At 41.2% G+C, this 98,689-nt stretch carries 78 protein-coding genes and 1 riboswitch; of the genes, 22 read left to right on the top strand and 56 right to left on the bottom strand.

The window, feature by feature from the left end; all coding sequences use genetic code 11:
• Positions 1 to 35: 35 nt before the first annotated feature.
• The 21 genes from coaE to xseA all read right to left on the bottom strand — a co-directional run bounded on the left by coaE (position 36) and on the right by xseA (position 25,293).
• Positions 36 to 641, bottom strand: a complete 606-nt coding sequence (gene coaE / locus ACM5QX_RS18840; protein WP_414754914.1) for a dephospho-CoA kinase — start codon at positions 639 to 641, stop codon at positions 36 to 38.
• Positions 642 to 718: 77 nt separating this feature from the next.
• Complete coding sequence (locus tag ACM5QX_RS18835) at positions 719 to 1,117, bottom strand: hypothetical protein (RefSeq protein ID WP_414754913.1); 399 nt, start codon at positions 1,115 to 1,117, stop codon at positions 719 to 721.
• Positions 1,118 to 1,192: 75 nt separating this feature from the next.
• Complete coding sequence (locus ACM5QX_RS18830) at positions 1,193 to 2,008, bottom strand: DUF3598 family protein (RefSeq protein ID WP_414754912.1); 816 nt, start codon at positions 2,006 to 2,008, stop codon at positions 1,193 to 1,195.
• A gap of 64 nt (positions 2,009 to 2,072) precedes the next feature.
• Positions 2,073 to 2,975, bottom strand: a complete 903-nt coding sequence (locus ACM5QX_RS18825; protein ID WP_414754911.1) for a cell division protein FtsX — start codon at positions 2,973 to 2,975, stop codon at positions 2,073 to 2,075.
• Positions 2,976 to 3,098: 123 nt separating this feature from the next.
• Positions 3,099 to 4,490, bottom strand: a complete 1,392-nt coding sequence (locus ACM5QX_RS18820) for a PP2C family protein-serine/threonine phosphatase (RefSeq protein ID WP_011317166.1) — start codon at positions 4,488 to 4,490, stop codon at positions 3,099 to 3,101.
• Positions 4,491 to 4,969: 479 nt separating this feature from the next.
• A complete protein-coding gene (ftsY, locus tag ACM5QX_RS18815; protein ID WP_414754910.1) occupies positions 4,970 to 6,610 on the bottom strand; it encodes a signal recognition particle-docking protein FtsY in 1,641 nt (546 codons plus the stop codon).
• Positions 6,611 to 6,837: 227 nt separating this feature from the next.
• Entirely contained in the window at positions 6,838 to 7,473 is a 636-nt protein-coding gene (gene nusB, locus ACM5QX_RS18810) for a transcription antitermination factor NusB (protein ID WP_011317164.1), read from the bottom strand.
• Between the two features lie 188 nt (positions 7,474 to 7,661).
• Positions 7,662 to 8,414: a DUF502 domain-containing protein gene (locus ACM5QX_RS18805; RefSeq protein ID WP_414754909.1), complete on the bottom strand. Its 753-nt coding sequence runs from the start codon at positions 8,412 to 8,414 to the stop codon at positions 7,662 to 7,664.
• A gap of 442 nt (positions 8,415 to 8,856) precedes the next feature.
• Entirely contained in the window at positions 8,857 to 9,753 is an 897-nt protein-coding gene (locus ACM5QX_RS18800) for a glycosyltransferase family 2 protein (protein ID WP_414754908.1), read from the bottom strand.
• A gap of 144 nt (positions 9,754 to 9,897) precedes the next feature.
• On the bottom strand, positions 9,898 to 10,740 hold the full coding sequence (locus ACM5QX_RS18795) for an HpsJ family protein (protein WP_011317161.1): 843 nt from the start codon (positions 10,738 to 10,740) through the stop codon (positions 9,898 to 9,900).
• A 249-nt stretch (positions 10,741 to 10,989) separates the two neighbouring features.
• Positions 10,990 to 11,640, bottom strand: coding sequence for a TIGR04282 family arsenosugar biosynthesis glycosyltransferase (locus tag ACM5QX_RS18790; RefSeq protein WP_414754907.1), 651 nt, complete (start codon positions 11,638 to 11,640; stop codon positions 10,990 to 10,992).
• A 32-nt stretch (positions 11,641 to 11,672) separates the two neighbouring features.
• Positions 11,673 to 12,230, bottom strand: a complete 558-nt coding sequence (locus ACM5QX_RS18785; protein ID WP_414754906.1) for a GspH/FimT family pseudopilin — start codon at positions 12,228 to 12,230, stop codon at positions 11,673 to 11,675.
• 22 nt (positions 12,231 to 12,252) lie between these two features.
• Entirely contained in the window at positions 12,253 to 13,254 is a 1,002-nt protein-coding gene (locus ACM5QX_RS18780) for a glycosyltransferase family 2 protein (RefSeq protein ID WP_414754905.1), read from the bottom strand.
• Positions 13,247 to 14,254 (bottom strand): hormogonium polysaccharide biosynthesis glycosyltransferase HpsE, encoded by a 1,008-nt coding sequence (hpsE, locus tag ACM5QX_RS18775; RefSeq protein WP_414754904.1) that lies wholly within the window; start codon positions 14,252 to 14,254, stop codon positions 13,247 to 13,249. Before hpsE (ACM5QX_RS18775) ends, ACM5QX_RS18780 begins: the two co-directional genes overlap by 8 nt.
• 17 nt (positions 14,255 to 14,271) lie before the next feature.
• A complete protein-coding gene (gene hpsE, locus ACM5QX_RS18770; RefSeq protein WP_414754903.1) occupies positions 14,272 to 15,243 on the bottom strand; it encodes a hormogonium polysaccharide biosynthesis glycosyltransferase HpsE in 972 nt (323 codons plus the stop codon).
• 388 nt (positions 15,244 to 15,631) lie between these two features.
• On the bottom strand, positions 15,632 to 16,309 hold the full coding sequence (locus ACM5QX_RS18765) for a type IV pilin protein (protein ID WP_414754902.1): 678 nt from the start codon (positions 16,307 to 16,309) through the stop codon (positions 15,632 to 15,634).
• Between the two features lie 38 nt (positions 16,310 to 16,347).
• A complete protein-coding gene (gene hpsC / locus ACM5QX_RS18760) occupies positions 16,348 to 17,328 on the bottom strand; it encodes a hormogonium polysaccharide secretion pseudopilin HpsC (protein ID WP_414754901.1) in 981 nt (326 codons plus the stop codon).
• A 43-nt stretch (positions 17,329 to 17,371) separates the two neighbouring features.
• Positions 17,372 to 18,058, bottom strand: a complete 687-nt coding sequence (hpsB, locus tag ACM5QX_RS18755) for a hormogonium polysaccharide secretion pseudopilin HpsB (protein WP_414754899.1) — start codon at positions 18,056 to 18,058, stop codon at positions 17,372 to 17,374.
• Between the two features lie 163 nt (positions 18,059 to 18,221).
• Positions 18,222 to 23,294, bottom strand: coding sequence for a hormogonium polysaccharide biosynthesis protein HpsA (gene hpsA / locus ACM5QX_RS18750; protein ID WP_414754898.1), 5,073 nt, complete (start codon positions 23,292 to 23,294; stop codon positions 18,222 to 18,224).
• A 462-nt stretch (positions 23,295 to 23,756) separates the two neighbouring features.
• A complete protein-coding gene (gene xseB, locus ACM5QX_RS18745; protein WP_414754897.1) occupies positions 23,757 to 24,041 on the bottom strand; it encodes an exodeoxyribonuclease VII small subunit in 285 nt (94 codons plus the stop codon).
• Positions 24,034 to 25,293: an exodeoxyribonuclease VII large subunit gene (gene xseA / locus ACM5QX_RS18740; RefSeq protein WP_414754896.1), complete on the bottom strand. Its 1,260-nt coding sequence runs from the start codon at positions 25,291 to 25,293 to the stop codon at positions 24,034 to 24,036. The genes xseB and xseA overlap by 8 nt, the downstream gene beginning before the upstream one ends.
• A gap of 818 nt (positions 25,294 to 26,111) precedes the next feature.
• Here xseA and ACM5QX_RS18735 point away from each other — a divergent pair.
• The gene (locus ACM5QX_RS18735; RefSeq protein ID WP_011317148.1) at positions 26,112 to 26,378 is read left to right on the top strand and encodes a hypothetical protein; all 267 of its coding nucleotides are present in this window, start codon (positions 26,112 to 26,114) and stop codon (positions 26,376 to 26,378) included.
• Between the two features lie 84 nt (positions 26,379 to 26,462).
• Here the strand turns inward: ACM5QX_RS18735 and ACM5QX_RS18730 are convergent, their stop codons facing one another.
• Both ACM5QX_RS18730 and ACM5QX_RS18725 read right to left on the bottom strand, forming a co-directional pair.
• Positions 26,463 to 28,472 (bottom strand): glycoside hydrolase family 10 protein, encoded by a 2,010-nt coding sequence (locus tag ACM5QX_RS18730; RefSeq protein ID WP_414754895.1) that lies wholly within the window; start codon positions 28,470 to 28,472, stop codon positions 26,463 to 26,465.
• A 284-nt stretch (positions 28,473 to 28,756) separates the two neighbouring features.
• Positions 28,757 to 28,993, bottom strand: coding sequence for a hypothetical protein (locus ACM5QX_RS18725; RefSeq protein ID WP_011317146.1), 237 nt, complete (start codon positions 28,991 to 28,993; stop codon positions 28,757 to 28,759).
• 643 nt (positions 28,994 to 29,636) lie between these two features.
• On the opposite strand from ACM5QX_RS18725, the gene ACM5QX_RS18720 reads away from it, so the two are divergent.
• The gene (locus ACM5QX_RS18720) at positions 29,637 to 30,638 is read left to right on the top strand and encodes a cyanophycin synthetase (protein WP_414754894.1); all 1,002 of its coding nucleotides are present in this window, start codon (positions 29,637 to 29,639) and stop codon (positions 30,636 to 30,638) included.
• A 32-nt stretch (positions 30,639 to 30,670) separates the two neighbouring features.
• Here ACM5QX_RS18720 and ACM5QX_RS18715 read toward each other — a convergent pair whose 3' ends face one another.
• The 5 genes from ACM5QX_RS18715 to rbsK all read right to left on the bottom strand — a co-directional run bounded on the left by ACM5QX_RS18715 (position 30,671) and on the right by rbsK (position 35,922).
• The gene (locus ACM5QX_RS18715) at positions 30,671 to 31,408 is read right to left on the bottom strand and encodes a cobalt-precorrin-6A reductase (RefSeq protein ID WP_414754915.1); all 738 of its coding nucleotides are present in this window, start codon (positions 31,406 to 31,408) and stop codon (positions 30,671 to 30,673) included.
• A 116-nt stretch (positions 31,409 to 31,524) separates the two neighbouring features.
• Positions 31,525 to 31,917: a DUF1636 domain-containing protein gene (locus ACM5QX_RS18710; RefSeq protein WP_414754893.1), complete on the bottom strand. Its 393-nt coding sequence runs from the start codon at positions 31,915 to 31,917 to the stop codon at positions 31,525 to 31,527.
• 16 nt (positions 31,918 to 31,933) lie between these two features.
• A riboswitch (cobalamin riboswitch) is annotated at positions 31,934 to 32,111 on the bottom strand.
• A 166-nt stretch (positions 32,112 to 32,277) separates the two neighbouring features.
• Positions 32,278 to 34,125, bottom strand: coding sequence for a vWA domain-containing protein (locus ACM5QX_RS18705; protein WP_414754891.1), 1,848 nt, complete (start codon positions 34,123 to 34,125; stop codon positions 32,278 to 32,280).
• Between the two features lie 169 nt (positions 34,126 to 34,294).
• Positions 34,295 to 34,900, bottom strand: coding sequence for a DUF4360 domain-containing protein (locus ACM5QX_RS18700; protein WP_414754890.1), 606 nt, complete (start codon positions 34,898 to 34,900; stop codon positions 34,295 to 34,297).
• Positions 34,901 to 34,998: 98 nt separating this feature from the next.
• Complete coding sequence (gene rbsK, locus ACM5QX_RS18695) at positions 34,999 to 35,922, bottom strand: ribokinase (RefSeq protein WP_414754889.1); 924 nt, start codon at positions 35,920 to 35,922, stop codon at positions 34,999 to 35,001.
• A gap of 348 nt (positions 35,923 to 36,270) precedes the next feature.
• Between rbsK and ACM5QX_RS18690 the strand changes: the two genes are divergently transcribed.
• Positions 36,271 to 38,730, top strand: a complete 2,460-nt coding sequence (locus ACM5QX_RS18690) for a dynamin-like GTPase family protein (protein ID WP_414754888.1) — start codon at positions 36,271 to 36,273, stop codon at positions 38,728 to 38,730.
• A 206-nt stretch (positions 38,731 to 38,936) separates the two neighbouring features.
• Here ACM5QX_RS18690 and ACM5QX_RS18685 read toward each other — a convergent pair whose 3' ends face one another.
• Together ACM5QX_RS18685 and ACM5QX_RS18680 are read right to left on the bottom strand one after the other, a co-directional pair.
• Positions 38,937 to 41,093: a pentapeptide repeat-containing protein gene (locus ACM5QX_RS18685; protein ID WP_414754887.1), complete on the bottom strand. Its 2,157-nt coding sequence runs from the start codon at positions 41,091 to 41,093 to the stop codon at positions 38,937 to 38,939.
• A gap of 77 nt (positions 41,094 to 41,170) precedes the next feature.
• Complete coding sequence (locus tag ACM5QX_RS18680) at positions 41,171 to 41,320, bottom strand: hypothetical protein (protein ID WP_414754886.1); 150 nt, start codon at positions 41,318 to 41,320, stop codon at positions 41,171 to 41,173.
• A 20-nt stretch (positions 41,321 to 41,340) separates the two neighbouring features.
• On the opposite strand from ACM5QX_RS18680, the gene ACM5QX_RS18675 reads away from it, so the two are divergent.
• From ACM5QX_RS18675 to ACM5QX_RS18660, 4 genes are all read left to right on the top strand, one after another.
• Positions 41,341 to 41,580 carry a type II toxin-antitoxin system HicA family toxin gene (locus ACM5QX_RS18675; RefSeq protein WP_414754885.1) on the top strand — a complete coding sequence of 80 codons (240 nt, stop codon included), beginning with the start codon at positions 41,341 to 41,343 and terminating at the stop codon, positions 41,578 to 41,580.
• Complete coding sequence (locus ACM5QX_RS18670) at positions 41,577 to 41,807, top strand: type II toxin-antitoxin system HicB family antitoxin (RefSeq protein ID WP_011317137.1); 231 nt, start codon at positions 41,577 to 41,579, stop codon at positions 41,805 to 41,807. The genes ACM5QX_RS18675 and ACM5QX_RS18670 overlap by 4 nt, the downstream gene beginning before the upstream one ends.
• A 243-nt stretch (positions 41,808 to 42,050) precedes the next feature.
• The gene (gene aspS / locus ACM5QX_RS18665; RefSeq protein ID WP_414754884.1) at positions 42,051 to 43,838 is read left to right on the top strand and encodes an aspartate--tRNA ligase; all 1,788 of its coding nucleotides are present in this window, start codon (positions 42,051 to 42,053) and stop codon (positions 43,836 to 43,838) included.
• 99 nt (positions 43,839 to 43,937) lie between these two features.
• Entirely contained in the window at positions 43,938 to 44,168 is a 231-nt protein-coding gene (locus ACM5QX_RS18660; RefSeq protein WP_414754883.1) for a hypothetical protein, read from the top strand.
• A gap of 307 nt (positions 44,169 to 44,475) precedes the next feature.
• On the opposite strand, the gene ACM5QX_RS18655 is transcribed toward ACM5QX_RS18660, so the two are convergent.
• From ACM5QX_RS18655 to ACM5QX_RS18640, 4 genes are all read right to left on the bottom strand, one after another.
• Positions 44,476 to 45,669 carry an MFS transporter gene (locus ACM5QX_RS18655; protein WP_414754882.1) on the bottom strand — a complete coding sequence of 398 codons (1,194 nt, stop codon included), beginning with the start codon at positions 45,667 to 45,669 and terminating at the stop codon, positions 44,476 to 44,478.
• 97 nt (positions 45,670 to 45,766) lie between these two features.
• The gene (gene modB, locus ACM5QX_RS18650) at positions 45,767 to 47,572 is read right to left on the bottom strand and encodes a molybdate ABC transporter permease subunit (RefSeq protein WP_414754881.1); all 1,806 of its coding nucleotides are present in this window, start codon (positions 47,570 to 47,572) and stop codon (positions 45,767 to 45,769) included.
• Between the two features lie 257 nt (positions 47,573 to 47,829).
• The gene (gene murQ, locus ACM5QX_RS18645) at positions 47,830 to 48,753 is read right to left on the bottom strand and encodes an N-acetylmuramic acid 6-phosphate etherase (protein WP_414754880.1); all 924 of its coding nucleotides are present in this window, start codon (positions 48,751 to 48,753) and stop codon (positions 47,830 to 47,832) included.
• Positions 48,754 to 48,844: 91 nt separating this feature from the next.
• Positions 48,845 to 49,279 carry a DUF3110 domain-containing protein gene (locus ACM5QX_RS18640; RefSeq protein WP_011317129.1) on the bottom strand — a complete coding sequence of 145 codons (435 nt, stop codon included), beginning with the start codon at positions 49,277 to 49,279 and terminating at the stop codon, positions 48,845 to 48,847.
• Positions 49,280 to 49,615: 336 nt separating this feature from the next.
• Here ACM5QX_RS18640 and ACM5QX_RS18635 point away from each other — a divergent pair, with 336 nt between their 5' ends.
• Positions 49,616 to 55,762 carry a translocation/assembly module TamB domain-containing protein gene (locus ACM5QX_RS18635; RefSeq protein ID WP_414754879.1) on the top strand — a complete coding sequence of 2,049 codons (6,147 nt, stop codon included), beginning with the start codon at positions 49,616 to 49,618 and terminating at the stop codon, positions 55,760 to 55,762.
• Positions 55,763 to 55,817: 55 nt separating this feature from the next.
• Here ACM5QX_RS18635 and ACM5QX_RS18630 read toward each other — a convergent pair whose 3' ends face one another.
• The 4 genes from ACM5QX_RS18630 to ACM5QX_RS18615 form a co-directional block, all read right to left on the bottom strand.
• The gene (locus ACM5QX_RS18630; protein ID WP_041455909.1) at positions 55,818 to 56,201 is read right to left on the bottom strand and encodes a response regulator; all 384 of its coding nucleotides are present in this window, start codon (positions 56,199 to 56,201) and stop codon (positions 55,818 to 55,820) included.
• An 84-nt stretch (positions 56,202 to 56,285) separates the two neighbouring features.
• Positions 56,286 to 61,175, bottom strand: a complete 4,890-nt coding sequence (locus ACM5QX_RS18625) for a response regulator (protein ID WP_414754878.1) — start codon at positions 61,173 to 61,175, stop codon at positions 56,286 to 56,288.
• Positions 61,176 to 61,399: 224 nt separating this feature from the next.
• Positions 61,400 to 61,636 carry a DUF6737 family protein gene (locus tag ACM5QX_RS18620; RefSeq protein WP_011317125.1) on the bottom strand — a complete coding sequence of 79 codons (237 nt, stop codon included), beginning with the start codon at positions 61,634 to 61,636 and terminating at the stop codon, positions 61,400 to 61,402.
• A 38-nt stretch (positions 61,637 to 61,674) separates the two neighbouring features.
• Complete coding sequence (locus ACM5QX_RS18615; protein WP_414754877.1) at positions 61,675 to 62,163, bottom strand: hypothetical protein; 489 nt, start codon at positions 62,161 to 62,163, stop codon at positions 61,675 to 61,677.
• Between the two features lie 460 nt (positions 62,164 to 62,623).
• Between ACM5QX_RS18615 and ACM5QX_RS18610 the strand changes: the two genes are divergently transcribed.
• Positions 62,624 to 63,490: a D-Ala-D-Ala carboxypeptidase family metallohydrolase gene (locus ACM5QX_RS18610; protein WP_224311956.1), complete on the top strand. Its 867-nt coding sequence runs from the start codon at positions 62,624 to 62,626 to the stop codon at positions 63,488 to 63,490.
• Positions 63,491 to 63,972: 482 nt separating this feature from the next.
• On the opposite strand, the gene ACM5QX_RS18605 is transcribed toward ACM5QX_RS18610, so the two are convergent.
• From ACM5QX_RS18605 to alaS, 4 genes are all read right to left on the bottom strand, one after another.
• Positions 63,973 to 64,734 carry a hypothetical protein gene (locus ACM5QX_RS18605; protein WP_414754876.1) on the bottom strand — a complete coding sequence of 254 codons (762 nt, stop codon included), beginning with the start codon at positions 64,732 to 64,734 and terminating at the stop codon, positions 63,973 to 63,975.
• 7 nt (positions 64,735 to 64,741) lie between these two features.
• Entirely contained in the window at positions 64,742 to 65,107 is a 366-nt protein-coding gene (locus ACM5QX_RS18600) for a hypothetical protein (protein WP_414754875.1), read from the bottom strand.
• A 4-nt stretch (positions 65,108 to 65,111) separates the two neighbouring features.
• Positions 65,112 to 66,230 (bottom strand): hypothetical protein, encoded by a 1,119-nt coding sequence (locus tag ACM5QX_RS18595; protein ID WP_414754874.1) that lies wholly within the window; start codon positions 66,228 to 66,230, stop codon positions 65,112 to 65,114.
• A gap of 128 nt (positions 66,231 to 66,358) precedes the next feature.
• Positions 66,359 to 69,055: an alanine--tRNA ligase gene (gene alaS / locus ACM5QX_RS18590; protein WP_414754873.1), complete on the bottom strand. Its 2,697-nt coding sequence runs from the start codon at positions 69,053 to 69,055 to the stop codon at positions 66,359 to 66,361.
• A 444-nt stretch (positions 69,056 to 69,499) separates the two neighbouring features.
• Here alaS and ACM5QX_RS18585 point away from each other — a divergent pair, with 444 nt between their 5' ends.
• From ACM5QX_RS18585 to ACM5QX_RS18575, 3 genes are all read left to right on the top strand, one after another.
• A complete protein-coding gene (locus ACM5QX_RS18585; protein ID WP_414754872.1) occupies positions 69,500 to 69,703 on the top strand; it encodes a heavy-metal-associated domain-containing protein in 204 nt (67 codons plus the stop codon).
• Positions 69,704 to 70,490: 787 nt separating this feature from the next.
• Positions 70,491 to 71,489: a GGDEF domain-containing protein gene (locus ACM5QX_RS18580; RefSeq protein WP_414754871.1), complete on the top strand. Its 999-nt coding sequence runs from the start codon at positions 70,491 to 70,493 to the stop codon at positions 71,487 to 71,489.
• A gap of 745 nt (positions 71,490 to 72,234) precedes the next feature.
• Positions 72,235 to 72,996, top strand: a complete 762-nt coding sequence (locus ACM5QX_RS18575; RefSeq protein WP_414754870.1) for a hypothetical protein — start codon at positions 72,235 to 72,237, stop codon at positions 72,994 to 72,996.
• A gap of 38 nt (positions 72,997 to 73,034) precedes the next feature.
• Here ACM5QX_RS18575 and ACM5QX_RS18570 read toward each other — a convergent pair whose 3' ends face one another.
• Complete coding sequence (locus tag ACM5QX_RS18570; RefSeq protein WP_414754869.1) at positions 73,035 to 73,730, bottom strand: ATP-dependent Zn protease; 696 nt, start codon at positions 73,728 to 73,730, stop codon at positions 73,035 to 73,037.
• Positions 73,731 to 74,024: 294 nt separating this feature from the next.
• Here ACM5QX_RS18570 and ACM5QX_RS18565 point away from each other — a divergent pair, with 294 nt between their 5' ends.
• Positions 74,025 to 75,227 carry a DUF4336 domain-containing protein gene (locus ACM5QX_RS18565; protein ID WP_414754868.1) on the top strand — a complete coding sequence of 401 codons (1,203 nt, stop codon included), beginning with the start codon at positions 74,025 to 74,027 and terminating at the stop codon, positions 75,225 to 75,227.
• A 322-nt stretch (positions 75,228 to 75,549) separates the two neighbouring features.
• On the opposite strand, the gene ACM5QX_RS18560 is transcribed toward ACM5QX_RS18565, so the two are convergent.
• Positions 75,550 to 77,685 carry a protein kinase domain-containing protein gene (locus ACM5QX_RS18560; protein ID WP_414754867.1) on the bottom strand — a complete coding sequence of 712 codons (2,136 nt, stop codon included), beginning with the start codon at positions 77,683 to 77,685 and terminating at the stop codon, positions 75,550 to 75,552.
• Positions 77,686 to 77,742: 57 nt separating this feature from the next.
• On the bottom strand, positions 77,743 to 79,434 hold the full coding sequence (locus ACM5QX_RS18555) for a protein kinase domain-containing protein (RefSeq protein WP_414754866.1): 1,692 nt from the start codon (positions 79,432 to 79,434) through the stop codon (positions 77,743 to 77,745).
• Positions 79,435 to 79,710: 276 nt separating this feature from the next.
• Between ACM5QX_RS18555 and ACM5QX_RS18550 the strand changes: the two genes are divergently transcribed.
• On the top strand, positions 79,711 to 81,228 hold the full coding sequence (locus tag ACM5QX_RS18550) for a phenylacetate--CoA ligase family protein (protein WP_414754865.1): 1,518 nt from the start codon (positions 79,711 to 79,713) through the stop codon (positions 81,226 to 81,228).
• Here the strand turns inward: ACM5QX_RS18550 and ACM5QX_RS18545 are convergent.
• Positions 81,213 to 81,395, bottom strand: a complete 183-nt coding sequence (locus ACM5QX_RS18545; protein ID WP_414754864.1) for a hypothetical protein — start codon at positions 81,393 to 81,395, stop codon at positions 81,213 to 81,215. The genes ACM5QX_RS18550 and ACM5QX_RS18545 overlap by 16 nt on opposite strands.
• A 77-nt stretch (positions 81,396 to 81,472) precedes the next feature.
• Positions 81,473 to 82,414 carry a DUF1338 domain-containing protein gene (locus tag ACM5QX_RS18540; RefSeq protein WP_414754863.1) on the bottom strand — a complete coding sequence of 314 codons (942 nt, stop codon included), beginning with the start codon at positions 82,412 to 82,414 and terminating at the stop codon, positions 81,473 to 81,475.
• A 153-nt stretch (positions 82,415 to 82,567) separates the two neighbouring features.
• Between ACM5QX_RS18540 and ACM5QX_RS18535 the strand changes: the two genes are divergently transcribed.
• The 3 genes from ACM5QX_RS18535 (at position 82,568) to ACM5QX_RS18525 (ending at position 84,114) form a co-directional block, all read left to right on the top strand.
• A complete protein-coding gene (locus ACM5QX_RS18535) occupies positions 82,568 to 82,819 on the top strand; it encodes a hypothetical protein (RefSeq protein WP_414754861.1) in 252 nt (83 codons plus the stop codon).
• Positions 82,816 to 83,259, top strand: coding sequence for a type II toxin-antitoxin system VapC family toxin (locus tag ACM5QX_RS18530; protein WP_414754860.1), 444 nt, complete (start codon positions 82,816 to 82,818; stop codon positions 83,257 to 83,259). The genes ACM5QX_RS18535 and ACM5QX_RS18530 overlap by 4 nt, the downstream gene beginning before the upstream one ends.
• Before the next feature lie 102 nt (positions 83,260 to 83,361).
• Positions 83,362 to 84,114 (top strand): Uma2 family endonuclease, encoded by a 753-nt coding sequence (locus ACM5QX_RS18525; RefSeq protein WP_414754859.1) that lies wholly within the window; start codon positions 83,362 to 83,364, stop codon positions 84,112 to 84,114.
• Between the two features lie 49 nt (positions 84,115 to 84,163).
• Here ACM5QX_RS18525 and ACM5QX_RS18520 read toward each other — a convergent pair whose 3' ends face one another.
• Entirely contained in the window at positions 84,164 to 85,459 is a 1,296-nt protein-coding gene (locus ACM5QX_RS18520) for an acetyl ornithine aminotransferase family protein (protein ID WP_414754858.1), read from the bottom strand.
• Positions 85,460 to 85,852: 393 nt separating this feature from the next.
• Here ACM5QX_RS18520 and ACM5QX_RS18515 point away from each other — a divergent pair, with 393 nt between their 5' ends.
• Positions 85,853 to 87,217 carry a hypothetical protein gene (locus ACM5QX_RS18515; RefSeq protein WP_414754857.1) on the top strand — a complete coding sequence of 455 codons (1,365 nt, stop codon included), beginning with the start codon at positions 85,853 to 85,855 and terminating at the stop codon, positions 87,215 to 87,217.
• Positions 87,218 to 87,695: 478 nt separating this feature from the next.
• Positions 87,696 to 88,355: a pentapeptide repeat-containing protein gene (locus ACM5QX_RS18510; protein WP_414754855.1), complete on the top strand. Its 660-nt coding sequence runs from the start codon at positions 87,696 to 87,698 to the stop codon at positions 88,353 to 88,355.
• Between the two features lies 1 nt (position 88,356).
• Here the strand turns inward: ACM5QX_RS18510 and ACM5QX_RS18505 are convergent, their stop codons facing one another.
• Genes ACM5QX_RS18505 through fraC form a run of 3 tightly spaced genes read right to left on the bottom strand, consistent with a single transcriptional unit; the run spans position 88,357 to position 90,783 of the window.
• Positions 88,357 to 89,130: an ABC transporter permease gene (locus tag ACM5QX_RS18505; protein WP_414754854.1), complete on the bottom strand. Its 774-nt coding sequence runs from the start codon at positions 89,128 to 89,130 to the stop codon at positions 88,357 to 88,359.
• Positions 89,131 to 89,163: 33 nt separating this feature from the next.
• Entirely contained in the window at positions 89,164 to 90,195 is a 1,032-nt protein-coding gene (gene fraD, locus ACM5QX_RS18500) for a filament integrity protein FraD (RefSeq protein WP_414754853.1), read from the bottom strand.
• Between the two features lie 48 nt (positions 90,196 to 90,243).
• Positions 90,244 to 90,783 carry a filament integrity protein FraC gene (fraC, locus tag ACM5QX_RS18495; RefSeq protein ID WP_414754852.1) on the bottom strand — a complete coding sequence of 180 codons (540 nt, stop codon included), beginning with the start codon at positions 90,781 to 90,783 and terminating at the stop codon, positions 90,244 to 90,246.
• 317 nt (positions 90,784 to 91,100) lie between these two features.
• Here fraC and ACM5QX_RS18490 point away from each other — a divergent pair, with 317 nt between their 5' ends.
• Complete coding sequence (locus tag ACM5QX_RS18490) at positions 91,101 to 92,237, top strand: cob(I)yrinic acid a,c-diamide adenosyltransferase (protein ID WP_011317095.1); 1,137 nt, start codon at positions 91,101 to 91,103, stop codon at positions 92,235 to 92,237.
• 142 nt (positions 92,238 to 92,379) lie between these two features.
• The gene (locus ACM5QX_RS18485; RefSeq protein ID WP_414754851.1) at positions 92,380 to 93,306 is read left to right on the top strand and encodes a TIGR01777 family oxidoreductase; all 927 of its coding nucleotides are present in this window, start codon (positions 92,380 to 92,382) and stop codon (positions 93,304 to 93,306) included.
• A gap of 16 nt (positions 93,307 to 93,322) precedes the next feature.
• Here the strand turns inward: ACM5QX_RS18485 and ACM5QX_RS18480 are convergent, their stop codons facing one another.
• From ACM5QX_RS18480 to ACM5QX_RS18460, 5 genes are all read right to left on the bottom strand, one after another.
• Positions 93,323 to 93,505, bottom strand: coding sequence for a DUF6887 family protein (locus ACM5QX_RS18480; RefSeq protein ID WP_414754850.1), 183 nt, complete (start codon positions 93,503 to 93,505; stop codon positions 93,323 to 93,325).
• The gene (locus tag ACM5QX_RS18475) at positions 93,502 to 93,678 is read right to left on the bottom strand and encodes a DUF6888 family protein (RefSeq protein ID WP_414754849.1); all 177 of its coding nucleotides are present in this window, start codon (positions 93,676 to 93,678) and stop codon (positions 93,502 to 93,504) included. The genes ACM5QX_RS18480 and ACM5QX_RS18475 overlap by 4 nt, the downstream gene beginning before the upstream one ends.
• Positions 93,679 to 93,699: 21 nt before the next feature.
• The gene (locus tag ACM5QX_RS18470; protein ID WP_414754848.1) at positions 93,700 to 93,945 is read right to left on the bottom strand and encodes a hypothetical protein; all 246 of its coding nucleotides are present in this window, start codon (positions 93,943 to 93,945) and stop codon (positions 93,700 to 93,702) included.
• A 112-nt stretch (positions 93,946 to 94,057) separates the two neighbouring features.
• Complete coding sequence (locus tag ACM5QX_RS18465) at positions 94,058 to 94,480, bottom strand: tetratricopeptide repeat protein (RefSeq protein WP_010996542.1); 423 nt, start codon at positions 94,478 to 94,480, stop codon at positions 94,058 to 94,060.
• 78 nt (positions 94,481 to 94,558) lie between these two features.
• Positions 94,559 to 94,915, bottom strand: coding sequence for an iron-sulfur cluster assembly accessory protein (locus ACM5QX_RS18460; protein WP_011317092.1), 357 nt, complete (start codon positions 94,913 to 94,915; stop codon positions 94,559 to 94,561).
• Between the two features lie 301 nt (positions 94,916 to 95,216).
• On the opposite strand from ACM5QX_RS18460, the gene ACM5QX_RS18455 reads away from it, so the two are divergent.
• Complete coding sequence (locus ACM5QX_RS18455; protein WP_414754847.1) at positions 95,217 to 96,857, top strand: DUF6930 domain-containing protein; 1,641 nt, start codon at positions 95,217 to 95,219, stop codon at positions 96,855 to 96,857.
• Positions 96,858 to 98,689: the final 1,832 nt, after the last annotated feature.

Genomic DNA, 98,689 nt, shown 5'->3' with positions numbered 1-98,689 from the left:
GGTATTGATGTTCTCACCTTCCAGTCTCATTCTCTTTAATTCACATTAGACGTAAATTCAAAATTAAGAGCAGTATCTATTTGTTTGAGCAGCGATTCTAAGGATGAAGAGTTATCTAAAACTACATCTGCGATCGCTGCTTTTTCTTTTAGAGATAATTGACTATTAATTCGGGCTTGTGCTTGTTCTAAAGTTAAGTGATTGCGCTCCATTAATCTTTGCAACTGCTGTGATTCCGAACAAGTTACTACCCAAATTTCCGTGACTAAATTAGTCATCTGCACTTCAATCAACAAAGGGATGACTAATACCAAGATTGGGGAAGTGGATTCAGCAATTGCTTTGAGGAAGCGATCGCGCACATAAGGATGTATTAAACTCTCTAGCCAATGGCGTTCATCTTGATTTTGAAAGATAAGCTCACCCAGCTTTGGGCGATTGAGACTGCCATCTGGTAGTAATATTTCTTTACCATAACGCCCAGCGATCGCATCCAGAATCGGCGAACCCAAAGATACTGCATCCCTAGCGTAAATATCTGCATCGAAGACTGGCAAATGATGAACGCTAGCTAAATAATTAGCGACAGTGGTTTTACCTGTCGCTATACCTCCAGTTAAGCCGATAATCCGTTGAGTCATCTGTTTTACTTGCGCGTAACGTAATTACAAATTAAGAATTACGTAGCTTGCTTTTCGTAGGGTGTTAAGAATTAATCTTAAACATCACCACAATATTTTGTAGCAATGAGTCGATTATTTTTATAAACTAATACTCTGCCATAAGCTGTATCTTGCACAGCAGCATACAGATAATTTTTGTTTCTAAATCTGTAAACTACATCTCCGTTTTCATTACGTCTAGCGGTACCACCATCTAGTAAGAGATCAGGACGTTGTAGCGTAGTCGGAATATTATATGCAGCGTAGCGTAATGTTCCATTGTTGAGGCGGGAAACTTCCACAAAAACACCTTCAGCACTACAACTAAATACTGGTGTAGCGGCAAGTGCAGCAACAGGTGATGCTACTATAGCTGTTAGCATAGAAGCCCCGCCTGTGAGGGTAGCCAAAATTCCCCACAAAGGTTTTGCAGGTTTGCAATTTAAGCTTTTCATATTTAATTCCTTAAAGTTTGTATAACCTGATCTACAAACTTATATTTCCCGGTTTCGGATTTTAATATGTCACAACTAATGAGTTTTAACTCGTTGTTCAGTTACTAAAGTTAGACTCACCCATTCGCCTTTATCGCTATACCTACGAACCATACGTTGGCGTAAGTTTGGTTGAATTAACCAACCCACTTCTAAAATAAAGCTTTGGCGTACTTGCACTTTGAGCAAAGAAGTAGCAGAAGCACCATTAGGTAATAGTAATACTTGTACCTGTTTTTCTGGGTCTTGATCAAAGAGAATGATTGAGCCTTTGATAGTAGCAGTGGAAGTTATGGCGCGTCCTGCAAAATTCAAGGTTTGAATTAAGCGCCCATTTTCATCTAGTTGTAATTTGAGATTTGTAGAAATAGTATCAGGCGATCGCCAATCAGGATAAATTGTTGTTGCTTCACCTTGCCATTCGCCCAATAAATCATCAATTTGTAAGGGTGGATGATCTTTTGCTGGTGTACCTGCTAAATGTTCACGAATTAGAGTAATTTGGTCTAACTGACCGTTTTTATCAAATAACTGCACCAAGCGCAGACGGCGATTTTCATGAATTAAACCTAATTCTGCACCAAATTCCGAAAACGGAGCTAACTGAATTGAACCTTGAGAAAAAGCACCATTTTCAAAAAACAGTACACTTCTGGCTAAGGAACTATACTCTAGAATCTTTTCTGTATTTTCTTGACGAATAATCTGGCGGACTGTTTGATTGTTATTTAATCCTGCCAAAGAAACAACCGTCGGAATATCATTTAAAAGTTGACCTTGGGCTGAAAATCGAGTAAATGAACCTTGCCATTCACCAAGATTAAGCAATAAACGTTCCCACTGAGATGACATAGTAGGTAATCAATACTAAATGCTCAGTAGCATATCAGTTTTGAGGCTTGTTTAGTCCTGACTACTAACTTTTGGCAAAACGTCTGACAGCAAATAAGCTACCCATTAATCCTACTGTTGCACCAAAGCTCAATAAAATTAAAGGTAGTAGCAAAACCTGTGTGGCCGTCAGTTGTAAACCATTGCTAATAAATTGAATAAATTCTGGTTGATTGGTGAGTAACTTCCCGGTAAACTGTTGCATTACGGATATAAAACTCCAAGCGATCGCACCACCAAATAAACCAAAAGCTATCCCCTGCAATATAAACGGTAGATAAATCCAGGCCGAAGTTGCTCCCACTAACTGCATAATTTCAATTTCCCGCCGACGTGCCATCACAATTAGACGAATAGTTGTTGTAGTGACAGCGATCGCTGTTAAAGTCAAGATAGCTGTGATTGTCAGCGTCATCCAATTTAGTCCTTGATGCAACTGGGCGATGCGTTTAACTGCCTCATCGACATACTGAACCGTATCAACTCCCTGTAATTTAGCCAATTGAGTCGCTAAAATCGGCACAGACTGAGAGTTACGTGCTTTGACCTTAATTTCATCTACTAGAGGATTTTCCCCTAGCTGTTGTGTTGCACCTTCAATATCAGCAATTCTCAGTTCTTTAACTAATTTAGTCCAGGCTTGCTCTTTAGTAATGATTTGCATCCCTACCACATCCGGCATTTGGATCACAAACGGCTCAATAGTTTGTGCTGACACACCAGAATCAAGATAAACAGATACTTCTAATTGGCTACCAAACTGATTGAGGAGTTTTTCTACTTGCCAAGAAGTTTGCAAACTCAAGCCAAATAGAAATAGTAGCACCGTCACAGTACTGACAGCAGCCCAATTCATCCAACCACCGCGCAGTAAACCCAAGAAGGTTTCCTTCAGTAGATAGTCAAGTTTCGTGAGAAATTTAAACACAACTCACCCTAATAGGAGGAAAAGGGGGAGAGAGCAGGGGGCAGGGGGAGAAATGGCTCCAAGATGTTCGCCCAATCCCCAATCCCCAATCCCCAATCCCCAATCCCTTTTATACTCGATCAATTATTCGATCTGTAGGACTACTAAAGTCATATCATCATTATTTTGCCTGTCAGCACCGATAAATTGCTGAACTCGGTCGAATAGATAATCGACAATTTCCTCTGGGCCGTTACAGTACCGACAAGCTGTGCTGAAAGCAGTAACAAAGTTTTCTTCATCGAAGCGATCGCCACTGGCAGCAGCCGCATCCGTCAAACCATCTGTATAATAAATAACTGTATCGCCAGGCTCTAACTGTGCATGACCGTCTTCGTATTGGCTATTAGCATCCAGCCCAATTAACATCCCCAGAGTATCTAAGCGAGTAACACTTTTTGTAGCTGCGTGCCACCACAAGGGGGGATTATGTGCCGCATTGCTATAGGATAAAATTCGTTTATGCGGATTATACTCAGAGTAAAATAGCGTAATGAAGCGGTGGGAATTTTCCAAATCCGCATACATAACTCGGTTGAGATTCTGCAAAATCCCCGCCGGAGAGTTACCGTGTAACACTTCTCCCCGTAACATTCCTCGCATCATGGTCATAATCAAACCCGCAGGAACGCCCTTACCCATCACATCACCAATCACCAAACCCCAACGACCCGAATCTTGACCAAGTTTGGTGTATGGGTGAATTTGGCTTTGATTAGTGGGAATAAAATCATAATAATCTCCGCCAACACGATTGGCTGGTCTACAACGTGCTGCGAGACTAACACCAGGAATGTGAGGACACTGACGCGGCAATAATCGTCTTTGAATCTCTGCACCAATTTCTAGTTCTTGGTCTAGACGTTCTTTTTTCCTCAGTTCTACGGCCAGTTCGTCGTTTTCAATCGCCACTGCGGTTTGGTCTGCAACTAACCGCACTAACTTTTGTCTAGTTTCTGTCCAACTATACTCAGGATCGCGGCTTAATACATACAACCATCCCCGTTCTGTGTGCTTTACTAAAATTGCCGTGCCGAAGATTTGCACATCTGGCCCCAGGTAGCGGTGCATCTGGTCATCTAGCATTCCTGTGGCGTTAGCTAGAGGTGCAGTGTTAGGCAAAAGTGTGATTTGGCTACTAGCTGTTTCTAAGGCTTTGCGGATATTCTTACGTTGACGGCTGTCTTGCCAATGTAATTGTTCTAATCTGACTTGGCCATTCGGTTTGTAGAGAAACAGCGCGCTACCGTCGGCATCCGTCACTCTTGTTGCCATCAGAGGAATAAGTTCCAAAAACTGGTTCAGATTATTGAAGCTTCTGAGGGCAAATCCTAAAGAACTCAGCAAATCTTGGATTTTGTTCTGTTCCCGGTGCAATCGTGACACAAGTTCTTTGAGTGCTACGACTGGTGTGACATCTGTCGCAGCACTATTATTGTTGTCCGTGGGTTGAGAGGAAAATTGAGGCACAGGCACAGGTTATTGCACTGGAAAGGGGTTAATTTTAGATTGACAATTAGTAAATTTTCTATTTGGCGATCGCTAAACCATATTGGGTTAAAGTTTAACGCTTTTGCAAGAGTATAAAGACGTAAGACTTAAATCGACATAAGTATTACATTTGCTGAGAAAATTTCTATCTTCGGAGAGGAATTTCCATGAATGTACTTCAATTTACTGATAATACATGAAGTTTTCTTAAAGGTTGCTGACAACCTTCAAGTAGTCATAAGTTTAGGAAAGCTGTTTAATTGCTATCCAAGATCGCCAACGCTACATCTAATAACTTCCTTTGGTCGCTATCAAGACGGCATTAGATTGAAATTTTAGCAAATAACAACCGTAATGTTATCGAAAATTAACTAGATTAGCAAAAAGGAATCATAGGGACTGGAGATTGGGGACTGGGCGAAAATCGTGGAGTCATTTCTCCCCCTGCCCCCTGGCTCTTCTTCTTAGCCACTCAAGAGAGCTTCTACAAACTCGTAGCTAGAAAAGGGTCGTAGGTCTTCAATGCCTTCGCCAGCACCAATAAAGCGGATGGGCAGGCCTAGCTGCTGCACTACAGCAAGAGCAACGCCGCCTTTGGCTGTACCATCTAACTTGGTTAATACTACGCCACTGAGTTGAGCGGCTTGGGAGAAGACTTCGGCTTGTCGCAATCCGTTTTGACCTAAAGTGGAATCTAACACCAAAAGGGATTCGATTTTGGCATCTGGGGCTTTTTTGTCGATAATTCTGCGGATTTTACTGAGTTCATCCATTAAGTTTTTCTTGTTTTGCAGCCGCCCAGCTGTATCTACTAATAGCAATTCGGTATTTCGTGCTTGAGCTGCGGCGATCGCATCAAATACCACTGCGGCCGGATCTGTATTTTTACCAGGGTTAGAGATTACTTCTACACCGCTTCTTTTACCCCAAACTTTTACTTGTTCAACTGCCGCCGCCCGGAATGTATCTGCTGCACCAATCAAGCATCGATAACCTGATTTTTGTGCGAGGTGAGATATTTTACCGATGGTAGTAGTTTTTCCCGCACCATTGACTCCTGTAATTAACCAAATATTGAGGCTATCTTTATCTGGGGCAAAACTGGCTTTGTGGGATGTTTTGAGGGGTGCATCTAGCATATCCCGCAGGATTTGTTTTAAGTAAGCGATCGCTTCTTCTGGTGGAGTGACTTCTTCCCGCAGTTTTTTCTGGAGTGAACTAATAATATAGTCGGTTGCTTCTACACCCACATCAGCTTGCAGAAGTAAAGCTTCTATTTCTCCTACAGCTGCTTGATTGAGCGGCCCTTGTCCAACAATTGCTTTGAGTTGGTTAAGAATACTCCGACGGGTTTTGTCTAATCCTTGTCGTAGCTTTTTCAGCCAAGTAATTTCTTCAATCGATATATCTTCTGGTCGTCTTCCCTGGGCTGCCAATACCTCTGCTGACCAAACAAAGCCTTCATCAAAGGATAGCCCAGCAATTTCTGGGGCTGTTTCTGATGAAGTATTAGCTGCTACTGGCTTGACTACTTCGGGTTCCGGTACTTCAATCGCATTGGCGATTAATCGTTCTTGCCTAGCTTCCCGTTCTGCGGCTGCTCGTTCTAAGAATGATAATGTAGGCGTTGGTGTTGGTTCCGATACTGCTACTGGTTCTATTGGTTCTATGTCGATTCCTACATCTTCTTGTGTAGCCGAAGTTACCTCCTGCTCTTCTTGATTAGCTACTTCCGCTTCCATCACGGGAGTTGGGATATTTTCTACAACCTCAACTGAGGTAGTATTCGCTACTAGTAATTCTAGATTTTCCTTATCAGCAGTTTCCTCCTCTTCCACGCCAGTTGTTTGTACAGGCGTTTCGGCATCTACTGATTCCGGTGTCGCTTCTACTTCCTGGGATTTTTGTTTCTCTTGAATATTTTTGTAAGCGGCCTTTGCGAACGCCAATAAATCTGCTGTCGAGTCTGGGACAGTCGCAGCAGGAGTTGACGTTGCTTCTGGTTCTACTTGAGATTCTGTGACTGGAGATGTTTCTGGTTGTTGTTTTTCCGAGGGGCTATCCGAGGAATCGTCAGTTTGACGACGGAACCAATTAAAAACCATTGCAGCTAGCGGTGATAGTTGTTACGAGTTATGAGTTATAAGTTTAATTTAACTGTGGACTCCTAACTAGTGGTAAACCTCCTGGTTATCCTCACCTCTAAAAGTCGGATTTTTCGCTCAGGGATCAGTGACTGGGTAGTAGAAGAGTTAAATTAAATCTGACTCAACACCAGCTACACACGCCAATACTGTTCTCCGCACAGCTATAGCCACAGGGCTTGATAGCACTAAACACTCAGCGCCTTTTTTTGGTCTGAGACTCGGCGTAGTACACCGTTAATGAAACGATGACCTTCATCGCCACTGTAACGTTTAGCTAACTCTACAGCTTCGTTGATGGCGACGCTGTTGGGCAGATTCAAGAACATCATTTCTGCTACGGCAATGCGAAGAATATCACGGTCGATTTGTGCTAGGCGAGTAACTTGCCAATCAACTAGGGCTGAGGTAATTTGTTCATCAATCATGCCGCGTTCTTCATTGATGATTTTGACAAGTTTGATGGCATATCTGCCTACTTCCTTATCTTGATTTGCCAGCTGAATTAATTCAGGAAACTCAACAGATGCACCTAGCTGATTGATGGCTGTTTGTGTATGGGAAATTGCTTCTTGCAGCATATTACGGGCAGTGTTTAAGTCTGAAGCCCGTGTTTGACTAGTTAGCAGGCGATCGTTACTACGTTGCAATTCAGCGGCCGCATTATCCAAGGTATCTTGTACTTCTGCTCTCAAGGTACGTACTGTAGCCAATACTAGCTTCGGCAGGTGTTCTTCGGTTAATTTTTTGGGGTTTAGTGGTAACTGACTCAGACTTAAAAGTGCCAGTTCACGAGCGATTTGCTGGGGTTTACGGTCTTGCATAATAGTTAAATATTTCAGTAGTAATTTAATTGCTGGGTGACAAATTATTCAATTTTGACAAAGCCAGACAACCATCTTATCTGTATTAGGTACGAAGTTACCGGATTTTTTTAGATTTATTTAGCGGTGATTGCTGAGTTGCCGGTAACAGTAATAGGGTCAGAATTTTCTCTCCTACCCCTATTGTTCTATATCTGCTTCATCTCTTGCAGGGATTTTTCTATTTTATGCTCTTGGATTAAGTCTAGGTTGGTTAGAACGGGGTTCGGCGCAACAATGCCACCAGAGACCACCACTTTGAAAGCATCCTCTACGGACATAGAAAGGTTAACTACTTCGTCTTCTGGGACTACGGCATACCAGCCTGTAGTCGGGTTTGGTGTGGTGGGAATAAACACACTCAACATTGGACGAGGCATTTGAGATTGAATTTCACTACTAATCACACCTGTAACAAAGGCGATCGCCCATATCCCTCGGCGGGGATATTCTATTAGAATGACTCTCCGAAATTTCCCATTAGAGTCTTTTAGTAGTGTTTCCAAAAGCTGCTTGAGGGTTTTATACACCTGCCCAGCTAAAGGAATCGCCTGTAATAATCGTTCACCAAAATCCAACAACCATCGTCCAGCAATATTCCTAGCCATTAACCCAATGATCAGTATACTTAGTAGAGGTACAGCTAGACCTACTGCAAAATTAAGTATATTTACTGCTATGGGATGTAGTCCATCAAAAGGGTTAAGTTGTTTAGGCACTTGAGTAAGAAAGTCAATTACCCAATTAGCAATGGTAATTGTTAACCAGATAGTGGTTGCCAGGGGAATTACCACTAACAAGCCAGCAATTAGGTCATTCTTTAAGTCCTGCTTTAAGCGGTCAATGCCCAAGCCCTTATGCTCTTTTTTTAGGATAGTGGAACTTTCATTATTGGTACTCATTCCAGTAAATTTGTCTAATTAATTCAGATATAACTTGTAGCCTTTATACTGCAACTCTCTGTCTCAAAGACAAGTATTGTAACTGTAACCAAGCCATTTCCCAGCACTCACTCGGAAATAGGTTTCTTCGATACTTATCTACATAAGCAGATTCCAAGTAGCACAAAAACTAGTTTGTCTGTCAGGACTTTACTTTTCTTTGTACAACTTGTAAATGATTGTTGCTAATTTCTTAGTTATTACAATCCTACCGCGATATGTTGAAAGCTGACATGACTGTAAAAACAAGTCCAGTAAATTGATGAGAACGATATGCTTTCAATTTACAACAACTAAACTCTAGTGATGTTTATGAAAATATATTTTTATAAATTTTAACCTATTATTTGTGAGCTTAAGAATTATGTCAGTTTTAAGCTAGATGAAATCATTACTCTAGCATTTAATCCCTCGAACCTAGTTCCTCTCTTGCGGCTTCCTGTTTGCTGTCGCTGCTAGAAACTATCTCTGGTTCTAAACTAGGGATGGGTAGATATTTCATTTCCCAGGCTTTCAACAAAATTAGGTATTCATAAAAAGCTTGTAATGTACACCAAGCCATTCCTGCACGTCCATCTAGACAACCGCCTAAAAGAAAGTACATATATAGAAAACGTAACAAAGGTCTAGCTGGTAGTCGTAGAGATAAGTCTTTTAACGCACGCCGCCTAGCAACTTCCGATTTACCAAACAATAAATCTCGCCAGTCAACCTTGCCATTTTCTAATTGATATAAAGTCTCTTTCGCTTCATCCGTAGAATAACGGTTATGTTTTTCAATCCAACGGCTCAAACCCTTGCTGCAAGTGTAGTGAGGATAGGTTTCTTTGAGAAAGCTGGTAGCACCTTCACAAACTTCTCGTTCTGTATGTCCGTAGTCGGTAAACCAAACTTTACCATGTCGGAACAAACGCATCTGATAACGGGGATATTGAGTGCTATGGCGAATCCATCGGTTCATGAACATCACCCGTTCAGCAACGTAGTAACCAATGTATTTGGAAGTTGTAATTGCTTGTTCACACTCGGCAAATAACTCCGGTGTCATCCGCTCATCAGCTTCGAGAATATATACCCATTGGTGTTTCGGTGGGAGAGACTCTAGCATCCAGGTTCGTTGGCGACCGTGGCTTTCAAAGGCGTGCTGCACAACACGAATGGGATAACGATTGGCGATTTCTACGGTGCGATCGCTACTACATGAATCTACAACGATGATGTCATCCGATAACATCGCTGATTCTATACAACCTGCAATATCTAGTTCTTCGTTATAAGTCAATATGTAAATAGAAAACATTGCCCAGTCTTACAGTAATTTTGCTAAATGCTAGGTATCTTTCATTTCCAGAAATGATTCTCAACTGTCCATAGGTCTTTTACCCTACGGCTAACTCAGGGCTAAGAGTGCTAAGTAACAAGCACTGCCTAGCCCTACCTGAAATTAACGTGCAGGTACTTTACCCTTACGTCCACCACCTTGAAAAGCACCACTAGCTCTGAGTCCTGACCAACCAATAATGATGTAGCCAATAGACAAGATTAAACTGCTAATCCCAATTCGCAGTCCAGATTTCCACGCATTATCTCTAGCTTGCTTCGCAGCGTCTTCTTTTCGCTGGCGAATTTGGTTCAATCTTTGATTAGCCAGTCCTTGAGGATCTGTTTGCTGGGCAATAAACTGATCTAATTCTTGAGGATTGGCTTTAAATTTCTTGAGTAATTCTTTCTGCGCTGCTGGAAGTTGGGAATTATTTAAAGCTTGTTGATATTTTTGATCATCTCGTAACAGTTCAGTGAATTGAGCTTTGGCTTGGGTACGCAATTGCTCTAATTGAGCCTTTCCTTGCTCGGTATTGGCTTGGGCTTGAAATTGAGCTAACTGATTTTTGAGTTGGTTTTCTGCCTGGTCTGCCTCTTGATTGATTTGGTTTACTGTTTGTACGCTGGCTTGTCTCACATTATTAAGATGTAAGGGAAAAATCAGCAGGAACATTAAACCCAAAAGGCTGGAGAGTATTAAAACGGGAAATCTTAAATCAAACCCTCTTGGGCCACCATCGCTAGCACTGTCCATCCAATAGCCAGTAAACAATGCTCCCAAGCCAACCAAAGGGACAATACCCCGGTCAACTAACGCTGTTGCTAGGTTAATTTGCCATAACCTGTCTGTGGGTTGGAATGGCAATAACAGAATCAGAAAATCTAGCAAAAACGAGACAATTAAGACTATCCCCACAATTTTGAGGATAAGGGAGGCATTTACAGCAGCAAAGCGGTTAACCATAGTTTTTCAAATTGGTATGTACTGAGTTTAGATTGAGTGATTGTCCTCTTTAAAGTTACTTGAATATCGTTCCCGTAACCTTGCTTGTTATATGAATCTACCCATATATATGAAATAAAACGCAATGCCACCATGTTACAAAATTTTTACCCCTGGGTTGGAAACTGCTCCACATTGGCATCAGTTTTCTAGAGTGGGATTAAAATTATCAGGTATTATATAATACAAGAACAAATGAGATACATTGACCTACATCATCTTAACTTCTGTTTCCCAAATTCGTTGCCAAATGGTTAGATCATCTGGTCTATCAACGTCAGCCAACGGTGGTAAGTGATGATATGAGAGGTTAAGTTTATGAGCAATATCCACAGTTTGCTGTAATACTTGCGAAGTTCCCCACTCGATATTGGCAAATAATTCGGGGATGAAGCGGCGTAAAGCAATTAAGTAGTAACCACCATCAATGGCTGGGCCAAGCACTAAGTCAACTGTATAAATTTGTTCAAAAGCTTGAGCAAGAATCTGAGAATTTAGTCCAGGACAGTCGGTACCGATAATGACAACTTGCTTTGCCTGACCTTGAAAGGAATCATACAGCGATCGCGCCATCCGTGAACCCAAATCTCCATCACCTTGAGACTGGTAAACCAAGTCAGCGCCAAGCCAATCTTGCATAAGTTGCAAGTCACCTCCTGCAAACCGCATTTCTAAAGATATGTTAATTAACTTTTGCAGTTGCTTGACTTGAAATAATGTGTATTCAGTCATTTGCCGTTGCAGGTTGGCAGCACCAATACTACCCAAAGCAGGTATCAATCTGGTTTTTGTTTTCCCCGGTTCTGGATAGCGCGTAAAAATAATTAAGTGCTGTTGTAAAGTTTCCGATGATTTCAGCACACAATACCTTGTTTAAGCTAATTAAAAATATCTTAATAGCAATAGTCACCACCGCTATTAGCCCTATTACGCTCTTTTGCTGTACGCATTGCTCCTAAAATTGTCGAAACATAGACACAGCGCTTAATCCTATCTCTAGACTGACTGGATAAAGTAATCCTGCCTAGAGGTGGTTGTTTAACGCTTCCTTGATAATCAAATTGAATTCGCCTCACACCATTTGATTGCTGTAAAGTCGTTTCTCCATCTAAACGCACACGAGAATCTAGATTATTCCAATTAGCATTAGTAGGGCTGACACTAGCGGGATGAACTGCCCATTGAACCATACCATTTTGCTCGCGGAAACTGGCTTGCCAAGTCAATTTTTCCTTACTAGCCTGGCTTTGGGCTTGTCGCATAGCATTATAAACTTCGTTTTGAGCTTTGTTGAGGCGTTGAGTATCTATAAAAGTTAACCAGTAAGGTAGTGTCAAAGATGCTAGTATCCCAACCATGAGAATAACTGCCAATATTTCTGGAAGTGTATAACCCCGATGAGAATGACACTCTAGGAAATTCTTTTTATTAATTAGATGTAGTAGAAGCACCTTGATATATTTTAAGCAGATTTTAACTGCCTGAAATGATTGATAGTTCCGGTTTTGGGGATTTTTTCTTTACTTGTGTTAGTAATAACGTAGATACGCCAGGAGGTAATATCATAATGATCACAGACTTTAAGAAAAGTTTGAATGTAGCGCTAATTCTTTTTTGTCTAGCAGAATCATAAAGAAAATATTTCCACAGAAATTTAATAGCAGTCAAACCATTATGTCGAGAATATGGCTTTTGTAAGGCTTTACAAGTCAGATATTTATAAATATTGGCTATACTTAAATGCAAAAGATGCTTACCAATTGTAGGTCTGGCTTGATAAGCTTTCTCAAGTACTTGCAAGGAATATTTTTCTTGTCTAACAAGATTGGTTGATAGAGAATTACTACTGACTCGATACAGGATTTGTACAATAGGTACAGATACAAAAAAATATTTTTCTGCTAATCGCAGCCACATATCCCAATCTTGAGCAGCTTTTAATGATTGATCGAATCCCTCCAGTTCAACTAAAGCCTCTCTGAGAATTAAAGGATTAGAACCATTCTCTAAAAAATTGTTAATCAATAACTTTTGATAGACATCGCCATTCAGAGTGATGCGTTTACCTGAAGCTAAAAAATTACCATCTTTATCAATATAATCAGTCCAGCTATAAGCAACATGAAAACCAGGGTTTTTATATAAAGCTTCCAACTGAGATTTGAGCTTATCAGGCATCCAAATATCATCTGCATCTAAGAAACTGATGAACTTACCCTGGGAAATATTCAGTCCGCGATTTCGACTAATATTTCCGCCAGCATTCTCAAAGGAAAATATCTTAATTCGTGAATCTTGTATTTGGGAAACAACATCTAAAGTGTTATCTTGTGAGCCATCATTGATGACTATTAGTTCAAAATCACTGAAAGATTGCCTTAAAACTGATTCGATTGTTTCTTTGATAGTGGCTTCACAATTATAAGCTGGAATAATTACTGAAATTGTCGGTGAATTGAAAAAATATTCAGTCATGATTGAAGCTCATGTCTTTATTTGCTATTTTTTGACAGTAAAATATTAGTGAATACAAGGGACTCAAAAGACTACCCAGATAAAAATTAAATTCAACAATTGCAACTATATTTCTATTTAAATTCTTATTATACTTAATGATATGCCAAAATAACCTGCGTATATTGCCTAAAATTGTTCTGAGTAAAATCATTGGTGATTGCCCTTGTTTAGCATTTATTAATCTGAGTTGAAAAATACATAACCCACAACCACGGGCTATATTTATTAAGTAACTTTTTTCAAGTCGCCAGTGGGGAATTTTATGATAAATTTCCATTTTTGGGTTGTACCAAATTTCCCAACCAGATTTGTATATATATAGGAGAACTTCTGTATCCTCTCCAGAAACCATTAAATTCCCAATTCTTCCCTTAAAAACTAACTGTTGGGGTACGCTTTCCAGCCACGCTTGTTTACGAATAACAAGTGCAGCTCCTGGTGGTAGCTTTAGATTTTTAGCATCAAATTTATATGCTTTTTTTCCATGTTCCCGAACTGCTAGAAAAGACTGGATTTGCGGAAAATCCTCTGGCGGTTTTACTTCAAAATCACCATGTATTTGGCCACTCCATGCACCTGCTTGAGGATGTTCTTTACCAAAACTATAAGATTGTAAAATCCAATCGGATGCTGCTAAGTTGTCATCATCTAAAAAAGCGATGAATTTACCTTGAGCTTCCTTGATTGCTCTGAGTCTTCCATAGGCTAATCCCTGTTGTGTTTCAAGAAAATATTTCAACTGACATTGAGTAAATTTTTTCTGGTAATCACTCACTACTTCAGGTGTGCGATCGCTACTATTATTATCGATAATAATAACTTCCCAATGTAAATGCTCTATACCAGTTTGAGTCAATAGTCTATCTAAAACTTGTGGTAAACGTTCTGCACCATTCCATGTGGGGATGGCTACAGTAAAGTCTAGTTGTTCTCGGAAATTTTGTGGTTTTTGTGTCATGAATCAAATTATCATAGTTATGACTTGCTGCTTTTATTTAAATAGCCATTTCTCCAAAGATAAAAAGGACTAATGAGGCTATTGATTAAAAGTTCTGTTTGGCAAGCTATCACCAAATCACTTTCTATCTTGTCTCCATATTTAAGTAATTGTAAAATGAGCTTCCTAATATCATTTATCATGTAAGCAATTAAGATAAATGGCTTTTGATAGGTTTTAAGATTTGTCATTCTAGTGACATATCGACTGAGGCCAATACCTCTAAAAAAGGGAATTAAATACTCTTTTTTTAATCTAGATTCTGGGATTTTATGATAAATTTCCATTTCCGGACTATACCAAACTTCCCATCCAGATTTCTGGAAATAACATAGCATTTCTAAATCTTCACCAGTGAGCATATTACCAGTTACTCTACCAGTTAAAATAGGCTGGTCTGGTACACTTTCTAACCATGCTTCCCGACGGACAACTAATCCAGCAGAAGGTGGGAGGAGTTTTTTTCTAGGGTCATAAAATAGAGGTTTATTTCCACGTTCTGTAATTGCTAAAAAGGGAGTTATGGACTTAAATCCTTCTGGTGGTTCAACTTCCCAATCTGGGTGGATTTGGCTACCATAAGCCCCTGCCTTGGGGTGCTGTTGAGCAAAATCAAAAGCTGCTGCTACCCATGTAGGTGTGGGATAGTTATCATCATCTAAAAAACCTATTAGTTGTCCTGAAGAAACTTCAACACCTTTTTTTCTGGCATAGGCTGCACCTTGTTTAGCTTCAAAATAATATTTCAAAGGATAAGGACATTGCCAGTTTTCTTGATACTGTTGTACAACTTGGGCTGTGTTATCGGTGCTGTTATTATCGACAACAATGATTTCCCAAGAAATATTCTCGGTGTTAATTTGATTTCGCAACCTCTCTAACAGTTCAGGTAAGCGATTTGCGCCATTATAAGTGGGGATGGCTACAGTAAAATCAATGTTTTTACTCATTTTTCACAAGTTCTATTTGGATTTATTTGTCGTTTGGAGGTGACTGGAAGATGTCAAATATTTGATCGAATTTATTTGAAGCTAGGCTATAACTGATGACGAGCAAATATTTAATTTAAAGATGGTAAACATAAGTCATAAAAAACACATTTTTGTGACTTCTTGGCATCTCTTGCAAGTTATATTTTTGAGTAAGTTGATTGTCGAATTTAAATGAAAATCTTGTGGGCTACACGTTCTAGGTATTAATGGAGTCCATAAAATATGCAGCCTGGAATTCTAAAACTTAAAATCTGCACCCTATATTTCAATTTTGCGTTGAAGGAGCAGTTTATCGTACAGTATTTATATGGAGTTTTTTAAAAAAAATTGCTACATCAATATCTGTTTAATTGCATTTATCATCTTTATCAGTAAGTGTTGCACCTAAGAGAGTTTTTAAGATGACGCAGCGCTTGATGTTGTTATTTGCTACAACAACTTTGATTCCAGGTGCTTCATCTGAACCTGTAGGTAGTGTACCAAGGTTTGCATTTGCTAAAGTCCCCATGTAGTCGAAAGTAATTGTTTGTGGGGCGCTAGTATTAAAATTTGCTGCATAGGTAACAGAGGTGCTAGCAGTGTTTACGTTACTGAGGTTTGTGCCAAGTCTCATTGTCCCCGTTTTAATGTCTAAATCTTCACCCAGATTACGCCAGTTAGTTGGTGTTATACCTGAATAAACTGCAAGCTGCGGGATATTATTGTCTGTTTTGAAGCTGACACTGTAGCTCAGTTTTTTTTGTTTAGCTTGTCTTTGTGCATCTTGTATGGCAGACAAAACAACCTCATTAGCTTTAGTAACCCTTTGGCGGTTGACATAAGCAGACCAACTGGGTAGGGCGATCGCTGCTAATATACCTATCATTAGTACAACTGCGATCATTTCTACCAAGCTGAAACCTGCATCGAGTTTCCTAGATTCAAGTATATAAAAGCGCTTCTCTATCAGATTTCGCTGTCGCAATCTTACTAATAGAAGATTGCAATTAAATTTTTGTGAAGTTAATAAAGCTACGCTGTACATACTATTATTTGATGAATTAACTAAAGGAGTTATAAAAGTTATTTAGTAAAGAGAAATCCTCTACCTTGGGCGCGAATGCTGCCGTTGGGGAAATAAGTAGCAACATTATTGTTAAAGGCAATATTATTGTTATTGTTTAGGCGAACAAAAGCATTACCTCTTAAATAAACTTGTGCTACTACTTCTGCGGAATCGACACAAGCTGAGAATCCACTTGTTGGGCTTCCTACAAGTTTTGGCGCAGGGCAAGTAATTGCCGGGCTAGTCGTACTAATAAAATCTACTAAAGTTTCTACACGTTGAGTATAACTACCTGATGCACCGAGTGCGGTCTGCCATTGGTTCATTTTTTCCTTAAGTGTAGAACCAGTGAAAGTGTCTGATAGTGGTGGTGGATTAAAACCTGTATTTGCTGTAGCGTTGGAGTAAGCAGCATTGACTGAACCGCGAAGTTCAAATCTGCCAATCCTCGCGGAAGGTGACCATGTAGAGTTAGCGGCGTTGGGATTAGTGATTAAATAGTAAGCTACTAACGAATAAGCAAAACCATCATCTCTTACCGTGTCAGTTGCAGAACCAACACCAACACTGTTGGCGACAAATTCCCGTTTCCAAAAAACTAGTATGGGAGTACAAACATTGGTATTACTAGCACTAGTGGGACTACAATTAGGCGCAGATTTAACAGGCGGTATTTGGTCTCTAATTCCTGAACTAGTAACAGTAGTAGTATTCCTATCTCTAGTTATTCCATCAGCATCATATATATAGACAGCTTGCTGTAAATCGCGTGCCATGTAATCTAATGCTGCTTGAATTTCTTGCTCAGTAGTAGCTTTTGCTTGTTCTTTACGATCGCTATCTAACACACTAATCATAAACCCCATCAAGGGTGTTATGACTAATACGGCCAAAATAATGGCTACTAGTAGCTCGATTAAGGTAAATCCTTTATTTATTTGACTATTTTTGAGGTGTTTTAATTGCAGACTTAGGAGAAATTTTAATGAACTTATCATATTGCAGCTTCCCTTTTCTTGACTGATATTTGACAATCAACATTTAATTAGTGCAACCACCTGTAATACGGGCGCACAAGTCGCTATATTTAGGTATAGTGTCATTAATATCTGCTGTCATTTCTAAGAGCGGTGCTGTACGCTGACCACCACCAGGTGTGTATGTCCTTTGTGTTGCTCTAGTTGTCGAAGTATTTTTCAGCAGAGTAGCGCTAGTTCTAAAAGCATCTGCCCTATAAACTCTAATTCCTAAAGCGTAGCCTTGAGTGGAATCATTGTTATTAGGACGAAAAGCGTGAACAATCATGTCTGCTACACTATTGTTTGTGCAGCCACCACTATTATCTAGGTCTAGACAGTATAAGGATGATCCTGTAGGAGGAGTAGGAGCTGTACAGTAGGAATTAGCAGTACAAGTCAATGTTCCTGTTGCTGTAGGAGCAGCAAATGCTGATAGGGTGGTAGCAGTGGTTGGGCCTGATGGGACTGCAACAAGCTTAGTTCTAACTGCATCGATATATGACCTAGCGGCTTGGGATGCTAATTCTACTCGTCGAGATTGTACACGGGTTGCAACTGATAGGGAAAGTACGGGAGCGATCGCCACTAATAAAATACCCACTACAAGTATTGCCACTAAAGATTCAATAATCGTGAAACCCTGCTCACTAGATCGCAAGTAAGATGCTGCTCTCTTTATCCTGTGTTTCCTAACTTGTTTCTCTATCATGGCTATTTACTAAATATTTCAAATAGTTTCTGCTGTTGTATGTTTGCGAAATGAGCTAGTTTAAGTTCGTAGTGAGGACTTCAGTCCTCAAAATAAGGACTAAAGTCCTTACTACAAACAGTTTGTAGGGCAAGCAAGATGCCCACCCTACAACTGTCAAAACTTAGTCATTTGGTATGGCTTGACAGTCACTTGGGCGATATTGGCTGGGAACAGCGCTTGTGTAAGTTGTTCCAGTTCCTGGTTCGCCAGCGCAGAGTAGGATTTTCACCCAAGGATCATCCCGGCCGATTTCTCTAAAGAACTCATTCGGGCGACCTAATGGCGGTGCTGTAAATCTTTGTGCAAACAAGTCTGGTTGCTCTGACAATAACGCCACATCAAAACCCCAAGTTCTCGTTGGTGGATCGTAGAAAGGTAGTAGACCATTGCTATTTCCCGTGGGGTAAGTGTCTAATGCGTAGTCAAACAAACTGAGATTATATGTACTAGATGCAGCCAATGCTGTAGAACCTCCAAGCACTGTATTAGATTGTCTATTCGTGAAAATGGGTGCAATAGGTGCTGTGGAGAAACTGCTCCGGTTCAATTGAATAAAGCTACCGCTAATTTTGGCTGTTGCACTACCCCAGTTTTCCAAAAATCGGACAAAGTTTTGTAAACCTGCGGAGAGTTCCTCTGTTCTACTAGGGCTATTCCCTATCACAAAGGTGGCATTAAATGTTGTTGTATCACTACTTGCTTCTTGCAACCAATTACCTCTAAAGTCATCACCCGAAGCAACTGCTGTAGCATCTGTTCTCAAATTAGGCGGATTTTTTCTAGCATCATGAACTTGCAGAACTGGTACTAGGAGAGGCTGTCCATCTAAATCAGGGTCGCTATCAGCATCTGTTCCATCAATGGGAGGGTAATAGAAAAGTGGTTTGTCACTTGCGTATACAGCTTGTGCAATATCCCCTGGGTTGGTTGTGCTATTGGTAGTTCTAAACCAGAGAGAGCGAATATTGCTGTCTCTTAAACCGATACTAGTGCCAGTACAGCCATTATTTGTATATGCAGTACCAGTGGTATCTAGAGGACAACCTACTCCTAGAGGTTGGTAAATACCTGTGGTGGGTTGAACCAAGTTGTTACTATTATTGCGGGCAAATGCAACGCGACGAGGAAAACGCCTATCTTGATCTATCGATCCTTCTAAAGCTAATAGATCATTTCCAGTATCTCCAGCCCCTAATCTTCGCCTGATGTTTCGGTTGTTTACAGAAGTCGGGAATGAAGTACTTGGGAAGTTAGCTGTCCAACTTAATTCACTATTCTGTAGTATGTTATCTGTGCTGGCAATATTAGAACCGTAAGAGGCAATTATTGCTTGTCCCAATTGATAAGCCTTAACGTTCCTTTCAATATCGCTGCTATTTACCACTCCGTCCCTATTAACGTCGAACAACGCGGTGTCATTTAAGTCGCCATCTCCATTTCTATCAAACCCAACTACCCAATCATCAGGGGTACATTCAGAAACTGGCAATTTCCGACAAATTTCCATCACATATAAAGGATGATTAGCAACTCGACGCTGAATGGGAGTTACACCATTTACCAAATAAGAGCTAATAGCACCTGTTCTGGGAGTAGAACTGTCAGTCCAGTATGCACTAGTCACATAGCCATTTTCCCAAAAGCCATTCTTGAGACGATTTAGTCTCCTACTATCTAGGGTAGCTAACGTGGCTGATGAACTTGTAGGGGTTAAGCCATCCTCCACAACGATGCCATTATTGTTATTCAGGTCGTAATCACCTAATCTCCGTACACCATCCACAAAATTGCTAGACAGTAATGTCATGGAATCAGCAATGATTGTGGCTGACCGCCAAAAGTCACCAGTAGTATCACCAGAAGGTAAAGTACAACCAGGTCTATCCTTCCGGCAGGCAAAGCTTTCATTACGAGTACTACGGTTGTAGAAATTATCGCTATTGTATGTCCCAGTAGTTGGCTCTGTTTGGGTAAATTCTTCAATACCAGTAGTGGTACTTGTACGATGCAAATTAAAGTCACCCTTAATATAAGCAGGTAGGTTTGTTGCTAAAATCAAACCTTTTTCTTTGGCATTGTAAACATTAGTGGTAGTTCTAGCTAATGTCCCCCCATTAATTAAGCGGATGCCATTGGGACGACGAGTGGGATCTAGTCTAAAGTCTGTAGGGCTGAGTAATTTGGAGTTTGATTCTTCACTTACGTTTCCCTCGGTAAAAGAAACACTTTGATCGCGTAATCCATCATCTCTAGTTGCGTAGATGATACCACTGTATGGTAGTAAGAATTCGTTAGTTGTAATTGCTGTGTTGGTTATACCGATACTATTAGTTGTGCTTAAGTCAATGTCCGTTACGCGAATTTCTAGTGGTTGACGCTGTTCTAGGTCTAATTCGTATCTAGTTGGTAAGCTGGATGTACTCAGTTGCTTGACTTCCCTAGCATCAAGAAAAGCAGATTCACTGATTGCGCCGTGCTTGGGTAGATCAGTGGGAGTAGCAACAAAAGCAGCTTCATCAGTCAGAATGGAAATAGCACACAGAGCTGTATCAATGGCTGAATAATCTGATAATTGCAAACCACTAGTAGGTACCGTACTTGGTAGTGAAGTGCCACTTCCTTTCATTTTGATGATCGCGTCGCGTAAAGGCTTATTAGCCCAACGTCCATTAGGGAATTTCAAGTTAGCTTGTCGTTCCAGACGGGCTTTATGAGTGTTGAAAAACGTTCCTCTTCCACCTGAGGGATAACTGTACACAATACCATTGTTCGATTTACCTCCAGTTGCGGAGTTCCAAGGTAAGTTGACAGTCGTAGGTGTGGTGGCAGGTGGTACAGGTGGTACAGTTAGACCTGTTTTATTTTTATTGGCAACTTCATCTGAGGGGTCATAGTAGCTACTTACACAAGCGATGGGTTCTCGATTAGTATCATTACTACCAGTATTGCTGACTTTGTAGTGATAAACAGCCGTTGCCCGCATAAGTAAATCGCCTTTGCGAGTCTCTCCGGGTCGGGACATCGGCATAGTATCTGGCCAAACTAATACATCATTAGTTCCTAAAGTGACACCAGGGCCTGCGGTTGGAGTCGATAAGAAGGAATTAGTATCACGGGGGTAATATGGGCCAGTTGTTGCGTCAGTTCCTGTATTTAGAGTGCCAGTCCCGTCTACATAAAGTCCTGCCCCGGTGACGATCCTGACACCACCTACACTATCCAAATCGTTGACAGGGGTTTTGGAAGCATTTTCTTCCCAAAAGCCATCACGGTCAGCTATACCTAAATCTGCTAGTGCTTGTATTTGAGTATTACGCCATCTTTGCGTTTGGGTTTCTGTTCCATTTCTTGTCCATGCCTGGGGTGTAGCGCCACTGGAAAAAATTAACTGGTTTGTTTCTGCGCCTACATATTTATTATTTTGTACCCATTTAGCAGGAAGGTTGTTACCAACAAAAACGCGATCGCCTAACTCAGTTTGAATGCCTTCTTTCCTTTGCACATTTGGATTTGTGGCTGGTAATTGATTTGTAGTAATCGAAATGCTGGTAGCACCAGTTAACTGGTTACTGGAGTTAATTGGTTCTCGCCAAGTTGCTGGAGGCGCAAGAGTATCGCCAATAGTGGTATCACCAATATTAATACTTGTAGGGTATCCGTCTGTTGCTGTGACTAATCCTGTAGAACTGGGGACTTCTGCAAAGGGGACTCGGCGGGTGCGATTCCGCAAATAAATTTCTATTTCGTTGTATAAAGTCGTTTTGGCTGTTTCCAGATCATCACTGGTTTGGACTTTACCTTCAACGTTATTTCTAACCTCTTCTGGGTAAGTACTGCCTGCAACAGCAGTTTTTAAGGCACTTGTAGTAGTTGCACTATTACAGGTTGAACATAGTGCGATCGCACTTGTTTTCATTACACTGATACGCTCATTAAATGCTGCATCATTGAATTCGATGTTACCAGTAGTTTTAGCCGCATTTGTGGATTTGTTACTATCACTAATGTTGGCAGTAGAAATACCGTTATTGAAACCTCTATATAAATCAACAGCAATATTAGCGCTACTGGCCTGACTAAAACTACCATTCTTGACGTTACCGCCAACGATGATTTGTCCATTTTCCTGATTGTAAAAACAGGATGTTTTACTGCTAACTTGCCGGAAAGTTATGTCACCACCATCAGTTTCAGCAACTAGCAAGTTACCATTTGTGTGAACTCTACCGTTCAATCTTAAATTGGTACTACCAACTACTACTTCCAGGTCATTTTCAAACCAAACTGCGTTATTTGGTAGAGGAACACGATTACGGTCTTGTTGAAGTTCTAATGCAACAACACCCTTATTTCCCTTGTAAGTTTCATATTCTGATGTGCTAAGACTGCCAATGTCGGTAATTGGCACATTAACAACATAAACAAAGAAGCTTTTACCCAAATTGCCACTGTTTAATCTATACCAACTAGAGTTACCCACCAAATTAGCAAAACCCGTTGCGCCAGTACAGGCCTGGTTTGTTGTACTATTATCCATAGGTGGAGTTCTAGCTTCTAAAGGGTTTCTTTCACGACTAAATAACCCTGATGTAGAATCTCTGCTAGGTGAACGGAAAAATATACCATAAAGAGTAATAGTATCTTTCAAACCATTATTATCAGTATCAACGCCATACTTCCAGGCTGTTTTTAATGTTTCGTCGTTTTCTAATGCTGTGCTACTAGTTGGCTGAGAAATACTACTACTGTTGTCTATATCAAAGCCTAACTTTAAGCGGGTTTCGTCACCTAGTGTATATCTTGTTCGTTTTAAAGCTTCATACAAAGAGTTATCAGAAGGAGTTCCTCTTGGTAGGGTAGGATCTTCAAATAAGGCATCCATTTTTGCCCTAGCACGATCTAAAGCTGGTGTAGCAGCATTCAGAACAACTTCGTTAACTCTGACATTACTGGCATTTTTTGCTCGCTCAAAAGACCTGAATAAAATTGCTGTAGTTAGTAGAACAACTACTAAAGCGACCATTGCCACAGTTGGCAACACAAAGCCAGCATTCACTGCACCTCGTCTTTTGCGATTCACAAAAAAAGTTCGTAGCAGTTTATTAATTTGTCTTTTGAAAGTCGATAAAGGATTTTTTTTAAGTAATTTTGCTGTTTTTTTGATTGTCTTGACTAGCTGGCGTTTTATAGTCATGGCTGCTTTCCTGTCAAGTTATTTGCTACAAACTTCTCTTTTTTTGCAATCGACAATTATGCCCACAGATTCTATCTAGAGGCATAATTAAAGTTATATATATTTGGCAAAACCCTGTTTTGCTAACTCCCAATGATTGGATTTTTTACTTTATATCATTCTTTAAGTTTTGAGATTTTTCGGTAAATACTGAATTTTTTCAAAATCTTAATTTTCTAAGTAAATAAGGATAAAAGCATCATTGGTTTACATTTCATTTACAAAAATATAGTTCATTGGCGGGTTACTTTATGAAGATATGGCTAGTTAGGTAAACTTATAGTACCCAGCAATCGAATAAAAGATGTCATTTGTAGCGGTTTTCGTCTGTCTGAAGTACAAAGTGATTGATTGTAATACCGTTTCTTGATGAAGATGCACTTTATTGTGTACTGTAGAGACGTTGCATGCAACGTCTCTACATCATTTCTTTGGCTCAATACCATCATTGGAGACCCTGGGTATCTGATCACCGTCTTGCTCATTCAAGGTTTCAATTAATAAATCTATCTGTTGCTGTCGTTGCTGTAAAAAAGTGTCGCATTGACGCAGGTATTCGACGGCGTTGGCAAACTGCTCAAAAACGGCTTCTAGTTCCAATTCTCCTGATTCAATCCGTGAGATGATTGCTTCTATTTCTGCAACCTTTGCCTCATAATTACCCTGTGCTACAGCACCCGAATTGTCAGAGTTCTTACGCTTAACCATTAATCTCTCTGCCTTTATTGCCGTGTTTTACTTCTATGACTTTGGCCTTAACTTCACCTTGCGCCAGTTGAATGAATAACTCATTTCCTACAGCTAATTCATCAGCAGAACGAGCGATCGCACCGTTTTCTTGTTTTACTACTGCATAACCACGCTGTAATACGGCTTTGGGGTCGAGGCTGCTTAACTTTTGTCGCAAAAGTTCTAGGTGTTGCTTGGCTTGCTGCGATCGCCCCATTGTTAATTGCAACAATCGCTGACGTTGCCAATTCAATTTTTGCGCTTCTTGTTGCAAGTGTCTATCTAATCTGAGATTCTGCAAACGGTTGCGTAATGTTTGTAGTTGGTTTTCCGCAGAGGTTTGGGTATGGAGCAAAACTTGATGTAAAGCGATAATACGCTGACAATGTTGATTGTATAACTCTGCCAGTGATGGTACAACCTTCTCTGCTGCTGCCGTCGGTGTATGCACACAAACATCAGCCGCTAAATCTACTAAAGACTCGTCTCGTTGATGACCAATCCCAGTAACTACGGGTATGGAACACTCAGCCACAGCACGGACTACCCCCTCATCATTAAAGCAAGCTAATTCCTCTACGGCACCACCCCCGCGCGATAAGATTAGCACCTCAGCACGACCGTCTTTTTCTACCCGTGCGATCGCCTTCACAATAGATTCTGGAGCTTGTTCACCTTGGACTGTGGCAGGAGAAAATAAAACGTGTAATCCGGGATATCTATGTTTAAGGGTTTTTTGAATATCACCCCAAGCCGCAGCCGTCGGTGAAGTGACAACGGCGATGGTTTGGGGATGAATAGGAAGCGATCGCTTTCTTTGGGGGTCGAATAACCCCTCAGCCAACAAGCGATTTTTGAGTTGCTGATAACGTAGTGCTTGTAAACCAATTCCAGCAGGTATGGCTTGCCACACTGATAATTGATACTCTCCCCTTTGCGGATATAAACGAATACTGCCTAAAACAATTAATTGTTCACCCGCTATGGGTACTTGAGCAAGCTTTGGTACTTGGCTATTCCAAACCACGCACTTAATTGCTGCTGTACCATCGGGATCTTGAAGTGTAAAAAATAACCCACTGCGGTGATGATTAGCACTAGAAACTTCCCCAACTACCCACACTTGCCGTAGTTGCTCATCATCTTCTAGCAGCAAGCGGAGATAATCAGTTAATCCAGATACAGAAAGTGCTGTATCTAGAATTACGGAAGCGGCGAAATCGTCAGCCATCAAAAATTTGAATATATTAGTACAAGTATATCCAAATCGTAGCACTGGTAGGTGCTGTAAAATCCTGTAGCTCTAGCTGCGCTTTCTCACTACCTGCAAGTAAACTCTGCTTTATCAAAGCGGCGGGAAACTTTATTCCCTAGAAAGCGGGACATTACGCGAACGCGGGTGGTCGAGGTTGCTCAAAGCGCCGATGCCGGTAATAGTTAATAGGTAATGGGTAATAGTCCAATTATCTATTAACCATTACCAGATTACTCTTCCCCTTGTGGGTGATAAATTTCATTGACACTCAATAACATATCTGTAATCCTGTCTATTCTTCGGGCAAATCGGCACTGCCAAACTTAATTGGCATCACTTAGCTAATTACATCAAGAATTGAGATAGAATAACTGTCGCCCTGTAACTCAAAACAATGATAATTAATATGTATACATCACGTTTTTATTTTTACTGGAATAAATTTATGCTTGTTTTATGAATATTTTTATATAAAAATGATAAATCTTTAAAGAGATGAGAAGTAAGGGTAAAGCAAATCATTTCTCTGCTTCCGGCGACTCAAGCTAAACATTTAGCCGTCTATAATTCTCTGTTATTAGCTTCCCTTAAGTTCTATAAAATTTTTATCCCATAAGTTTTATTTTACCTGGATTTAGTGTATCCTAGTTTTCCTGAGTATTTTTTCAAACATTAGACACCATAAGACCTTTTTACGGATCTCTCTCAAGATTCTTGAAGAACTGTACTAGTGTGTCTAAAAATCAGTCTTTAGATTATCTTTTTTCTCTCACTGTATAAGGCATAAAAAACCAATGGATATACGACTAATAAAAAAATCCGAGAAATTAGTTCTGAAAAAAATCAAAATGATGGAGGAAACAGAAGATCAAAATCTGCCACTAGATCCTATAGATATAGCAGAACCAGTTATTGAAGAACAAAAAGAACTATATATAGATATTAGAGAACCTAACTATATTCCTTTGAGAGATAATCCTGTAATTCAGTCTGCTGGAAACTCAGGCTGGCAGGTTTCTGATATTTGGCGAGATATTAGAGTAGATGATTTTTGTAATTAGTTAAGAGGGATTGGGGATTGGGGATTGGGGAGAGTAATCAATTTACCACTCTCCACTCAACTCCCCCCTTAGCACTCCCCACGCTCAACTAACGCTAATAACTACACCCTGGCTCTCATTTGCTAATCGGTCTACTGCACAGACAGCATAGGTTCCTGGTTGGACTGTGGCGAAGGTTGTCCCAGCAGACAAGACTCGCTGTAGTATCCAATTATTGCTAGTTTGACGATAAAGTGTCCAAGAACGGACGGGTTGATTATCTCCAGGTTGCCAACTGAGTCTGCGGTTGTTGACTTGCAGTTCTTTTGGTGGAGGTGGTGTAGTTGCAGTCTGCCAAGGCATAGCAGGTGCTATGGCAGGTGTAGTGTAAAGTGAATTTTGGAAAGTTGCTGAGATATCTTGGCGATTTTCAATAATAGAACTGACGCTAAAAAAGATATTGCCCAGAGATAATTCTCCGGCTTGATTGCGGCTGATTTTGACTTGTTTTTCTATCTCTTCATTTTTCCAAGCTTTGCCGTCAAGTTGTCCAATATTGTTACCTGCGTAAATGTGTCGCCGCTTAGAATTAATTTCTGTCCACCATTTCAGCAATACGGGATAACTCTGGCTGGTTTGGTCAGTACGCCAATATAGTTGCGGTGCTAGATAATCCACCCAGCCTTGCTCTAACCATTTTTTAGCATCAGCATATAGTACACTATAGGCATCTAAGCCTGTGATTCCTGGTGGTTGTCCGGGGCGATAAATTCCAAAGGGGCTGATACCAAATTTAACGTAAGATTTTGTCGCTTTGATGCCTTGAGACAGACGCAACACCATTTGATCAACGTTTTGCCGTCGCCAGTCGTTTAAGTTCAGTTGTCCACCTGCTGATTTATAGGCAGCATAGGTTTTATCATCGGGGAAAGCCTGGCCTTGAATGGGATAGGGATAGAAGTAATCATCGAGGTGGACTGCATCTATGTCATAACGACGGACAACGTCAATGATGACGTTGTAAGCTCTATCTTGGACAATTTTTATTCCTGGGTCCATCCACAATTGATTACCCCATTGATAGACTACTTCTGGATTGGTTACGGAGATGTGGGGACGAACGTTAGGCGCGCTTTTGGTGCTGGTTTTGGCGCGGTAGGGGTTGAACCAAGCATGAACTTCTAGGTTGCGTTTATGGGCTTCGGCGATCGCAAACTGCAATGGATCGTAAAATGGTTCTGGAGCTTTGCCTGGAGTTCCTGTCAGCCAAGCACTCCAAGGTTCTAACTCGGACGCATATAAAGCATCTCCTTCTGGTCGCACTTGCAAAATTACGGCGTTGAAATTCAACTCTTGGAGACGGGTAAGAATTGCCACTAATTCAGCCTGCTGTTGAGCTACAGAAAGTCCAGCTTTGGAAGGCCAATCACTATTCCAGACTGTGGTTATCCAAGCCCCCCGGAACTCTCTGTTATGACTGACTCGCACGGTGGGTAATGTGGGTTTTGGGGGTATCACCAAGTAAACAGAGGCGATCTTTTCTGCCTGACCAAGATAAACTAAAGCTTGATAAATAATTGCGGCCACATCACCACGAGTAGCCGCAGTAGTGAAGTTAAGTGATTTGATATTGGGAAAACTGGAGACTAAACCTGCACTAGTGGCGATCGCAATTTGATTTCTGCCATAAGCTGGTATATTAGCCGCATCTTGATAAATTTCCGGTAATTTTTCTAGTAAATCCAGTTTAATCTTCGTGGCTATTTCCAGTCCATTGACTAGAGATACTAAGATATCCCCCCTAGAGATTTGATTACCAGGGCGAAAGGTTTTATCAGGGAAACCACTCAAGAATCCGGTTTCGTAAGCTTTTTTAATGGCATTTGCTGCCCAATTACTTGTCGGTACGTCCGTAAAATTAATGTACGGACGTTTTACAGAAATATTAAATACGGCTGCAACTATAGCGGCGAACTCAGCACGGGTAACTGAATTATTAGGGCGAAAAGTTCCATCAGGATAGCCATTTAAAATCCGTCTTGCTGCCAAAGCTTCGATGAACGGACGCGCCCAATGGTTAGGAATATCGGAGAAACGTGTAGTAGTAGATACCATTGTTATTTGCTGCTAGTTTGCTTGATTGTAGATATCCTTGGCAAATCTAGCAATATGAGAGCGTTACAGGAAGCGATCGCTATAATCTCACCAAAATTCTCTTAATATTGAGTTGAAACTGCATAAAAAGGCAGTCCCGATGAAGCAAGTTGCACAGTCAAACGTGAAAGATGTCTTTTCACTACACCCTTATACCCTTACACCCCTACACCCCTTTCAAAGTAGAGGGCAGGGGCAGGGAAACCTTACACCCCTACACCCTGAGCTAAAAACATAGTCAAACTTTAAATAGCTGCTTCTTCACGTTGACAGTCAAAAACAATCATAAAGGAAGCATTCGGTATTACTTGGCGTAGATGCTGTATGTAACCATCTGCATCAGAACGACTGCGAAAGCGAGCCACAATCTCACGTTGTGTATCAGGAAGTAACCGCGCAATAGCCCAAGAATTTAGACGTTGTTTATAGGCAATTGGCTGAGTTTCAGAGTTTGTTGTTGTGTATTCAGTGTTTTGTGGCATGATTGTCTTAACCGTATAAAGTTTCAGTAAGGTGTTAGTAAATATCTGAGCAGAGATTTACTAACTCTTTTTTTATGATCTGCCACCTTGTTATTCGATTATTTAAAAATTGTCAACACTGAGTGCTATATTTTAGACCTAACTCTAAGTTATAAATTGCAGTCGCCTTCTATTTGTAAATCAGCAATAGACTGGCTTCACTACAGATCATTGACTCCAGTCGTTTGGCAGCGATCGCTAAGGATAGAAAGAAAACTTAGGCTTAAAATTGAATTTAGTAAATTGCCACTACTGTAGTTATTGGTATAATTTCTTCAGATAAACTTAATACTAGTATTTATTGTAAATATTTTGTATTAAAAATTACGAAAAATTCTCAATGTTTTAGTATATATTCCGCCTTTAGGTAATAAAGTATATAAGTATAGAATAATCATTCAATCTCACTGAGATTGTTTGAGTTAATTTCTTAACATTCACATAAACTTGCAAAATAAATGGTCAAACAGTTGAATTTAGTATTCATAAAAGCGGCAGGAAACTCCATCCCCTTGTGGGTGAGGAATTTTAATAGTTTTTATCTTGACCAAGATTGAGATGTTAGTTAAAATTCCTGCATTAAATTATACTTTTGGACTAAAAAATGCCATTAGTCACGTCAATAATTCAGAAGATAGCACCTCAAATAGGTGCGGTTGTTGTGGTAGATCCAGAATATGAATTAGTGGGGCATATTACATTTAAAAATGGAAAAAAATCATTTTTTAGTACCACAAAATTAAATATTAACGGTTTTGGTTCCGCAGAAATAGCAAAAGATAAGGGTTATTCAAAATTTTTCCTCAAACATTTTGGCTATCATGTGACGGAAGGGCAAACATTTTTTAATCAGAAATTATGTAAAAAAATAGGTAACGAACGAGATATTGATGCTGGATTTGAATATGCTAAATTTATTGGATTTCCGGTAATTATTAAACCCATTAATTTAAGCCAAGGAAAATTAGTTACAAAAATTCATAACAAAACGGAGTATTATCAAGTAGCCAAAAAAATATTGCGAGCTAATGCAGGATTGATTATTGAGAGATTTTATTTAGGTAAAGATTACAGAATTGTGGTGATAGATGACGAAATAATAGCTGCATATCAAAGGCTACCGCTATCAGTAATTGGAGATGGAAAATCAAATGTTACAGAATTAATACAACGTAAGCAAGATGGTTTCATCCAAAATTTGGGAAAAAAAATTATTGATGTTGATGACTTTCGGATTAAACGCAAGTTGCAGAAGCAAAGTCTCAATTTAAACAGTGTGATTCCCAATGGTAAGGTTGTATATCTTTTAGATAATGCTAATTTATCTAGTGGCGGTGAAGCAGTGGATGTTACGGAAAATATTCATCCCGACTTTCAGAAATTGGCTTTAAACGTCACAAAAGATATGGGATTGCGATTAATGGGTTTGGATATAATTACTCAAGATATTACCAGACCAATGGTGGATTATGTGATTATTGAAGTTAATGGTTCTCCTGGCTTGACACATTATGCTTCCATTGGAGATATTCAAACTAAGAGAGTGGAAGATTTATATCTCAAAGTTTTGAAGGCATTGGAAACGGAGTACAACAGCAAAAATTAAGTAGCTAAACGGCGTATACCAGAACTGAATCATTACAACTTTTCTAGTAGCCAGGTTACCGCCGCATCAGTGTCTGTCACTTGTTCGCAGGCTGGTACGACTGGACGATTGACCATAACAACCTGTACGCCTAGTTCTCTGGCTGCAACAATCTTGGCATAGGTGGCATCACCCCCACTATTTTTACTAACTAAAGTATCAATATTATGTTGAATGAGGATGTCTTTTTCCTGGGGAAGGGTAAAGGGGCCGCGATCGCACAATATCACCCCAGGCGGAACTAAAGCATCAGCAGCAGGAGGATCGATCATCCGCATGAGAAACCAAATATCTTGTAGATGAGCGAAAGCGGAGAGTTCTTGTCTGCCAACAGTTAAAAATACTCTTTTGGCTTGATTCTCCAAAATAGCGGCGGCGGCGCTTGTATTGTCAACTTCTATCCAGCGATCGCCTGCTACTTTTACCCAGGGAGGACGGATTAACATCAAACGTGGTATCCCCACCTCATCAGCCGCCAGCGCCGCATTCTCAGAAATTTGTGCAGCAAAAGGGTGGGTAGCGTCAATTAATACATCAACCTGCATCTGACGCAGATACTCAGCCAATCCAGCCGCACCACCAAAACCCCCCACACGGACATTACCAGATGGGAGAGAAGGTTCACGGGTGCGACCGGCTAAAGATGCGATCGCCTCAATACCTGGAATAGTTGCAACTTTGGCACTTAGTTCGGCCGCATCTCCAGTTCCACCCAGAATTAAAAGGCGCATCGTCAAGTCGCTTCGCTCCAATTCAAAATTCAAAATTCGCGCATTAAAGACAATTAGTGGGAGCTTGTTGGCGCAGCCTTTATGTAAGGTATTTTGCATTTTGAATGCAAAAAAAGTTAGGTGGGAATCCTGGCGAGAATGCCTTTTTTCAAAGGTTCGGGACGTTCTGACCAAGGCAGTAAACCATCTGCTTTATCGTAGTATTTACTAGCACATTCCAATATCGCAGAGGCATTATCGTCTATGGCTAGATCCCCAAATAGATAGGTTAATTTGCCTTTACCTGTAAAGGCTACAACACAAGAACGGTTGCAAGCACTCATACATTCAACTTCTCGGATCGGGAATTTATCCCGTAACTCCCACTCTTGTGCTAGCTGTTGGAGTTGATTTAAAAGTTTTTGACCGCCGCTTTCACCTACACGTTTACCATCTTGCCAGACACTAGCGCAGGTTTTGCAGACAAATAGTGTGTGTTCTGCCACACCCAAAGAATTATCAGTAGTCATCCGTACCTCGCAGATGTTGAGAATCGTCAATTTCGGCGGGCGTTCTGGCTGGGAAAGTTACAAGAGTTTTCTTTCCTTCACAGTTGCGGGACAGCGCCGGACTTACACCGTTCACCTACGAAAGATTGCAGGTATACTTTCCCCGTTACCTCTGGTGACTGCTCCCCACCAGAACCGAATATTTACTTAATGGTAACATCTAGGACTTACGCATGAAAACGAAAAATTAAGGGTTTAGACAAGGGTGTAGGGGTATAGGGGTATAGGGGTATAAATTTTTGAAACCCTTACACCCTTACACCCGGTCTCAACAGAAAATCTGGGTGTGTAAGTCTTATGTTTCCAACTCTTAGCTTCTATTTAGTTAGTAATATTCGGTTGTAAAAATCGCTTAATCTCACCAGAAGCAATATAAGATTTGCCATCAGGTGCTGTCTTCACTTCCTCAACCACATAAAGCATTCCTTCCTCACGAATGGAACGAGGAAAACGCATATTCCAATCCGGTTCATATCCGTCGGAAACTACCCTAGCACGTAACTTGCTGCCATCTTTGACGCATTGAATGAGGACACCATGATCTATGGTGTCAGTGGTGGGAAGATCGGCCGCAGTAGCTGGGGCTTTGGAGGCTTTACTTGTGCTAGTTGACCTCGATTGTCTAGGAGCAACAAAAATGTCTGTTTCACCAGGTTTGGCAAAACGGCTGACTTTGCCAACTACACGGTAGAAAGAGCCATTACTTGACAATTCTAGCCCTTCAACAATATACCGCGCTCCTTCAGCACGAATGGAACGGGGAAATTGAACATTTTTAGTTTGGTCGTAACCATCAGATATAACTTTAATCCGCAGTTTACCGCCTTCACGGACGCAAGAAAGTTCCACTCCAGTACCGATTTCATTGACAACCGGCATTGCGTATACTTCATCGCCAGCCGTGACACCGCGCCCTACGAGATCACCGCGATTGCGCGTCATTGTCTGATAACTTTGATCCCGTAGTTCTTTCCGTCCGGCGTTACCTAGAGCTTGTTGTGCAATTCGACCTGCGAAATACTCCAGCTGGTCAATCTCTTCTGCAATTTCAAAATTCTCATTTAAGCCTTGGTCTCGGAGATACTGCACCAAATCACGGAGGGTTTTTTCAGCTGCTTGATGCTGACCATGTTCTGCTAATTCGAGGGCTGTTTCTTTAGCTTTGGCGATCGTCAAGCGGCTGAGGTCAAGGATAATATGACTGGAAGAGGCTAACGCTGATTCCTCAACTGTGCCAACTTTGGCGATGACATCTGTTGTCCCGTAAACGCTTTGAATAATGTCATTCTCCACTACATCAGCACTGTAATGCAGCTTCATCACTGGTAAATTACCTACTTGAGCAGAGGATATCATCAAACTCAAACCCAGAAGTTTATCTTCTCCCTCGTAAAGTTCCCCCAAGGTAATCACAGGTTGACCAGCTTCATTTTGGCTAACTTTAGCAAGACTTAAAGTATCAACCAAAGTTATACCATCAGCTAACTCTAGTGTTACTTTCAAGTTTTGACCTACTACAGCTCTAAGACTATCTAGTTCAATACTAAAAACTTCTGCTGCTTCATCAATGCTTTGAATGAAGTAGAAGTTGCCATTAGCAGCTCTCGCCATCCCAATTAGTAAATCCTCATTGAAACCTTGAGCAAAACCCAAAGTAGTTGTAGTAATCCCTTCCTCAGCTTTTTGGGCTGACGTGGCTGTGAGTATCTTTGGGTCTTGAATACCCATATTGGCGTGACCATCAGTCAGCAGTAGCACACGATTTATTTTTTGCGGATCGAGTTGATGCTTGACATATTCGCACCCCTTGAGCCATCCCCCCGATAAGTTAGTAATACCACCCGCCCTTACCTGACGTATGGACTTTTTGAGTGCAGGTTTGTCAGTTACAGATTGGGGTGAAACAACCGTATCTACTGCATCATCGTAAACGACCACGGAGAGAATATCTTTTGGCTCAAGTTGATCTACCACAGATTCAGCCGCCTTGAGGGCATGATGTAAAGCTGCACCTGCCATAGAACCTGATCGATCAATTACAAGGGAAAGGTTAAGGTTGCGCCGGGGAGATTCGGGTACTTCCGCACGAAAACGCAGTAGGATATTAGCCTTTAATGAAAATCCGGCAGGTAAAATAGGTTGGTCGAATTCATAACTTGTTTTTACCATTTCATTTTCCCCTGTGAGTTATTTGTCATCAGCCACAACCCTGATGATGTTTAAACACTAAGTGTTGCGATTAGTGTACCCAGGATGTCTTCATAATTTAGGGTATAAAAAACCCAGCCTGATATTTTGGCAAAGCTAAGAGTTTCTTAACTCCTAGCTTTGAAAAAACCTAACGGCACTGGCGATATTTAACGTGATAAACCAAGCCACGGTGAGCCAGGTCAAAAGAGTCAACGGTTGCCATCCCTTGGCCACTAGCAGTCATTGCAGCATTTACACGCATATTTACACTGTCACCACAACGTGACCAGACATTACCCACAGTAACTAATTTATCTCGGACGTTGTAGTCGGTTTCGCCTCTAAATGTTCTGGAGAAAACTGGCCCGCGCTGACCTGCAAAAAAGTACTCTGCTCTTAGTCTCCCAGTTGTACCAGGAGCAACATAGCCCCGATAATCAGCATCATAAAGGGAAATTTGAAAGCCTTGGGGTACTTTAATCGGAATGCTCATATTACAGCTTTTGCGACGTTCTGCTGCTTTATTGCCCAGAGCGATAAAGTTATCAAATAGAATACTTAACTCTTGACCATCAGGGCTAACATTCACACTAGCAGACCCATCAGGGCAACCGTTACCACCATATTCTGCGCCTAAAATTTCAACTTTGTTGTTAGCAAGGGCAGGCCCGACAGAAGCCATGATCATTGTGGAGGCAGCCAGAAAAGCTTTTACGAAGTTGATAGATGTTTTTGTGAAGTTTTGATTAGTCATAAATCTACTCTCCTGTATGGAGTATCTTGAATAGTTTTTAAATTCAAGTGTAATCCGAAGAATTTCGGAAACTCTAAGTATAAGAAACTTCACAAAAGTCACAAACCTCTGTCTTTGAGGAAAGCCTCAAGTGTCAACTTGTCAGGCAAGGAAGTTTGTGCGCCTAATTTTGTTGCAGCTAAAGCACCAGCCGCCGCACCCCAAATAACTGCCTGATGTAAGGAAAGCCCAGAATAAAGTGCTGTTGCCAAACCACCATTAAAGGCATCACCAGCCGCTACAGTATCAACTGTATCCACAAAGAAGGCTGGGACAAAAAAGGTCTCTTTGTCTGTGGCACAAACAACACCTTTAGCGCCCAGTTTAACGATCGCACTTTTCACGCCTCTTTGCAATAACACCCCGGCAGCCTTTCGCGCTGCTTTTTCTCCATCTACAGGAAAACCTACGAGTTGTCCCGCTTCCACTTCATTTGGGGTAATGATATCAACCAAGGGGTAAAGTTCTGCTGGTAAATCTGATGGTGCAGGTGCGGGATCTAAAATTACTGTGATATTGTTACTTCTGGCGGCTTGGGCAGCTGCGATAACGGCGGTTATAGGAATTTCTAATTGTAATAGCAGGGCTGTGGCTGTAGGTAATATGTATGATAATCGTTCTACATCTGCTTGATTGATTCTCCCATTAGCACCAGGAATGACAACTATTTGATTTTCACCATCATGAGCGACGGTAATCATCGCCACTCCAGAACTGGCAGTTTCATCTACAAAAATATTGTCAGTTTGTACACCAGCATTTTGCAGATTTTCCATCAGTTCTGCACCAAAACCATCTGCGCCAACACGTCCCACCATTTGGGTAGGAACTCCCAGTTTGGCTACTGCTACAGCTTGGTTTGCACCTTTACCCCCAGGAACCTTGAAAAAGTCTTCTCCCAGTAAGGTTTCTCCTGCAATTGGTAACTTGGGTGCTGTGGCAACTAAATCTATATTGATGCTACCGAAGACAATAATGCTCATAAGAATGATTTTTGTTGATCATCATAAATCTTACGCTCTGGGTCATAACTAATAAGTGATTATGTTTTATTACTACTAGGACTTACGCATGAAAACGAAAGATCAAGGGTTTGGAGAAGGGTATAGGGGTGTAGGGGTATAAATATTTGAAACTCTTACACCCTTACACCCTTATACCCGGTCTCAACAGACAAACTGTGTGCGTAAGTCCTAACTACTTTTACCAATTACTCATCCCCAAAGTATTATTAGCCATACCAATTCTAAATTAAATTTAGTATGTATTAATACTGAACTTTTAGTATAAAGTTTTTGTTAGGTTTTACATAGAAGCTTATAGGTGCTTTTATGTCGGGTATGCCTCCGCAGTGTCATAATCTAAAAGATCAAGTTGAGTCTATATTGCAGCTTTTACAGCAGGAATTATCCTTGCGATCGCAAGATATCACATCTGTACAAACTTCTCTAGGTAAGGCGATTTCTCCCAAGTTTGAAATTGTGTTTGCTGGTGCATTTAGTGCAGGTAAGTCTATGCTTATTAATGCACTATTAGAACGGGAATTGTTATACAGTGCAGAAGGACACGCCACAGGTACAGAGTGCAAAATTGAGTATGCAGAATTAGATAAAGAACGGGTAGTTTTAACTTTTTTAAGTGAGGTAGAAATTCGGGAACAAGCAAACTCTCTGTGTCAACAGTTGGGATTTACGACAGCAGTTAATATTAATCAAGCTGAAGTGGTTAGCTTATTACATCAAGGGTGTGAAGCGATTATTCAGCAAGAGGGTGGTGAGAGTAAATCAGAACGTGCCAAACAAGCAAAAGCATTAATATTTTTACTACAAGGATATGAGGCAAATCGGCAACATATTCATACAGTAAATAATGCTACATATTCGATGGAACATTTTAATTTTTCCAACCTGAAAGAAGCGGCTGGATATGCGCGTCGTGGTAGTAATAGCGCCGTATTAAAACAGATTGAATACTTTTGCAACCATCCGCTTTTGCAAGATGGAAACGTGATTATTGACACCCCAGGGATTGATGCACCAGTGGAAAAGGATGCACAACTAACCTACGCCAAGATACAACATCCTGATACTTCGGCGGTGGTGTGTGTGCTGAAACCTGCTTCTGCTGGTGATATGACGAAAGAGGAAACAGAACTGTTAGAAAAGATGCGGCAAAATGGAGGAATACGCGATCGCGTGTTTTATGTCTTCAACCGCATCGACGAAACTTGGTATAATACCCAACTAAGGCAACGCTTGGATGATTTAATCAACACACAATTCCGGGATACAAGCCGGGTTTATAAAACCAGTGGATTACTCGGTTTTTATGGGAGTCAGATTAAACAAACAAGTACTCAAGATAGATTTGGTTTAGATTCTATTTTTGGGGAAAATGCCAAAGGTGTAAATGGTAACGAGGAAACACCACAATTTGTTTACGCTTTTAATAACTATTGTGTCAGTTCTGGTAAGTTAGCTTCTAGTAATTTTCGGATTTCTCTCAATGGTTTTGAAACACCAAATCAAAACTATGTGCGAATTTTAGCTGAACAGGGAACACCTTTAATTAATCAGTTAATTCAAGATAGTGGGATTGAAGAGTTTCGCACAGCCATCACGCGTTATCTAACTGAAGAAAAGCGTCCCCAGCTTTTTAAAAATCTTGCTGATGATTTAGAAGATATTTGTATTAACCTGAAAAAACATTATCAGACTGCACATCGCGACTTAGATAGTCAGCCCCGTGAAATTGAGATGATGAAGGCGCAGGAATTACAATATCTCAATCAGCAACTGCAACAAGTTGGTAAAGATTACAGCTTACACATCACAGAAGAAGTTAATCATGTAATTAATCATGCTTGTGATGGATTTGAGGTGGATTTTCGCCAATTGCAATCCCGGATGATTCGTCGTTTGGATGAATTGTTGGATACATTTTCTGTAGCTGATGCTTATCGTCGTGCGACTCTGAGTCATCCGCGCAATGCTACCGCGCCATTACTGGCAATTTTAGTAGAGGCGTTTTATTATTTGGCAAATCAATTAGAGGATATCTTAGTAGATTCATCTCAGGAACTAATGACTAATCTTTTCCAAAGGTTGATGGAGAAGATTCGTAAATCAGAATATTATCGCCAGTTGTATCGTTTGCTAGGTAACGATGCGGGGATTGAACAAGAACTCAACGCTTTAGAAAAACGTGTGACTCAATCTTTAGTAGATGCAGCTAGTGTAGAATGCGATCGCTTTGTTAGAGAAAGTCCCAGTTTTTACGATGAAAATACTTTTTCTATATATCAATTCCGCCAAACTTTGCTGCAAACATCACAAAGTTATGATAGCGAAAGTATGGTAGAAGCCGAGCCAGCAATTAGGCAATTATTAAAGTTAGATTTTGAGCCAAAGGTTTCTCATACCATTCGTAAAACCTTTCGTCAAACTATTAACCAAATCCTCAAAACTCAATTGTTACCAATGGCGGAAAAGCAAGGAGATGGAATTTTACAACAATACCCACAAGCGAGAGTGTATTTAGAAGAAAGATTACAACAAGAAGCGGAGGAGAAGATTAATAATAATAACCGCTTACTTGGTGTCGTGGAAGGAAAAGTAGATGTGTATAATACGGCGATTGCTAATATTAACAATTGTTTACAAGCGATGCAATTATATGATCATTTATTACCTTTAATTAACCTGGCTGAGTTAACAGTTGTTGATCAGATTGCAGCTAATAATGGTGTGGTTGTCTCTGACGGGTTATTAGATGGAGTGGCGCAGTTTTAGGAATTAGGTGATTTTAAAGTCCGCCTGTGCGGACTTATTTTTGATTATAGATATTGTGAAGTATTCTACTTTTAATTTATACTAATTCGATTAATTATTGCAATACATCCTTGGGTTAAGAAAACGCGATTTATCGCGTCTTCTACATTATTTATTTGTTACAACTTCATAGAGAATTGGGATGAACATTTTTGACAGGAAGTTTTTTACCCTAAACCCAAAAACTTAGAAATTAAAGGTAATAGTTTACTAACAGCCTCTGCTAAGGTTGCTGTAGCTGGTAAACCAGTAATTGTACCTTTCAAAATTTTGAGTGCAGTTTTTGCGGCTTTTTGTTTTGGTTCTTCTTGGGGATTTTTCCCAGCTTTCGCTAATGCTTGTACTTGCTCTAAGGCTTCCGCTTTATCTTCTTGAGCTAAGTCTTTTTCTGACTCAATCGCTGCTTGCAACTGCGTCAATAATTCCTTGATTCCAGGTTTATCTGGTTCTGGTGCAGCTGGTAACTGATTAATGGTGTTCGTCACTGTACCACTAATTTCACCTAAATTCAAAGCTTGCCCACTAGCATTAAAATCTCCACCAATATTGCCAATGTTAATATTACGGCTGGAATCATTACTGTTAGTCATGGCTTTAGTTTCTACTTTATTATCAATTTGAACATTAATCGGCTTATTAGCTAACAAGCCAATAATCTCTTTCATCTCTGCACTTTGTTGGCGATAGATGACTATTTCATTATCTTTAGCTTGCAATTGGGCTTTATATTTTTCTTCTACAGCTTGCAATGCTAATTGATAATTCTGCATGAAATCATGGTGAATCTTTTCTTTATCAGCATCAACAGGTACACCGACTTTAACCACAACAAAGCCATCACCTTTATTTTCAATACTTTGTAGGGCTAATTCTGTGTCTTGATTTTGTTGCTGCACTGTTTGAAAAGCGTTAACAAAAGCTTTCCAGTCTATACCGTTGCGGAAAATCAAATCGACTGTGTTGAGAACTTCGGCAAATAGTTTGGTAAATTCTCCTGGCTGAAAGTCGCCACTACTGGGACGGCGTTCTCTATTGTCGGTTCCAGGCTGGGGATATTCCAGGAGATAGATAAAGCGACAATCAACATTGTCTAATTTTGTTGTACTTTCAATATTCCAAGCTTCTATACAAGCGCCAGTCATTTGAGCGCTAGTGAAATCAGTGCTTACAGCTTGAGATAAAGTCAAGTTGGCAAACTCTAAACAAGCACCTTGAAAGGTAGCTCCAGTAATATCAGTATCTTTAAGATTAGATTCTGTTAAATCTGCACCTATGAGGTTTGCACCTTTGAGATTCGCGCCAATATATGATTTATTTCTACCATTGCAACTCACCAACAAATTGAGAATATCTCGTTTAGCTAATATTGAGTCGTTTACTCTGGCAAGGTCGAGTTTTTTGGCTTCATAAAAACGAGTACGGGTTAGATTTGCCTTTCTAAAGTTTGTGTTTTTGAGAGTCGCACCACTAAAGTCAGCATCGGTTAAATCAGCATCGAAAAAACTTGTCCCGCCTGTTGCAGCGAAGGCAATGGCAATTGATGAAATAAAATTCTGCTTATCGTTTTCTATTAAAGCACGGCGTCCTATATAGCTACCTAAGATTACCAAAATGTAAGACCAAGACCAAGACCAAATAAAATCTACCCAAGCCCAGTTCCAAGACTGTATAGGCTCAGAATATAAATATTTCCATCCGTTTCGTGTCAAAATTCTGGTTATGGAGCCAGTTATTCCACCGGATAAGAAAGCTAATATGATAGTGCTAGTAAAATTCTTGTTTATTTTTTTAACTAATACTAAGTTTAAGGCTACTATTGCAGGTATGGTTATTGCCACAAGTGCAGCGAAAATTATAGCTTGCATCCATCGACGAAATATCTTATATTCCTCTAAAGCTAAAACAGAAGTAACGGCAGATGAAAACACCAAAACCATCAAGAACAAGATAGTGATTACTAAAGAAGAGATCAGACCTCTCCAAATAGTTATTAAGATAAAAATTGATAATAGCACGCTCATTGCTATACCGAAAATAAAAGCATTATATTGAAATGCTTCGTTACCCAAATACCACCAAGTACTAGCGTTAGTTGAAGCACAGACAAATAATGATCCAAATGCAAAAATAAATAAACCTACTATCCAACCAATTACCCAAAAATTTTGTAATCCAGCTTTCGCGCCTACAAAATTAGCCCCCTTGAGAATAGCTTTAGTAAAATTAGCTCCGCGAATATCTGCCTTACTAAAATTAGCCCCAGTCAAGTCTTGAGCTTTAAATGAACGACCTCGCAAATTTTGACCGGAATAGTCTAGCGGCATAACTGCGTCACTAAGGGTTATTACTGAAATTTTATACAAGTTTACTGTGCAATTCTCCTTATTTCGTCAAAATATCTCTATTTTGGCAGTAATACTGGATTGCAAACGACTATATGGTCAGCTTTTGAAAGGGATGATGTAGCAAAGCCAGGGGCGATCGCATCAAACCGTTTAGTAGCTCTATAATTTTTACCAAACGTTAATTTAACTGCTTCCGTTTGACCCAAATACTTGAAAGTAAAGATTAATGCCTCAGAAAATTCGAGAGCTAAAAGCGATATTACAGAAAGCAGGTTTTAATTACCGTCCTGCAAAAGGTAGTCATACATTCTGGACTCATCCACTTATACTTGATGAACCCGTTACCATTGCAGGTAAGGATGGAGACGATGCACCAAAATACCTGGAAAAACAAATAAAGAAAGTTTTGAATAGATTAGAAGAACTGCAAAAGCAATCTAGCAAACATGACGAGGATGAAGCATGAATTATCGCTACAGTATGGTCATTCAATGGTCAGATGAAGATAACAGCTATTTAGTCCACCTCCCAGAATTTCCCTGGCAACAATATCACACCCACGGCAAAACTTACGAAGAAGCGGCTAAACACGGTCAAGAAGTAATTGAATCACTGATTGAATGGTATCAAGAACAGGGCAAAGCTTTACCTGAACCTATTGCTTTACCGGAAAAGCCATTAAAAGTAGCGTAGATTTGGGCATCATTTAAAATTAAGTTGCCCTATTAAACAATAATTTCGAGATGACAAGAGAATTTAACGTGGTTATGGAACGGGACTCTGATGGCTATTTTGTCGCGTCTGTACCTAGTCTGGCGGGATGTCGCACAATGAGATTATGCCAACTGTTCTTCAATTAGATACGATTGATGCTAGATAATGGGAAGGCTTTGGCATTCACTAGCAAATCTAGCCCGGAAGAACAGATTAACAACTATGCGAACTCACTATTGCGGCGAACTCCGACAAAAGGATATTGGAGAAACTGTTACCTTATATGGATGGGTAGACCGTCGCCGCGATCATGGGGGCGTGATATTCTTGGATTTACGCGATCGCTCTGGCATTGTCCAAGTAGTCAGCGATCCTCAACGCACCCCAGATTCCTACGAACTGGCTAACTCTCTACGTAACGAATATGTTGTGGAAATTACTGGCAGGGTAACACAACGTCCAGAAGAATCACTAAATAGCCGCATCCCGACCGGGGAAGTGGAAATCTACGCTGATAAGATTGAACTACTCAATGGGGTGCGCAAACAGTTACCATTCCAAGTTTCTACCGCCGACACTGAGACAGTTAGGGAAGACTTGCGGCTGAAATATCGTTACTTAGACTTGCGGCGCGATCGCATGGCGCGTAACATACAACTACGTCATCAAGTGGTGAAAGCAATGCGTCGTTATTTGGAAGACGTAGAAGGTTTCATCGAAGTGGAAACTCCTATTCTCACCCGTTCCACCCCCGAAGGCGCGCGGGATTATGTCCTACCTAGCCGCGTCAATCCAGGGGAATGGTTTGCTTTACCCCAATCACCACAGCTATTTAAACAGATCCTCATGGTATCGGGCATGGATAGATACTATCAAATTGCGCGATGCTTCCGCGATGAGGACTTACGCGCCGACAGACAGCCAGAATTTACCCAGTTGGACATGGAAATGAGTTTCATGTCTGAGGAAGAAATTATCGAACTGAACGAAAAGTTAGTTAGTTATATCTTCAAAACCGTTAAGGGTGTTGAGTTACCGCTTCCGTTCCCCCGCCTCACCTACGCTGAAGCAATGGAACGTTACGGTTGTGATAAACCAGATACCCGCTACGATTTACAACTAGTTAATGTTTCCGATGTGATGAAAGACTCTGGTTTCAAAGTCTTTCGGGATGCTGTCGCCAATGGTGGTATTGTCAAAATTCTGCCAATTCCCAACGGTAATGAGCAAATCTCTAACGTGCGGATTAAACCGGGTGGGGATTTATTTAGAGAAGCCAGCGAAGCCGGTGCAAAAGGTTTGGCTTATATTCGGGTGCGGGAAGACGGGGAAATTGACACTATAGGTGCCATTAAAGATAACCTTTCAGAAGAGCAGAAACAGGAAATCTTGAAGCGCACAGGTGCAAAACCCGGACATTTGTTACTGTTTGGTGCTGGTGATGCGGCTACCGTAAATAAAACCTTGGATAGATTGCGGCAGGCGATCGCCAAAGAATTTGGTTTAATTGATCCAGATAAAATTAACTTGCTCTGGGTTGTCGATTTCCCCATGTTTGAGTGGAATGCAGATGAGAAACGCCTAGAAGCACTACACCACCCATTTACCGCACCCCACCCCGATGATTTACACGACTTAAAAACAGCCCGCGCTCAAGCCTATGATTTAGTATTCAACGGTTTTGAAGTCGGTGGCGGTAGTCGGCGGATTTATCAACGGGAAGTCCAAGAACAGGTATTTGAAACCATCGGTTTATCTCCCGAAGAAGCCCAAAATAAATTCGGTTTCCTGTTGGAGGCGTTTGAATATGGTACACCGCCACACGGTGGTATTGCTTACGGTTTAGACAGGTTGGTGATGTTGTTTGCTGGGGAAGAATCGATTCGAGATGTTATTGCTTTTCCGAAGACACAGCAAGCACGTTGTTTGTTGACAGATGCACCTTCTGGTGTAGATGTCAAGCAGTTGAAGGAATTACACGTTGCTTCGACTTATAAGCCGAAGTCTTAGGGATGAGAAATAAGATACCTGGATTTTTGAGAATGCGGGTATCTTATTTTTAACGCAGAGGTTCGCGGAGGGTAAGAGTTTGAAAGTTGGAGTTATGCAATGTCATCCACCGCAATTACAACAGTTATCAAAATGATGGAGTCTCTACCCGTAGAGATTCAGGCGCAAGTTGCGGAACATCTTCGAGAGTATATTAGCGATCTACAAGATGAAGCACGATGGGAACAATCGTTTCAGAAGACACAAGTCAATCTGGTTGCTGCGGCTCGTCGTGCTAGAGAAGAAATCGCTCAGGGAGAAGCCTCCCCGATGGACTATGACCAACTATGAAATCAGCCACGTTGCGATCGTTTTGGGCTGCGTATCGACGGTTAAATGATGAAGTTAGGCTGAGTGCGCGGAAAGCTTATCGACTTTGGGCAGAAAATCCATTTCAAATGTATTAACAGTGAGGAAGGAATTTGGTCTGTCAGAGTGAATCGAAATTATCGCGCGCTTGGTGTGTTAGATGGTGACACTGTGACATGGTTTTGGATTGGTAGTCATGATGACTATGAGCAATTTTACTCTTGATCTCAAGTGGGAATAGGGGTGTAAGGGTGTAGGGATTTTTAACTCAATCCCCAGTCCCCAATCCTCAAGACGCTTGATTTGTGATTGTCTTAGGGGAATCATCGACTTTTAGTTTCACCCAGGTGAAAAAGGGAATTGCTAAAAGCTGGGTTGCAGAGGAGAAGACGATCAATGTAGTGATGGAATGGTCGTATAGAATCCCCATGAGAGCGCTGCCTAAGAACCAGGATAGACCGTAGCCAGTGCTGAAAATGCCGTAGGCGGTGGCGCGTTTATGTTTGGGAACCATACCGGCGATCGCCGCTTTTAAAATGGATTCTTGCGCTCCCATGCCTATACCCCAAAATGCTATACCTAAAAGTGCCAGATTGGTATCGCCTAAAAATACCAGTGGGGCAAATAAACATGAGATAAAAGCCGCGATAATTAAGATAGAAATGCCTAGTCGGTCAAATACGTAGCCAAATATTAAAGCAGCGATCGCATCTACACCCATTGCTAAGGCGTAAAACAGAGGTATGGTCTCCCCTGTAGCAATGCCTGATTTTTGAAAATGGAAGGCAATTAGGGGAAAATCTGCATATCCGGCGGCAATAACAGCTACTGCACCTAGATAAATCCAAAATATGCGGGGTAATCCTTCTTGTTGTTTCTGTTCCTCTGTTTCCTCTTCAAAATCACTGGGGTTGGGATAGAGAAATTGTAATACTAATAACACCACCAATCCCAAGACCGCAGGTACAATCAAAATTGTAAAGGCGTGACGATACTCTCCCTGGAAATAGACCATTGCAGCCACAGCCAAAGGCCCCATAACTGCACCGGTCTGATCCATTGCTTCATGTAAACCAAAGCCAAAGCCTCTGCCAATTTGACTCGCGCCGTGGGAAAGCAGCGCATCTCGTGGGGGAGTACGCACGGCTTTACCAGTACGTTCAGCCATCATCAAACCTGCGGCTGCTTCCCATCTTCCGGTCAAGGCTAACAATGGTACAACGGCAGTGTTGAGGATGTAACCTAAGGTTGTAATTCCCCAATATTTCCGTGACTGGTCGCTGAGATAACCAATCACTAACCGCAAGCCATAGCCAATTAACTCACCAAAACCAGCTACCAAGCCTACCACAGTGCCGCTAGCACCTAAAACCTGTAAATAAGCCCCTGTGATACTGCGCGCCCCTTCATAGGTCGCATCGGCGCAAAGGCTCACGAAACCTAATAAGATGACAAACCTCAACGCGGCTGATTTCTGTGGCATACCATTCTTTGTAATTTACGGCTTCCATATTGAAACACCGAATTACAAAAAACAGTTGTTGATGAACTGCAAAATTAGATTGTTTATGCTTTTAAATTTAATTCATGAGAATTAAGCGGAGTGGATCTAAATGCACATACCAAGGAAATGGTTTTTCTTTGATATTTAGCCATTTTTCTTTGAAGACTTCTGCTTGGAGATGATAATCTTGTGGGCTGTTGGCTGGGGAATGGAGTTTTAAAAATAATGTGATGCGATGGGGTGTTTCACTTGTTCGTACTAGCCAGCAGGGGAAGGTGTTTTCTTGGTTGGGGTCATTGGTAAAGGTGATTTGATGGGCGCGGATACCAATGTGAGATAATTCGTTGGGAATTGGTGCAATAACTTTGAGATGACAACCCCAATCGATCGCTTCTATTTGTTGCCCTGATTCAACAATAGCGCTGGAGAAGTTTTTACAGCCAGTGATTTGAGCCACACTGACAGTAGCGGGACGTTCAAAAATCTCATATTTAGAACCATAATGTACTGGGCTACCGTCCTCCAATACCAAGAGATTGGGGCAAATGCGGTAAGCTTCTTCCATGTTATGGGTGACAAATAAAGATACACCTTGGTAGTCTGTGAGGGTTTCCATCATTTGCTGTTCTAATTGACTCCGTAGGTGGGTATCAAGGGCTGAAAATGGTTCATCTAACAGCAAAGCTTCTGGTTGACTGGCTAAAGCCCTAGCTAAGGCTACCCGTTGTTGTTGTCCTCCCGAAAGTTGGTGGGGATAGCGATCGCCTAATCCTTGCAACTGCATGGCGATGAGTTGTTCTTCCACCTGCACCCGTATGCTGTTGTCTGAGAGTCTTTTGGGTAAGCCAAAGCCAATATTTTGCGCCACTGTCATGTGGGGAAACAGGGCATAATTCTGGACTAAAAAACCAATGCGGCGATCGCGGCTAGGCAAATTAATCCCCTGTTCGGAATCAAATAATACCCTACCATTCAAAACTATCCGTCCCCTGGTTGGTGTTTCAATCCCCGCAATACACCGCAGAATCATACTCTTACCTGCACCTGAACCTCCCAACAAACCCAAAGGTTGTTCATCGGTGGTGAAAGCAACTTTTAGATGAAAACTGGGCAGATGTTTTTCTATATCTACCAACAGTTCCACTTGAGAAGCAGGCGCAGACAACAAAACTACCTCACTCCCTTGTGCTTTTGTCTGTTTTACTTGTCCCCCTCGTCCCTTCTTTTCCCTCACCTCTTGCCAGAAGTTAACAGCAAGAATCCCCGATAGGGAAATCACCATAATCATAATTGCCCAAAACCAAGCCTCATTGGTCGCCCCCGCTCCCACTGCAAAATAAATTGCCATTGGGATTGTTTGCGTTTGTCCGGGGATATTCCCAGCCAACATTAACGTTGCACCAAATTCACCCAAAGCACGGGCAAAAGATAGCATTGTCGCGGCTACAATCCCAGGGAATGCCAAAGGTAAACTGATACGCCAAAAGATAGTAGATTCACTAGCCCCCAAGGTTCTCGCTACCCGCAGCAAATTACCGTCAATCTGGGCAAAGGCTCCCAGTGAGGTTTTATACATGAGAGGAAAAGAGACAATTGTCGCAGCGATCGCCGCCCCATACCATGTAAAAACTATACTGAAGTCAAAAAGCCCCATCAGTTTCCCCATAGGGCCGTTTTTCCCGAAAAACAGCAGTAGCAGAAAGCCGACAACCGTAGGGGGTAAAATCAAGGGAGCGACAAAGATACCTTCAATCAAAGATTTGCCTTTACCGCGATAACTCAACATCCAATAAGCAGCAGCAATTCCTAAAAAGAAGGTGATAAATGTGGCAAGTAAGGACGTTTTGAGTGATATCCAAAGCGGCGACAAATCCAGTGGCATGGTGATATATGTGTAGAGTTCGTAATTTGTAATTACTTTGCGCTCAGAGTTTTATGAATTAGCAACAAATCTTGTAGTAATTAAGATTCCTCTTCTGGCTTCAAATAATAATCTACCAACTTTTTACGCAAAAGGTTGGTAGATGACAACAAATTACCGAATATACTTAAAAGTCAATGGTCAATAGTCAACATTGCAAGACTTTTGACTATTGACTATTGACTATTGACAACTGACCACTGACAACTAACCACTAACTAATTACCCTGATTTTTATAACTAGCAACAGCTTCCCTCAGATTTCCTTGATGTGCTGATAAGAGCCGATCGCCTGCGTCTTTATCCAAACCAGTCCAGTGCATCACCAGCGCCAGTTTTACCCATTTACCACTACGTTCTAATAAAAAACCAGCCGCTTCCCGACTTAACCCGGTGAGGTCTTCCAAAATTCGCAAAGCGCGATCGCGTAACTTCTGATTTGTGACTGCTACATCCACCATACGATTACCGTAAACTTTGCCCAGCTTGACCATCACCCCAGTCGAGAGGATATTTAAAGTGAGCTTGGTAACTGTACCGGCTTTGAGACGTGTGGAACCAGCCAATATTTCTGGCCCTGTTAACAAGCGAATATCAATATCGGCTGTAAAACTCACTTGTTCAGCAGGAACACAAGCGATGAAAATTGTCAAGGCTCCCCGTTGACGAGCAGAGTTAATTGCACCTTGGACAAAAGGCGTTGTCCCACCAGCCGTAATACCAACAACAACATCTAACTGGGTAATATGACGTTGAGCGATCGCTGCGTCTCCATCTTCCGCCCGGTCTTCTAAATCTTCCGAACTGCGTACCAATGCACCAGCACCACCAGCAATAATTCCCTGTACCAACTCTGGGGGGGTACAAAAAGTTGGTGGACACTCAGCCGCATCTAACACGCCTAACCTACCACTGGTTCCAGCACCAACATAAAACAAGCGTCCTCCCTGACGCAGGCGATCGGCTGTTTGCTCAATTGCTGTCGCAATCTGGACTTTAGCCGCAGCCACCGCCTCCACAGTCTTGAGGTCTTCACTATTAAACAACTCCACCAATTCCAGAGAACTGAGTTGATCTAAGTTCTGACTCAGAGGATTGACTTGTTCCGTCAATAAATGCCCACGTTCCTGCAAATTTGCCATGTATGTGATTTCCCCTGCCATTATGTAACTTAGTCCAAAATCTTCATGTACAGACGTTGCATGAAACGTCTCTCATGACTAAACGACTAAGTTACAACAATCCTTCCAATTTGCGACGAATATTTTCCAACTCAGTCTCAGAAAACTCCGAATCTTGAGCCGGTGGTACTAGGTCAGACTCAAAAATTTCGTCCTCAGTATCCTCGTCATCATACTGACCATCAGGTTGCCAGTCAGTTTCTTCCACGTTAATATCTGGGGGAATTACGAGGTCGCTATTTTCTGGGATTAATTCCCAATCATAATTAGCACTGGCGCAAAATTCCTTAACATCCTCCGCATCAATTCCTTCTACTGTGGGAGTGGGGAAATCCTGCGCTTCCAACATGAGGGCAAAACGGACAGCATCATCTTGGGATTCAAACATGAGAATTTTATTGCGATCGCCCACACGAACGGTATGAATCCCCTCATTTTCCGTATTAGCGTTGAAAATTAAAACAAAAACCCGCATTGGCGTAATCATCTATTATATGTTCCGAGGCCTATTGATTAATTAAAGTTCTAGACCGTGTACCTGGGAAAGTCACAGCAATATTTTCACTTTAATTCAGATTTGACTGACAATATTAATGGTTTATTTTCCCGCATTGAGGATATGGGAGATGAAAAAGTAGGGTAGCAAAGAGCAAAAATTTTGATTCACCAGTCAACAGTCCCTAGTCAATTTCACTCACCGAGTTGATCCGAATGTCAAAAGTCCCAATTGATTTGTATCCTGGTATTGGCATAGTAAACGCAAATGCCAAATAATGCTTGCAGTGCGTCAACCACCTCCAGCAAATAAAAGTAAACTCATACCATGAATAACCCTCCCAAGCAAAATCAAAGCCCACAAACCTCACGTAGGAGTCTATGGTTGCTGATTTTGAGTCGTGGCGGTATGGCAGTAGGTGGACTTTTAATTGTGGGTTTGATGGGAGGTGTTTGGCGTTTATGGACTTTCGTACAGAAGGAATTAACACCGTTAGCCCAAGAAAGTCTGACTACAACTCTTAACCGTCCCGTACAACTGGGAAAAGTCACTAATTTTTCCTTAACTGGAGTACAGTTTGCGGCTTCGTCCATTCCTGCTACGCCTACAGACCCGGATAAATTAACAGTGGATGCGGTGGAAGTGGGTTTTAATCCACTGCTGTTAGTTTTTAATCGCCAGTTAAAACTAAATGTGACTTTAGTTAATCCTGATGTTTACATCGAACAGGATAACCAAGGACGCTGGATTACTACGACCATAGCGCCACCAGGTGCAGCAGGAGCGATTAAAACAGATTTAGATCATATTAATTTCCGCAATGGTAAGTTGTCGCTGCTACCACAGGTGAGAAATTTGGCAGTAGGTGCAGCTAAAACCACGCCCCCTTCATCTTCTTTATATCCCTCTGCCTCCTGCCCCCAGCCCCCCTGCCTCCTGCCTCCATTAGAATTTTCGCAACTCAATGGAAAGGCTCAAATACTGGAAAACAACCAGCTAATTAAGTTCTCAGCTAAAGGTATATCTGATAGCGGGGGCAGTGTGGAGATGGAGGGCGAAGTACGTCCTAAGACGACTGCGGCGAATATTCAAGTGCGAGGACAAGAATTACTGGCGGCGGATGTTAGTCGCTTGGTAAAGTTACCAGTGGGTCTAGAAGCCGGTAAAGTTAATGGTGATTTGCGAGTTGAATTATTACCAGGACAAACCCCTTTACTATATGGCAGTGCTGATTTGCAAAAGGTGACAGTCCAAATTCCTCGCGCACCGCAAGTATTGACAAATACCCAAGCTAATGCTTACTTCCAAGGCACAGAAGTAAAATTAGAAAATGTCGTGGCTAACTATGGCAGCATACCTCTAGTGGCGGCGGGAACCATCGACACCAAAGTAGGCTATAAGCTAGCAGGGCGTGTTAACTCAGTCAGTGTAGCCAATGCCCAAAACACACTCAAATTAAAATTGCCTGTACCTGTGGCTGGACAATTACAAGCCGATTTGCAGGTGGTGGGGGCTGCTAATCAGCCTATTCTTTCAGGTACAGTTAAGACTATCAATACTGCCCGCATCGATAAAGTTAATTTTCAAAGTATTAGTAGTAAGTTTGAGTTTTCGCCCAACGACGGCTTAGTTAGTTTGGCAGATGTCCAAGGCAAGACCACAACAGGCGGCACAATTACTGGTGGTGGCAGAATCTTAGTTGGGGAAAATGCCCAACTGAATCTGAATTTCATTGCCAGGAATGTAGCCGGAGATGCGATCGCCAAACTATACAATGCCAATACGCCATTTCAAATTGGTACTGTATCGGCTACTGCTCAAGTCACAGGTACGCCCACCAATGTCAGGACTTCTGTAAACTTTGCCGCACCGCAGGCAGTCTATCCCGCCACTGGGGAAGTGATTATCGGCGCTAACCGTAACATTAACTTTCGCAATGTGGCTGTGAGGGTTGCGGGTGGCACAGTGCGGGGTTATGGCAATTTTGCTAATGAACGTTGGCAGGCTGTAGCTCAAGCTAATGGGGTGAATTTGGCACCATTTGTCAACCAGAATCAACTAAAAAATGTCTCCTTAGCAGGGGCGCAATTTAACGGTCGTTTAATTCTGGCTGGTACTGCTACACCCTTTCAAATTGCCAGCATTCGTACAGAAGGGGCAGGGGTACAAATTGGTGGCGGGACAGTTACAGTCTCTAACATTCAACTGCAAGACCAAGCTTTTGCTGCCAAACTGGTGGCGAATAATGTCCGCCTAGCACGCATCCTGAAAAATGCGCCGCCAGCTTTAGCTAATCCTTTGGCTGGGACATTCCAAGTCGCTGGTAACAGAGAAAACTTCAGCCTCAAAACCTTACAAGCTACAGGTGATGCCCGCCTTAGTGTAGGTAGAGGAACAGTTACGGCCGGGAATATTCAATTAGCTAACGGTGTATATCAGGCGCAAGTCCAAGCCAGTAACGTCCCTGTGCAACGCCTGGCAACCTTACCACCCCAGTTTCAAGGTAATCTGACCGGGAAATTTGCTGTTACTGGTTCTGCTGAGTCCTTCAGCCCCCAATCTATCCAAGCCAGTGGTCAAGCACGGTTAAATGTTGGCAATGGTACGATTACCTCCTCCAACATTCAATTAGCTAACGGTAGATATCAAGCGCAAGTCCAAGCCAATAATGTCCCTGTACAACGTTTAGCCGCCGTACCACCAAAGTTTCAAGGTAATTTAACTGGACAATTTAATGTTGCTGGTTCCGTTGCACCCTTCAATCCCCAATCTATTCAAGCCAGTGGTCAAGGGCGCTTAAATGTCGGCAATGGCACAATTACCGCCTCTAACATTCAATTAGCCAATGGTAGATATCAGGCACAAGTCCAAGCCAATAATGTCCCCGTACAACGTTTAGCCGCCGTACCGCCTCAGTTTCAAGGTAATTTGAACGGGCAATTAAATCTGGCTGGTTCTGTTGCATCTTTTACTTCCCAATCTATCCAAGCCAGTGGTCAAGCACAGTTAAATGTTGGCAATGGCACCATCACAGCCTCTAACATCCGAGTTACAAATGGTAACTATCAGGCGCAAGTCCAAGCCAATAACGTCCCTATACAACGTTTAGCTGCTGTACCGCCCCAGTTACAAGGTAATTTGAACGGGCAATTTAATGTTGCTGGATCTGCTGCATCTTTCAGTCCCCAAAGCATCCAAGCCAGTGGTCAAGCACAACTACAAGTAGCGGGAGGGGGTACGATTAATGCGGCGAATATCCAACTAGCTAAAGGTCGTTATCAGACTGTAGTGGCGGCGACTGGGGTGCAGTTACATCGTTTTAATCAACAGTTGCGGGGTCAACTTGCTGGTCAGTTGCAACTAGCAGGTAACTTGGGTTCGACGCGGTTAGCGGATGTCAGTGCTGCGGGTCAGGTACAATTAACTCAAGGCATTCCTGGTGTTGAGCGTCCCCTGAATGCTGTGATCGCCTGGAATGGTGAAAGGTTAACAATTCAACAAGCTACAGCCCCCGGTTTAAATGTTAGTGGTGATATCTTAGCCAATGCCACTAAACCAGGCATACCAGAAATTACCGCCCTCAATCTCAACGTCCAAGCCCAGGACTTTAATCTACAACAGTTACCAGTCACCTTACCAAATCAAGTAGCTGTCACAGGAAGGGCAGATTTTAACGGTAAAGTTACAGGTAAATTGCCTTTGCCCAATGTCAACGGGCAACTCAGCTTAAAGGATTTAGTAGTCCAAAATATTGCTTTTGAACCCTTATTAACAGGTAGGATTCAATCTGGACAAGGATTGAATTTAAATTTAGCCGGGAATAGCGATCGCCTCGCCCTGAGTTTAGACAGTAATAATCGCCCCCAATCTTTCCTAGTACAATGGCAACAAGCCTTAGCCTCCGGTCAAGTTAAAGGCAATGATTGGGCTGTAAAAGTTGCCAACTTCCCCCTAACACTTTTCAACTTGTCACCACCCCCAAGTCTGCGTTTAGGTGCTGGTAAAGTAGCCGGGACAGTAACAGGGGATGTGCAGTTTAACCAACGTACATTTGCGACTAACGTTAATTTGGCGATCGCTAATCCCGAAATTGGCAGAATTAAAGGCGATCGTCTCACAGCCCAATTCCGTTACAGTGATGGTACAGCCACCCTCACCAGTAGCCAATTTATTAAAGGCAACAGTCGTTACGCCTTAGCTGGTAATTTTGGGCTGACCCCCAAAGGCCCCCGCGTCCAAGGCAAGCTGAACGTCACTCAAGGTAACATCCAAGATGTGCTGACAGTAGCACAAATCTTTGATTTACAAGATTTCCAGCGTAATGGAGAACAACCCAACTACGGTAGCGCCTCTGACCTCAAAACCTACGCCCAAGGTTTGCCAGATCAGTCTTTATTCGACCAAATCAAGCGCTTTTACGAAATTGATGCGATCGTCGCCAAACAAGAAGAACAACGTAATGCTTCACCCATACCAAACCTAGCAGATTTGCAAGGAACTTTTAACGGAGAAGTGGCTGTAGACACTGCCACTGCCAATGGTTTAGCCGTACAGTTCAATTTGAATGGTCAAAACTTTGTCTGGGGTAAGGAAACAGAACCCAATCGTTTTTATCGTGCCGATAATATCATTGCTGAAGGTAGTTTTGCTGATGGGGTTTTGCAGTTGCGACCAGTGCGTATTGAGTCCGAGAATAGTTTGTTAGCCTTCACAGGTAATATAGGCGGGAACGAACAATCTGGACAATTGCGCGTAAATAACTTTCCTATTCATTTACTCAATAACTTCGTCAATCTCCCAGTCGGGGTGACGGGAAATCTCAGTGGGACAGCCGCTTTAGCTGGCAGTATTGCTAACCCTCAAGCCAGAGGAGAATGGCAAATCACTGATAGTACACTCAACCAAAAACCTGTCGAATCAGCCACAGCTAGTTTTAGTTATGCCAATGGTCGCTTAAATTTTGGTAGTACCGTAGCTATTGCTGGGCCACAACCGGTAAATATTTCAGGTAGCATACCTTATCAGTTACCTTTTGCCTCAGTCGCTCCTGATAACAATCAAATCAGTTTGGATGTCAAAGTTGAAAATGAAGGATTGGCACTATTAAATCTATTAAGTAATCAGGTAGCTTTTGAAAAAGGTCAGGGTCAAATAGACTTGAAGGTAAGTGGAACCAGAGAACAGCCCATAGTTGAGGGTATTGCTACTATCCAAGATGCTACTTTTGCGGCTCAAGCTTTACCAGGAAAAGTCAGAGGTGTTACAGGTAGAGTCCGGTTTAATTTTGACCAAATTTTAGTAGAAAGTCTGGAAGGCAGATTTAGTCGCGGACAAGTACAAGCATCTGGAGCAATTCCTGTATTCGACAACAGTAGTGTCACTATCGAGAATCCTCTAACTGTCAACCTTGAGCAGCTAAGATTGAATCTCAAAGGCTTGTATCAAGGCGGTGCTAGCGGAAATATTCAAGTTACTGGTTCTGCCCTCAACCCTAGAATCGGTGGTAAGGTAGATTTGTATAACGGTCAAATATTATTAGCAGAATCTAGTGATACTAACCAACCTGCAAATAATGTTTCTGCCATATCACTGACGAAGTTTAACAAACAAGATACACCCATAACTAGCAGTGCCAACACGAGTTTCAATAATTTAGAACTGGAGTTAGGTAAGGACGTAGAAATTGCCCGTCCTCCCCTTCTCAGCTTCGCTGCTACAGGAAATCTAAAAGTTAACGGTTCTTTAGCTGATCCCATACCTGTAGGCACTATTCGCTTAAGAAAAGGTGGCGTGAATTTATTTACAACTCAGTTTAACCTGACTCGTGGTTACGAACACACCGCTACCTTTAGAGCTAATCAACCCCGTGATCCCGATTTAGATATTCAACTACTGGCTAAAGTGCTAGAGGTGGTGCAGAACAGTGACTTAAACAGAATTAATTCCGTCGGGTTAGGTGCTTTAGAAACTGTGAGAGTTGAAGCCAATATTAAAGGCCCAGCCAGCAGACTGAATGAAACCTTAGAATTAAGAAGTAGCCCCTCACGCAGTGAAACTGAATTAGTCGCCCTTTTAGGTGGTGGATTTGTCGATACTCAAGGACGTGGTGACAGTACCTTAGGTTTAATTAACATCGCCGGGTCAGCCGTTTTCGGTAACTTTCAATCTGCTTTTAATCAAATTGGTACTGCTTTTGGTTTAAGTGAACTGCGAATTTTCCCCACTGTGATTTCTGACAATCCAGAAGCTAGTAATAGTAATAGCAGTAGAGTGGGTTCCAGTATAGAATTGGCAGCTGAAGCGGGAGTAGATATTTCTAACAAGTTCTCTATTTCTAGCATTAAAATTTTAACGGCAAATGATCCTTTCCAGTGGGGTCTTAATTACCGTATCAATGATGAGTTTCGTATACGTGCTTCTACTAATTTAGAAGATGATAGTCGTGCAGTAATTGAGTATCAAACTAGGTTTTGAGAATGGGGAATGGGGAATTGTTAATTGGTAATTAGTTGGGCTTGATATTGGTAGTTCAGGCTAAATTCCAACCAAGGGCGGTGGCTACTTGACCAGCTAATTCTAGCGGATTGAAGGGTTTGGCGATCGCACTCACCATCCCCAATTGGGAGTAGCGGCGACGGTCAGAGGCTTGGATTTTGGCGGTTAATAAGATTACTGGTATTTTTTGGGTGACGGAATTGGCTTGCAGTTTCTCAAATGTAGCGATACCATCCATATCCGGCATCATCACATCTAGTAAAATTGCATCTGGTTGGTAAGTCTCGGCTTTATTTATGCCTTCTTGTCCTGAACTGGCTGTGACAACCTCCCAGCCTGCAACTGTTTCCAAGCAAATCTTGGCAACTTCTTGAATATACTGCTCGTTATCGACCACTAAAATTCGTTTGTTGTTCATAGTTAAGTTAGTTATTAGTCATTAGTCATTAGTCCATAGTCAAAAGTGATTCTCCCTTCATCCCCAATCCCCAATCCCCAATCCCTAACCCCTAACATTAGTCGGCGTAATTCGCTGAAGTAGTTCAATTACTCGTTGTTCAAACTCTTTGGTTGTGACACGGCCTTTGGTTAAAAATTCTGTATGTCCTAGCTTGAGGCGTTTACGTTCTGATTCATCCAAGTCTTTAGCAGAGTAAACCACTACAGGGATATTACATAGGCGCTGGTGCTTCTGTAGCCAATCTACAACAGCAAATCCGTCGGTTTCTGGCAAAATTAAATCAAGAATGAGTAAATCAGGATTTACTTCTTGGCTGAGGTGGATGGCTTCCCGTCCGGTTTTGGCTGAGAAGGTTTCAATATCATGTCTTTCAAACAAGGTAACAAACAACTCAGCTAAATCTGCATCATCTTCAACAATAAGAATGCGGACTCGGCGGGAAGATTTGGCGATCGCTTGTCTGAGAGAATGTAACAGATAGCTTTCTTGGACTGGTTTACTTATCCAATCCACAAAATCACTACTGGGTTGGTTATTTGTAGTCGGTTTGTAGACACTGCAAATCACAATCGGGATATGTTTGGTTTCTGTACTTTCCTTCAACATAGCCATTGTTTCCCAACCATTCATCCCCGGCATGAGCAAGTCTAGTACAATCACATCTGGATGTTGAGTTGATGCTGAGGCGATCGCTTCTTTTCCAGTAGCCACCGTGACTACTCGATATCCTCCTTGTTCTAAGAGTGACTGTAGTTCTGTGCGGATAAGTGGATCATCGTCACAAACTAAAACTAGGGGGGAGTGGGTACTGGGAATTGGGGAAGGTAAGTCCCCCTCTGGGGATAAGGGGTAATGGGTGAGAGAGTCGGGAAGTTCTGAATTTGGGGATATTGGTAAAATTGGTAAAGTAAAGTAAAAATTACTACCTTCACTCAAGACACTTTCTGCCCAGATGCGTCCGCCATGCTGCTGTACAATACTTTGGCAGATAGCTAAACCCAAACCAGTACCGTCATGGTTGCGTGAATCGGAAGAATCTACCTGTTGAAACCGCTCAAAAATACTATCAAGTTTGTCGGCAGGAATACCGCGTCCGTTGTCCTTCACCGTCACCAATAGTTCATCGCCATATTGTTGTGCTACTAACCATACTGTTTTCTCAGCCGTCGAAAATTTAATCGCATTACTCAACAGATTAGTTAATGTCTGCACAATCCGGTCTGGATCAACCCATAATTGAATTGATGGATGGGAAACTGATAATTTCACTCCAGCTTTATTAGCTAAAGGCCGCATAATACTAACTGCGGACTCAATCAAGTCGGTAAGGTTGCAACTTTCTCTCTCCATTTTCACCCTACCAGATTCGATACGTTCTATATCTAATATGTCGTTAATCAACCGTACTAGGCGTTCTGTACTATCAGTGGCAATTTCCAACAAACGTTTTCCCTGTTCTGAGTTAGCTGGTAATAAACCACTAGCTAGCATTCCTAAGGAACCATGAATAGAAGTTAAGGGGGTGCGGAGTTCATGACTGACAACAGAAACAAACTCATCTTTCATCCGTTCAATTTGTTTTCTTTCTGTAACATCCCTTAAAATTACTGTATAAAATACTTCTTCATCAAGTTGAAATTTGGAGATAGAAGCCTCAGCCGGGAACTCTGTTCCATCTTGACGACGACCAAATATCTCTCGCCGCTCTCCCATACGCCGTGCCAAGTTGGGAGCCTGTCCAAAATCAGCTACGTGCTGACGATGTGCCTGGGTGAAACGCTGGGGTATAAGTGTATCTAGGCGTTGTCCGATAATTGCCTCGGCAGAGTAGCCAAAAATTTTCTCTGCACCTTGATTAAATAAAGTGATTTGTTGGTTACCGTTAATAGAAATAATGGCATCATCAGCAATGTCTAAAATGCGTGCCAGCCGCACTTGCGATATGCGTAGTGCTTCCTCTACGCGCTGGCGTTCGTCGAGTTCTGATTGCAATTGTCGATTGACGTTGACTAACTCAGCAGTTCGTTCTGCTACTCTCAACTCCAGTTCGTTATTGACTTTTTGCAGAGTTGCTTCTATTTGCTTGCGGGAAGTAATATCTCTGACTATACCCAACATCCGCACTGCTTCACCCATTTCGTTGTAGTAGAGTTTGCCTGTTCCTTCAATCCAGTGAATATTACCATCTGGCGAAATGATGCGAAATTCATGACTGTAGTCAGTTTTTTGCTGGCGAGCCGAATTGATTACCTCTGCCAAGCCTCCCCTGTCTTCAGGATAGATACAAGCTTGAAAGGCTTCATAAGTCCCGTCAAATTTCTCTGATTCTATGCCAAATAATCGGGCGTGACCTTCAGACCAGATAATTTGGTTAGTCGTGATGTTCCAGTCCCAAATGCCTAAGTTGACTGCTTCTAGGGTCAAAGCCAGACGTTCTTGACTTTCTCGTAGTGCGGCTTCGGCAATTTGGCGATCGCGCCGATTGCGTAATGCTACTATGCCATAAGCCACATCTGCTGTCAGTTCCTCTAACAGTTTCACCTCATCACTATCAAAAGCATTCGCTTCCGCAGCGTAGATGTTCAAGGCACCAAAAGCTTGACCATTATTCATTAAGGGTAAAGAAATGGACGATGCGTAACCCCGATTACTAGCTTGACAGCGCCAAATTTCAAATCTAGGATCAGTCAAAATATTTTGAATAATGGCTGTTTTTCCGGTGCGAATTGCCGTTCCTGTCGGCCCTTGACCCCGGACTGTATCTGCCCAAGTCAGATTGAGAGATTGCAGATATCCTTGTTCATAACCTGCTTGAGCCACCGGATGAATACTTTTTTCCGCATCATTTTCTGCAAAAGCCACCCAAGCCAATCGATAGTTACCAACATCCACTAAAATTTGGCAAACTTTCTGCAATAACTCACTTTCATTTTGAGTACGTATCACTAATTGATTGCAGTCACTTAAAGTTTGCAAGGTGCGATTAATGCGTTTAATTTCCAGTTCTGCTTGTTTGTATTGGGTGACATCCCGTGTAATTGACAACTGCACCAAATTACCATCTGTTTCATTTCGCACGGGTACGGCGTGAGTCGCCATCCAACGACGGTTACCACGACAAGTGATAATTTCAAATTCTAGTGTTCCCTGTTCTCCTTGACAAACGCTTTCATTAAGTTGGCAAAACGCCTGCTGATATTCAGGAACTACCAACGAATACACCCGCTTACCAATCACTGCACCAGCACTATCTGCTTCTATAGCTGCTACGCCGGCTGGATTGATATCCAATAAAGTACCATCAGTAGCCACTATCATGACACATTCCGGTTCAGCGTTGAAAATAGTGCGCCAATCTGTGAAGCTAGGGGATGGGGGAGACATTTTTTCCCCTATACTCCTACTCTCACTCACCCTACGTAGCAATTTCACCCGTTCTAACCGATTGATAATTCGTGTTACTAGCTCTGGCCCGACGATGGGTTTACTAACAAAGTCGTCAGCACCGACACTAAATACCTGATTGACAATTTCCCCATCTTTGTGAACCGTCAAGAAGAGTATGGGCAATTCACTCCATTGGGGATCATTTCTCACCTCCTGGCATAGTTCTATACCATTGGTATAAGGCATCTCCACATCTAGAATTAACAGGTCTGGATTCACCTGTTCTAAGGTTTCCCAAAATCGACGCGGATCATCTAAGGTAATTACTTGTAATCCCCAAGGATGAAGTAATGTTTGCAATATGGCGAGAATTTGCGGGTCGTCGTCTACTGCTAAGACTTTTGCTTCTGCTTGAGGAGGTTGTAGCTGGAGGATAGCTTCTGAAGTTGTTTCTGGTGATGCTGCTTGCGGTTCATGTGCTGCAACCTCTTGTCTTAATAACTTGACCCAATTTTGCAAACTCTGAATCTCAGTCGGCGTTAATTTCTTACCAGATTTCAATAGCTGCTCAATTTTCCTGGCTAACTTTGACCCTTCAGGTAAACCAAAAGTCCCCAGTGAACCAGCTAGTGTGTGGGCTTCTCGTATTGCTTGTGAGCGTAATTCTGGGTTTAAAGTCTCTTGGGTAAGGGCGACGATTTCCGGTCGCTTAGAGGTCATCGCCGCTTGTTCCAATACCTTGACTTGCTCATCTACCCGCCCATAAAACTTTTGCCAAATACCAGCTATTGCAGTCAGTGTTTGCTGCTGAGATTTGCCTTTTGAAGTAGATTGAGAATGCTTTACCTCTTCCTTACTTCCTTGTTCCTCTTCCTGTGCTTTGAGGCGATAACCAATTCCATAGACTGTTTCTACTAAATCACCAGGCGCTCCCGCGTTACGCAACTTCATCCGCAAGCCCTTTATATGGGTGCGTACCGCTTCTTCTCCTGGAGTATCTTCATAAGACCATATATGTTCTAAAATCATGCTACAGCTGAACACTCGGCGGCTGTGACGCAAAAATAACTCCAAAAGTGCATATTCCTTGGGAGTTAGTGATAGTAAATTTTGATTGTATCTGACTTCACAACTACTGGGGTCAAGCTGCAAATTACCCCATTCTAGAATCGGCTGCGCTGTTGTACCTCCCCGACGTAACAAAGCCCGTACACGCGCCACTAATTCTTCTTCATCAAACGGTTTAACTACATAATCATCTGCGCCTGCATCTAACCCAATCGCCTTTTCGTGGCTACTATCACAACCGGTTAATAATAAAATTGGCATCTGCCGACCACTTGACCGTATTTGCCGACAAAGACTAATCCCATCCAATCTGGGTAGCATCACATCTAAAAGAATCAAATCATAATCGTAAGTTTGGATTAATTCCCAAGCAGTAATACCATCAGATCCTACTTCAACTGCATAGTTTTGATTCGTGAGAACGGCTGTCAGCGCATAAGCGTTTAACTCGTCATCCTCGACAATTAAAATTTTCATATTATTAAGTTTACTAACGTTAATTATTGAATAGACTTAATAGATTAGGAATAAAATCTTTTGGGATTAAACCCAAATTAATAAAATTCTCGTACTTAAAAGTATCTTAGTTCATAACTCTTATAAAGATTAAGTTTAATTAATTAATATAAATATTTATCAATCTTTAGGAATAAATTATTCAGTAGTAAATTGCCAAAATTCGATTTGGCAATACTGTTGTATTAAGAATCCAACTCGGCAGATTCTAAAACTCCACTGCGAATCATTAGTTGCGGCCAAATCAACAAAAAAAATCCCATCCAAACTAATACAGGAATAGCAACCATTACAGTGACCCAGATAATTTTCAACAGTAACCAGCTACCACCAATTAGGGTTAAACCCGTCAGTAAAATTGACCAGGGTTGACACCACCAAGGTTTATAATTCCAGGGATTCAGAGTTTTTTGCTCAGACATAAGTTATATTTTGTTCTAGTTGTAATTTTCACTTAGTATTAGCGTCTTCGTCTCAATTGCTGTGTCCATGCTTCTAAAGAGATATACTGATTTTCTATAACATCTAAAGCCTCTATTACACCAGTTTTAGACACACGAAACCAATAAATGGTTGTATTATGGTCTGGCTGGTCTTCATAAACGCGAACTTTGTAGTAAGGATCATCAGGGGTAGGTAAACCATCAACGATCGCATCTACCTTGATAGCTCCTCTTGATAGTCTCTGAATTATTCTAGCTTTGCGTTGTACCTGCGGAAGATTCCAGACTAAGCTACGAGCTGTTTTTTCATCAATTTCTTTAGCAGTCTGACTGACATTGAAAGTATTAGTTTTATGAAGTCCAGCTAGCAATTGTGTTGGAACTAGTTCCTTGTGAATTTGCTTGGCAGTACTTTGAGTGTTCCCTGCACTTGCTGGAGACATTCCTTGCCCATGTACTCCTATTAGTAAAGCACTCATCAGAGGATACCAGATAATTCTTTTCATACGGCTTTCCTTCATGAAGTGTGTACTAGTTACAGCTTTTGAGTTGATATCGAGAATTTATATTAATAAATTTTAATACAAGATCAGAAAATAACTATGCGTTTTGGCTGATATGTAATATTTATCACTAATATATTATTTAAGTGTGACTGACTTAGATAATACCCATTTGTAGAAATCAAATGACAGATGCCTGGATGAGCGCTTATTCTACTAAGTTATAATGTTCATTCATATATCAACAAAATAATTAAAATTGGTATCATTTCCACTACTTGTTTGCGATTTTATTTTACAGAGTTATACTAGATGACTAGTCAAAACTACTAGTATATAAAGGGACTAGGGCTTATTTATTCAACACGCTGCACAACTCCCACTACAGCCCTAAGCGCTGCTGTACCCGTCGGCATAGCTTTGTATTACTTTTTCCAATGAGTAATCTTGTCTTATTGGAAATTTGACCAAGGGAATTGTAGTTCTTTATCACCACATTAAGCAGCCAGATAGAAACGCTGAAGCAGTAATGCTTCAATTCATTACCCAAGGAGATGTATTCATGGCAGAATCTACCGTAGAATTTTCTAGCTTAGAAAAATTTCAAGCCAGTAATGGTACTCTTAAGCTTAGCGAAGCTGATACCGATATTATCAAAGAAATTCAAACCCTACTGAATAAGAAGGGACTTTATAAAGGTGGTGTTGACGGCGTTGCTGGTAATCTCACCCAAAAAGCATTTGCAGAATTTAAAGAGAGTGTTTGGCTCGATTCCCCTGATTTATTGGGACCGACTACTGCTGCTGCATTACTAGAGATTGCAGAAGAGCATCAAACCAATGAAGAACAAACTCGCACACTCACACCTTTACCGACATCAACATTAGGAACTAAAACTGGACGTTCTTTAAGGTTAGTGACTGGAGAAACAGTATACGAAAATGAGTTGGTGGTGGCGGGTATTCCCTTAACTTGGGGCGAAATTACTAAGGGATGTGACCCAGAAAGAAATCCAGAATCAAAAGCAGTTATTAATAATATTATCAAAGCAGCCAGAGGCTTTGGCAAAATTCGAGATAAATACGACAGCCCAATTTCCATTAATTCTGCCTATCGTACACCTGCTGTGAATCGTCGCATAGGTGGCGCTCGTTTTTCCCAGCATATTAACGGTCTAGCTTTGGATATTGCTCCTGTAGATGGTAATTTTGGCAAACTCTTACAAATTTGCCGTGCTTCTGACTGTACAGGACTAGGTAGAGGTATGCACCGAGGTTTCATCCACTGCGACTGGCGGCCAGGCGGTCGTGTGGTTTTTGATTATCCTTAATCAATTCCATTGTCAAAGGATAGCCTCTGAGTAAGTGCGATCGCACTAAGTAAAGGTAAGATACATAAAACCTAACCCCTTTCCAACACGGGAAGGGGTTAAAAATATCGCACCTTAACAAACAAAATAAGGCGCTAAACTAAAACCAAAGATACGCTAGGGAAATCTATTACTCGGACTTCATCACCGTATTTTTTTCTAAACATCGCTACCGCACTTCTAGCTTTCCTTCAGCTAAGGGTAATACTTCGATTTTGGCTAAGTGGGTAGTTTCACCTTCAGTCCTGACAGTCATATTTTGGTAGCCAGTAGCGAGAATGGTCAAGTAATTTTCCAGAATTTAGCGGAGATTAAACTAGAAGATTTACTACCGGGGGTATGTTATTGTTATAAATTTACTCTAGTTATTTTATTGAATGAAGCAATTTCGGAATTAAATAAAAGATAAATTGTATTAAGTTTATGTTTAGCTTAAAGAAATCCTAGTGATCGGAATCATACAAGATTTTCAAATGCGCGGGTAAATCTATTTCTTGAAATTGTTCAGCAGGAGTAGTAGGAAGACCACTTAATTCTGATAAATCTCTAATTTTCCTGGTTAATGCTTCAATTAATGTTCCATTTTTTGTTAATTGAAATAGGTCTTCCTTATCTAGAACAACTATAATTTTATTTGTTCTCGCATGAAAAACTATTTGGCGAAGTCTACAATCGCTAATAGCTCTTTGTCTTGTGCTATCTCGTCTAGGAAAGCCTGTTGCTCCATTTAATGTAACAAAAATTCCTAGACCCACACCTCTCAAATTGTCTTCCATTATGCTACATAATCGAGCAAACTGCTTGTCTTGTAGGGGGGATTTGGTCGCTTTTGCCTCAATGACAATATCTCTATTTTCCCATTCAAGATATAAAGTTTTACATACGACTTTCCAGCCAATATCATCTCCACTCACCAACAAATCATATTGAGGTCCAGCAGATTGAAAACTTTTAATACTTTGTACACCTTCCAGTCCTTTAAACAGTAAAAGTACAATTTGTTCTAGTAGTTTACCCGCCTCCTGTGTTTGTGTGTGTGTGGGTTTTTCTAATTCTGTATATTCTCTGAGTTTATCTAAACAGGCACAAAGTTTATCATCTACTTTATATAAGTAAGAAGCTAATTTGTTTAATGCTGGATCTTCTGACTTGAGCCGTTCCATTGCCTTAATCATGCCGTCAACAAGTTCATCGTTACTTTCCATGAATCGATCAAACAAATTCAATTGGTTGTTTAGATATCGCCATTAGATCAAACGATAACTCATCATAATTTTCGACAATGCTTTCACAATTAGGACAAGTCCAAGGCAAATCAGGAAATCCCACACCGTAAGGAATTGCATCTATAGGAACATCTGGTTCGCAATTATGGTATATGAGCAGTTTCATTTCACATAATCCTTCTGATTCAAGAACTGCCAAGATTGCAATAGCATCAGAGTATTCTATACCCAAAAATACAGCAAGCTGATGCGGCATTGTTCTTGTGGATGCCGTCATGAAATGCTTGCTTAGTTTTGCCTTGTGGTGGTCAGACAAAAAGCCCAAACGCTGTTTGTAGATTAAGCTAGCCATCGTCTTAGCCTTGAAGTCCAAGTTCTCTCAATAAAAACTCAAGAACAGAGGTACTACCACCATAGTACTCTGAATGGCACTTGAGGTGTTGAAGAGAATCTTGGGTTGAAGAGTTAGGTTTTAGCCCAAAATAGCAGTGTGCTTTAATGAGATGCTTCAGTTGAGCTTTTTTTAACTTGTTTGTTTCTATTTCAGTGGCAGGTAATTCCTCATCCAGTTTAAACTCATAAGATTTAGTACCCCATTCTTTAATCAAAGTTAGTAAAATTGCATCTTCGGCATCACTAATTTTTTCGGGATCACCGACTAAACCCAGTTTATCTAAAACTGAGTTAGCTAATTTTTCTGATAGAGCTTGTAATCCTTGAACGTCAATATCTTGAACACCTGCGCTATGGGCATTGATAGCAAGTCCTGATGCTTCTGCTCTAATACGTAAGTGTCGCCACTTATAGGGAAAACGATTAAGATATTTGTCCCACCAATCATGTAAAACAAGCTTATGGAGATTGGGATGCTGCCATTGTGCTTGGCAATGGTTAGCTAATTCATCAAAAAATACGGGGATATGATGCCAGAAAGGAAATTGAGAAGGTTCTATACGTTCATTTAGTGTTGGACTACAGGTAAATCCGTTCCACGACAAAGCTACATAATCTTGTGCTATCTCAGCAATGACAGACCAACGAATGTAGCGTTCATCTAGTTCGCTAGCTATTCCTTGTCCTCGACGAACATAATCGACTATTTTATGAGTTCTGATATACCACTTTTTCTCAGGTTGATTTGATTCATGAATCGGACCATACCAACCATCTTGACCAAATTCTTTTAAAAAAGATGCAGGAGCATTTAAGTTGGGTATAACAGCACAAGTACCTTGTTTCAAACTCAACCATGTTCTTGACTGTTTCACATATGCAAGTAATATTTCATCTGAAGTCAGCTTACCTTTTTCAAGTGCATTGGCTATATGTTCTACTAATTCAGCTTTTTTAAGCCGACCTGTCCCAGATGAAATAAGTCGGAGGGTTTCAACAGTAAACTCATTACTAGATAGAAATTGCTCACAGAACTCCTTACCTGGAGAAAAACCGTGATCAACAAAAGCGTTAATACTCATAAACTATTGCTCGAAGTGTTGTGTCGATGCACTTGAAAGGTTATTAAAAAAAGAGCATAGCAAAAAGTATCTACGCTTAAGCAACTAATAATAGGGCAGGTAAAATACCCACCCCTCAAAAAACACCGCTAACTCAACGCAGAATTTAAATCACTCTGGGCTTGTTCTAAGGCTGCTGGTAATTTACTGGCATCGCGTCCACCGGCTTGGGCGAGGTTTGGTCTACCGCCGCCGCCGCCGCCGCAAATTTTGGCGATCGCCCCAATAAATTTACCTGCCTGTAATCCTTTCTTGTTAACTTCTGGGCTGAAGGCTGCAACTAAGCTAACTTTGTCCGCTTCGGGAACGGAACCCAACACCACTGCGCCGTTACCGATTTTTTGCAGTAGGCGTTCGGCTGCACTTTTCAAGGATTCGGGGTCTACGCCTTCCAATTGGGCAACTATGATTTTATGGTCGCCGAAGGTTTCTGCTGTTTGTAGTAGGCTGTCAGATTTGGCGATCGCTAGTTGTCCTTTGAGGGTTTCTAGTTGTTTTTCGGTGGTTCTCAGTTCATTTTGCAGAGTGGTGATTCTCTCTGGTAGTTCTTCAGGTTTGACTTTAAAGCGATCGCTTAAATCTTTGACTACTTTATCCCGCACATTCAAGTAATCCAACACAGCCAGGCCGGAAACAGCTTCAATCCGCCGCACTCCAGAAGCAACACCAGCTTCAGAAATAATCTTAAATACGCCAATCTCTGCGGTATTACTTACGTGCGTACCACCGCATAGTTCCATAGATACGCCAGGGAAATCTATGACTCGGACTTCATCACCGTATTTTTCCCCAAACATGGCTACCGCCCCTCTGGCTTTTGCCTCAGCTAGGGGTAGTACTTCAATTTTGGCGGAGTGGGCTTCAGCAATCCAGGTGTTGATTTGTTCTTCAACTTGTTGGATTTCCTCGGCTGTCAAACCACGGGGAGAGTTGAAGTCAAAGCGCAATCTGTCAAAAGAGACGAGAGAACCGGCTTGCGATATGCCATTATCAACGATGGTCTTTAAGGCTGCTTGTAATAGATGGGTTGCGGTATGGTTAGCTTGGGCGCGACGACGACCAGCGCGGTCAATTTGGGCTGTGACGTTATCGCCTACGCGCAGAGTTCCCCGTTGAATGCGCCCGAAATGCACGAAGAAATCAGATTCTTTTTTGACATCTTCCACCTGAACAACGATCCCATCACCGGAGATATAACCGCGATCGCCTATTTGTCCCCCGGATTCTGCATAGAATGGGGTTTTATCAAGGACAATCTGTACAGTTGTCATTGCTTCCATAACAGCTAATTCATTTGCTGATACCTCTTCTTGATAAATACCATTTACAAACAAAGCTACTATCTTTGCTGTTGTTGTCGGTTGCGTATATCCTAAAAACTCGGTAGCTTGGATATGTTCTGCAAGTTTATCTAGAGAACCTTGTACAGTTAAATCAATAGTTTCATGTGCTTCCTTCGCACGGATTCTCTGTTTTTGCATTTCAGCATTGAATCCCTCAACATCAACTCCCACTCCTTTCTCACCTGCAATTTCCTGTGTGAGTTCTAAGGGGAAACCATAGGTATCATAGAGCGTAAAGGCATCTAATCCGGAAATTATTGGATGTGGGGCATAAGGGTATAATGGATCATGTTCTAATGAATAGAAGACTTCTTCTATAACTTCTTGAAGTAGCTTTTCACCCCTATCCAAGGTTTTGAGGAAATTTGCTTCTTCCCGTTGCAGTTCTGCTTTGATGGTGGTTTCCCGTTTGCGGACGTTGGGGTATGCTGATTCGGAAAGAGCGATCGCCGTTTCCGCTACTTGGTTAATAAACTCCCCGCTAATCCCAATCAATCGTCCATGACGCACCACCCGCCGAATTAATCGCCGCAACACATAACCCCGTCCCACATTGGAAGCGCGGATTTCATCTGCAATCATGTGGACAACGGAACGGACATGATCCCCAATTACCTTGAGAGAAACTTTGGTATTCTCATCGCTGCTGTGGTATTCAATGCCGGCGATTTTGGCTGCTGTCTCGATAATCGGGAAAATTAGGTCTGTTTCGTAATTATTTGGTACTTGTTGGAGGATTTGGGTGATTCTTTCCAAACCCATCCCAGTATCGATGTTTTTGTTTTGTAGTGGTGTTAAATTACCCGACGCATCCCGGTTGTATTGCATGAATACCAAGTTATAAAACTCAATGAATCGGGTATCGTCTTCTAAATCTATATTGTCATCGCCCCGTTCCGGGTGGAAGTCGTAATAAATTTCGGAACAAGGGCCGCAGGGGCCAGTGGGGCCAGATACCCAAAAGTTATCATCTGCACCCATACGCTTGATTCTGGCTTCTGGTACACCAATTTGATCGCGCCAAATTGCGTAGGCTTCGTCATCTTCCTCAAAAACGCTGACTACTAGGCGTTCCTTGGGTAAGCCAAAAACTTCTGTGGAGATTTCCCAACCCCAGGCGATCGCTTGTTCTTTAAAATAGTCACCAAAGCTGAAGTTACCCAGCATTTCAAAGAAGGTTTGATGTCGTTTGGTGCGTCCCACATTCTCGATGTCGTTAGTACGGATGCACTTTTGCGAAGTTGTCGCCCGTTTAAATTCTGGTGTGCGCTGCCCCAGGAAGATTGGCTTAAATGGTAGCATCCCCGCGATCGTCAGCAGCACGGTTGGATCTTCCGGCACAAGGGAAGCACTAGCCAAAATTTGGTGTCCCCTTTGGGCATAGAAGTCGAGGAATCGGGTGCGAATTTCGTTACCACTCAGGTGCTGCGGGTTTGAAGACATGGGAGGAAAGGAAAAAGTAGTTTAATGGGGGACTAGGGATTGGGGATTGGGGATTAGGTATTAGTACTAATTCTTTTATCCCAGTTCCCAATACATAAAAAGTATGCCTCAAGGTAGGACAACTATGTTAAGAGTCAGCAGCCTTGGGACTTGGGTCTACTAAGTGTATTTTCATAAGTAGCTTTATATATTTTTGCATTTTGTTTGCTTTTGCTGCCAGTGGCCTTTGTAGGTAGACTCACCTCCGCAATTTTCCTGTATTTCTATGTATGTATTTCCTCAACTACCTATTTTTAGGCAATGCCCACCCTCTCAAGGTTTTAATGGGCAATGCCCACCCTACATATATTTCAGAAATCCAGTATGAATCCTATATCTTTAGTCAGATGAATATTGACAATTCACTTAGATAAGTTGAATTCAAAGTACGTACCGAGGTCAGTCATGTCTCTAAAACTTAAAGTTCCTGATATTGCCTGTGATAGTTGTGCAGTTAAAATTACTGAGTCTATTCATGTGATGGAACCAGATGCTCTAGTAAAGGTAGATGTTCAGGATAAAACAGTCACTGTAGACTCTAAGGCTTCTGAGGAGTCTATTAAACAAGTAATTGTGGCTACTGGTTATAGGATAGAGGGTTATCAATAATTATCATATTCTTACCAAGATATAAAGTTGATATCACTGCATTTAGGTAGTGCTTGTTTTCATGTTTGTATCTATTGATTGTAATGGCAAATAACCCCTTAATATTAGGATTGAGTAAAAGTAAGATTTAATGTTTTGTGTTCCCTTGCAAAGGATATTATTAATAACTGCTAAATTCTACGGAAAATAGTCCTCTTTCAAGAGCTATTTCACAAATCATTCTCAAAAAATATTTCGTTACAGAGTAGATACACTTATATAGCCAAGTGATATATATTTGAGTAAATACCTCAATAAGACCCATTAATTAAGTATAATCACACAGAAAAATCCGGTAATTAGCATAAAGTACAGTCATTTTGAGTAGTTATCTATACTTATTTTCTGGAAATATAAAATATTTATAATTATTGATTGATGAACTATAAAAAAAATCCCATATCCTAAACAAATAATTTAAAAACCATGATCCAGTTAATATTTTTAAGCTCTAAATACCTGAGTAAATACAGTGATTATGTGGCTATAATATAAAATTTTCAGTATTTTCACTGTTTAAAAAATAAAATATAAAAACTAGAGATAAGCAACAATAGTCTATCTTTATATGATTTTCATCTATCTTAAGTAATGTATTAAGATGACATTAAAATTACTAGGTAATATTATATTTAGAGTTAAGACTATATCAGTATATGTAAAGGTCTCTTGTTTCCAGAGACAATATATTCATGAATCGGCAGAATATCAGTAATTCTTAGCTAGAAAAAAGGCAAAAAATACAGCCATGACTATGACAATTCTGGTCTTTGGAAGTTATGACTTTCTCACAAAACTTCCCGATCAGATCCATAAGAGAGCTACTGATAAGTTAGTAGTGATTACGGATTTTCATCAGGCCGCATCGCAGATCCAAACTGCGTCACCTGATGTCATATTTGTGCAGGCAAGCCTCAAGGGTAGTGTAGAATTGTGCAGCTGGTTGAAAGAACAAACTCAGCTATCGTGTATACACTGTATTCTCGTGGAAGATCGTCCTCAACAACTAGCACAGCGAAGTCAAAACGGCTGGGAATGGGAGTTTGAGATGACTGCCACAGCACTTCACCAAGGTGCAGATGCTTATATTTGGCAACTGCCGACGGAAGTAACGGCAACTCACAATCTGATATTAGGTCAATTAACAGTTGGTTTGCGTAAGGCGCAGAAGTACCGCGATTTGCTCCAGAAAAACCATATCTTATCAGCGATCGCTTTAGCTGATTCTTTGACAGAATTGAACAATCGCCGCGCCTTGGAATGGGATTTACCCAGACAAATTACCAAAGCTCGTAATCAAAATCTTCCTTTGAGTTTGGTGATTCTAGATGTGGATTATTTTAAGAAAGTCAATGATCAGTATGGACACTTAATTGGCGATCGCCTGTTGCAGTTGTTATGTACTCGGCTACGCCATAATTTACGCTCTCAAGATACCGCGTTCCGTTATGGTGGTGAGGAGTTTGTTGTCATTCTGGCTAATACCACCGGTGAAGAAGCAATGATCGTGGCGGAACGCCTCAATCGGATAGTAGGTGAACAGCAGTTTAGTATCAATAGTAAACTCATGATTAGTGTCACTATTAGCTTGGGTGTGGCTTGTCTGGAAACAGATGATGATGAACAGGGAAATAGCCTGTTAGATCGCGCCGATCAATGCCTACTCGCAGCTAAAGCATCTGGACGTAACCAAGTTATCGGGGAGCATCAATTATCTAAATTGTCATCCCTAAAAGCTGTTTCTTGATGGTGTTTTTCTTTGCTAACAAATTTATTGCTAAGTATAGTATTTCGTTAGTCCATATCGAATTACACTTAGCTGTGTTCTGACTGCCACTACGCTTACAAAACGCGCTGATGGTATGTGAACTGTACCGTAAATTAGTTGGATATCTACGTCAACAAATAGTGCTTGTTATTTGCTTAATCTTGTTAATACCCATATAAATTAGTAAGCGTATAAATGAGTATGTAACTGTTTTTGTTAAAGCAGTAACAGCTCACGTATATAAGAGTCTAAAAGATTTATCTAAAACAGATGTAAGTCCTAACAATTCATTTGTGTATTTCCTCAGCTAGTAGACTCTGAAATTGACTTCGGTGTCAGGGTTTTGGGATGTAGATGCGTAAATGTTCAAAACCCTGATTTTTTCTCATGTGATTAACTCCACTGACAAAATAAAAGCATTCAGTAGAATTTTTAACGTTTTATTTTAAAATTTTATTATTCATTGGTTAATCTGGAGTTAACCTAAATATTGTAGCTCCATGATTTTCCATGCTCTAGGTAAACAAATCTTAAAAAAATAGTTTATTACGCGATCGCCTTTCAGTTGTCAGATGTTTTTGGATCTGCTTTGACACCTTTGTGTGATCGGTTTTTACATAAGCTATGACGCTTTTACATTACATCATTACTTGCATGGTTTGTTGACTGTTAACTGTCAACAGCCACTATTGAATTTGTATCTATCAAAAGGAGTAATTTTTTGATGGCAAAACAAGGGGATATGGCAAATTTAGGATTATTTAAAAATATGCGATCGCTGATAGTCACAGTAGTTTTACCTGCGACTGTTTTTCTTCTCTTAATGCAGATTATATTTAAGCTAAATGGCATTCCCTTTTATACATTGGTTGCAGATCCCAACGAAATCGGCAAGCTACCTCCTTACGCTGGCATGATTTCTATGTTAGGCATACTTTTCTGGTGTGCATCGGCAGCAATTTCTATATTTACTGCTAGCTTTTTAAGTAAAAATAAGCTTGTGAGGTCAAAAAAATGGTCGAATTTCCTCTTATTCTCCGGATTTCTGACTCTGTTTATCCTTCTTGATGACTTATTTCAGATTCACGAATATTATTTCCATCCCTTTGTAGATTTGAAGGCTTGGGAAAATCCTAGAAGAGTTCAAAATTTCTTTGAGACAGTATTTTTTATTATTTATATGATTTTAATTGGTATGTATTTATATCGATTTAAATCTATTTTTAAAATAACTAATTACAATATTTTACTTTTAGCTCTTTCATTCTTTGCAATTTCCACTATCGTTGATATCGCTACACCAGAAAGTATGTTCTTACATTACACAATTGAAGAAGGTTTAAAATTCTTGGGGATTGTAACTTGGTTCAGCTATTTCATGGATTGTTCTTATCAGCAGTTGAAAAGTTCTATTGGGATTGAGCAGGAAAGAATGCACATAGTAAATACACAGGAAACTAATTACTCTATACGCAATGATGGGTAACTGCAATTTTACTGCCAACAATTAAGTATATTTGCTCACTAGCTTCTTTCTGCTTCCACGGGAGCATTAGCGATCGCTGTTTGACAATCGGCGATCGTTGATTTTTGACGTATAGCTTGGACTAAAGCTTGGTAACTCGCCCAGTTATTTTGTAGTAAAGTTTTAGCTTGGAGGACATGAAACCGTTGTTTCTGCTGACAAACTGACTCAGAAAAACCCAAAACTTTAAAGATAGTTGCTAATTTGCTTTTATCATCAGTTCCACCTTCAGCGCGCTCAAAAACCAAAGTTTCCGCAGCGATTCCTGCCATACAAATAGTACAGTAGCGTTCCAATGCCTGTTTACTGATTTTACCTTGTTCTACTTGAGACACTAATTCAACATCATCAAAGGTAACACCGCCTTGGCCAGGTTGCCCTTGCCTCCATGCTTCCCACGCGCTGAGAGTATAACCTGTAACAGGAACACCCAAGAGGTATGCCACTAAAAAGTGTCCAGCTTCGTGGTGAATAATGCGATCGCGGTGTTGTGGTGAAAACCCCGCAATCCAATCTAAAAGGATAGTTCCGCCTTTGCCTTGCAAGCTAAAACTATCAAAAGTTGCTATACCTAAAATTGTGAAGGTAGCGATCGCGGGGACTGCCGGTGACAAGTTAATTAACGGCCCCAATAAAGCCGACATCGTCATGAGAAAAACAGAGATTGCAACTAGATTTAAAGCAGTTTGACTCATGTTTACTTTTGTAAGTACAAATTAACTTTTCTTCATTATATGGATCAACGTCCCATAAGAGAGACTGGAGACTGGGGACTGGGGACTGGGGACTGGGGATTGGGGACTGGGGATTGGGGACTGGGGATTGGGGACTGGGGATTGGGAATTGGGGACTGGGGATTGGGGACTGGGGGGGTAGGAGGAAGAAAATTGACAACTGACTATTGACTATTGACTATTGACAACTGACAACTGACAACTGACAACTGACAACTGACAACTGACCACTGACCACTGACCACTGACTAAAAGATGAATCCACAAGTACAGTCCCACAACAATAATCCTCAAGATTGGTCATGGCATTTCTGGCCTGCTTTACCGCTTTATCCCTACGGTAGAAGGCGTACACTTTGCCGGGAAGTAGTGAAAGATGCCATTTGGACATTTGACCAAGTCCAAGGCATTCTCTACACCGTAGTGCCGATTAGGATGACTGTCATTAAGCTAAATGCAGGCGGTTTGCTAATTTATGCACCAGTCGCCCCCACTAAGGAATGTGTCCGATTAGTTAATGAGTTAGTCGCCCAGCATGGTGAAGTTAAGTACATAATTCTACCTACTAGTTCTGGTCTGGAGCATAAAATATTTGTCGGCCCCTTTGCGCGCAAGTTTCCCCAAGCACAGGTATTTGTTGCCCCCTATCAGTGGAGTTTCCCATTTAATTTACCACTGAGTTGGCTGGGTTTTCCTCAAAACCGGACTCAAGTACTACCAGAAGACCCTAGTCAAGCGCCTTTTGCAGATGAGTTTGATTATGCAGTACTGGATATTAATCTGGGACGAGGTTCTTTTGTGGAGGTGGCATTTTTCCATAGGCGATCGCATACCTTACTTGTTACCGATGCTGTTCTGTCCGTGCCAGCAGCACCACCCGCGATCGTGGAATTAGAACCCTACCCCTTGCTATTTCACGCCAGGGATAACGCAGGGCAAGTCATGGAAGATAACCCAGCTAACCGTCGCCAAGGATGGCAGCGTATTGCCCTGTTTGCTATTTACTTTCGCCCTAGCGCCCTGGGATTAACTGAATGGTGGCAGATGTGGCGCGATGCACTCAAAGCACCAGATCATTCCGCCAAAGCATACTTCGGTTTTTTCCCCTTTCGCTGGCAAGAAAATTGGCAACAGTCCTTTACAGCCTTATCTGCCAACGGACGGCCTTTTGTCGCCCCGATTTTACAAGTGCTGATTCTGCCCCAAGCCCCAAAAAAAGTCCTCAACTGGGCTGATACAGTAGCACAGTGGAATTTTCAACAGATTATTTCCTGTCACTTTGACTCACCATTTATCGCCAGTCCTGAACAATTTCGCCAAGCCTTCACTTTCCTAGAAAATAACTCTGTTGATAGCGACAATCAGGCTTTGTTAGTAGAAGATTTGCGATTCATCAAAGAACTGGAAGCAAATTTATTGAAACAAGGCATTGCTACACCACCGAGAGAGAAAGTATAGATGGGGACTGGGGACTGGGGAATGGGGACTGGGTGAAAAGTCCTTTTATGTCTAGGTTGTATCTGGGGCTTACGCAGTGTTATTAATTTTCTGGCTTTTTTGTCAATAGTCCGTAGGGGCGGGTTTATTGAGAAATTCATGGGGTAAACAAATATGTCAGTTAAACCCGCCCGTACAATAGTCAAAATTAAGTTTTTTGGACTGTGGACTATTGACTATTGACCACCCTTAGAAGGGTTTTTTGGTTCAGTGCGTAATTCCTAGTATCATCTATTGATGTCCTAACACCACTGGCGACAGCTATATAAGCAGGGCAGGAAAGTTACCGTTTTGTGTTTGATGTGGGTGTGGGGTCTTCTATGGGCGATTCACTTGGGGTTGGTGTAGGGGTTTCGCTGGGGGGTTCGCTGGGAGTTTCGCTGGGGGTTGGCGTTGGTTCTGGTGGTGGGGTGGGATTTTCTACTGTGAGAGTGAGTTGATAATCTGCGGATGTGGATGCAGTAGATACGACAACGAACTCATAAAATCCCGATTCTGGGAGTTCAGTTGATAAACTGCGTTTTTCAGAATCTTCTAAAAATATGGTTTTTCCTGAGGGGGAATATACAGATAATAAAACTTTGGGGTTGGCTTGTAGCTGCAATTCTAGAGATTGGTTTTGAGCTAAGTCAGCAATAAAAACTTTACCGCCAGCAGGCTGGAGAGTGCCACTGACTGTTTTACTTGTAGCGCCTGGATCAAAGACAATCTTTTGAAAGACGGTACCAGCAACGATCGCACTCAGTTTATCACTGACAAAGGCTTGCCAAACTTGTCCAATTGGTTGTTCGATAAAGTTTTTACCCTTCTGTTCAGGAAATGCTCTGAAGAAGGCTGCATCACCTAAATCATATAAAGAACGGCTACCAACGTTGATTTGATTGACTTCTACTTTCCAGCGATCGCGTTCTGCGGCAGTATAAGTACCTAGTTGTCGTCTAGCCCGATTACTCAGGGGTTTGAGTTTATCTAACAATTCGGCGGCGACTGCATCCCATTCTGCCCGTAAATTCTCATCTTCTGCCCCATCGCTGAGGGTGCGTCCCCGTTCACTAGGGTTTCTGTCCCAGAAAATTTGATTGACTACATTAATGTAAAAGTTAAAATCTATACCCAACTGTTGACGGCGATCGTTCAATCTTTGTTTGCGTTGCCGTTCTGCGGGAGAGTATTTATCTAGGGGGTTGGTGGGTTGTGTCTCTGTGGGTGTGGGAGTGGGTTCAACGGAGATGGAATGGCGATCGCTGTTACTCATCCCTAACCAAACTAGGCCAGCCGCACCGACTAATAAGAATGCGGCGGTTGGTATCAACCAGTTTTTTCTTTGAGGTGCGGGGGAAATGGCGGGAGGAGGGACGGAGGGTGCGACCGCAATTGTATCGGGTGTAGGAGGTGTAGGAACAGGCGGTGGTGTGGGAAGGGGTGTTGGGATGGGGGGTTGAGTGGGGGGATAATTGATTGGTGCTGGGTTGAGCGCGTGTAATACTTGCTGGGCTGACTGATAGCGATCGCTTGGTCTAGCCGCTAGCATTTGATCTAATACTTGCCCCAAAATTGGACTAAGGCTAATTTCTCGTCGCCAATTCCAAGATAAGTTATATGTATCAAGTAATTCTTGGGGTTGTTTACCAGTCAGTAAAACTACTGCCGTGACAGCCAAAGCATATAAATCACTGTGGGGAGAGACAGTTCCAGTTTGCATCTGTTCTGGTGGTGCAAATCCTATTTTACCTAGTAGGGTAGCGGCTGGTGGAGATGCAACTACACCAGGTTGATAATATTGAGATGCAACAACGGCTACTACTTGTTTGACACCACCAAAATCAATCAATACTGGTAATCTGTCAACACTACGAAGAATGAGATTATCTGGCGATATATCCCGATGAATCACACCCAGAGAATGGATGTAGTCTAAAACTGGGAGAATTTGCTGCAACAGTTGGCGAATTTCTGCTTCTGTGAATCTTAAACCCTGCTGTATGCGGTGATTTAATAACCCGCTATAAGTTTCCCCTTCTACATAATCTTGAACTAAAAATAGATATTCCTTACCCGCTAGATTGACACGAAATATTTCTCGAAAGCGCGGTATTTGGGGATGTTGTAGCTGATGGAGAACCTTTGCTTCCCGTTGAAACAACTCCTCTGCTTTTTGTAAGACGTAGGCTGTTTGAACTTGGGGAGAAAATTCTTTTAAAATACAAAGTTCGCGGAAACGGTTAATATCTTCAGCTAAATAAGTGCGCCCAAATCCCCCCTGACCAACTTGACGTACAATCAGATAGCGATCGCTTAAAGTTAACCCAGGTTGAATTCCCTGTGTAAAAAAATTATCCACCAACTTCTCCCCACACTTAAGACAGAACCGAGTCCCTGGGTAATTCTCGTGTCCTTTTGAACAATATAATTTAGTCATTAGTCATTAGTCATTAGTCCATAGTCAGTTGTCAGTAGTTACCAATTATCAATTACCCTACTTAGATTGTGCTTTACTTACTTGATCAGCTGCGATCGCATACCAAACTTGACCGAAAGTTTGCTGATTCAGTTTCCCACGCTGCTGACCAGGAAACAACCGATCAAATTTTTCATTTGTGTCTTTATTTAGTTGGCTAGCTGTGTAATTTCCCAGTTGTCCAGAACGTGCTTGTCTTCTCCAGTTTTCATAATCTTTTTGGGTATAGCTTCCCAGTTTGCGCCGAGCTGCTGTACTGAGGTTTGCCTGTTCTATTTTATTCAAAAATTCACCAGCGACAGCGTGCCATTGATCTCTTAGGGGTGCATCTTCTGGTTTTGATGTGAGGCTACGTCCCTTTAATTCTGGCTTTTGAGCGTAGAATAAGCTATCTGTCATTTGAATAAAAAATGTTTCGGGAATTTCTAGCTGTTGACGACGGCTGAGAACTTCACTACTACTAGTTTTGTTTTTGTCGCTGACTGGTTGCGCCAGTGGATTGGGTAAGGATGGTAATTCGGGTAAGGAAATCGAAGGTATAGTGATTGAAGATACGCCACGAACTACGGAATTTACTAATGCCCAAGTGCCTGCACCTGTTAAGACAACTAAAGCTGTTCCCCCAAAACTGACAGCAAAAGGACGCAGCCAAACAGGTAAAGGTAACTTTTGGCTCACGGACTGAGTTTTGTTGTGTAGTTTACTAGCAAGAACTGTTACCTTGCGTCCTGGAGACACTACCATCGTCTTAATCTTGGTGAGATGGGTAGTTGGCGGCTTGGTAAGGGATGAGGGTGAGGGTAAGTCGGTGAGGATTTGTGCAGCATTTTGATAGCGATCGCCTGGCTTATAAGCAAGCATCCTTTTTAACACAGATTCTAGTTGAATACTGGCGTTGATTTCTTTCCCCCAACGCCAAACACCCTGATAGCTGTCGTATAATTTTTGTGGTTCTTTACCTGTAAGTAAGACTAAAGCGGTTACTGCCAAAGAGTATAAATCGCTGTTTATAAATACTTTTCCCTGTCGTAGTTGTTCCTCTGGTGCGTAACCTTTTTTACCTAATAAAGTATTATTACCAGCCAACTTTGTAGACCAGAAACCCTGAGATGCTGGTAATTGTTTCACACCACCAAAGTCAATGAGTACGGGTAAATTATCAGAACGGCGCAAAATCAAGTTATCAGGAGAAATATCGCGGTGAACCGTGTTTTGAGAGTGAATATAAATTAAAACAGGTAAAATTTGCCGTAATAAAGTAATTACTTCCTCTTCAGTAAAAGTTTTCCCCTGACTTTGACGCTGTTCTAAAAGTTGGAGATAATTATCACCCTCCACATAATCTTGTACTAAAAAGAAGAAATCTTTAGTACCAATCTTGGCTTGTAAGGAACCGTGAAAACGCGGAATCTGGGAATGCTGGAGTTTCTTGAGGACATTTGCTTCTCGCTCAAACAACTCCTTGGCTTTTTGTAAATCCTCTTTGTGTTCTACTTGGGGTGCAAATTCCTTCAGCACACAAGTTTTATGAGATTTTTTAATATCTTCAGCCAAATAAGTGCGTCCAAAACCACCCTGTCCTAATTGACGTATGATGCGATAGCGATTATCTACAACTTGCTTCACAGCAAGCGGTAAAGGCTCACCACAGTGAGTACAAAAACGATTACCGCTATTATTTGCGTGTTGCTTACTGCAATAAACCTGCATGATGCTGAAGGATAGGTAAGGGTTTTTCTAAATTACTACAACAACTGTAGTCGCATTTACGAATATTCTCTAAAGATGGGGAATGGGGAGTTGAGGAACAGAAGAGGTGGGAGAGTAGAGGGGAAATATTATGTAAGGACGTTGTACTGCAATGTTTCTAATGACCACTGACTTTTTTTGAATTTTGCGAAAAGTTCTGTAGGCGGGTTTCCCGCCGTAGGAAACTTTTCAAGACGAATTTTGAATTTTGAATTCCCCGAAGGGGTTAGGTGCATTATGAATCAAGAATCCAGAAGAAAAGATGTGATTGAGGCTTGGGGAGATTTTGTTTCTACTTCCCTAGAATCTTTACTGAAAGAACATATCGGAACCTCTGATGAGTCAGCAGTTTTAAGTTTATTTCGTGATGTAGTCGCTCATGTACCTGCATACCAGGCTTTTTTAGCAGAGAGAGGTATTGATGCTGCTGCTATTCAAACTTTAGAGGATTTTGGCAGATTACCTGCGATCGCTAAAGATAATTATATTTCTCGTTATCCTCTGGCTGACTTGTGTCGCCACGGCAATTTGTCTGGTTGCGATATGATAGCTGCTTCCTCTGGTTCCACAGGTAAACCCACATTCTGGCCTCGTTTCTTCACTGATGAGCTGCAAATCGCTACACGCTTTGAGCAGATTTTTCATGATAGCTTTGCTGCTGACACCAGACGCACCCTAGCAGTGATTTGTTTCACTTTAGGTACATGGGTGGGTGGTATGTTTACTACTAATTGCTGTCGTTATCTTGCCAGTAAAGGCTACCCCATTACCGTCATTACACCGGGTAATAATAAAGAAGATATTTTACGGGTAGTGCAGGAACTCGGTAGTAATTTTGACCAGGTGGTGCTGTTGGGATATCCACCATTCCTCAAAGATGTGATTGATACAGGAATTGCCCGTGGTGTGGAGTGGCAACGCTATCAAATTAAACTGGTGATGGCGGGGGAAGTATTTAGTGAGGAATGGCGCAGTTTAGTTGGGGAAAGAGTGGGTTCCCAAAATCCTTGTTATGACTCAGCATCACTTTACGGTACAGCCGATGCTGGTGTGTTGGGTAACGAAACACCGTTAAGTATTTGCATTCGCCGCTTTTTAGCCCAAAATCCCGAAGCAGCCAAAGCTTTATTTGGTGAATCCCGCTTACCTACACTGGTACAATATGACCCGGTTAGCCGCTTTTTTCAAGTCCAAGACGGTCAATTACTCTTCTCTGGTAACAACGGTGTTCCCCTCATCCGCTACAACATCTTAGACACAGGCGGAATCATCGGTTATGATGCTATGTTGCAATTCCTCGCAAATTGGGGCTTTAATCCCCTAGAAACCCTTGCTTCTACTACTCCCAACCCCCCCAGAGGAATTAATCAACTACCCTTCGTCTACGTCTTTGGACGCTCAAACTTTACAGTCTCCTATTTTGGAGCTAATATCTACCCCGAAAACATCTCCGTCGGTTTAGAACAACCAGTCATTCAAGCATGGGTAACAGGTAAATTTGTCTTGCAAGTAAAAGAAGACGCTGACAAAAACCGCTTTTTATCCGTAGTTGTAGAACTAGCACCAGGGGTAGAAGATAGCGAAGACAAACGCCAAACCATAGCCACATCAATTCTCACCCAACTATTGCGCTTAAACGGTGAATTTGCCAACTATGTCCCCCCAGAATACCAAATACCACAGATAGCCCTAGCACCAATGGGCGATCGCGAATATTTCCCCATCGGCGTAAAACATCGCTATACACGCCAATAATTCTCTCCTAATACCAATTCAATTAATGATTGCAATACATCCTTGGGTGAAGAAGACGCGATAAATCGCGTCTCTACAGATGGTTTATTTGTCCCATTCTTTTTTCTAATTGGTATAACTCTCCGCGCCTCTGCGCGACGGACACTTTGCTCAATTCGGGAACCCACCCACGCAAGTGTCCTCCTCTGCGTGATAAATCATTTCCTAGCGCAATGGCGATCGCATACAATGCTTTTCAACCTTATTATTTCCCTATCTTTGCAGCATCGCACTCAACCAGTCTAGTCATTTCAAATAGCTGTTGGGCATTATTGCCTAGAAAACCATCAAATAGCCCCTCTTTTCCAGGTTCCACTTGTAGGGGATAACGTTGGGCTATTTCGTAATAGGCGTAAGTCCAAGGAATTTCGACTTCTTGACCACTAATATCATCTATAACTGTTACCATTTCCTTAACCGCTTGGGTTGCTGTTTGACGCAAACCCCGGTTAACATCGCCTTCAATTTCTGCCTTCATAGGTACACCCAAATTAGCCAAACCACGAGCCGTATCATCTATATCTGCATATTCTGGAATTTGATGGCGATTAACGTATCCTGTAAAGTGGTTAACAGCATAGCCGTGTAACAATACCCATGCGCCATATTGAGTAACTTGATTCACCGCTTCCACCACAGAACGCCGAGGAGTCAACCAAGGACGGGTGAAAAAATTTTGCAATTGTTGGGCAACAACTTCGTCGTTTCCTTCTGCTAGTGAGAAATAAGTTAGAGGTGAGGTAAATTCATCAGGAATGGTAGAGACTGTTTGAGTAATGAGTTGGATAATATTATCTGGCAATTCATCAACAATTAATTCGCTGATAAATAACTTAGGTAAATCAAACTCTATTTGTTGAGGATGACGATAGTGACGGGCATAAAGATGAGTTTGCGGAAAGTTATATTCTCCCGCAGGTTCGTAACCCAAAGCCTCAGCTATTTGAGATAGATAGTTAATACCCAAATTTACTTTACCTCGTGGGCTATCTACCAATAAACGCAACGACCGAAAAGCAATATGGTCATTAGCCACAGTCCCACCAGCCGCAGTAATCATTTGTTGATATGTGCGGGCATAAGTAACTCTGGCGCTATAGTTTTGCCACAATAATGAAAAAAGATTGAGTGCGGTTTTCGGTGACATAATGATTAACTGTAGAGGCTTAAGCACAGTTTAGTCATTCAGCAGGAAAAATTTCATAACCATCAAAAATATATATTGCGCGATCGCACCTTGTAGCTTCAGACTAAAATACAATATCTGTGATTATGCACCGCAATTAATCAGGTCAAATTAATGAGTCCGTCACTTCAAAAAATTTTCAGCGAAATCGAGCAATTGACTCCAGAAGAGCAATTAACAGTGATGGGGCATTTAGTAGAGCGTGTAAAAAAACACATCACTCAAGTCCAAGTAAAACGCAAGTGGAGCGACTTGAAAGGTATAGCTTCCTATCCGCTTTTTGGTGAAGATGCTCAAGATTGGGTTTCGCAACATCGTCGAGAAGGTGATGCACATCGAGAAAGGTTGTTACGGACAGAGGAATGAAAATTCATGATGCTTTAAACGGAGTTTCCCGCTTATTTCTCGATACAGCACCTGTAATTTATTTTGTAGAACAGAATCCGCAACTTGTTGATTTAGTTGAACCAATTTTTGAGCGTTTAGATGCTGACATTACAGCAGTTATATCTGGCATAACCTTATCAGAATGTTTAGTAGGTGCTATCCGTCTGGGGTTAGCAGATTTAGAGCAGGCTTTTGTTGACGTATTACAACAAGATGCAGTGGTTTTTGTGGAGATTAATGCTGCAATTGCGCGAGAAGCTGCCAGAATAAGAGTGCTTTATAACCTTCAGTTACCAGATGCGTTACAAATAGCAGCAGCTTTAATGGCTAGTTGTGAGGCATTTTTGACCAATGATGTAGCTTTGAAACGAGTGACTGAGTTAAGAGTTTTGGTAGTACGTGAATTGCAAGTGATGTAAGTAGATTCGATCATAGCCGAGAACTAGAGATCAGCCAGATTATGATAGTAATAACACCTGTGCATCCCATCCTCGTATATCACCCTTAGCCCCAATTAAGTCATGTCAATCGCCCAAGATTTACAACCAGTAGCAGGTATAATATTTCCACCAGGAGATATTGAAAGTCACGAACCACCATTGGAAAGCGATTTACATCTACGCCAAATTATTCTGTTATTACAATGCTTAGAATTGTGGTGGCAAAACCGCGATGACTTTTATGCGGCGGGAAATCTAACAATTTATTATAGCCAACGTCAACTCAAATCAGAGGACTTTCGCGGCCCTGATTTTTTTGTAGTGCGAGGATGCGAAAAGAAACCCCGGAAAAGTTGGGTAATCTGGCAAGAAGACGGTAAGTATCCCAATATCATTGTTGAATTGCTATCACCTTCGACAAAAGCCACGGATAAAGACTTAAAAAAGCAAATTTATCAAGATATCTTTCGCACACCAGAATATTTTTGGTTTGACCCCAATAATTTAGAATTTGTCGGATTTCATTTAGTAGATGGTCATTATCAACCTATAGAACCAAATCCCCAAGGTTGGTTATGGAGTCAGCAGTTAGATTTATACTTGGGTGTACAGAACAATCAGTTACGCTATTTCAAAGCAGAAGGACAGTTAGTACCAACACCTGAAGAATTGGCACAACAGGAAACATTGCGCGCGGAACAGCAAACACTACGTGCGGAACAAGAAAAGCAACGTGCGGAACAAGAAACACTGCGTGCTGAACAAGAAAAACAGCGTGCTGAACGCCTAGCCGCTAAGTTGCGAGAATTGAATATTGACCCTGATAATCTCTAAAATGTGAATCTTCTGTCAAAAGTAGAGAAGCGCCATAGGATGTATCTACTTATCTTAAAATTTCCGCCAGGATATCCAGGGTGGTTTGGATTTGTTCACGGTTGATGACTAGAGGTGGACAGAAACGAATTGCGGCTTTACCACAACCTAGTAATAACAGTCCGCAATAGAAGGCTTCTTGAATGATGCGATCGCGCAACTTAGAATCAAAATTACCGTCCTCATCTAATAAATCCACCGCCACCATTAATCCTTTACCTCTGGGTAAGGACATTCTGGGGAATTGTTGATGCAATTGAGTTAAACCAGTTTGTAATAATTCGCCCATTTGAGTGGCGTTATCCATCAAGCCACTTTCGAGTAGTTTGAGGGTGACAATACCCGCCGCACAAGCTACCGGATTGCCGCCGAATGTGGTGGCGTGGGAACCGGGAGGCCAAGTCATCAATTCAGCACGGGCTAAAATCGCTCCCAAGGGCATCCCGCTAGCGATACCTTTGGCGGTGGTAATAATATCAGGTGTGACATTCCAATGCTCAATGGCAAATAAGCGGCCGGTGCGCCCCATACCTGATTGCACTTCATCGACTACCATTAATATGCCATAGCGATCGCAGATATTACGGATTCTCTGCAAAAAACCATCCTCTGGCACGATATAACCGCCTTCTCCTTGAATTGGTTCAACAACAATAGCGGCTACTTCATGAGCAGGGATGATTGTAGTCAATAAATTATTTTCCAAGTAATCTAGGCTAGCGTGAGTGCCGTAGGGAATGTGAGTCACCCCTGGTACTAACGGCCCGAAATTAGCACGCTGTACAGTTTTAGAACCAGTCAAAGACATAGCCCCGTAGGTGCGCCCGTGGAATGCGCCTACAAAAGCGATGATGAGCGATCGCTTAGTGTAATATCGAGCTAGTTTAATGGCCCCTTCGTTGGACTCTGCGCCGGAATTGGTGAAAAATACTTTTGTATCGTGAACAAAAGGGGCTTGGCTGGCTAGGTTTTCTGCTAGTTCCACCATCGGCTCATAATAGAAATCTGTTCCCGACATATGTATGAGACGCGCCGACTGTTCTTGAATTGCCCTGACTACTTCTGGGTGGGCGTGTCCGGTGGCGGTGACGGCGATACCTGCTGTCATATCTAAAAATACATTGCCATCAACATCTTCCACCATACAGCCCTCACCACGGTTCACCACCAAGGGATAGTCGCGGGTATAAGAAGGAGAAGTAACAGCGCGATCGCGTTCTACAATTGCTTTAGCTTTAGGCCCCGGTAAGGATGTCACCAAATGAGGTGTATGAGGCAAATGTTGATTAATAGGGATACTTAACATTTTGTTTTCAGGTATTTCTGTATCCGGATAATTAAACTACCCAGTGTAATTCTTAACAGTAGTGTGTGATTCTCTATGTGTATAACTTAGTAATTGACAAACCGACAAGAATATATGATTGCGATCGTCAAAAAATACAAACAATTTTTCATGAATCTCTAGAAAGATTCCTCAGCAATCTGCATTTCCCCCAATTACTGAGTGTTTATATTGGCTAGTAGACAGATTATAGTCAAAGGCTCAAGAATAGGAATGAAAGTTTAGTCATCAGTATGCAGGTTATAATGTGACGTTAGGCTGATTTTCTCCCCAGAAGTGGGAGAGCTTTGATGCCCTGTCAAATGCCTTAAAAGCGCATTATCAAATTAGTATTGGGAAATTTGTTGGCAATTTATGAGTATCCTGTTCAGCCCAAAAATGAGACTCTTGCTAGGTGTTGCAGCTTTATCACTGGTGGGTATAGCGAGTAGTACTATATATGATAGTTACTCCCAAGCTAAACAGCCAGACCAAAAATCTCTAGAGGATAAAAGTTTCGACTTAAATCAACAGGTAATAGCTAATAAATCTCAACTCAGGGTAACTCAAGCAACTATTCATAATCCCCCAATAAATACCTCTTTGGGGCAGAAAACAGGAATTAATCAGGCGGGAATATCTTCCCAACAGATAACGCCGCAAAATACGCCTAACTCAACTCCCGATGTAGCCACAACATCTATCACTTATCCTATTATTGATGAGTGGAGAAAGTATAAATTTAGCGTCAATGGTAATCAAATTTTGTCTCCAGTACAATTACCGACGGCTAAAGTTAATGTTAATCAATCAGATTTGTTAACAGTCCTCGTCAACACAAGACAATACTTTCAAGAACACGGTTCAGATGACCCAGATATTTTACGTCCCGGATTACTGAGTACGCAAAAAGTCACAACAGAAGATATCCTCAAGACTCTAGACTTCATGATTGAAGTCCTCAAGGAAGACATCGCCAAAAATCGCATCACTCGGTTACAAAATCCTAACTTTATCAACCGCAACTTCCGCGTCATTAAATGGACAGCATATAACCCAGAAAATCAAGTACAAAAGCAATTGAGATTGACAAAATATGCTGTATTTACTCACCCAGGCTCTCGGAAACGCACAGCAACTTTTAACACACCAATTTATAGTTTAAAAGACAATAATATTACCGACAAATTTTATACCAGATATACAAAACAGGATGTTTTATCTGGCATTTATGAACCGGGTGGTAAGGAATTTGGCAAAGTTGAACCTCTGGCTTATTTAACCAGAAATGGACTAGAAGAAGCTTTAATGCAAGGGACTATTCTCGTCAATTTTACTGATGGCTCTAGAGCATTTTTTAACGTGGATAGAAATAACGGGATGTCTTATGTCCGTGGATTAAAAGCAACATCACAAAAGCGTTATTGGTATTTTCGGCAAGTTGATGCAATTAAGGGCTACGGACACAAGATAGACGCTAAAATTTCCGTTAAGCCAGGAGTTACTTTTGCCGGAGATGTTTTAAATATTGGCTTAGGTAGAGTAGTTTTGTTAGAGCATACGCAAGGTGGACGTAAGCAATTACAAATGGGAGTTATTGCAGATACAGGTGGAGCATTTTTACCTAATTTATACCAACTTGATTTTCTAGCTGGAATTTTTCCCAGCCAAAACTCTTTTAGGCAATATATTCGGCAGTTACCTGAATATGCCACAGCATATTTTTTGGTGAAAAAATGAAACCTAAAATCTGCATAAATAGTCTATGAGTGACGAGTGCTGATTATCTAGTCACTCATTACCAATTACCTTTGTCATAATCAAACTAACTTGATACTGTTTCTTGATGAAGATGCCATTTATTCTGTACTGTAGAGACGTTGCACGCAACGTCTCTACATCATTTATTTGGCGCAACTTCATAGAGAATGGGTATTAGGGTGCGTCAGTCCTAATAATTTTGTACAGAGGATTTTCCATATTTTATGGACTCTACTATTGTGCCAGTTACGTAAGTTCTGTATCAGTGTTTCATGACTTTGATCAGCTATCTATGTTGTTAAAATGGCTGAACTGAAGGAATTTTGCAGAATAGCAAAATAAATTCTATTTTTTAGGAAAATTTTGCTATGTTCATTTAGCTTTCAGGGTGTAATCTCGTTATACAGTATCTTTCATAGTAGTCTTGTTCGCTCATTGACACTCGCAGGTGAATAACATGAGAAATTTTGCTGAACCACAAGCATTACTCCTGAGTCAAATCAAAGATAAACTTTGTCAGCGTCGAGATTTTAATGGCTGTAATTTGAGTGGAATTGACTTAAGTACAGTTGATTTAAGTGGTGTTAACTTAATAGGGGCAGATTTAAGTTTTGCCAATTTATCTGGTTGTATTCTTACGGGTGCAAACCTGACTGGAGCAAACTTAATGCAAGCTAATTTGCGTGAGGCTAAGTTGTATGAAGCTGTTTTATCAGAAGCTGATTTGACAGATGCCGATTTAACACAAGGGAATTTGTGTGGAGCTTTGTTATGGCGATCGCAATGTCGTAATATTAATCTTTGGGGTGCTTCTTTATGCGCGGCTGATTTACGTGAAGCTGACCTAACTCAAGGCACATTAGTAGAGACATCTTTAATCGAGGGCAATTTATCCAGAGCTAATTTGACAGATGCAAAGTTATCTGGAGCCACACTACTAGAAGCTAACTTAACAGAGGTCAACTTCACTAACACTGACCTGACATGGGCAAATTTGACTAAAGCCAACTTAACTAATGCCAACCTAGAAGGAACAAAAATAGCTTTAGCTAAGTTACACGATACCATTATGCCTGATGGTAAAATCTGCAATCCCCAAATAGTGATTTGGGAATAATTTAAAACTCCCGACGTGAGAAAAGGGAAATAGCGATCGCCAATAACATGGCAATATATACAAAACCATAGACAGCATTACCCATGAGTGCGATCGTATCAGGTAGTGCTTGTACACCATAAACAGCATCATTCTTTAAATCTAATCGAGATAAATCTGGCAATATAAGATATAAAATCTGACTAATACCTTCCATTGCAGGGTTACGACTCAGACGGCTAAACTCTACTATATTCTGAGTAATATTGCCCATAAGATACACGGCAAAAGTTAAAGCTATAGCCAGTAAGGAGCTAGTAAAAACCCCGAAGGTAATAGCTACAGCCGTTATCAAAGATAACTGCAAACATAAAAACAAGACGGCAATTAAGATACTCGGTGTTGTATGGGGAATATTACCAAACTGCAAAAAGAGTAAATAAATTGCCGTCATACTGACAACTAAAACAGTCAGTACGGACGATAAACCAAAAAATTTCCCTGTGATAATTTCTCCACGGCTTACAGGTTTAGCAATTAATAACAAAATAGTTCTTTTATCTATTTCCTTATTAATCAATCCTGTACCCACAAAGATAGCGATAATTAAACTGATGACACTCATCGCCGCCAAACCGAAATCTAGAAACATTTTATCTTCAGTTGATGCAGCAAACTCAGGTAAAGCCCGGATAGCCACAGCCAACAGCAAGACATAAAAACCGATAATATACAGGATGCGATCGCGTACCACTTCCTGAAATACATTCTTAGCAATTACAAAAGTTCTCATCATAATTTATCTCCCCAATACCCAATACCCAATCCCTTACTGCTGCGGTGGTGCTGCACCTGAGAATAATTTATTCAAGCGATCGCATTGTATTTCTGCAACGGCTTTTTTCTCCTCCGGTGTTCTACTGTTAGTAGTAGTATTAATTGGTGTTGTTGCCACTGGGTCAATTTGGCATGATTTCCGCAGAAAATAACCACGAGGATTAGCCGTCGGGCCTGTCCAAATGCTGAGTAAATCTAACCTGTAACCTGACTTATTATTAACTACACGCGGCTCAACACGCCAGAGTGCTTTTTCTTCATATTGTGCCAAGTTATTATTTAATACTTCCCTACCTAATTGACCAACTCTAACATTTGCTTCTAGGAGCCATCTTTCAACCTCTGACCAAGGTCTTTCAGCGATTTGTTCCTCGACTAATGGTTGCAGTCTATCTAAAATTACAACTCCATTAGTAGGAATTTTTTGTTGCTCTTCTCTGGTAATTACAAAAGTACTACGCCCAAAGTTCTCAGCTAATAAACTAGGATATTCTTGTAACCATTTATCTAGAACAAAGTAAAACTGAAGCCAGCAACTTATCATCATACAACTAGCAACTAAAACAATGATTTTTTGCCGAGCATCTGGTTTAGGAATCCGAGTTTTAGAGTCTGTGTCGCTCCCTTCAATAAATTCAGGAATTGCTGTGATTAATGCTGATATTGTCGGCCAAAGTACAACTGTTCTAGATGTAATAACATCTTCCTGATTACTAAAAGCAAATACACTAACTAAAAATCCTGTAATCACCGCTCCTACTGGCATGAAAGTACCAGGAACTCTCAAAGGATCATCAGTTGTGTACCAAGCTGTACCTGCAATTAAAAATAACCAACCACAAAGGGCAATTATATCTCTGATATAACCTGTAGCAAAATAGGACATTACCCAAGAAAATACACTCAAATAAATGAATGTCTGCCAAGAATAAGCTGTGGTTGGGATTAATATTTTTCTGACCCGCTCATAAACATCTTCAAAAATTTTAAATATCCCAAAAAGGTCTTTGAATAATAAATTCACAATTTACCTACCTTTGTATTTTTGTATTACGAATAACCTTGATTTTGCTTACCTATTGCGTATCAATAAAATAATAGTTATGGCGGTGTAACTTAACGAATTGGCAATAAGTGTTGTAGTTACTAAATTTGTATCTTGAAGCCTAATTTTACTGATGAAACGGATTTTCTGACGGTACAATGGTTGGGGTTCTTCTTGCTTCTTCCCGATATCTTCACTTAAGGTAAAAACAAAGAGCCTCAAAAGAAAAAATTTCATTAAAAAAGTCGAAAAGAAAATGATAAAAGTAGTTAAAATCAGAACACTTTGGGTATTGGTTGATCTAAAAATATTAAAAAATATGTAATTAATTAACTCAGCCTTTATCGGTATTGGTAATACAGGCTCCACGAAAAAAAATACCACCCAACCGATGACACCAGAAAAGCTATTGACGGCGATCGCATAAAAAACACTAGTCTTCTTATCAAAGTTGAGTCTTTTATGGTAGATATAACCTTCTATGGGAATAGCAATCAGTAAAAACAATAAGTTAAACAAAATTGCGCCAATCGGCAAAATCCTGGGTATAGTCAAATCTTCAAACATAGACACTCAACAAAAAAGGGAAACTGTAGAGAGTATAGCTGTAATAATGAATGCTGAGTAATAAGGACTAAGTGTTGAGTAATAATTATCCCATTCTCAGTTCCCCATCCCCAATCCTTACTAACTCTCTTGGTGTGCCAGTATACTCCGATTTATCTTTAATAGGACTTACGCACCCAGATTTTCTGTTGAGACCGGGTTTAGGGGTGTAAGGGTGTAGGGGTATAGGGGTTTAAGAGTGTAAGGTTTTGAATTTAGAGCGTAGCGCCCTAACCTCCGGTAAGATAGGAAACTGCCACGTTACAGCTTTTCAACAGATGACAAGGAACGGCATCGGTATCCGCACGGCACAAGTGCGTTCAGAACGGCTTACTGGCCAAATTCATGTATATGATGGTGTCGGTAAAGGTAAGTCGCAAGCAGCGTTGGGCGTAGTTTTACGCTCCATAGGCTTAGGAATAAACGCACCGAACAATTCCAATCGTGTACTGCTATTACGCTTTTTAAAAGGACCCGAACGAGATTACGACGAAGATGGAGCGATCGCTGCATTACAGCGTGGATTCCCCCATTTAATAGACCAAGTACGCACCGGGAGAGCAGAATTTTTTGGCCCAGAAGAAATTACAACTTTTGACCGTAGTGAAGCGGGACGGGGTTGGGATGTCGCCAAAGGTGCGATCGCTTCTGGTTTATATTCTGTTGTTGTCTTGGATGAGATTAACCCAGTCCTTGATTTAGGTTTACTTTCGGTAGATGAGGTAGTGGGAACATTAAAATCTAAACCCCAAGAGTTAGAAATTATTGCGACGGGAAGAGGTGCGCCGCAAAAATTACTTGACATTGCGGATTTACACTCAGAAATGAAACCTTTACACCACCCCAAAGCCACAGAACTTTTGATGAAGGGGATTGAAATTTATACTGGTGCAGGTAAAGGTAAATCTACCAGTGCTTTAGGTAAGGCATTACAAGCGATTGGTAGGGGTATTAACCATCCAGGGTCAACGCGGGTATTAATTATGCAGTGGCTCAAAGGTGGTAGCGGTTATACAGAAGATGCAGCGATCGCCGCTTTACGGCAATCATACCCGGAAGTGGTAGATCATCAACGCTGCGGTCGAGATGCGATTGTTTGGCGCAATTCTCGGCAAGAATTAGACTACGTAGAAGCAGAACGGGGTTGGGAAATAGCTAAAGTGGCGATCGCCTCTGGACTCTACAAAACCATCATCCTTGATGAACTCAATCCCACTGTTGACTTGGAACTACTCCCGGTAGAACCAATTGTCCAAGCCTTACTTCGTAAACCCCGCGACACCGAAATCATTATTACTGGACGTTGCCAAAATCAACCCGCTTACTTTGACCTAGCCAGTATTCACTCGGAAGTTTACTGCCACAAACACTATGCCAATCAAGGTGTAGAACTCAAAAGGGGCGTAGACTTTTAAGTTGGTCAACAGTCAACAGTCAAAAATGAAGGTCTTTAGCTATGGACTATTGACTATTGACTATTGACTTGTCCCCAATCCCAGCAACATAAGTTGAAAATTTGATAAAAAACTTTAAAATAAGGGTTTGGGGAGGTGCATTATGAAAGTAGCAATTACAGGCGCAACAGGATTTGTCGGAACTCGACTAGTACAACGACTTCATAAAGAAGGTCATCAAATAATTGTCTTAACCCGTAACACTGCATCGGCTCGCAGGCATTTTCCTGCACAAACGTTTGCCAATGTAGAAATTGTTGCTTATACACCCACTACATCCGGGGCGTGGCAAGATGTAATTGCTGGTTGTGATGGTGTAGTCAACTTGGCGGGAGAACCCATTGCTGAGGCACGCTGGACACCAGAACACAAACGAGAGATTCTGAACAGCCGTCAACTAGGCACAGAAAAAATAGTCGAAGCCATAGCAAAAGCTAACCCCAAGCCTACAGTATTAGTTAACGCTTCTGCTATTGGTTACTACGGTACAAGTGAAACCACTACCTTTGACGAAAATAGCCCCTCTGGTAGGGATTTTCTCGCTCAAGTTTGTCAAGCTTGGGAAGCAGAAGCCCAAAAAGTGAAACAATCAGGTGTTCGCCTAGTGATACTACGTTTAGGTATTGTTCTAGGGTTGGGTGGTGCTTTAGGAAAAATGATTACCCCTTTCAAACTCTATGCTGGGGGGCCAATTGGTAGCGGTCGTCAATGGTTTTCTTGGATTCACATTGATGATTTGGTAAATCTGATTGTGCAAGCCTTAACCAATCCACAACTAGAAGGGGTATATAATGCTACTGCACCCCATCCAGTTCGGATGAATGACCTAAGCCAAACGATGGGACAAGTAATGAACCGTCCTTCATGGTTACCTGTCCCAGCTTTTGCTCTAGAAGCTCTTTTGGGAGATGGAGCGATCGTTGTTCTAGAAGGTCAACAAGTACTTCCCAAACGAGCCTTAGAATCTGGAATTAAATATCAGTATCAGAATTTACAACAAGCCTTACAAGAAATTTTGCAGTCAAGTTAATTGCTCACAATTATGTTTACGATGCCAGTCTTTTCTTTAGCTCAGTCTCTAACTGTTCACTTGTGCTAACCACAACCCTGTTTGGTTTAGCCCTAACAATTGAGAGATAGTGTTGAAAGGCTTCTTCATCTTGGGGATGACGTTTTACGTATTCCCTCAGTTCTACTTCTGTTAATTGCACATAATTGGCATCACTCATTGTATGATAGTCTCCCCATTGCTCAAAATCTCTGCTTGAATTGTTTGTCCTATAAGTACTACTATTCTCTGTGAGCGAGGATCGTATCTAGTTAACTCTATCGTTTGTAGTAGGTTACTCGCTCGTACACATAAATTGTAGAAAGCTTTTAACTGTTCAACCGTTGGTTCCATTTATCAACGAGTGATGATCAATTATTGACTAGAAAGAAATTTTCGGGATACCCAACTAATCAAACCACTCAGAATTGCACCACCCATCAGAATGCCGATCGCGGGGTTAAATACAGGTTGCCAAAGTTTGTGCCACAAATCTAGACCTAAATTAACTCCGATCGCTTCACCCATAACAGCGATCGCAAACCAAACAAAGCCCAGCAATACCAGAAATACATCTGCTACTAAAATCAAATTTAGCCAGTTTAATAATTTTTCTTTCATGAGGAAGTGGAGATTGGGGATTAGTGATTGGGGATTGGGGATTGGGGACGACGAAACAATGATCTTGAATATAAGTTCTAACCTCTAGTCTCTATCCCCAATTCCCTAGCCACTATTCATTAAACAACCAGCCTTTAACTTTGGCCAAGCTTTGCCAATCGGGTTTTCTGCTTAAACCATCTGCAATACTATTTTGAATCTCATCTCGCCAATCAGGATTGACCAACATTAATTGTTGTGTAATGTCAATATGTTGCCGCAAGCCTTTTTGACCAGTTTCTAGCATAGCCACAGCGAGATTTACTCTAGCTTGTGGGTCTTGGGGATTGATTTTTACAGCTTTTTGTGCTGCCTTGAGAGCTAAATTTGGTTTATCCTCTAGCAAATATAACCAAGCTAGGCAAATCCAAGCTGCACTGGCTTTGGGAGCGCGATCGCATACTTCTTTAAACACGGGAATCAAATCAGCAGCAGGCTCCCCAGCTTTATAACGTTCTAATCCTGTATCAAACAGGGAATCAACAGTGTTAGTCATTAGTTATTAATCATTAGTCATTAGTCATTAGTCAGTAGTTACTCGGAACTAACAACTGACCACTGACAATTGACAATCTTACACCCCAAATGACTTACCGCAACCGCAGGTCTGAGTAGCATTAGGATTGGTAAATTGGAAACCACCACCGATCATGGCATCGCTATAATCAAGCATTAAGCCATAAAGATATAAAATACTTTTGCGATCGCAGACAATTTTGAAGCCATCGTAATCAAAAACTTCGTCTTGAGGAGTGATCTTGCTTTCCTGTTCAAAGTCCATCATGTAAGACATCCCAGAGCAGCCACCTTGGCGTACTCCTACCCTCAAGCATAAATCTTGACCTTGCTTTTCTTGCAGGGACTTTACTTGCCGCAAAGCGGCTTCGCTCAACAGTATCCCTCTTTGTTGAGACTGAGTTGCTTGTGTCATCCGCTTTTCAACTCCTTAAATGATGTAAAATATCCGCTTCGGGCTAGTGATTGCCCTTGGGTTGTCTTTCCGTTTTTTTATTCATTCTAGCGACAATGATGACGCTAATCGCTAAATTGTGAACACTCTATCAAAAGCAGGGCAATATTTTTATTCTAGAATTGAGAGACTCAGTGTGTTTAAAGATTTGGTATTTTTAGAGTTCCAGCCTGAGCTATAACCAAGCCAAGAACATTTGCTTCATGGCCAGCCATTCCCGAAAGTGTACTTTTCCATCGCCTGTTTCTGATTAACCTACTCTATGACAAGTTTTAATCGCTCTACCAGTCGTCGGTTGAAGAAATTAACCCAAATTCCTTCTGTATGGGAGGGCGATCGCCGTCCGTTGTCATCATCGCCCACCCCAAATTTCAACTCAGAGTCCAAGGGCGATTGTATTCTCTGGGTGGATGGCTCCCAAGGCATTGTCCGGGGAATGGATGTAATATCAGAAGATACTGGGCCGGAAGCGATCGTTCGCACCTTAATGCGAGCAATGGAACATCCCCACAGTCCAGCTAAACCCGCGCGACCCCAAAAAATTGTCGTGCGCGATCGGGAAATTCAATTTTATCTGCGTGGTGTTCTCCAAGATTTGGATATTGCGATCGATTATTCGCCAGAACTACCCTTAATTGATGAACTGTTTCGCGGGTTTGCAGAAATCATCGACAGTCAAATTCCTGATGTTCCTCCACAGTATGCTAAACCTTTACACGAAAAAGCCTATGCTATTTGGCAAGCCGCACCCTGGGAATTTTTAGAAGAACAGCAAATCATATCTATAGAAGTTAATAAATGGGATGTAGGTACACTCTACGCCTCAGTCATGGGAATGCTGGGGATGGAGTATGGAATTTTGTTTTATCGTTCCGAAGATTCCCTCAAGCGATTTCGTGCAGCCGTTTTAAATGATGACGAATCTCAAGGTCACTTAGAAGAGGCTTTTCTCAAACAAGATTGCTTATTCCTCACTTTTGAGCGTGAAGATGATACCGATGATGAAGATGAATTTGATGATTTAGCTGATTTGGCATTATCAGAAATTAGCCCAACTTTTGGCAACATCCATCCATTGGAAGGATTGCGCTCTGTCTTATACGATGAGGATGCGGCTGTTGTCTTCCTAGCCTTAGAAAGTTTTTGTCGCTTCATTCGTGACCATCGTCGTCAGTTGTCCAGTGGTGATTTCCCCAATATCAGCCATCGTTATCGGATCTCCTTACCTGCATCCGATGAAACAACCAAAGCAGTATCTGTCACCGTCTCTACCATGCCACAACTCGCCGCAGAGTTAGAAGAAATGGCAGACTTAGTATTAGATGACGAAGAATTTGGTGAATTAACCTCCATCGAGTCTCACTCTCTGCGTGATGACTTAATACCAGAAGACTCATTTCTCAGTTTGGGTGTAGTGTCCTGGGAAATGCTCGACTACCTACGTCAAGGAGTAAAGTATCATCAACTGGGCGAATTTAAACAAGTAGGTGATGGTTTACCCGTAATTTTGATTCAAACCTCTCGTCCCAAAGCCAAAACGGTGATCGAAAATATTGAAGCAGTCGGAGGACTCAAAGCTATCTGCTTTAATCCGGGAGCTGATCCCTTTGATGGCGATCGCTATGACTTGGGTTTACTGCAAACTCAAAATGGTGAATTATTTCTATTTGGCGAATTTTTAGATGATGACCCTGTTCATGTAGAAGCTCGTCGCAAGTGGAATCAACGTTGTAAAAATACCAAAGGCTTCTGTGGGTTAATTATTGCCAAAGGTTTGACAGGTGCTTCCCGTGGCAATCCTCAATTACGAGATATGATGGCTCTATTTGAAGCGCGATCGCTCTCACCCAAGGATTTAGGTCTAGGAACTCTTCAGCTGATGCCCCAGTTTCAATTAGAGTAAAATCTGGTTCAATACCAATCTTGACTCAAGCAACAAGGCGAGAAGCAATACTCCTTAAAGTCATTCTTTTTAGAAAATAAAAGAGTTTATATCGTTTATTTTTCTTATCTAGATTCAGAATAACGATTTTCAGGAACACAGAAGGACATTCCTAAAATCGTCCTGACCATATATATTAAATACTTTTCACATCCCATCTCCGCTTTACAGATGGGTTTCCACAAGCTTAAAACCCTTACACCCAGTCTCAACGGACAACCTGGGTGCGTAAGTCCTACACTTGTGAAAAATCCACAACCAAACACGAATAAACGACGATTTCGCTATTTGTCGCCGCTTTTAGACGAACATCTGTTATTTGTTCGACACTAAAGTGCTAACTACAAAACAGTCTTGGTCGTGCTGTTGTTCTTCACTGAAGGGAATTCTTCTCTATCCCCTATTGCATATCTAGACAGCAACCAATAAAAGCCTTGAAGTTCCTAAGCTATTAGCCAATATTCTTACTTTATTAAAATTTTATAAACTAGGACTACCCCTATAACTTCTGTTAACTATCTGGGTAAATTAAAATTGTTGTGCCTAAATTGCCAGGCATAAAATTTATCAGGGTTTTTGGGAAAATAATCTAGTTGAGGTGAATAAATAATTAACCAGGATATTTCTATTGTTATGTTTTTGATCACTTGTCAATAATTTTAATCAAAAGTTTAGCAATAGAGCCTTTGACTTCATACTTTGCTTATAAAGACGAAAAAGTCTAGATTGTACTTTTGATAAAGATGAATACAAGTATAAAAAACATGGATATAATAGCCATACAACGACCACTTAATTGCTGAGAGAAGGGTTCCTAATTATTTTTATCATGGGTGCTAACAGTAGGGAACTAAAGCTAGTTATCCTGGGATAGGATAGTTCAATATCTAGTTTTTATTTGAGCCATTGATTGAAAGCTAATGCAATTCAATCTATGACCCAAAATAACAAAATTAGTTAAATTATCTATGATTTTGCTAAAAAATAGTACGCTAAACAGAGATATCTGCTCATCATGTACTAAGCAAAAATATTCCAGCAGATAAGTACATTAACTGGCTGATTTCAATTTTTGTAAAGCTGCACTGTTGTCAACCACAAAGTAAACCAATTAATAATCAGCAATTGATACAATATGTGAATCATATCAGTAAGAATTACAGGAACAAAATTCAACTAATTGCATCCTTACTATCTTACGGTTTCGGTAACGAATGACTTTTAATAAGTTGTTTCAATGCCTATAGTGGTTAGCTTTTCACAGGATTGACCATAAATCTTAGAGAAAATACCACAAGATTTAAGATAGCACTGTTTGATTTTATGATTCCGACTGATGTTATCTTTCTTAGCTAATACACCAATGATATGTATCTGAGGCTAGGAAAAAACAAATAATGCAGATGTAAAAAACCGTGGAAACCATCCAAAATATGATTTTTACGAGTGTAAAAATTCAATTGTGCTAATCATGAGAGTGATTGCTTGATGATATGTACTCTAACGTAGTTGCTGATGGCATAGCCATTATCTAAGATTGTGGGTGATGTTAGCTGGACTAGAATGTCACATAGTTTTGATAATTCAAAATTCTGGAGAATTTTCCAAAGTGAGCATTAAATTAGTCAGACCCACCTCTACAATTTAATTGCCGAACTTTAGTGACCTATTGCTAAGGTTATTACCTGGAATAGTTGAGTTTACCCTATTATTCCTTCACCAGTGGTAATTAATTTCTTATCCCTTTGTTGTCACTTCCATGAGAGAATAATTAAGTAAAAACGCCGAAAGTA

It is taken from the genome of Anabaena sp. CCY 9910, assembly GCF_963920875.1.
Classification (GTDB): domain Bacteria; phylum Cyanobacteriota; class Cyanobacteriia; order Cyanobacteriales; family Nostocaceae; genus Trichormus; species Trichormus variabilis.
This window is presented reverse-complemented; position numbering and strand designations above follow the sequence as displayed.

Bases quoted from the DNA above. Each gene is read 5' to 3' on its own strand.
- coaE (WP_414754914.1), bottom strand. From the start codon at position 641: ATGACTCAACGGATTATCGGCTTAACTGGAGGTATAGCGACAGGTAAA.
- ACM5QX_RS18835 (WP_414754913.1), bottom strand. From the start codon at position 1,117: ATGAAAAGCTTAAATTGCAAACCTGCAAAACCTTTGTGGGGAATTTTG.
- ACM5QX_RS18830 (WP_414754912.1), bottom strand. From the start codon at position 2,008: ATGTCATCTCAGTGGGAACGTTTATTGCTTAATCTTGGTGAATGGCAA.
- ftsY (WP_414754910.1), bottom strand. From the start codon at position 6,610: ATGGTTTTTAATTGGTTCCGTCGTCAAACTGACGATTCCTCGGATAGC.
- nusB (WP_011317164.1), bottom strand. From the start codon at position 7,473: ATGCAAGACCGTAAACCCCAGCAAATCGCTCGTGAACTGGCACTTTTA.
- ACM5QX_RS18805 (WP_414754909.1), bottom strand. From the start codon at position 8,414: ATGAGTACCAATAATGAAAGTTCCACTATCCTAAAAAAAGAGCATAAG.
- ACM5QX_RS18800 (WP_414754908.1), bottom strand. From the start codon at position 9,753: ATGTTTTCTATTTACATATTGACTTATAACGAAGAACTAGATATTGCA.
- ACM5QX_RS18795 (WP_011317161.1), bottom strand. From the start codon at position 10,740: ATGGTTAACCGCTTTGCTGCTGTAAATGCCTCCCTTATCCTCAAAATT.
- ACM5QX_RS18780 (WP_414754905.1), bottom strand. From the start codon at position 13,254: ATGACTGAATATTTTTTCAATTCACCGACAATTTCAGTAATTATTCCA.
- hpsE (WP_414754904.1), bottom strand. From the start codon at position 14,254: ATGACACAAAAACCACAAAATTTCCGAGAACAACTAGACTTTACTGTA.
- hpsE (WP_414754903.1), bottom strand. From the start codon at position 15,243: ATGAGTAAAAACATTGATTTTACTGTAGCCATCCCCACTTATAATGGC.
- ACM5QX_RS18765 (WP_414754902.1), bottom strand. From the start codon at position 16,309: ATGTACAGCGTAGCTTTATTAACTTCACAAAAATTTAATTGCAATCTT.
- hpsC (WP_414754901.1), bottom strand. From the start codon at position 17,328: ATGATAAGTTCATTAAAATTTCTCCTAAGTCTGCAATTAAAACACCTC.
- hpsB (WP_414754899.1), bottom strand. From the start codon at position 18,058: ATGATAGAGAAACAAGTTAGGAAACACAGGATAAAGAGAGCAGCATCT.
- hpsA (WP_414754898.1), bottom strand. From the start codon at position 23,294: ATGACTATAAAACGCCAGCTAGTCAAGACAATCAAAAAAACAGCAAAA.
- xseB (WP_414754897.1), bottom strand. From the start codon at position 24,041: ATGGTTAAGCGTAAGAACTCTGACAATTCGGGTGCTGTAGCACAGGGT.
- xseA (WP_414754896.1), bottom strand. From the start codon at position 25,293: ATGGCTGACGATTTCGCCGCTTCCGTAATTCTAGATACAGCACTTTCT.
- ACM5QX_RS18735 (WP_011317148.1), top strand. From the start codon at position 26,112: ATGGATATACGACTAATAAAAAAATCCGAGAAATTAGTTCTGAAAAAA.
- ACM5QX_RS18730 (WP_414754895.1), bottom strand. From the start codon at position 28,472: ATGGTATCTACTACTACACGTTTCTCCGATATTCCTAACCATTGGGCG.
- ACM5QX_RS18725 (WP_011317146.1), bottom strand. From the start codon at position 28,993: ATGCCACAAAACACTGAATACACAACAACAAACTCTGAAACTCAGCCA.
- ACM5QX_RS18720 (WP_414754894.1), top strand. From the start codon at position 29,637: ATGCCATTAGTCACGTCAATAATTCAGAAGATAGCACCTCAAATAGGT.
- ACM5QX_RS18715 (WP_414754915.1), bottom strand. From the start codon at position 31,408: ATGCGCCTTTTAATTCTGGGTGGAACTGGAGATGCGGCCGAACTAAGT.
- ACM5QX_RS18710 (WP_414754893.1), bottom strand. From the start codon at position 31,917: ATGACTACTGATAATTCTTTGGGTGTGGCAGAACACACACTATTTGTC.
- ACM5QX_RS18705 (WP_414754891.1), bottom strand. From the start codon at position 34,125: ATGGTAAAAACAAGTTATGAATTCGACCAACCTATTTTACCTGCCGGA.
- ACM5QX_RS18700 (WP_414754890.1), bottom strand. From the start codon at position 34,900: ATGACTAATCAAAACTTCACAAAAACATCTATCAACTTCGTAAAAGCT.
- rbsK (WP_414754889.1), bottom strand. From the start codon at position 35,922: ATGAGCATTATTGTCTTCGGTAGCATCAATATAGATTTAGTTGCCACA.
- ACM5QX_RS18690 (WP_414754888.1), top strand. From the start codon at position 36,271: ATGTCGGGTATGCCTCCGCAGTGTCATAATCTAAAAGATCAAGTTGAG.
- ACM5QX_RS18685 (WP_414754887.1), bottom strand. From the start codon at position 41,093: ATGCCGCTAGACTATTCCGGTCAAAATTTGCGAGGTCGTTCATTTAAA.
- ACM5QX_RS18675 (WP_414754885.1), top strand. From the start codon at position 41,341: ATGCCTCAGAAAATTCGAGAGCTAAAAGCGATATTACAGAAAGCAGGT.
- ACM5QX_RS18670 (WP_011317137.1), top strand. From the start codon at position 41,577: ATGAATTATCGCTACAGTATGGTCATTCAATGGTCAGATGAAGATAAC.
- aspS (WP_414754884.1), top strand. From the start codon at position 42,051: ATGCGAACTCACTATTGCGGCGAACTCCGACAAAAGGATATTGGAGAA.
- ACM5QX_RS18660 (WP_414754883.1), top strand. From the start codon at position 43,938: ATGTCATCCACCGCAATTACAACAGTTATCAAAATGATGGAGTCTCTA.
- ACM5QX_RS18655 (WP_414754882.1), bottom strand. From the start codon at position 45,669: ATGCCACAGAAATCAGCCGCGTTGAGGTTTGTCATCTTATTAGGTTTC.
- modB (WP_414754881.1), bottom strand. From the start codon at position 47,572: ATGCCACTGGATTTGTCGCCGCTTTGGATATCACTCAAAACGTCCTTA.
- murQ (WP_414754880.1), bottom strand. From the start codon at position 48,753: ATGGCAAATTTGCAGGAACGTGGGCATTTATTGACGGAACAAGTCAAT.
- ACM5QX_RS18640 (WP_011317129.1), bottom strand. From the start codon at position 49,279: ATGATTACGCCAATGCGGGTTTTTGTTTTAATTTTCAACGCTAATACG.
- ACM5QX_RS18635 (WP_414754879.1), top strand. From the start codon at position 49,616: ATGAATAACCCTCCCAAGCAAAATCAAAGCCCACAAACCTCACGTAGG.
- ACM5QX_RS18630 (WP_041455909.1), bottom strand. From the start codon at position 56,201: ATGAACAACAAACGAATTTTAGTGGTCGATAACGAGCAGTATATTCAA.
- ACM5QX_RS18625 (WP_414754878.1), bottom strand. From the start codon at position 61,175: ATGAAAATTTTAATTGTCGAGGATGACGAGTTAAACGCTTATGCGCTG.
- ACM5QX_RS18620 (WP_011317125.1), bottom strand. From the start codon at position 61,636: ATGTCTGAGCAAAAAACTCTGAATCCCTGGAATTATAAACCTTGGTGG.
- ACM5QX_RS18615 (WP_414754877.1), bottom strand. From the start codon at position 62,163: ATGAAAAGAATTATCTGGTATCCTCTGATGAGTGCTTTACTAATAGGA.
- ACM5QX_RS18605 (WP_414754876.1), bottom strand. From the start codon at position 64,734: ATGGAAAGTAACGATGAACTTGTTGACGGCATGATTAAGGCAATGGAA.
- ACM5QX_RS18600 (WP_414754875.1), bottom strand. From the start codon at position 65,107: ATGGCTAGCTTAATCTACAAACAGCGTTTGGGCTTTTTGTCTGACCAC.
- ACM5QX_RS18595 (WP_414754874.1), bottom strand. From the start codon at position 66,230: ATGAGTATTAACGCTTTTGTTGATCACGGTTTTTCTCCAGGTAAGGAG.
- alaS (WP_414754873.1), bottom strand. From the start codon at position 69,055: ATGTCTTCAAACCCGCAGCACCTGAGTGGTAACGAAATTCGCACCCGA.
- ACM5QX_RS18585 (WP_414754872.1), top strand. From the start codon at position 69,500: ATGTCTCTAAAACTTAAAGTTCCTGATATTGCCTGTGATAGTTGTGCA.
- ACM5QX_RS18580 (WP_414754871.1), top strand. From the start codon at position 70,491: ATGACTATGACAATTCTGGTCTTTGGAAGTTATGACTTTCTCACAAAA.
- ACM5QX_RS18575 (WP_414754870.1), top strand. From the start codon at position 72,235: ATGGCAAAACAAGGGGATATGGCAAATTTAGGATTATTTAAAAATATG.
- ACM5QX_RS18570 (WP_414754869.1), bottom strand. From the start codon at position 73,730: ATGAGTCAAACTGCTTTAAATCTAGTTGCAATCTCTGTTTTTCTCATG.
- ACM5QX_RS18565 (WP_414754868.1), top strand. From the start codon at position 74,025: ATGAATCCACAAGTACAGTCCCACAACAATAATCCTCAAGATTGGTCA.
- ACM5QX_RS18560 (WP_414754867.1), bottom strand. From the start codon at position 77,685: ATGACTAAATTATATTGTTCAAAAGGACACGAGAATTACCCAGGGACT.
- ACM5QX_RS18555 (WP_414754866.1), bottom strand. From the start codon at position 79,434: ATGCAGGTTTATTGCAGTAAGCAACACGCAAATAATAGCGGTAATCGT.
- ACM5QX_RS18550 (WP_414754865.1), top strand. From the start codon at position 79,711: ATGAATCAAGAATCCAGAAGAAAAGATGTGATTGAGGCTTGGGGAGAT.
- ACM5QX_RS18540 (WP_414754863.1), bottom strand. From the start codon at position 82,414: ATGTCACCGAAAACCGCACTCAATCTTTTTTCATTATTGTGGCAAAAC.
- ACM5QX_RS18535 (WP_414754861.1), top strand. From the start codon at position 82,568: ATGAGTCCGTCACTTCAAAAAATTTTCAGCGAAATCGAGCAATTGACT.
- ACM5QX_RS18530 (WP_414754860.1), top strand. From the start codon at position 82,816: ATGAAAATTCATGATGCTTTAAACGGAGTTTCCCGCTTATTTCTCGAT.
- ACM5QX_RS18525 (WP_414754859.1), top strand. From the start codon at position 83,362: ATGTCAATCGCCCAAGATTTACAACCAGTAGCAGGTATAATATTTCCA.
- ACM5QX_RS18520 (WP_414754858.1), bottom strand. From the start codon at position 85,459: ATGTTAAGTATCCCTATTAATCAACATTTGCCTCATACACCTCATTTG.
- ACM5QX_RS18515 (WP_414754857.1), top strand. From the start codon at position 85,853: ATGAGTATCCTGTTCAGCCCAAAAATGAGACTCTTGCTAGGTGTTGCA.
- ACM5QX_RS18510 (WP_414754855.1), top strand. From the start codon at position 87,696: ATGAGAAATTTTGCTGAACCACAAGCATTACTCCTGAGTCAAATCAAA.
- ACM5QX_RS18505 (WP_414754854.1), bottom strand. From the start codon at position 89,130: ATGATGAGAACTTTTGTAATTGCTAAGAATGTATTTCAGGAAGTGGTA.
- fraC (WP_414754852.1), bottom strand. From the start codon at position 90,783: ATGTTTGAAGATTTGACTATACCCAGGATTTTGCCGATTGGCGCAATT.
- ACM5QX_RS18490 (WP_011317095.1), top strand. From the start codon at position 91,101: ATGACAAGGAACGGCATCGGTATCCGCACGGCACAAGTGCGTTCAGAA.
- ACM5QX_RS18485 (WP_414754851.1), top strand. From the start codon at position 92,380: ATGAAAGTAGCAATTACAGGCGCAACAGGATTTGTCGGAACTCGACTA.
- ACM5QX_RS18480 (WP_414754850.1), bottom strand. From the start codon at position 93,505: ATGAGTGATGCCAATTATGTGCAATTAACAGAAGTAGAACTGAGGGAA.
- ACM5QX_RS18475 (WP_414754849.1), bottom strand. From the start codon at position 93,678: ATGGAACCAACGGTTGAACAGTTAAAAGCTTTCTACAATTTATGTGTA.
- ACM5QX_RS18470 (WP_414754848.1), bottom strand. From the start codon at position 93,945: ATGAAAGAAAAATTATTAAACTGGCTAAATTTGATTTTAGTAGCAGAT.
- ACM5QX_RS18465 (WP_010996542.1), bottom strand. From the start codon at position 94,480: ATGACTAACACTGTTGATTCCCTGTTTGATACAGGATTAGAACGTTAT.
- ACM5QX_RS18460 (WP_011317092.1), bottom strand. From the start codon at position 94,915: ATGACACAAGCAACTCAGTCTCAACAAAGAGGGATACTGTTGAGCGAA.
- ACM5QX_RS18455 (WP_414754847.1), top strand. From the start codon at position 95,217: ATGACAAGTTTTAATCGCTCTACCAGTCGTCGGTTGAAGAAATTAACC.